This window comes from Janthinobacterium sp. 13, assembly GCF_002749695.1.
Taxonomy (GTDB): Bacteria; Pseudomonadota; Gammaproteobacteria; order Burkholderiales; family Burkholderiaceae_D; genus Janthinobacterium; species Janthinobacterium kumbetense.
In genome coordinates, this window is sequence record NZ_PEEQ01000001.1 from 55,937 (window position 1) to 171,279 (window position 115,343).

Annotated in this window: 96 protein-coding genes and 3 tRNA genes (2 of these 99 running past the window's edge); 35 read left to right on the forward strand and 64 right to left on the reverse strand. The window is 63.7% G+C overall.

Going from position 1 to position 115,343, the window contains the following annotated elements:
* The 3 genes from purL to CLU94_RS00265 form a co-directional block, all read right to left on the reverse strand.
* Window positions 1-2,841, reverse strand: the 5' portion of a protein-coding gene (gene purL, locus CLU94_RS00255; RefSeq protein WP_099664128.1) for a phosphoribosylformylglycinamidine synthase. Its footprint begins 1,197 nt before the window's first position; only the first 2,841 of its 4,038 coding nucleotides appear in the window; it begins with the start codon at window positions 2,839-2,841; the stop codon falls past the left edge of the window.
* Between the two features lie 193 nt (window positions 2,842-3,034).
* Window positions 3,035-4,099: a GGDEF domain-containing protein gene (locus CLU94_RS00260; RefSeq protein WP_099664129.1), complete on the reverse strand. Its 1,065-nt coding sequence runs from the start codon at window positions 4,097-4,099 to the stop codon at window positions 3,035-3,037.
* 158 nt (window positions 4,100-4,257) lie between these two features.
* A complete protein-coding gene (locus CLU94_RS00265) occupies window positions 4,258-5,310 on the reverse strand; it encodes a GGDEF domain-containing protein (protein ID WP_099664130.1) in 1,053 nt (350 codons plus the stop codon).
* Between the two features lie 234 nt (window positions 5,311-5,544).
* Between CLU94_RS00265 and CLU94_RS00270 the strand changes: the two genes are divergently transcribed.
* The gene (locus CLU94_RS00270) at window positions 5,545-7,170 is read left to right on the forward strand and encodes a response regulator (RefSeq protein ID WP_099664131.1); all 1,626 of its coding nucleotides are present in this window, start codon (window positions 5,545-5,547) and stop codon (window positions 7,168-7,170) included.
* Window positions 7,171-7,377: 207 nt separating this feature from the next.
* Here the strand turns inward: CLU94_RS00270 and CLU94_RS00275 are convergent, their stop codons facing one another.
* The 7 genes from CLU94_RS00275 to CLU94_RS00305 form a co-directional block, all read right to left on the reverse strand.
* Entirely contained in the window at window positions 7,378-8,472 is a 1,095-nt protein-coding gene (locus CLU94_RS00275) for a S41 family peptidase (RefSeq protein ID WP_099664132.1), read from the reverse strand.
* 106 nt (window positions 8,473-8,578) lie between these two features.
* Window positions 8,579-9,112, reverse strand: coding sequence for a MarR family winged helix-turn-helix transcriptional regulator (locus CLU94_RS00280; RefSeq protein WP_099664133.1), 534 nt, complete (start codon window positions 9,110-9,112; stop codon window positions 8,579-8,581).
* A 294-nt stretch (window positions 9,113-9,406) separates the two neighbouring features.
* On the reverse strand, window positions 9,407-9,709 hold the full coding sequence (locus CLU94_RS00285) for an HNH endonuclease (RefSeq protein WP_099668097.1): 303 nt from the start codon (window positions 9,707-9,709) through the stop codon (window positions 9,407-9,409).
* Between the two features lie 172 nt (window positions 9,710-9,881).
* Entirely contained in the window at window positions 9,882-10,589 is a 708-nt protein-coding gene (locus tag CLU94_RS00290) for a hypothetical protein (protein ID WP_099664134.1), read from the reverse strand.
* Between the two features lie 264 nt (window positions 10,590-10,853).
* Window positions 10,854-11,504 (reverse strand): TetR/AcrR family transcriptional regulator, encoded by a 651-nt coding sequence (locus CLU94_RS00295; RefSeq protein ID WP_099664135.1) that lies wholly within the window; start codon window positions 11,502-11,504, stop codon window positions 10,854-10,856.
* A gap of 11 nt (window positions 11,505-11,515) precedes the next feature.
* Complete coding sequence (locus CLU94_RS00300) at window positions 11,516-13,942, reverse strand: membrane-bound PQQ-dependent dehydrogenase, glucose/quinate/shikimate family (protein ID WP_099664136.1); 2,427 nt, start codon at window positions 13,940-13,942, stop codon at window positions 11,516-11,518.
* Window positions 13,943-14,240: 298 nt separating this feature from the next.
* Window positions 14,241-15,293: an NAD(P)-dependent alcohol dehydrogenase gene (locus CLU94_RS00305; protein WP_099664137.1), complete on the reverse strand. Its 1,053-nt coding sequence runs from the start codon at window positions 15,291-15,293 to the stop codon at window positions 14,241-14,243.
* Between the two features lie 179 nt (window positions 15,294-15,472).
* Here CLU94_RS00305 and CLU94_RS00310 point away from each other — a divergent pair, with 179 nt between their 5' ends.
* Window positions 15,473-16,435 (forward strand): AraC family transcriptional regulator, encoded by a 963-nt coding sequence (locus CLU94_RS00310; RefSeq protein ID WP_099664138.1) that lies wholly within the window; start codon window positions 15,473-15,475, stop codon window positions 16,433-16,435.
* On the opposite strand, the gene CLU94_RS00315 is transcribed toward CLU94_RS00310, so the two are convergent.
* Complete coding sequence (locus CLU94_RS00315; protein WP_099664139.1) at window positions 16,417-19,989, reverse strand: hydantoinase B/oxoprolinase family protein; 3,573 nt, start codon at window positions 19,987-19,989, stop codon at window positions 16,417-16,419. The genes CLU94_RS00310 and CLU94_RS00315 overlap by 19 nt on opposite strands.
* Before the next feature lie 108 nt (window positions 19,990-20,097).
* On the opposite strand from CLU94_RS00315, the gene CLU94_RS00320 reads away from it, so the two are divergent.
* Window positions 20,098-21,666: an NAD(P)H-hydrate dehydratase gene (locus CLU94_RS00320; protein WP_257218615.1), complete on the forward strand. Its 1,569-nt coding sequence runs from the start codon at window positions 20,098-20,100 to the stop codon at window positions 21,664-21,666.
* Between the two features lie 91 nt (window positions 21,667-21,757).
* On the opposite strand, the gene CLU94_RS00325 is transcribed toward CLU94_RS00320, so the two are convergent.
* Window positions 21,758-22,519 carry an ABC transporter ATP-binding protein gene (locus CLU94_RS00325; RefSeq protein ID WP_373609640.1) on the reverse strand — a complete coding sequence of 254 codons (762 nt, stop codon included), beginning with the start codon at window positions 22,517-22,519 and terminating at the stop codon, window positions 21,758-21,760.
* On the opposite strand from CLU94_RS00325, the gene CLU94_RS00330 reads away from it, so the two are divergent.
* Window positions 22,518-23,207: an arylesterase gene (locus CLU94_RS00330; RefSeq protein WP_099664141.1), complete on the forward strand. Its 690-nt coding sequence runs from the start codon at window positions 22,518-22,520 to the stop codon at window positions 23,205-23,207. The genes CLU94_RS00325 and CLU94_RS00330 overlap by 2 nt on opposite strands.
* A gap of 169 nt (window positions 23,208-23,376) precedes the next feature.
* Here the strand turns inward: CLU94_RS00330 and CLU94_RS00335 are convergent, their stop codons facing one another.
* From CLU94_RS00335 to CLU94_RS00385, 11 genes are all read right to left on the reverse strand, one after another.
* On the reverse strand, window positions 23,377-25,302 hold the full coding sequence (locus tag CLU94_RS00335) for a SurA N-terminal domain-containing protein (protein WP_180278541.1): 1,926 nt from the start codon (window positions 25,300-25,302) through the stop codon (window positions 23,377-23,379).
* 411 nt (window positions 25,303-25,713) lie between these two features.
* Window positions 25,714-25,790 (reverse strand) — tRNA-Asp (locus CLU94_RS00340).
* Between the two features lie 17 nt (window positions 25,791-25,807).
* Window positions 25,808-25,884 (reverse strand) — tRNA-Asp (locus tag CLU94_RS00345).
* Between the two features lie 124 nt (window positions 25,885-26,008).
* A complete protein-coding gene (locus CLU94_RS00350; protein ID WP_010398442.1) occupies window positions 26,009-26,281 on the reverse strand; it encodes an HU family DNA-binding protein in 273 nt (90 codons plus the stop codon).
* 204 nt (window positions 26,282-26,485) lie between these two features.
* Window positions 26,486-28,897, reverse strand: a complete 2,412-nt coding sequence (lon, locus tag CLU94_RS00355; protein WP_034787304.1) for an endopeptidase La — start codon at window positions 28,895-28,897, stop codon at window positions 26,486-26,488.
* A 276-nt stretch (window positions 28,898-29,173) separates the two neighbouring features.
* Window positions 29,174-30,442, reverse strand: coding sequence for an ATP-dependent Clp protease ATP-binding subunit ClpX (gene clpX, locus CLU94_RS00360; RefSeq protein WP_010398446.1), 1,269 nt, complete (start codon window positions 30,440-30,442; stop codon window positions 29,174-29,176).
* A 200-nt stretch (window positions 30,443-30,642) separates the two neighbouring features.
* Window positions 30,643-31,260 carry an ATP-dependent Clp endopeptidase proteolytic subunit ClpP gene (gene clpP, locus CLU94_RS00365; RefSeq protein ID WP_369811567.1) on the reverse strand — a complete coding sequence of 206 codons (618 nt, stop codon included), beginning with the start codon at window positions 31,258-31,260 and terminating at the stop codon, window positions 30,643-30,645.
* 207 nt (window positions 31,261-31,467) lie between these two features.
* Window positions 31,468-32,808, reverse strand: a complete 1,341-nt coding sequence (gene tig / locus CLU94_RS00370; protein WP_077409110.1) for a trigger factor — start codon at window positions 32,806-32,808, stop codon at window positions 31,468-31,470.
* 724 nt (window positions 32,809-33,532) lie between these two features.
* Window positions 33,533-33,615, reverse strand: a tRNA-Leu gene (locus CLU94_RS00375).
* Between the two features lie 189 nt (window positions 33,616-33,804).
* A complete protein-coding gene (locus CLU94_RS00380) occupies window positions 33,805-36,903 on the reverse strand; it encodes an efflux RND transporter permease subunit (protein WP_099664143.1) in 3,099 nt (1,032 codons plus the stop codon).
* A complete protein-coding gene (locus tag CLU94_RS00385) occupies window positions 36,900-38,063 on the reverse strand; it encodes an efflux RND transporter periplasmic adaptor subunit (RefSeq protein WP_099664144.1) in 1,164 nt (387 codons plus the stop codon). The genes CLU94_RS00380 and CLU94_RS00385 overlap by 4 nt, the downstream gene beginning before the upstream one ends.
* Before the next feature lie 289 nt (window positions 38,064-38,352).
* Here CLU94_RS00385 and hpnC point away from each other — a divergent pair, with 289 nt between their 5' ends.
* The 6 genes from hpnC to CLU94_RS00415 all read left to right on the forward strand — a co-directional run bounded on the left by hpnC (window position 38,353) and on the right by CLU94_RS00415 (window position 43,397).
* Window positions 38,353-39,234, forward strand: a complete 882-nt coding sequence (hpnC, locus tag CLU94_RS00390) for a squalene synthase HpnC (RefSeq protein WP_099664145.1) — start codon at window positions 38,353-38,355, stop codon at window positions 39,232-39,234.
* Between the two features lie 46 nt (window positions 39,235-39,280).
* Entirely contained in the window at window positions 39,281-40,114 is an 834-nt protein-coding gene (gene hpnD, locus CLU94_RS00395) for a presqualene diphosphate synthase HpnD (RefSeq protein WP_077403957.1), read from the forward strand.
* Complete coding sequence (gene hpnE, locus CLU94_RS00400) at window positions 40,107-41,486, forward strand: hydroxysqualene dehydroxylase HpnE (protein WP_099664146.1); 1,380 nt, start codon at window positions 40,107-40,109, stop codon at window positions 41,484-41,486. Before hpnD ends, hpnE begins: the two co-directional genes overlap by 8 nt.
* A gap of 130 nt (window positions 41,487-41,616) precedes the next feature.
* The gene (locus CLU94_RS28270; RefSeq protein ID WP_180278542.1) at window positions 41,617-41,772 is read left to right on the forward strand and encodes a hypothetical protein; all 156 of its coding nucleotides are present in this window, start codon (window positions 41,617-41,619) and stop codon (window positions 41,770-41,772) included.
* A 19-nt stretch (window positions 41,773-41,791) separates the two neighbouring features.
* Window positions 41,792-42,580 carry a DUF1700 domain-containing protein gene (locus tag CLU94_RS00410; protein ID WP_257218618.1) on the forward strand — a complete coding sequence of 263 codons (789 nt, stop codon included), beginning with the start codon at window positions 41,792-41,794 and terminating at the stop codon, window positions 42,578-42,580.
* Window positions 42,581-42,590: 10 nt separating this feature from the next.
* Window positions 42,591-43,397 carry a head GIN domain-containing protein gene (locus CLU94_RS00415; protein WP_099664148.1) on the forward strand — a complete coding sequence of 269 codons (807 nt, stop codon included), beginning with the start codon at window positions 42,591-42,593 and terminating at the stop codon, window positions 43,395-43,397.
* Here CLU94_RS00415 and CLU94_RS00420 read toward each other — a convergent pair.
* The gene (locus tag CLU94_RS00420) at window positions 43,384-44,634 is read right to left on the reverse strand and encodes a TIGR03862 family flavoprotein (RefSeq protein ID WP_099664149.1); all 1,251 of its coding nucleotides are present in this window, start codon (window positions 44,632-44,634) and stop codon (window positions 43,384-43,386) included. The two genes, CLU94_RS00415 and CLU94_RS00420, sit on opposite strands and share 14 nt — an antisense overlap.
* 155 nt (window positions 44,635-44,789) lie before the next feature.
* Between CLU94_RS00420 and CLU94_RS00425 the strand changes: the two genes are divergently transcribed.
* Entirely contained in the window at window positions 44,790-45,032 is a 243-nt protein-coding gene (locus CLU94_RS00425; protein ID WP_099664150.1) for a hypothetical protein, read from the forward strand.
* Between the two features lie 47 nt (window positions 45,033-45,079).
* Here CLU94_RS00425 and moaD read toward each other — a convergent pair whose 3' ends face one another.
* The 3 genes from moaD to thrC are packed head-to-tail and all read right to left on the reverse strand — an operon-like array spanning window position 45,080 to window position 48,052.
* On the reverse strand, window positions 45,080-45,334 hold the full coding sequence (gene moaD, locus CLU94_RS00430) for a molybdopterin converting factor subunit 1 (protein WP_077403939.1): 255 nt from the start codon (window positions 45,332-45,334) through the stop codon (window positions 45,080-45,082).
* Between the two features lie 10 nt (window positions 45,335-45,344).
* Window positions 45,345-46,571, reverse strand: a complete 1,227-nt coding sequence (locus CLU94_RS00435; protein ID WP_099664151.1) for a molybdopterin molybdotransferase MoeA — start codon at window positions 46,569-46,571, stop codon at window positions 45,345-45,347.
* Window positions 46,571-48,052 (reverse strand): threonine synthase, encoded by a 1,482-nt coding sequence (gene thrC / locus CLU94_RS00440; RefSeq protein WP_099664152.1) that lies wholly within the window; start codon window positions 48,050-48,052, stop codon window positions 46,571-46,573. Before thrC ends, CLU94_RS00435 begins: the two co-directional genes overlap by 1 nt.
* Window positions 48,053-48,320: 268 nt before the next feature.
* Here thrC and CLU94_RS00445 point away from each other — a divergent pair, with 268 nt between their 5' ends.
* A complete protein-coding gene (locus tag CLU94_RS00445; protein ID WP_099664153.1) occupies window positions 48,321-49,061 on the forward strand; it encodes an AAA family ATPase in 741 nt (246 codons plus the stop codon).
* A 115-nt stretch (window positions 49,062-49,176) separates the two neighbouring features.
* Here the strand turns inward: CLU94_RS00445 and CLU94_RS00450 are convergent, their stop codons facing one another.
* The 3 genes from CLU94_RS00450 to kbl are packed head-to-tail and all read right to left on the reverse strand — an operon-like array spanning window position 49,177 to window position 52,838.
* Entirely contained in the window at window positions 49,177-50,577 is a 1,401-nt protein-coding gene (locus tag CLU94_RS00450; protein ID WP_099664154.1) for an L-serine ammonia-lyase, read from the reverse strand.
* A 48-nt stretch (window positions 50,578-50,625) separates the two neighbouring features.
* Window positions 50,626-51,591 (reverse strand): NAD-dependent epimerase/dehydratase family protein, encoded by a 966-nt coding sequence (locus CLU94_RS00455; protein WP_099664155.1) that lies wholly within the window; start codon window positions 51,589-51,591, stop codon window positions 50,626-50,628.
* A gap of 20 nt (window positions 51,592-51,611) precedes the next feature.
* On the reverse strand, window positions 51,612-52,838 hold the full coding sequence (gene kbl, locus CLU94_RS00460) for a glycine C-acetyltransferase (RefSeq protein ID WP_099664156.1): 1,227 nt from the start codon (window positions 52,836-52,838) through the stop codon (window positions 51,612-51,614).
* A 221-nt stretch (window positions 52,839-53,059) separates the two neighbouring features.
* Between kbl and CLU94_RS00465 the strand changes: the two genes are divergently transcribed.
* Window positions 53,060-53,635, forward strand: coding sequence for a helix-turn-helix domain-containing protein (locus CLU94_RS00465; RefSeq protein WP_077403922.1), 576 nt, complete (start codon window positions 53,060-53,062; stop codon window positions 53,633-53,635).
* Between the two features lie 33 nt (window positions 53,636-53,668).
* Here CLU94_RS00465 and CLU94_RS28275 read toward each other — a convergent pair whose 3' ends face one another.
* On the reverse strand, window positions 53,669-54,778 hold the full coding sequence (locus CLU94_RS28275; protein ID WP_180278543.1) for a PEP-CTERM sorting domain-containing protein: 1,110 nt from the start codon (window positions 54,776-54,778) through the stop codon (window positions 53,669-53,671).
* Window positions 54,779-54,968: 190 nt separating this feature from the next.
* Between CLU94_RS28275 and CLU94_RS00475 the strand changes: the two genes are divergently transcribed.
* Genes CLU94_RS00475 through CLU94_RS00495 form a run of 5 tightly spaced genes read left to right on the forward strand, consistent with a single transcriptional unit; the run spans window position 54,969 to window position 60,109 of the window.
* Window positions 54,969-55,895 (forward strand): STM4015 family protein, encoded by a 927-nt coding sequence (locus CLU94_RS00475; RefSeq protein WP_099664157.1) that lies wholly within the window; start codon window positions 54,969-54,971, stop codon window positions 55,893-55,895.
* A gap of 15 nt (window positions 55,896-55,910) precedes the next feature.
* Window positions 55,911-57,008, forward strand: a complete 1,098-nt coding sequence (locus tag CLU94_RS00480; RefSeq protein ID WP_099664158.1) for an STM4014 family protein — start codon at window positions 55,911-55,913, stop codon at window positions 57,006-57,008.
* Window positions 57,001-57,861, forward strand: a complete 861-nt coding sequence (locus CLU94_RS00485) for an STM4013/SEN3800 family hydrolase (protein WP_099664159.1) — start codon at window positions 57,001-57,003, stop codon at window positions 57,859-57,861. Before CLU94_RS00480 ends, CLU94_RS00485 begins: the two co-directional genes overlap by 8 nt.
* Entirely contained in the window at window positions 57,858-59,237 is a 1,380-nt protein-coding gene (locus CLU94_RS00490) for an STM4012 family radical SAM protein (protein WP_218965263.1), read from the forward strand. The genes CLU94_RS00485 and CLU94_RS00490 overlap by 4 nt, the downstream gene beginning before the upstream one ends.
* Window positions 59,231-60,109, forward strand: coding sequence for an STM4011 family radical SAM protein (locus tag CLU94_RS00495; RefSeq protein WP_099664160.1), 879 nt, complete (start codon window positions 59,231-59,233; stop codon window positions 60,107-60,109). The genes CLU94_RS00490 and CLU94_RS00495 overlap by 7 nt, the downstream gene beginning before the upstream one ends.
* 49 nt (window positions 60,110-60,158) lie before the next feature.
* Here CLU94_RS00495 and CLU94_RS00500 read toward each other — a convergent pair whose 3' ends face one another.
* Window positions 60,159-62,357: a prolyl oligopeptidase family serine peptidase gene (locus CLU94_RS00500; RefSeq protein WP_099664161.1), complete on the reverse strand. Its 2,199-nt coding sequence runs from the start codon at window positions 62,355-62,357 to the stop codon at window positions 60,159-60,161.
* 418 nt (window positions 62,358-62,775) lie between these two features.
* Between CLU94_RS00500 and CLU94_RS00505 the strand changes: the two genes are divergently transcribed.
* Window positions 62,776-64,563 carry a GGDEF domain-containing protein gene (locus CLU94_RS00505; RefSeq protein WP_099664162.1) on the forward strand — a complete coding sequence of 596 codons (1,788 nt, stop codon included), beginning with the start codon at window positions 62,776-62,778 and terminating at the stop codon, window positions 64,561-64,563.
* Window positions 64,564-64,607: 44 nt separating this feature from the next.
* Here CLU94_RS00505 and CLU94_RS00510 read toward each other — a convergent pair whose 3' ends face one another.
* From CLU94_RS00510 to CLU94_RS00530, 5 genes are all read right to left on the reverse strand, one after another.
* Window positions 64,608-65,036: a DUF6386 family protein gene (locus tag CLU94_RS00510; RefSeq protein ID WP_099664163.1), complete on the reverse strand. Its 429-nt coding sequence runs from the start codon at window positions 65,034-65,036 to the stop codon at window positions 64,608-64,610.
* Window positions 65,033-65,509, reverse strand: a complete 477-nt coding sequence (locus CLU94_RS00515) for a DUF4262 domain-containing protein (protein WP_099664164.1) — start codon at window positions 65,507-65,509, stop codon at window positions 65,033-65,035. The genes CLU94_RS00510 and CLU94_RS00515 overlap by 4 nt, the downstream gene beginning before the upstream one ends.
* A 90-nt stretch (window positions 65,510-65,599) precedes the next feature.
* The gene (locus CLU94_RS00520; RefSeq protein WP_099668101.1) at window positions 65,600-66,997 is read right to left on the reverse strand and encodes a tetratricopeptide repeat protein; all 1,398 of its coding nucleotides are present in this window, start codon (window positions 66,995-66,997) and stop codon (window positions 65,600-65,602) included.
* 175 nt (window positions 66,998-67,172) lie between these two features.
* Window positions 67,173-67,802, reverse strand: coding sequence for a 3'-5' exonuclease (locus CLU94_RS00525; RefSeq protein WP_171985014.1), 630 nt, complete (start codon window positions 67,800-67,802; stop codon window positions 67,173-67,175).
* A gap of 119 nt (window positions 67,803-67,921) precedes the next feature.
* Window positions 67,922-69,172 (reverse strand): Hsp70 family protein, encoded by a 1,251-nt coding sequence (locus CLU94_RS00530; RefSeq protein WP_034781446.1) that lies wholly within the window; start codon window positions 69,170-69,172, stop codon window positions 67,922-67,924.
* Between the two features lie 179 nt (window positions 69,173-69,351).
* Here CLU94_RS00530 and CLU94_RS27880 point away from each other — a divergent pair, with 179 nt between their 5' ends.
* Together CLU94_RS27880 and CLU94_RS00540 are read left to right on the forward strand one after the other, a co-directional pair.
* Window positions 69,352-71,454, forward strand: a complete 2,103-nt coding sequence (locus CLU94_RS27880) for an Ig-like domain-containing protein (protein WP_143451316.1) — start codon at window positions 69,352-69,354, stop codon at window positions 71,452-71,454.
* 239 nt (window positions 71,455-71,693) lie between these two features.
* Complete coding sequence (locus CLU94_RS00540) at window positions 71,694-72,731, forward strand: LacI family DNA-binding transcriptional regulator (protein ID WP_257218619.1); 1,038 nt, start codon at window positions 71,694-71,696, stop codon at window positions 72,729-72,731.
* A gap of 178 nt (window positions 72,732-72,909) precedes the next feature.
* Here the strand turns inward: CLU94_RS00540 and CLU94_RS00545 are convergent, their stop codons facing one another.
* Window positions 72,910-73,329: a YidB family protein gene (locus tag CLU94_RS00545; RefSeq protein ID WP_257218620.1), complete on the reverse strand. Its 420-nt coding sequence runs from the start codon at window positions 73,327-73,329 to the stop codon at window positions 72,910-72,912.
* Between the two features lie 260 nt (window positions 73,330-73,589).
* Here CLU94_RS00545 and CLU94_RS00550 point away from each other — a divergent pair, with 260 nt between their 5' ends.
* From CLU94_RS00550 to CLU94_RS00560, 3 genes are all read left to right on the forward strand, one after another.
* Window positions 73,590-73,802, forward strand: coding sequence for a hypothetical protein (locus tag CLU94_RS00550; protein WP_034751103.1), 213 nt, complete (start codon window positions 73,590-73,592; stop codon window positions 73,800-73,802).
* Between the two features lie 109 nt (window positions 73,803-73,911).
* The gene (locus CLU94_RS00555; RefSeq protein ID WP_099664166.1) at window positions 73,912-74,619 is read left to right on the forward strand and encodes a hypothetical protein; all 708 of its coding nucleotides are present in this window, start codon (window positions 73,912-73,914) and stop codon (window positions 74,617-74,619) included.
* 88 nt (window positions 74,620-74,707) lie between these two features.
* A complete protein-coding gene (locus CLU94_RS00560) occupies window positions 74,708-75,181 on the forward strand; it encodes a DUF6328 family protein (protein ID WP_099664167.1) in 474 nt (157 codons plus the stop codon).
* Here CLU94_RS00560 and CLU94_RS00565 read toward each other — a convergent pair.
* Window positions 75,178-76,080, reverse strand: coding sequence for a LysR family transcriptional regulator (locus CLU94_RS00565; protein ID WP_099664168.1), 903 nt, complete (start codon window positions 76,078-76,080; stop codon window positions 75,178-75,180). The genes CLU94_RS00560 and CLU94_RS00565 overlap by 4 nt on opposite strands.
* 102 nt (window positions 76,081-76,182) lie before the next feature.
* Between CLU94_RS00565 and CLU94_RS00570 the strand changes: the two genes are divergently transcribed.
* The 3 genes from CLU94_RS00570 to CLU94_RS00580 all read left to right on the forward strand — a co-directional run bounded on the left by CLU94_RS00570 (window position 76,183) and on the right by CLU94_RS00580 (window position 79,144).
* The gene (locus tag CLU94_RS00570) at window positions 76,183-77,199 is read left to right on the forward strand and encodes an aldo/keto reductase (protein WP_099664169.1); all 1,017 of its coding nucleotides are present in this window, start codon (window positions 76,183-76,185) and stop codon (window positions 77,197-77,199) included.
* Window positions 77,200-77,215: 16 nt separating this feature from the next.
* Window positions 77,216-77,632, forward strand: a complete 417-nt coding sequence (locus tag CLU94_RS00575) for an SRPBCC family protein (protein WP_099664170.1) — start codon at window positions 77,216-77,218, stop codon at window positions 77,630-77,632.
* Between the two features lie 294 nt (window positions 77,633-77,926).
* On the forward strand, window positions 77,927-79,144 hold the full coding sequence (locus tag CLU94_RS00580; protein WP_083299622.1) for an MFS transporter: 1,218 nt from the start codon (window positions 77,927-77,929) through the stop codon (window positions 79,142-79,144).
* A 49-nt stretch (window positions 79,145-79,193) separates the two neighbouring features.
* Here CLU94_RS00580 and CLU94_RS00585 read toward each other — a convergent pair whose 3' ends face one another.
* The 6 genes from CLU94_RS00585 to CLU94_RS00610 form a co-directional block, all read right to left on the reverse strand.
* Window positions 79,194-79,892, reverse strand: coding sequence for an aspartate/glutamate racemase family protein (locus tag CLU94_RS00585; protein WP_180278544.1), 699 nt, complete (start codon window positions 79,890-79,892; stop codon window positions 79,194-79,196).
* A gap of 67 nt (window positions 79,893-79,959) precedes the next feature.
* Entirely contained in the window at window positions 79,960-80,364 is a 405-nt protein-coding gene (locus tag CLU94_RS00590; RefSeq protein WP_143451318.1) for a hypothetical protein, read from the reverse strand.
* A 20-nt stretch (window positions 80,365-80,384) separates the two neighbouring features.
* The gene (locus CLU94_RS00595) at window positions 80,385-80,906 is read right to left on the reverse strand and encodes a hypothetical protein (protein WP_099664173.1); all 522 of its coding nucleotides are present in this window, start codon (window positions 80,904-80,906) and stop codon (window positions 80,385-80,387) included.
* Window positions 80,907-81,267: 361 nt separating this feature from the next.
* Window positions 81,268-81,621 carry a hypothetical protein gene (locus CLU94_RS00600; protein WP_251348942.1) on the reverse strand — a complete coding sequence of 118 codons (354 nt, stop codon included), beginning with the start codon at window positions 81,619-81,621 and terminating at the stop codon, window positions 81,268-81,270.
* Between the two features lie 524 nt (window positions 81,622-82,145).
* Window positions 82,146-83,681: a hybrid sensor histidine kinase/response regulator gene (locus CLU94_RS00605; RefSeq protein WP_257218621.1), complete on the reverse strand. Its 1,536-nt coding sequence runs from the start codon at window positions 83,679-83,681 to the stop codon at window positions 82,146-82,148.
* An 11-nt stretch (window positions 83,682-83,692) separates the two neighbouring features.
* Window positions 83,693-84,523 carry an alpha/beta fold hydrolase gene (locus CLU94_RS00610; RefSeq protein ID WP_099664175.1) on the reverse strand — a complete coding sequence of 277 codons (831 nt, stop codon included), beginning with the start codon at window positions 84,521-84,523 and terminating at the stop codon, window positions 83,693-83,695.
* Between the two features lie 238 nt (window positions 84,524-84,761).
* Here CLU94_RS00610 and CLU94_RS00615 point away from each other — a divergent pair, with 238 nt between their 5' ends.
* Together CLU94_RS00615 and CLU94_RS00620 are read left to right on the forward strand one after the other, a co-directional pair.
* Window positions 84,762-86,021: a PepSY-associated TM helix domain-containing protein gene (locus CLU94_RS00615; RefSeq protein WP_099668103.1), complete on the forward strand. Its 1,260-nt coding sequence runs from the start codon at window positions 84,762-84,764 to the stop codon at window positions 86,019-86,021.
* A gap of 322 nt (window positions 86,022-86,343) precedes the next feature.
* Complete coding sequence (locus CLU94_RS00620) at window positions 86,344-88,647, forward strand: TonB-dependent receptor (RefSeq protein ID WP_257218622.1); 2,304 nt, start codon at window positions 86,344-86,346, stop codon at window positions 88,645-88,647.
* Here CLU94_RS00620 and mdcH read toward each other — a convergent pair.
* Genes mdcH through mdcA form a run of 9 tightly spaced genes read right to left on the reverse strand, consistent with a single transcriptional unit; the run spans window position 88,644 to window position 95,954 of the window.
* The gene (gene mdcH, locus CLU94_RS00625) at window positions 88,644-89,582 is read right to left on the reverse strand and encodes a malonate decarboxylase subunit epsilon (RefSeq protein WP_099664177.1); all 939 of its coding nucleotides are present in this window, start codon (window positions 89,580-89,582) and stop codon (window positions 88,644-88,646) included. The two genes, CLU94_RS00620 and mdcH, sit on opposite strands and share 4 nt — an antisense overlap.
* Window positions 89,579-90,196: a malonate decarboxylase holo-ACP synthase gene (locus CLU94_RS00630; protein ID WP_099664178.1), complete on the reverse strand. Its 618-nt coding sequence runs from the start codon at window positions 90,194-90,196 to the stop codon at window positions 89,579-89,581. The genes mdcH and CLU94_RS00630 overlap by 4 nt, the downstream gene beginning before the upstream one ends.
* Window positions 90,196-90,960 carry a malonate transporter subunit MadM gene (gene madM / locus CLU94_RS00635; protein ID WP_099664179.1) on the reverse strand — a complete coding sequence of 255 codons (765 nt, stop codon included), beginning with the start codon at window positions 90,958-90,960 and terminating at the stop codon, window positions 90,196-90,198. Before madM ends, CLU94_RS00630 begins: the two co-directional genes overlap by 1 nt.
* Window positions 90,953-91,381: a malonate transporter subunit MadL gene (gene madL, locus CLU94_RS00640; protein WP_070288196.1), complete on the reverse strand. Its 429-nt coding sequence runs from the start codon at window positions 91,379-91,381 to the stop codon at window positions 90,953-90,955. The genes madM and madL overlap by 8 nt, the downstream gene beginning before the upstream one ends.
* Window positions 91,382-91,435: 54 nt before the next feature.
* Window positions 91,436-92,248, reverse strand: coding sequence for a biotin-independent malonate decarboxylase subunit gamma (gene mdcE / locus CLU94_RS00645; protein WP_099664180.1), 813 nt, complete (start codon window positions 92,246-92,248; stop codon window positions 91,436-91,438).
* Window positions 92,245-93,099 (reverse strand): biotin-independent malonate decarboxylase subunit beta, encoded by an 855-nt coding sequence (locus CLU94_RS00650; protein ID WP_099664181.1) that lies wholly within the window; start codon window positions 93,097-93,099, stop codon window positions 92,245-92,247. Before CLU94_RS00650 ends, mdcE begins: the two co-directional genes overlap by 4 nt.
* Complete coding sequence (locus CLU94_RS00655) at window positions 93,096-93,404, reverse strand: malonate decarboxylase subunit delta (protein WP_099664182.1); 309 nt, start codon at window positions 93,402-93,404, stop codon at window positions 93,096-93,098. Before CLU94_RS00655 ends, CLU94_RS00650 begins: the two co-directional genes overlap by 4 nt.
* Window positions 93,391-94,272: a triphosphoribosyl-dephospho-CoA synthase gene (locus CLU94_RS00660; RefSeq protein WP_257219045.1), complete on the reverse strand. Its 882-nt coding sequence runs from the start codon at window positions 94,270-94,272 to the stop codon at window positions 93,391-93,393. The genes CLU94_RS00655 and CLU94_RS00660 overlap by 14 nt, the downstream gene beginning before the upstream one ends.
* A gap of 8 nt (window positions 94,273-94,280) precedes the next feature.
* Window positions 94,281-95,954, reverse strand: a complete 1,674-nt coding sequence (gene mdcA / locus CLU94_RS00665) for a malonate decarboxylase subunit alpha (RefSeq protein WP_099664183.1) — start codon at window positions 95,952-95,954, stop codon at window positions 94,281-94,283.
* Between the two features lie 119 nt (window positions 95,955-96,073).
* Between mdcA and CLU94_RS00670 the strand changes: the two genes are divergently transcribed.
* A complete protein-coding gene (locus CLU94_RS00670) occupies window positions 96,074-96,997 on the forward strand; it encodes a LysR family transcriptional regulator (RefSeq protein ID WP_099664184.1) in 924 nt (307 codons plus the stop codon).
* Between the two features lie 103 nt (window positions 96,998-97,100).
* Here the strand turns inward: CLU94_RS00670 and CLU94_RS00675 are convergent, their stop codons facing one another.
* From CLU94_RS00675 to CLU94_RS00690, 4 genes are all read right to left on the reverse strand, one after another.
* Window positions 97,101-97,460, reverse strand: a complete 360-nt coding sequence (locus CLU94_RS00675; protein WP_099664185.1) for a hypothetical protein — start codon at window positions 97,458-97,460, stop codon at window positions 97,101-97,103.
* A 159-nt stretch (window positions 97,461-97,619) separates the two neighbouring features.
* Window positions 97,620-99,449: a glycoside hydrolase family 15 protein gene (locus tag CLU94_RS00680; protein ID WP_099664186.1), complete on the reverse strand. Its 1,830-nt coding sequence runs from the start codon at window positions 99,447-99,449 to the stop codon at window positions 97,620-97,622.
* 3 nt (window positions 99,450-99,452) lie between these two features.
* Window positions 99,453-100,214, reverse strand: a complete 762-nt coding sequence (gene otsB / locus CLU94_RS00685) for a trehalose-phosphatase (protein ID WP_099664187.1) — start codon at window positions 100,212-100,214, stop codon at window positions 99,453-99,455.
* The gene (locus CLU94_RS00690) at window positions 100,214-102,481 is read right to left on the reverse strand and encodes an alpha,alpha-trehalose-phosphate synthase (UDP-forming) (protein WP_099664188.1); all 2,268 of its coding nucleotides are present in this window, start codon (window positions 102,479-102,481) and stop codon (window positions 100,214-100,216) included. The genes otsB and CLU94_RS00690 overlap by 1 nt, the downstream gene beginning before the upstream one ends.
* Before the next feature lie 258 nt (window positions 102,482-102,739).
* Between CLU94_RS00690 and CLU94_RS00695 the strand changes: the two genes are divergently transcribed.
* From CLU94_RS00695 to CLU94_RS00705, 3 genes are all read left to right on the forward strand, one after another.
* Complete coding sequence (locus tag CLU94_RS00695) at window positions 102,740-103,867, forward strand: mechanosensitive ion channel family protein (RefSeq protein WP_099664189.1); 1,128 nt, start codon at window positions 102,740-102,742, stop codon at window positions 103,865-103,867.
* 50 nt (window positions 103,868-103,917) lie between these two features.
* Window positions 103,918-105,213 (forward strand): cation:proton antiporter, encoded by a 1,296-nt coding sequence (locus CLU94_RS00700; protein WP_099664190.1) that lies wholly within the window; start codon window positions 103,918-103,920, stop codon window positions 105,211-105,213.
* A 109-nt stretch (window positions 105,214-105,322) separates the two neighbouring features.
* Entirely contained in the window at window positions 105,323-106,513 is a 1,191-nt protein-coding gene (locus CLU94_RS00705) for a serine hydrolase domain-containing protein (protein WP_099664191.1), read from the forward strand.
* Here CLU94_RS00705 and CLU94_RS00710 read toward each other — a convergent pair.
* The gene (locus tag CLU94_RS00710) at window positions 106,510-106,893 is read right to left on the reverse strand and encodes a YkvA family protein (protein ID WP_099664192.1); all 384 of its coding nucleotides are present in this window, start codon (window positions 106,891-106,893) and stop codon (window positions 106,510-106,512) included. The two genes, CLU94_RS00705 and CLU94_RS00710, sit on opposite strands and share 4 nt — an antisense overlap.
* 92 nt (window positions 106,894-106,985) lie before the next feature.
* Here CLU94_RS00710 and CLU94_RS00715 point away from each other — a divergent pair, with 92 nt between their 5' ends.
* The gene (locus CLU94_RS00715) at window positions 106,986-108,035 is read left to right on the forward strand and encodes a DNA topoisomerase IB (protein ID WP_099664193.1); all 1,050 of its coding nucleotides are present in this window, start codon (window positions 106,986-106,988) and stop codon (window positions 108,033-108,035) included.
* A 5-nt stretch (window positions 108,036-108,040) separates the two neighbouring features.
* Here CLU94_RS00715 and CLU94_RS00720 read toward each other — a convergent pair whose 3' ends face one another.
* The gene (locus CLU94_RS00720) at window positions 108,041-108,271 is read right to left on the reverse strand and encodes a hypothetical protein (protein ID WP_143451319.1); all 231 of its coding nucleotides are present in this window, start codon (window positions 108,269-108,271) and stop codon (window positions 108,041-108,043) included.
* A 264-nt stretch (window positions 108,272-108,535) separates the two neighbouring features.
* Here CLU94_RS00720 and CLU94_RS00725 point away from each other — a divergent pair, with 264 nt between their 5' ends.
* A complete protein-coding gene (locus tag CLU94_RS00725; protein ID WP_099664195.1) occupies window positions 108,536-111,958 on the forward strand; it encodes a hypothetical protein in 3,423 nt (1,140 codons plus the stop codon).
* Window positions 111,959-111,984: 26 nt separating this feature from the next.
* Here CLU94_RS00725 and CLU94_RS00730 read toward each other — a convergent pair whose 3' ends face one another.
* From CLU94_RS00730 to CLU94_RS00745, 4 genes are all read right to left on the reverse strand, one after another.
* The gene (locus tag CLU94_RS00730) at window positions 111,985-112,797 is read right to left on the reverse strand and encodes a ferritin-like domain-containing protein (protein ID WP_099664196.1); all 813 of its coding nucleotides are present in this window, start codon (window positions 112,795-112,797) and stop codon (window positions 111,985-111,987) included.
* A 43-nt stretch (window positions 112,798-112,840) separates the two neighbouring features.
* The gene (dsdC, locus tag CLU94_RS00735; protein ID WP_099664197.1) at window positions 112,841-113,764 is read right to left on the reverse strand and encodes a DNA-binding transcriptional regulator DsdC; all 924 of its coding nucleotides are present in this window, start codon (window positions 113,762-113,764) and stop codon (window positions 112,841-112,843) included.
* Complete coding sequence (locus CLU94_RS00740) at window positions 113,764-115,083, reverse strand: D-serine ammonia-lyase (protein ID WP_099664198.1); 1,320 nt, start codon at window positions 115,081-115,083, stop codon at window positions 113,764-113,766. Before CLU94_RS00740 ends, dsdC begins: the two co-directional genes overlap by 1 nt.
* A gap of 121 nt (window positions 115,084-115,204) precedes the next feature.
* Window positions 115,205-115,343: the 3' portion of a hypothetical protein gene (locus CLU94_RS00745; protein WP_099664199.1), read on the reverse strand. It continues 293 nt past the right edge of the window; only the last 139 of its 432 coding nucleotides appear in the window; its start codon lies beyond the right edge, outside the window; it ends in the stop codon at window positions 115,205-115,207.

Below are 115,343 nucleotides of genomic sequence, written 5' to 3' on the forward strand. Positions count from 1 at the left end.
CTCGCCTTCCATGGTCAGCATGTCCAGGTTGACGGACATGCCCGTGTGGCCGGCGAAGGCCATTTCCGTCAGGGTGGCGTACAGCCCGCCGTCCGAACGGTCATGGTAGGCCAGCAGCTTGTCGTCGCTATTGAGCTTTTGAATGGCCGCGAAGAAGCCTTTCAAGTCTTCCGCGCTGTCCACGTCCGGCGTTTCATTGCCCAGCTGGCCCATGACTTGCGCCAGCGCCGAGGCGCCCAGGCGGTTCTTGCCGCGGCCCAGGTCGATCAAGATCAAGGACGTGTCGCCCTTGTCCGTCTTCAGCTGCGGCGTGAGCGACTTGCGCACGTCCGTCACTGGCGCGAACGAGGAGACGATCAGCGACACGGGCGACGTGACGGATTTCGCCGCGCCCGTGCCCTCGTCTTTCCACGTCGTGCGCATCGACAGCGAATCCTTGCCGACGGGGATGCTGATGCCCAGCGCCGGGCACAGGTCCATGCCGACGGCTTTTACCGTGTCGTACAGGGCCGCGTCCTGGCCAGGCTGGCCGCAGGCGGCCATCCAGTTGGCGGACAGTTTGATGTCGGAGATGTCGCCGATGGCTGCTGCGGCGATGTTGGTGACGGCTTCGCCCACGGCCATGCGGCCCGAGGCGGCGGCGTCGATGACGGCCAGCGGCGTGCGTTCGCCCATGGCCATCGCTTCGCCCAGGTAACCTTCAAAGCTCATGGTGGTGACGGCGCAATCGGCCACCGGCACTTGCCATGGTCCCACCATCTGGTCGCGCACGGTCATGCCGCCCACGCTGCGGTCGCCGATGGTGATCAGGAAGGATTTGTCGGCCACGGTCGGCAGCAGCAGTACTTTTTGCGCTACATCAACCAGGTCCATGCCCGTCAAGTCGATGGCAGGGAAATCGTTGGCCACGTGGACCACGTCGCGCTGCATCTTTGGCGGCTTGCCCAGCAAGACGTCCATCGGCATGTCGACCGGTTCGTTACCGAGTTCCGGGTCGATCAGCTTCAATTGACGCTCTTCGGTGGCCACGCCCACGGCGGCGAACAGGCAGCGTTCGCGTTCGCACATGGCTTTGAACAGCGGCAGGCTTTCCGGCGCGATGGCCAGAACGTAGCGTTCCTGCGATTCATTGCTCCAGATTTCCTTCGGCGCCATGCCCGATTCTTCCAGCGGCACCTTGCGCAAGTCGAAAATCGCGCCGCGCTTGGCATCGTTGGTGATTTCCGGGAACGCGTTCGACAAGCCGCCCGCACCCACGTCGTGGATGGAGATGATCGGATTGTCCGCGCCCATTTGCCAGCAGGCGTTGATGACTTCCTGGGCGCGGCGTTCCATTTCCGGATTGCCGCGCTGGACGGAGTCGAAGTCCAGGTCGGCCGTGTTGCTGCCGGTGGTCATCGACGAGGCGGCGCTGCCGCCCATGCCGATGCGCATGCCCGGACCACCCAGCTGCACCAGCAGGCTGCCGACGGGGATGTCGTTCTTGTGCGTGTGCTGTGCCGAGATATTGCCGATGCCGCCAGCGATCATGATCGGCTTGTGGTAGCCGAAGACGGCGTCTTTGTCCGTGCCGACGTTCTGCTCATACGTGCGGAAGTAGCCGCCCAGGACCGGACGGCCGAATTCGTTCGAGAACGCGGCGCCGCCCAATGGGCCTTCGATCATGATTTGCAGGGGCGAAGCGATGCGTTCCGGTTTGCCGTATTGATCTGCATCAGTACGCGCGGCCAGCGGCGCCGTCACGGAAGCGGCCGTTTCCCAGCTGCGCACGGCGTCCGGCAAGGACAAGTTCGATACGGTGAAACCCGTCAAACCGGCTTTCGGCTTGGCGCCGCGGCCCGTTGCGCCTTCGTCGCGGATCTCGCCGCCCGCGCCCGTGGAGGCGCCGGGGAATGGAGAAATGGCCGTCGGGTGGTTATGCGTTTCCACCTTCATCAGGGTGTGCGTCAGTTCCGTCGACGCCGCGTATTCGTGCTTGTCGCCGCGCGGGTAGAAGCGCGAGACCGTGGCGCCTTCCATGATGGACGAGTTGTCGCTGTAGGCGACGACGGTGCCTTTCGGCTGCAATTCATGCGTGTTCTTGATCATGCCGAACAGGGACTTGGGCTGCGCCACGCCGTCGATGGTCCAGTCGGCGTTGAAGATCTTGTGGCGGCAATGCTCGCTGTTCGCCTGCGCGAACATCATCAGTTCCACGTCCGTCGGGTTGCGGCCGGCCTTGGTGAAGGCGGCGTCCAGGTAGTCGATCTCGTCTTCCGACATCGCCAGGCCCAGTTCCGTGTTCGCCGTTTCCAAAGCAAGCTTGCCCTGCCCCAGCAAGTCGATCGATTCCAATGGGCGCGCTTCCAGGGTGCGGAACAAGTCCTTGGCATCGTCCGCGCTGCGCAGCACGGATTCCGTCATGCGGTCGTGCAGCAGGTCGGCCACGGCCTGTACCTGCTCGTCCGTCAGTTTGCCGGCGCCAATGGCGCTGCCCAGGATGCCCGATTTCAGGTTGATGCGGAAAGCGATGCCGCGTTCGACGCGCTTGATGTGCGCCATGCCGCAGTTGTGCGCGATGTCGGTGGCTTTCGAAGCCCACGGCGAAATCGTGCCGAAACGGGGGATGACGAAGAATTCTTCGGCAGCGCCTTCCGTATTGTCAGCGTGGGCCGGCTCGCCATACGTCAGCAAGGCGCCAAGGCGCGTGCTGTCGTCGTTGGTGAGAGGCGCGCTGGCATCGATGAAATGGACATAGCGTGCTTGCACGGCAACAATCGCAGGCGAAACGGCTTGCAGTTGGCTTAACAGACGGTGGCTACGGAAATGGGACAGGGCATTGGAACCCGGCAGTATCAACATGATTGGAAGGTGGTTGATGCAGCGTGGCTGCGGGTTAAAGGTAGGTATGACAATATCTTTCGTACGGCAAATTTCCTTTGCGCGCATTATACCCGTTTTACCCCTGCCTTATGACCGGAACTTGGGCCTTTGCCACCCTTTTGCCCCGCACGGCGGCCATTTATGACGCGACAACAACACCGTCAGCCGACGATCAGGCGATCACGTAGCGGTTCTTGCCCTGCCGCTTGGCCAGGTACAGCGCCTCGTCGGCCAGCCGGTAGCTGTGGCCCAGCTCCTTGGCCCGGTCCAGCTCGGCCACGCCCACGCTGATCGACACAAACTGTGCCGCATGGAAAGCCTGACTGACGGCCTCGACCAAGGCGCCGGCAAAGGCGCGCGCAGCGTCGCGGTCGCCCGCGTAGACGATGCCGAACTCCTCGCCGCCCAGGCGCCCGCACAGATGGCCTTGCGCCTTGTCGGCGATGATGGCGGCCGTGCGTACCAGCACCTCGTCGCCCGCATCGTGGCCCTGCTGGTCGTTGATGATCTTGAAATCGTCGATATCGATCATCAGGAAATACAGCATGCCGCCGTGCGGCGCGCCATGCATCTGCTGGGCGCGCTGCGTGAACATGCGGCGGTTGTTGAGGCCCGTCAAGCCGTCCTGGAAGGCCAGCCGCGTCAATTCCACCTTGGAGTGATAGTTGCGCAAGCGCAATAAACTGAAGCTGACATTCAGCGCCAGCCCGAACAGCACGCTGACGGCGATCATCAGCGGCGCCCAGGATTCGTCGGGCAAGCCCGCGTTCACCGGATACAGGCCGTGGCCCACGTTCCACCACACGCCGGCCACGACGGCCAGGTAACTGAGGCCGCCATTGAAGATGGAGGCGATGGCCAGGGTCATGAAGACGCCCACGGGCAAGACCCAGAAGCTGGCGTGATGGACGGCGTCGGCCATGGTGCGCAAGCCGAAGGTCAGGGTCAGCACGGCGCAGGCACCCGTAATGGTCAGCACGGGCAAGGTGGTGCAGCGGTAGCGCACGATCAGGCTCATCAACATGCCCAGCAGCGCCAGCACGGCGTGCGGGAAGTTCGGATGATAGGGATCGGGCATCAGCAGCCAGGTCAGGCTGTAGGCGATGATGCCCAGCAGCTGCGTCACCATGCCGACCCGGTGCAATTCCGCGAAATACGTGTGCTGCTGCTCGCTGTTGCCGCCAAAAGCGAGGGGGACGGCAATGCGCCGCAGGGTACTCATGGAAGGAAGGCGCATCACGAAGGCTGGATTTTCTCTGGTAAAGGTAAAACGCCAGCGGTCACGTCACGGTGAAACTCTGCGTCTGCGCCACATCGCGCCTGCTTGCGGCTGATATATTAATACAAACAGAATACCCGCTCCCTGGCGCCTCCGCAAGACTCATGTGCATGCCGTCAGGCAATGACATAGCGGTTCTTGCCCTGGTGCTTGGCCTGGTACAGCGAGGCATCGGCCAGGCGGTAGCTGTGCGCCAGCTCCGTATCGCAGGCCAGCTCGGCAATGCCCACGCTGATCGACACGGCCTGCCCCGGATTGAAGGCCAGGTAGACGGCATCGACGAGGCTGGCGGCGAACTGGCAGACGGCGCGCCGGTCCCCCGCGTAGACGATGCCGAACTCCTCGCCGCCCAGGCGTCCGCACAGGTGGCCGCCGCAGGCATCGGCGATGATGCCCGCCGTCTTGACCAGCACCACGTCACCCGCGTCATGGCCCAGGGTATCGTTGATTTTCTTGAAATTATCGATATCGATCATCAGGAAGTACATCGGTTGCGGCCGCTGCTGCAATTGCTGCGTCAACTCCGTAAAGCGGCGACGGTTGTTCAAGCCCGTCAAGCCATCCTGGTAGGCCAGGCGGGTCAGCGCCTCCCTGGCGCGGAAGTCGCGCAGGCGCAACAGATTAAAGCTGATGCTGAGGACCAGGCCGAACAGCATGCTGTAGACGATCAGCAAGTTTGCCCAGGCTGCATGCGCCATGGCGGGATCGATCGGGAAATGGCCGTAGCCCAGTATCAGCCAGACTGCCGCGGCAACGATGAGATACACGACGCAGCCATTGAAGATGGGCGCCGCCAGCAGCACCATGAACACGCCCACGGGCTGCATCCAGAATTCGGCCTGCCCCGCCGCCTCCGCCAGCAGGCGGAAGCAAAAGGCAATGGCGCACATGCCCACGGCGCCCCCCAGTTTCAGCACCCAGATGGCGCGCGCGGCCACATTGATGCCGATAGCCAGCACGATGCCGGCCAGCGCATACAGCAGCGCGCCCCTGTCGAGCGTATTGACATGCGGAATAAAAGCCCACACGAACAAGATACTGGCCAGGCCAAAGGACTCGCTGACGACGGCCATGCGGCGCAATTCGGGAAAATACTTCTCGGCATGCGCCCGTCCTCCGCCGAAAAGCAGGTGGTGCAGGGTTTGCCTGCGAGTCTCGGTCAAGTACATGGCGGCTTTCCAGGCGTGGTGTCAGGCATGAGCGAACGCAAAAGGTTGCTTTTAGGATACCCCGCGCCTGCCCTGCCCGCAAGCGCGCGCGCCTGCCGTGTCGCGCCGCGCGCACTCGCCTGCATTTTGTTAGCGATTTGCACTGGCTTTGCAGTATGCTGACAAATAGTAATATTATTAGACCGTCGTACCATCGAGCCGCAGAGCCATACACAGATGAACGAGAGCTGAACAATGCCAGAAACTAGCGACTTATCTGTCCTGATCGTCGACCCGAACCCCAGCATGCGGGGCAATCTGCACAATATGCTGAACCAGGCGGCCATCACCAAGGTGGAATATGCCGTCAATTCCGGCACGGCCATCCGCTTGCTGACGAAGAAACCGTTCGACATCATCCTGTGCGAATACGATCTTGGTAGTGGCACGGATGGCCAGGATGGCCAGCAATTGCTGGAAGACTTGCGCCACCACAAGCTGATCGGCCTGTGGACGATCTTCATCATGCTGACTTCCGAAGCCATCCACAGCAAGGTGATCAGCGCGGCCGAACTGACCCCGTCCGACTACATATTAAAACCGTTCACCGTCGACGTGCTGAGCGGACGCATCGCGCGCGCCATCGAGCGGCGCGCCATGTTCCTGCCCACGTATCAACTGATCGACAAGGGCGACTTGCGCGAAGCCGTGAAAAGCTGCCGCGCGGCCGAGCTGCAGCATCCACGCCTGGCGGCCGATTTCACCCGCCTGCGCGCCGAGCTGCACCTCACCCTGGGCGAATGGAAGGAAGCGGAGCAGCTGTACGCCGACATGCTGGCCACGCGGCCCATGGCCTGGGCCCACCTGGGACTGGCGCGCACCCTGTTCGAGCAGCAGCGCCACGAAGAGGCGCAGGATGCGCTGCTGGAACTGGTGGAAATCTATCCCCGCTTCATGGCCGCCTACGACTTGCTGGCGAAGAACCATGAAGCCATGGGCCAGCAGCTGCAGGCCAAGAAAATCCTCGAAGACGCGGTGGCCATCTCGCCGCACATGGTGCGCCGCCTGCGCCACCTGGGCGGCATCGCGTATGACACGGGCGACATCGGCGCGGCCGAACGGGCGTATAAGCAGGTCGTGACGAAAGCGAAGTACTCCGAATTCCGCGATCCGGAAGACCACGTCAACCTGGTGAAGACGCTGGTAAAGAAAGGCGACGCGCCGCAGGCGAGCGGCGTGCTGCGCGACATGGAACGCTCGCTGCGCGGCGGCGCCAACGTGGAAGCGTGCCGCGCCATCTCGGCCGCCATGCTGCACGAATTGTCGGGCAACGACATCGCCGCCGCCAGCGAACTGCAGCTGGCCGCCGCCGCCCTGGATACGGCGCGGGGCCTGTCGACGCAGCTGAAGGTGGGCCTGGTGCAAAGCTGCCTGAAGAACAACCTGGAACAGGCGGCGTCCGACGTCATGATGAAACTCGTCAACGAAGCGGACAGCGAGGTGACGATGGAAGCGGCCGTGGACGTGTTTGAAAAGGCGGGCCGCCATGATCTGGCGCAAGGCATGGGCCAGCAGATCACGAACCAGGTGCAGGAACTGATGCAGGATGCGGCCAGCAAGTCGGAAAGCGGCGAGCTCAAGGGCGCCGTCTTCGTGCTGCGCCAGGCCCTGCGCAAGACGCCGGGCAACCTGCCAGTGCTGTTCGCCTCCGTCGACGCCATCTTGCGCCAGCTCAATATGCTGGGCTGGGAAGCCCCGCTGGCCGAACAGGCACAGCACCAGATGCAGGTGATCCGCAAGATCGACCCCAAGCATCCGAAGCTGGAGTCGCTCAAGCAGCAGTATGCGGCCACGCAGCACAAATATGGTATTGCGACCTGAGTTAAGGGACGCACTGCAAACCTGCTGCGCAGCCCACTCTCGGGTTGGCGTTGCTCACCGTACTAAAGTACGGCTGCGCTACTCAACCCGACATTGGGCTTGCTCGCTACGGTTTTCAGAGGCGTCGTGACGTGCGTTGGCGTCAAAAACGCGCAGGTCGGATTAGCGAGCCGCGCGCTTCGTCGCGGGCATGTCCGGCGGCTTGCATCAAGGCTCGCCCCTGAGCGTGTAGACCGGCTTCTCGGATTCGCCTTTTTCCGCCATCGCAAGCACGCGCTGCAGTTCCTTGCGCTCGCTGCCCTCCTTGGCCGATGACACCAGGTTGCGCAGGATGGCGACATGCGCCGCCTGCAGCGCCTGCGCCGCGGGCACGGCGATGTCCGGTTTCACGCCGACGTGCTCCCAGTTGGTTTTGGTGACGACATTGGTCGTGCGCGCGGTCGGGATGGAGACGATGATGTCCTGCCCCAGGTTGTACCAGCTCACGGGATTGGAGCCGCCGCCGGTGGTTTCCCCGACCACCGTGCCGCGCTTTTGCGCCTGGATGCCATAGGAGAAATCCTCTCCGGCGGAAAACGTGCGGGCCGAGGTCAGCACGTACACGGGCTTGTCGTAACGCTGTGCGACCGTCTTCACGGTCCAGAACTGCCGCGTCAGACCGGTCGGGCGATCGTACATGTCGATCAGGTGGCGCTCGTCGCCGAGCGGGAAGAAATGACTCATCAGGTAAGCCACGCTGGCCGGGCTGCCGCCGCCGTTGCGGCGCAGGTCGAGGATCAGCGCATCCGTCCCCGCCATGAGCGACATCGCCGCCGTGTACGCCGCGCTGACGTATTCCGGGCCGCCGAAGCCGCGCAGCTCGATATAGCCGACGTTGCCGGGAAGGCGTTCGATCTTCTCGATGTCATAGCCACGCCGCGCGGTCTGGTCGCGCCATTCGTCCGTCTTGGCGCGGCTAGGCAGCTCGGGGTTGGCGCTGCGCTCGCGAAGGCCTTCGTACACTGCGGTGCCAAAATGCAAGTCGCCGCTCAATTCCCGCAAGTCCTTTGCCAGCGCCGTACTGAACGCCTGGGTGTTGGCGGCGCTCGCATAGCCTCCTTCGGCATTTTTCCTGGCGATCGCAGTGCCGACCCGTTCGGCCACAGCCGGTTCGATGTAATTCGCGTTCATTTTCGTGACCAGTGTCTGCACGATCGCAGCGCGGCCGGACGCGTTCAACGCGGTGTCCGCCGCCGCAAAGGCCTGAAACGACACCAGCGTACCCAATACGACAGCTGCGACAAATTTCTTGCTACCTGACATACATTCCTCCAAGTTGGACTGCGAAGCGATTGATCGTTGTGTGAAAAAATACGCGTGATGCCCCCGGGCGCGTCATCGAAGCGGCGCCTGGGCAGGCATGCCTGCATCATTCGGGTTGATCGTCCAGGTGTGGCCGTGCCTGCGCCGGAGCGGTATCGAGCTGCGGCCCGCCGTCGCGCAGGCGCCGCAAGTTGGCGTCGCGGATGCGCGCGCCGAAGGAGCGTGTCTCGAGTACGGCGATCGCCTGTCCGAGGCAGGCGGACAAGGGAAACGCCAGTTCCGCATCGAGGCTGTCGGCCGCCGATTTGGTCGCCTGCCAGCACACGCGCAGGCGCGGCAGCAACGTTTCGCCAGCGGCGCTGAGGCGCACCACGCGCTGCCTGCCGTCTGCGCCGCCGGCAGCCACCGTCAACAGGCCCTTTTTCACCATCAAGGCCACCGTCTGCGTCGCGGCGGGCTGCGTGAGGCCGGCCAGGGCCGCCAGCTCGCCGACGGTCGCGCTAGCCTGCTCGGCCAGCACCCGCATCACCGGTGTGTAGCGCGGCCGGTAATCCAGCCCCGCGTCCACGTAGGCTTGCTCGACCGCGCCGTCCAGCAGTTCGATGAGATGTCGTAATTGTGTGCCGAGTCCAGGTTTCATGGAACCATGGTAGCACCATTTACATAAGAGCTTATATAAATATTTTACATATTTGAAAACGCTTGCGGCTACCGCCGCCGGAGGCTGCCGCGTGGAACTCAGGAAGATGAGAGACGAGATAAGGTGAAAAACGGATGGATGGCGTCTGGGGCCAACGGGGCATCCCCGCCCTGACGGATGGCTTAGGATGCCCTGCCCGACCGGGCGGGAATCAGCAGCGCGCCAGCTACGGCGCGCTACAGGTCATCGCCTGCATTTGCGCCAGGTTGTAAGCTGTTTCCAGGACCGCGATTGTCAGCGCGGCAATTTATACCGTATCAGCAGCGTAGGCCCCTTGCCGCCGGATGGCGTCAGCAGTATCTCGTCACCGGGCTGCATCTCTTCATACATCACGGTGCAACAGGTCGGCATCGAGTGGCCGCGCGCCGGATACACGCCGACGTCGGTGTGCAGGGTTGCAGCGCGCACGTCCACGCTGGTCTTGCCGGCCTTTCCCTCTTCTTGCAGCAGTTTGCGCAATGCGGTGACGAAGTCCCCTTTGCTGAGCCTGACAGGCGTCTGGCTGGCTTGCGGGCGCGCGGTTGCGTCGTTTTTCATGGCAGTTTCTTTCAGTGTATACATTCCCGCCACTATATCATCCGCCCCCTGGCGGCATCAGGCCAAAATAGACGCCAGCCCTGGCCGCTTAAGCTCTGCTGATGGTGCGCTCCGGCGGAACTCGCAGGCAGGTGACTCTTATTTCTTTCCGAGACAGGTGCAACAGGCCGGCTTAGCTAAAGTCCAACATGATTAAAATAGTACTCGATGGAATGTCGTAGAACATCAAAAGCTTATCTGCTCCATGGTCCCGATAGCGATACCCAACCAATATCCCAATTAATCGATATCGCTGCCCCTGTTCGTTTAGCGGATGAGTGAAGTTGACGCCATTAACCGTCTCGTCCTCGCGCATCATCCGAGATGGCCTGAATCCCCATTTAGCCACCTCATCAGGCAAGGAGAGATCGTTGGTCCAGTTGCCGGCCAGGGCATTTCCTCCAAAAGCGGTGCCCCAACCAAAGCTGTCAGATTGCCTATTCATGAGACCCTGCTCATGCCATGCGCGCCTACGCTCGGCATAGCTTTTGTTCGCCTCCCCGTACCAAAAATCAGCCTCCACATCATGCTCCCGATTAATCGCAAAATAGCGCCAATCGCCGGCGAATCGATACTTTGATCCTATCCGAACGAACTTAATCCATGCTTCGCCACAGTGAGGACCGTAGTAATCCGTGCTGCCTTCGCCCAAAGCACCATCATACGGCTCTATGGGCAAGACGAAGTGGAACTGCCCGGTCCACGTAGGGTCGACCTGTGCTGCGGGTATGGTTAGAATAGGATGGAACACCTTCAGATGGAGCCCGACGTCTTCCATAAAGACGTCGTCTGGATCAGGATAGGGCACGAATCCGGGAGGGACTACTAAATTTTGAGCCATTGATGATGCAACCTTATGTAAATAGTGACTTACATAAGCCAGACGTTTCTCGGAGATGGAAACCGCATTTATTTTGCATCATTATGCAAAAATATTTTTTTGGATTGCAACGGGTTCACACGACACCGCAGAACTGCTCATCAACATCGCCGAAAGGCGGCCAACCGCATCCCGGTCGCGCAGATCGGATTAACAGGGCCGCCGAAGCACGCAAGCGCGTCATTCGAATACCAGCGGCCAACAGACTATTCTCGGATTACGGCCCTACCGGGCCGAATCCGCCTTGCGCGCCACCCTTGCCACCACCAGCTCGATCAGCTCCGCGATCAAGGGCCGGAACGTAGCCGCATTGCCGCCCTGCCCCAGCATGACGGTGCGCGTGGTCAGGTGCGAAAAGACGGCGTCGAACAGGATCTGCGGCAGGTTGGAGAACGAGGCGTCGGGCGCGATGCGGCCCTGGGCGCGCTGCTGTTCCAGCAGGCGCAAGATCAGCGCATGCCACACTTGCGGGCCGTGTTCGTACCAGGTCAGGCCCACGGCCGGCACGGCGGCCGCGCCCGTGACGACGAGGCGGTAGAAATCCACGTGGCGGGGGCTGGTGACGACGGCCACCAGTTCATCGAGGATCAGCTGCAAGCCCTGTTCCAGGCCCGCTTGCGAGGTATCGAGGCGGCGCAGGTCGATGATGAAATCGGCGCACAGGTATTCGACCACCGCCACCAGCAGCTCCTGCTTGCTGCCGAAATAGCGGTAGGCCGTGGCCTTCGAGCCGCCCGCCTCGGCCACGATGGCGTCCATGCTGACGCCGTCGTAGCCGGAGGCGAGGAAGAGGTCCGCCGCCGCCACCAGCAGCTTGCGCCGCCGCTCCTCGCTTCGGGTACTCGGGGAAGCTGGAACGGTGCGCAACTGGGGCATGAAGCAAACTCTTACTGTGTCTTGGGAAGCGCGTATGCTATCACGTAATCTCCCCGGTCCGGGCTCTGGCGGGCGCCGCCCGCCGCCACCACGACGTACTGGCGGCCCGAGGCTGGCGACACATACGTCATCGGCGTGCCTTGCGAACCGACCGGCATGCGCGCCTTCCACACTTCGCGTCCCGTGGCGATATCCATGGCGCGCAAATAATAATCCTGCGTGCCCGCATAAAACACGAGGCCCGACGCCGTGCTCACGCCGCCGCCCAGGGTGGGCATGCCCAGCGGGATGGGCAGCCGCGCGCGCACGCCGTTGATGACGGCGTCCTGCACGGTGCCGGCCGGACGTTCCCACACTTTCGTGCGCGTCTTCAAATCGATGGCGGCAAACACGCCCCACGGCGGGCTTTGGCAAGGTATGCCCAGCGGTGAATTGAAGGCCTTGTGGTCGATGACGAAGGGCGTGCCATCCATCGGATAGGTGCTGCCCACGCCGTGGCCCGACGTCAGCTTGGCCACGTCCACCGTTTCGCGCGGCACCAACCTGACCACTTGCGGCATGCGGATATCGTTGACGAACATATAGCCATTGCTTTCATCGACGGCCGCGCCACCCCAGTTGAAGCCGCCGTAGTAGCCCGGATAGATCAAGGTCTCTTGCGTGCTTGGCGCCGTGAACTCCCCTTTGTAATTGAGCTTGCGGAAGCTGATGCGGCACGCCAGCTGGTCGAAGAAGGTGGCGCCCCACATGTCGCGCTCCGTCAAGGTTTCCGCGCCGAGGGCCGGCATGCCGGTGGAATATGGCTGCGTCTTTGCCACCCAGTCGCCGGCCGCGTGCTCCTGCGGCACGGCTTTTTCGATGACTTCGGCAATCGGCTTGCCCGTGCGGCGGTCCAGCATGAAGATCTGGCCCCGCTTGGTCAGCTGCACCAGCGCGGGTATTTTCCCGCCCTTGCCGTCCGGGATGTCGTACAGGGCCGGCTGCGCCGCCACGTCGTAGTCCCAGATATCGTGGTGGACGGTTTGATACGTCCACCGTTCGCGGCCCGTGGCCATGTCGAGGGCGACGATGGCCGACGCGTATTTTTCCGTCAGCGGCGGGCGCTTGCCGCCCCAGAAGTCCGGCTGCTCGTTCCCCGTCGGCAGGTAGACGAGGCCCAGCGCATCGTCGAACGCGGGCGTGGACCACATGTTGGGCGTGCTGCGCGTGTAGGTCTGCCCTTCCGGCGGCAGCTTGGTGATGGCCGGATTGCCCAGGTCCCAGGCCCACACCAGTTCCCCCGTGTCGGCGCTGTAGGCGCGCACGACGCCCGATGGTTCATCGGTCGAGCGGCCGTCGAAGACCCAGCCGCCGAGGATGATCAGGTTGCGCGCCACCGTCGGCGCGGACGTGTAGGCGTAGTACGGCACGTTCATTTTCACCTTGCCCAGGCCGACGGTGAGGTCGACGGAACCCTTGTCGCCGAAGCCTTCGCACTGCTTGCCCGTCTGCGCGTCGATCTCGATCAGGCGCGCATCCATGGTCACTTGCACGATGCGCCTGGCGCACGCGCCCGCCGCCGGCGCGCCGGCCGCCTGCATGCCCTCGAAATGGAACGGTTTTGTCACCTTGGCCGGCTCGTAGTAGCCGACACCGCGGCAGCGGTTCCACGTCTTGGTGTTGACCGGCTTGGGATCGAAAGTCCAGCGCTCCTTGCCCGTATCCGCGTCCAGCGCGATGACCTTGCTCGTTGGCGTGCACGTGTAGATGGTGTCGCCGATCTGCAGCGGCGTATTCTGCGATTCGGACGCGCCCTCGGCCAGTTCGCCCGTACGGTAGCTCCACGCCACTTGCAGCTGGCCGACATTCTGCTGGTCGATCTGCGTGTACGGCGCGAAGCGCGTGCCTTTCGGCCCATGGCCATAATGCGCCCAGTTGGCGCTGCCGTCATTGACGGGCGTCACGGCATCCTGCTGCGGCTGCGCGGCGGCTTCCAGCACGCCGTGCGGCTGGAACATGGAGGCAAAGCCGGCCACCAGCACGACGGCAAACAGGGCCGCGAAGCCGCGCGACTGGCCACCGTGGCCACGGCCTGCCAGCCACGGATGCAGCAAGGCGGCCGCCAGGCCGATGACGAGGAATGGCGCCAGGCGCGGCACCATGGGCCAGAAGGCGAAGCCGATTTCCCACACGGCCCACAGCAAGGTCGCCAGCACCAGCGCGGCGACCACGCCACTGGCCAGCGGCTTGCGGCGCCAGTACAGCACGCCCGCCAATATTAAACCGAGACCGGCCAGCAGGTAATACCAGGAACCGCCGAGAGTAATCAGTTCGATGCCGCCCGCCGCCAGGGCCAGGCCGGAACATCCGAGAAAAACGCCAAAAACCGCCAGGGCAATGCGCTTGCCCCTGGAGACCGCCGGGATCGCCGTCGCTCCATTCTTTGTTGAAGTGTCCATTTTTTATCCATGACGCCTCCCCTGCCCAGGCCAACATGCAGGGATGGCTGATTTTTTTAAATCTACGTAGTGAAACTGTACTGTACGGTTTCATTTTATGCCGATTTTTGACGCAAGGAAAGAAAAATTGACAAGGGAGCTTGATTTTTGGCGGGGATGGGGTGTTGGCGGCGACCAAGGGGTCAGACCCGATGGGTCTGACCCCAGCCTTGTGCCTCGCTCGGAGTATCCAATGGTGCTCAGGGCTCAGCACCGGAAAAGCTGGGGTCGGACCCGACGGGTCCTACCCCTTGTCAAATTACTCAGCCAGCGATGACATATCGATCACAAAACGATATCTGACATCGCTCTTCACGACGCGCTCGAACGCCTCATTGATATCCTGGATGCGGATGATCTCGATGTCCGACACGATGTTGTGCTTGCCGCAGAAATCCAGCATTTCCTGGGTTTCCTTGATCGAGCCGATCATGGAGCCGGACAGGCTGCGGCGCGCGCCCACCAGGCCGAAGGCGCTGATCGGCGGCACGGCGCCGTCGGGAATGCCGACGATGACCATGCTGCCATCGACTTTCAGCAGGTTGATGTACTGGTTCCAGTCGATCGACGCGCCCACGGTGCAGATGATCAGGTCGAAGGTGCCAGCCAGTTTGCTGAACGTTTCCGCGTCGTTGGTGGCGTAGTAGTGATCGGCGCCCAGGCGCAGGCCGTCTTCGCGCTTCGACAGGGTCTGGCTCAGCACCGTCACTTCGGCGCCCATGGCGTGGGCGATCTTCACGCCCATGTGGCCCAGGCCACCCATGCCCAGGATGGCGACCTGCTTGCCGGGGCCGGCCTTCCAGTGGTTCAGCGGCGAGTACAGGGTGATGCCGGCGCACAGCAGCGGCGCGGCCGCGTCCAGCGGCAGGTTGTCGGGAATCGACAGCACATAGCCTTCCTTGACGACGATGCTGTCCGAGTAGCCGCCCTGCGTGGCCGTCTTGCCGTCCGCTTCGACGCCGTTGTAGGTCTGGATCAGGCCGGGCATGTACTGTTCCAGGTCCACGTTGCGGGTCTTGCACGTGGTGCAGGAGTCGACGAAGCAGCCCACGCCCACGTGGTCGCCCACCTTGAACTTGCTGACGTTGGCGCCGACGGCCGTGACGACGCCGGCGATTTCATGGCCGGGCACCATCGGGAAGGCGGCGCCGCCCCATTCATCGCGCGCCTGGTGGATGTCGGAATGGCACACGCCGCAGTATTTGATCGAGATGGCCACGTCGTCTTCGCGCGGGGCGCGGCGCTCGAACGTGAACGGTTGCAGTGCGGAGGTCGGGCCCTGTGCGGCGTAGCCTTTGGCGATGGTGGTCATGAAAACTCCTGTATCTATATGTGTGTAACGAGGGGGAACGCGTGCCATGCATGCGATTGCACAAGTGTGCCCGAGAAGCCGTCCCGCCGTTACCGCGATCCTGCAAGACCTTTGCACGATCCTCCAAATCTGCGTAAGATCAACCCCTGCCCTCCCTCGCCTGACGCATACTGCCACCCATGCCTACCTTACTCCTGCCCCAAGATGAAATCGCCGCCCTGATCAGCCGCCACGCACCGCGCACGGGCGACTACGCGACGGCCATCGGCAACCTCACCTTCCACCGCCAGTCGTCCGTCACGGAATCGCTGTTCCATGCGGCGCGCCCCAGCGTGGCCATCATCGCGCAAGGAGCGAAGGACGTCACCCTGGGCACGGAAACCTTCCATTACAGCCGCATGCAGTATCTGCTGACGTCCGTCGACCTGCCGGTGCAGGTGCGCGTGGTGGAAGCGAGCGTGGACAAGCCGCACCTGTGCGTGGTGCTGGGCATCGACATCGCCGACGTGGCCGCGCTGCTCGATAGCGAAAGCGGCGGCGACAGCGCCGCGCAGCAGAAAATCCTGCCCGCCACGCGCGGCATTTCCGTCAGCGACGTGTCGCCCGAGCTGCTCGACGCCATGCTGCGCCTCGTGCGCCTGCTCGACAAGCCGGGGGAAATCGCCGCGCTGGCGCCCCTGATCCGCCGCGAGCTGACCTACCGCCTACTCAATGGCCCCGTGGGCGCGCGTTTGCGCCACATGGCGCTGGCCAGCAGCCAGTCGCACCAGGTGGGGCAAGCCATCGACTGGATCAAGCACCATTACGCGCAGCCGCTGCGCATCGAGCACCTGGCCGGCATGGCGAACATGAGCATGTCGTCGCTGCACCACCACTTCAAGGCGATTACCGCCATGACGCCGATGCAGTACCAGAAGCTGCTGCGGCTGCAGGAGGCGCGGCGATTGATGCTGGTCGAGCAGATCGACGCGGGCACGGCCGGCTACCGGGTCGGCTACGCCAGCGAATCGCAGTTCAGCCGCGAATACAGCCGCCAGTTCGGCCGCGCGCCCATGCGCGACGTGGGCCAGGTGCGCGCGCAGCTCAGCGGCGCCAGTGCCGCCAGTGCCAGTGCCGACCTGGCCTATTCCGTCTTGCCGTAGCCGCCGCCGCCCGGCGTTTCGATGACGAACACGTCGCCCGCCCGCATGTCCGTCTTGCCGATATGCGCCAGGTGCTCCACCGTGCCATCGGCCCGCTCCACGTAATTGCGCCCCAGCGCGCCCGCCTCGCCGCCGGCCATGCCGAACGGCGGAATCATCCGGTTGTTCGACAGGATCGCCGCCGTCATCGCTTCCAGGAAGCGCACCCGGCGCACGCCGCCATTGCCGCCGTGCCAGCGCCCCGCCCCGCCCGATCCGGCGCGGATGCTGTAGCTGTCCAGGCGCACGGGGAAGCGCCACTCGAGGATTTCCGGGTCCGTCAGGCGCGAATTGGTCATGTTCGTCTGCACCACGTCCGTGCCGTCGAAGCCGGGGCCGGCGCCCGAACCGCCCGATATCGTCTCGTAATACTGGTATTTCTCGCTGCCGAACGTGAAATTGTTCATCGTCCCCTGCGAGGCGGCCATGGCGCCCAGCGCGCCATACAGGGCATTCGTGATGCAGGTCGAGGTTTCCACGTTGCCCGAGACGACGGAGGCAGGATACCGCGGGTTGAGCATGGAGCCGGGCGGGATGATCACGGTCAAGGGTTTCAGACAGCCGGCATTCAGGGGAATCGCGTCGTCGACGAGGGTGCGGAACACATACAGCACGGCCGCCATGCAGACGGCGGACGGCGCATTGAAGTTGTTCGGCAGCTGGCTTGAGGTCCCCGTGAAATCGATGACGGCGCTGCGCCGCGCCACGTCGACCCTGATCGCCACCTGGATGCGCGCGCCGTTGTCCAGGTCCAGCGCGTAGCTGCCATCCTTCAGGGTCGTGATGACCCGGCGCACGGCTTCCTCGGCATTGTCCTGCACGTGGCCCATGTAGGCTTGCACGACAGGCAAACCGAAATGCGCGACCATGTTATGCAGTTCTTCGGCCCCCTTCTGGTTGGCCGCCACCTGGGCGCGCAGGTCGGCCAGGTTTTGCCGCGGATTGCGGGCCGGCCAGCTGGCGCCCGCCAGCAAAGCCAGGGTGTCGTCTTCCCGCATCACGCCCGTGGCGCCGTCGACCAGCTTGAAATTGTCGATCAACACGCCCTCTTCCTCGATGCGCGTGGAGTCCGGCGGCATGGAACCGGGCGTCGTACCGCCGATGTCCGCATGGTGGCCGCGCGAACCGACGTAGAACAGGATGGAATCCCCCTTTTCATCGAAGACGGGCGAAATCACCGTCACGTCGGGCAAATGCGTGCCGCCGTGATACGGGTCGTTCAACATGAACACATCGCCCGGCCGCATGGCGCCCGCATTGCGCGTCATGACGGTGCGGATGCTCTCGCCCATGGAACCGAGGTGCACGGGCATGTGCGGCGCATTGGCGATCAAGTGGCCTTGCGCATCGAAGATGGCGCAGCTGAAATCGAGGCGTTCCTTGATGTTGACGGAATGGGCCGTATTTTGCAGGCGCAAGCCCATCTGCTCGGCGATCGACATGAACAGGTTGTTGAATATTTCCAGCATCACGGGGTCGGCATCAGTCCCGATGGCGCGCCGCTCTGGCAAGGCCACGACCCTGCGCAAGATCAAATGGCCATGCGCCGTCACTTGCGCGCGCCAGCCCGGCTCAATGACGGTGGTGGCGTTGGCGTCGCTGACGATGGCCGGGCCGTCGATGGCATCACCCGGGCGCAGACTGTCCGCCGCATACAGGCCGCTGTCGCGCCATGCACCGGCGCAGTACATGGCCACCGTCTGCACGGGCGCCAGCGCGCCAGCGCGCGTCGCATACGCCGGCGCGGCCGGCTGCGGCGCGTCGGATGCGCCGAGGGCTTCCACGGAGATGGCTTCGACGATCAAGGCGCGCGCCGGCATCAGGAAGGAAAAGCGTTTTTTGTACGCCGCTTCAAACTGCGCCTGCATGCTGGCCACCGTATCGAACAGCACGACGAGGGCCGAATCCGTGCCTTCGTAGCGCAGGTGCACGCGGTGCACGAGCGCGATGCGCTCGCCTGCCACGCCCTGGCGCAGCAAGTCGCCCCGCGCCTGTTCTCCCAGTGCGGCGAAATCGCGCGCCAGGTCGGCCCCCAGTGTCGCTTCGATTGCCCGTTCGCGCATGGCGCTCTGGTCGGCCAGGCCCATGCCGTAGGCCGACATCACGCCGGCCAGGCTGTGGATGAACACCGTGCGCATGCCCAGCGCGTCGGCCACCAGGCAGGCATGCTGGCCGCCCGCGCCGCCAAAGCTGGTGAGCGTATATTCCGTGACGTCGTGGCCGCGCTGCACGGAAATCTGCTTGATGGCGTTGGCCATATTGCCCACGGCGATGGCGACATAGCCTTCGGCCACCTCCTCCGGGGTGGCATTGACCGTGCGCGCCAGCGCTTCGAACTGGGCGCGCACCGTGGCCGCGTCCAGCGCTTCATCGGCGTCGGGGCCGAAGACGCGGGGGAAGAACGCGGGCTGCAGCTTGCCCAGCATGACGTTGCAGTCGGTGACGGCCAGCGGGCCGCCGCGCCGGTAGCTGGCGGGCCCCGGGTTGGCGCCCGCGCTGTCCGGCCCCACCTTGTAGCGGGCGCCGTCGAAATGCAGCAGGGAGCCGCCGCCCGCGGCCACCGTATGGATGCTCATCATGGGCGCGCGCATGCGCACGCCGGCGATCTGCGTCTCGAACACGCGTTCGAACTCGCCCGCGTAATGCGACACGTCCGTCGAAGTGCCGCCCATGTCGAAGCCGATGACCTTGTCGAAACCGGCCAGCGCGCTGGCGCGAACCATGCCGACGATGCCGCCGGCGGGGCCGGACAAGATGCTGTCCTTGCCCTGGAAGGCGCGCGCATCCGTCAAGCCGCCGTTCGACTGCATGAATTGCAGGTGCACGCCGGGCAGCTCCATCGCCAGCTGGTCGACGTAGCGGCGCAGGATCGGCGACAGGTAGGCGTCGACCACGGTGGTGTCGCCGCGCGCCACCAGTTTCATCATGGGGCTGACCTCATGCGACACGGACACCTGCGTAAAACCGGCTTCGCGCGCCAGCTGCGCCACCCGCGCCTCGTGCGCGTGATGGCGGTAGCCGTGCATCAGCACGATGGCGATGGCGCGCACGCCGCGCGCATGGGCTTGCGCCAGCGCGGCCTGCGCGGCCGCCTCGTCAAGCGGCGTCACGACGTCGCCGTGGGCGCCCACCCTTTCATCGATCTCGATCACGTCACCATACAGCAGTTCGGGCAGGATGATCTTGCGCGCGAACAATTGCGGGCGGTTCTGGTAGGCGATGCGCAAGGCGTCGCGAAAACCGCGCGTGATGGCCAGCACGGTGGGTTCGCCCTTGCGTTCGAGCAGCGCATTCGTGGCGACCGTCGTGCCCATCTTGATGGCGCCCACCTGCTCCACGGGCAGCGGCGCACCGGGCGCAAGGCCCATCAGCCGGCGCATGCCCGCCAGCGCCGCGTCGCGGTACTGGCCCGGATTTTCCGACAGCAGCTTGCAGGTGGCCAGGCTGCCATCGGGACGGCGCGCCACGATGTCCGTAAAGGTGCCGCCACGGTCGATCCAGAATTGCCAGTCCATCGCCTTGCCCCCGCTCTTATGTGAGATGGCTATTGTAGCCGCCAAACAGGCGCGCATTTCAGGCGTGCGCGCCTTGCCTTTCGCCCGCATCGGCCTTATGTTGAAGACATGCTGACTAACGGAACACGCGCCATGCCCCTGATCGACTCTGCAACACCGCTGTACTCCATCGCCGAACTGCGCGCCATCGAACAGGCGGCCATGCGCGACTTGCCGCAAGGGCTGCTGATGCAGCGCGCGGGCCAGGCGGCCGCCAGTGCCGCCCTGAAGCTGCTGCACGCCCAGGAAGATGGCGGCGATGCGGGCCACCGGCGCGTACTGGTGCTGGCCGGCCCCGGCGACAACGGCGGCGACGCGCTGGAAGCGGCCGCGCACCTGGCCGGCAGCGGCACCGAGGTGCTCGTCTGGCTGGCGCCCGCGGCGCAAGCCACGTCACCCGAGCGCGAACAGGCGCTGAGCCGCGCGCGCAACAGCGCCGCGCGCTGCATGGATGCGGCAACCAGCACGGCGTCGGCCGCCGTGGGCGCGGCGCCCTGGCATCTCGTCATCGATGGCCTGTTCGGCATCGGCGCATCGCGTCCCCTGGACGGCGAATGCCGCGACGTGGTCCAGCTGGTGAACCAGCTGGATTGCCCCGTGCTGGCGCTCGACGTGCCCAGCGGCCTGCACGCGGACACGGGCGCCATCGACGGCGTCGCCATCCGCGCCACGCACACGCTCACCTTCATCGGCGACAAGCCTGGCCTGCACACGGCAAATGGCCGCGACCATGCGGGCGAAGTGGAAGTGGCCGCGCTGGCCATCGCCCCTGCCCTGCTGCCCGCGGCGAAGGCGCAGCTGGGCGGCCTGCACCTGTTCGCCCGCCAACTGCAGCCGCGCCGGCAAAACACGCACAAGGGCAGCTACGGCAGCGTGGCCATCATCGGCGGCGCGCAAGGCATGGCCGGCGCGCCCATCCTGGCGGCCCGCACGGCCCTGCATGCGGGCGCGGGACGGGTGTATCTCGCCTTTCCCGATGCACCGCCGGCGTTCGACAGCGGCCAGCCGGAACTCATGTGCCGTCACGCCCGGGACGTGGATTTCTCCGGCCTGCACTTTGCCGCACTGGTGGCGGGGCCAGGCCTGGGCGACAAGGCCGGCACGGTGGAGCTGCTGCTGCGGGCGTTCGACAGCGACAGCCCCCTGCTGCTGGACGCCGATGCGCTGAACCTGATGGCGGCCGAACCGGAACTGCAATCGGCGCTGGCCATGCGCACGGGCGCGGGGGCGACGATATTGACCCCGCATCCGCTGGAAGCGGCACGCCTGCTCGACATGACGGTGGCCGAGGTGCAAGCCGACCGCCTGGGCGCGGCGCGCCAGCTGGCCACGCAGCTGGGCGTCATCGTCGTCTTGAAAGGGTCGGGCACGGTGATCGCCGCGCCCGACGGCCAGGTCGTCGTCAACAACACGGGCGGCCCCGCGCTGGCGACGGCCGGCACGGGCGACGTCTTGGCGGGCCTATGCGGCAGCCTGCTGGCGCAGGGCTGGTCGGAATGGGAAGCGGCGCTGGGCGCCGTGTGGCTGCACGGCGCGGCAGCCGATGCGCTGGTGGCGGCAGGCAGCGGCCCCATCGGGTTGACGGCGGGGGAATTGATCCCGGCCATCCGCCGGTTGATCAATGCCTTGTCGGCGTAATAACGACGTATTACAAGGAATGTCACGACGCCTGACAGCAAGTAGGTCGGATTAGCGCGTCAGCGCGTAATCCGACAATCGGCAGCACCAATCACACCAGCCTGCCCGCCGCAATCGTAATCGTGCGCCCGCAACGGGCCGCGATCGAGCTGTCGTGCGTGACGAGCACGAGGGTCGAGCCCCGCTCGCGGTTCAACTCGAACATCAGCTGGATCACGGCTTCGCCCGTGGCAGCGTCCAGGCTGCCCGTCGGCTCGTCGGCGAACAGCAGCGGCGGCTCCGTGACGAAGGCGCGGGCCAGCGCCACGCGCTGCTGCTCGCCGCCGGACAGGTATTTCGGATAGTGTTTCAGGCGGCTGCCCAGGTTCACCCTTCCCAGCATGGCTTGCGCCTTTTCCTTCGCGTCCGGGTCGCCGCGCAATTCCAGCGGCAGCATGACGTTTTCCAGCGCCGTCAAATGGGCCAGCAGCTGGAAGGACTGGAACACGAAACCGAGCTTTTCCTTGCGAAAACCGGCGCGGCCATCTTCGTCGAGGGCGAAGATATCGGTGCCGTCGAGCATGACCTTGCCCACGCTGGGCGTATCCAGGCCGGCCAGCAAGCCCAGCAAGGTGGACTTGCCGGAACCGGAGGCGCCGACGATGGCCAGCGTCTCGGCCGTTTGCACGGTAAAATCGACTTGATGCAGGATGGTCAGCTCACCATCGGCATCGGGTACGCGCTTGGCCAGCTGGACCACTTCGATGGCCGGCCGGGCATTTTGGCTGTTTTGACTGTTAGGTGCGGCAGGCCGCAGGGCGGCCGCGTCGGACGGGAGAAAACTGGTGGAAGTCGCTTTAGGGAATTCGGGCATGCTGATCTATCTTAAAAAATTTCGTGAACAAATAAGTGTCGAGGGCGGCAACCGCCTGCGGCGGCGCACCCTGTCCTTGCTTCCTGCGGCAGCCCTGCTCCTGGTGTCAGGCATGACGAACGCCTATTCTGCACCAAAAACGCTGCTGGTGCTCGGCGATAGCCTGTCGGCCGAGTATGGGCTGGCGCGGGGCACGGGCTGGGTGGCGCTGCTGGAACAGCGGCTGCAAGCGCAAAAGAACGACACGCGCATCGTCAACGCCAGCATCAGCGGCGAGACCACCAGCGGCGGCCGCGCGCGCCTGCCCGCCCTGCTGGCGAAGCACCAGCCCGACGTCGTGCTGATCGAACTGGGCGCCAACGACGGCTTGCGCGGCTTGCCCGTGGCGGCCGCCGAAGCGAATCTGCGCGCCATGGGCGAGGCGGCCAAAAAATCGGGTGCGCAGGTGGTGCTGGTGGGCATGCGCATGCCGCCCAACTATGGCCGCGCCTACGGCGAGCAATTCTATGGCGTGTACGGCAAGCTGGCAAAGGAATGGAAGGCGCCTTTGGTCCCCTTCATGTTCGAAGGCATCGCCGACCAGCCGCAGCTGTTCCAGGCCGACCGCATGCACCCGAACGCCAAGGCGCATCCGACGATTCTGAAAAACATCTGGCCGCAGCTGGCGCCGTTGCTGAAAGCCAAGTAAGCCAGTTGTTGACGTTACCTCTAGCCCGAGGCAAAAATCCGGGGTCAGACCCGGCGGGTCTGACCCCAGCTCTACGCTGATGGTCATGCTCAGTTCATTGGCACGCACATTCCGCAGACAAAAAAATAGCCGCTCGAGAGCGGCTATTTTTATGCGTGGAAACTAAATCTTACGGTGCTTCCGGCGCTGCGGCGGCTGGGGCGGTGAGCGGTTTGACGATCTTCACCTTGGCCTTGGCTTTCAGGTACTCGACGTAATCGAACATTTCCTGTTGCGCCAGGATGCCGCCGATCTGGTCTTTCTCTTGCTGGCGGCGGGCCGCGTCCACTTGCGCCGGCTGCTGCACCTTGCCGATGCGGTAGATGCCGTAGCCCAGGGCTGGCAGCTCCACGCCCACATAGGCTGGCAGCTTGCTCGTGTCGGCCTTCATGACTTGCGCGATGGCGGCACGGTTGATGCCGTCCAGCTTGCTGCGCGATACCCATTGCGCCGCGCCGAAACCCGTCGCATCGCCCGACGCCTTCAAGGCGGCCAGCTTGGTCTCGCCCGCCTTCTTGGCCAGCTTTTCCGCTTCTTCCAGGGTCACGCGCTGACGGATCATCGCTTCGACTTCGGCCAGCGGACGCTTCGTTGCCGGCTTGAATTCCACCACGCGGCCAGCGATCAGCACGTTAGGTGCGACGGTCACGGCTTCCGTGTTGCGCTTGTCTTTCAGCGAATCGTTCGAGAAGATGGCGGCCAGGAACTTGGCGTTGTTGAACGGCGCCTTGCCCAGTGCCGGCGACGGCGTGCGCGACAGGTTGGCGACGCTTTCCACTTTCAGTTTCAGCTTGTCGGCCACCGGCTTCAGGCTGTCCGATTGCTCGTAGACCGTGTTGGTGAACGTTTCCGCCATTTCCGAGTATTTCTTAGCAGCAAATTGCTTGCGCAGGTCGGCCGTGATTTCGCCGCGCACTTCGTCGAGCGCACGCACGTGCTGCGGCTTGAGCGAGGTGACGGTCAGGATGTGGAAACCGAAATCGGAAGCGACGACATCGCTGATTTCGCCTTGCTTGAGTTTCGAAACAGCGCTCAGCAGCGGTGCCGGCAAGCCATCCTTGCCGATCACGCCCAGGTCGCCGCCCTGTTCCGCGGAGGCCGGGTCTTCCGACTTGGCTTTCGCCACGGCGGCAAAGCTGGCAGGCGCCTTGCGCACTTCGGCCAGGATGGCTTCAGCCTTGGCCTTGGCGGCTGCCTTGTCGGCTGCCGAGGCGTCTTTCTTGACGGCTACGAGGATGTGGCTGGCCTGGCGCGCTTCTTCCGTCGTGTAGGCTTTCTGGTTCTTCGCGTAGTAGCCGGTCACGTCGGCGTCGCTGACGTCGACTTGCTCGCCGGCGGCGCTGTCGTCCAGCACGACGTATTCGATCTTGGCTTGTTCCGGGATTTCAAAGAACTTGCTGTTCTTGTCATAGAACGCCTTGATCATGGCGTCCGTCACTTTGACTTCCGACACGTACTGGGCGATCGGCAACAGCAGTTCCTGCACTTCACGCTCTTCCGAGGTGATGTCGGACAGGCGCTTGGACACGGTGTTCGGCGCGAAGGCGGTACCTTGCACGGCGCCGGCCAGTTGCTGCAGGGCCAGGTCGCTGCGGCGGCGCGCATCGTACATCTGCGGCGTCATGCCCTGGGCAGCCAGCATGGCCTTGTAGCGTTCCAGGTCGAATTTACCGTCCGGCAAGGTCAAGCCTGGGATTTCCAGCACTTCCTTTTGCAGCACGGCATCGCTGATGACGAGGTGGCTACGGCCCACTTCGGCGGCCACGGCGCGCTCGGCGATCAGGTTGTCGAGGATGCTCTGGCGCGCTTCCGGCGTGTCAAACATTTTTTGGTCGAACTGCTCGCCCATCATCTGGCGGTAGCGGTCGATCTGCTGGCGTTGCGCTTCTTCATATTGCTGCTGCGTAACGACCTGGTCGCCGACCTTGGCGATGGTGTTCGCGCCATCGCCGAAGCTTTGGTAGCCGCTGATACCGACCAGTGCAAAAGACGGGACGATGACCAGCATCAGGAGAAACTGCATCAAGCGTCGATGGGTACGAATAAATTCAAACATGGTCAGCCAATTCGGGATGAGTGGATCACTATAAAAAAAGGCGAACATGCGTTCGCCTTGATTTCTTCGGCGGAATGGACGGGACAGATGTCCACTTCCCCTTTAGATTCAACAACTTGGCGCTGGAACTAAAGCAGGATTCTGACGCCCAAGCCATTATCTCCTGATTCTACAATGCCCATAGCGCTATAGCAAGAGTAAATCAGGGCGCGCGCCCTGCCCTGGCGCCGCCTGGATGGCAAGGCGCCGGACTCGGGCATTTAACCCGATGCAGCTTAAAGGGGATTTAAACGCCGGCGTTTTTATTCAACACGGCAGGCGGGAATTTTAAAAAGCACGCGCGCCGAGATAATCTGGCGCTGAAAAAGAAAAACCCGCGCTACTTATTCAGCAGCGCGGGCTTCTATATTCTGGCGGAGCGGACGGGACTCGAACCCGCGACCCCCGACGTGACAGGCCGGTATTCTAACCAACTGAACTACCACTCCTTGAGAGCGTATTTTTTTGGCGGAGCGGACGGGACTCGAACCCGCGACCTCCGACGTGACAGGCCGGCATTCTAACCAACTGAACTACCACTCCGAAAAATACACAGTACTACTTGCATTTGTATCCAGGATCGCCATTCAAGAACGTCGATCCTGAAATCGCGGCACCCGGAGGCGCCGCCAAATGTTTCCGGTGATTGTCACCTCACCGAAGTCCGTTAGTTTACAGCATCCTTCAAAGCTTTACCAGCTTTAAATTTTGGAACTTTTGCTGCTTCGATCGTGATCGCTTCTTTGGTACGCGGATTGCGGCCGGTACGCTCAGCGCGTTCGCTGACCGAGAAAGTGCCAAAACCAACCAGCGTCACGCTGTCGTTGTTTTTCAAAGTTTCCGTCACGCCGCCGATAACAGCGTCGAGTGCGCGCGCAGCGGCGGCTTTGGAAATGTCAGCTTTTTCAGCAATGTGGTCGATCAATTCAGTCTTGTTCACTAGCATCCCCAATTACAAAGGTATAAAACGTTTACCGTATCGTTGCGGCACTTTTGGCACCACAGCTGTCCGGCGAAAAAAATGTGCAGGCGTATTAAACAAGCCACACTGTATATGTGTCAAGCGCTTTGGGGGCGCAATTCACGTTTCAATATAAAACAAGCGCTCTAAAAGCGCTTGTTTGGGGAAAACAGGGGTAAAACGTTAGTGTTTTACTACCTCACCGGCCGCGTCAGGCTTGGCCGCGGCGGCCGTAACAGCCTCCACCGCAGCGACGTCCGCCAACGCTTCAGGCATGCGTTCGAGGGCGATTTCCAGCACTTTGTCGATCCAGCGCACCGGCACGATCTCCAGTTTGTTCTTGACGTTGTCCGGAATATCGGCCAGGTCTTTCACGTTTTGCTCTGGAATCAGGACCGTCTTGATGCCGCCGCGATGGGCCGCCAGCAGCTTTTCCTTCAAGCCGCCGATCGGCAATACTTCGCCGCGCAAGGTGATCTCGCCCGTCATCGCCACGTCGGCGCGCACGGGAATGCCCGTGAAGACCGACACCATCGCCACCGTCATGGCCGCGCCAGCCGAAGGACCGTCCTTCGGTGTCGCGCCTTCCGGCACGTGGATGTGGATGTCGCTCTTCTCGAACACGTCCGCCTTGATGCCCAGGCGCTGTGCCCGGCTGCGCACCACCGTGCGGGCTGCCTCGATCGACTCTTTCATGACGTCGCCCAGGGTACCCGTGCGGATGATGCCGCCCTTGCCCGGCATCGACACGGCTTCGATGGTCAGCAGATCGCCGCCCACTTCCGTCCATGCCAGACCGACCACCTGGCCTACCTGGTTTTCTTTCTCTGCGACACCGAAATCATAGCGGCGCACGCCGAGGAATTTATCCAGGTTCTTCGAGTTGACGATGACTTTCTTGTCGGATTTCTTCAGCAGCAGCATCTTGACCACCTTGCGGCAGATCTTCGACACTTCCCGCTCGAGCGAACGCACACCGGCTTCCCGCGTGTAGTAGCGGATGATGTCGCGCAGCGCCGACTCGGCCACCGAGATTTCCTCTTCCTTCAAGCCATTGTTCTTGATCTGCTTCGGCAGCAGGTAACGCTGCGCGATGCTGGTCTTTTCATCTTCCGTGTAACCGGACAGACGGATCACTTCCATGCGGTCGAGCAAGGCTGGCGGAATGTTGTACGAGTTCGACGTCGCCACGAACATCACGTCGGACAAGTCGAAATCGACTTCGATGTAATGGTCGGAGAACGTGTGGTTCTGTTCCGGGTCGAGCACTTCCAGCAGGGCCGACGACGGGTCGCCACGGAAATCGGCGCCCATCTTGTCGACTTCATCGAGCAGGAACAAGGGATTGCGCACGCCGACTTTCGACAGCGATTGCAGGATCTTGCCCGGCATCGAGCCGATGTAGGTGCGGCGGTGACCGCGGATTTCCGCTTCGTCGCGCACGCCGCCCAGGGCCATGCGCACGAACTTGCGGTTCGTCGCGCGGGCGATGGACTGGCCCAGCGAGGTCTTGCCCACGCCAGGAGGACCGACGAAGCACAGGATAGGCGCCTTGAGCTTGTCGACGCGCTGTTGCACCGCGAGGTATTCCAGGATGCGTTCCTTGACCTTGTCGAGGCCGTAGTGGTCGCCCTCGAGCACTTTTTCCGCGTTCGCCAGGTCGTTATTGACCTTGGATTTCTTTTTCCAAGGCAAGTTGACCAGGGTGTCGATGTAATTGCGCACGACGGTGGCTTCGGCCGACATCGGCGACATCAGCTTGAGTTTTTTCAACTCGTTGGTAGCCTTGTCGAGCGCTTCCTTCGGCATTTTGGCCGAAGCGACCTTTTTCTCCAGCTCGTCGAGGTCGGCACCATCTTCGCCCTCGCCCAGTTCTTTCTGGATCGCCTTGACTTGCTCGTTCAGGTAGTACTCGCGCTGCGATTTTTCCATCTGGCGCTTCACGCGGCCGCGGATGCGCTTTTCCACCTGCAGGATGTCGAGTTCGCCTTCGAGCTGGCCCAGCAGGTGCTCGAGGCGCTTGGCCACGCTGAAAATTTCCAGGATGACTTGTTTTTGCTCAAGTTTCAGCGGCAAGTGCGCGGCCACCGTGTCGGCCAGGCGGCCGGCATCGTCGATGCCCGACAGGGAAGCGAGGATTTCCGGCGGGATTTTTTTGTTGAGTTTGACGTACTGGTCGAACTGCTGCACGATCGCGCGGCGCATGGCTTCGACTTCCGACTCGTCGCCCGGCTCGGACTCGAGCGGCGTCAGGTCGGCGATGAAGTGCGTCGGAGCATCGCTGATGTGGTTGATACGGGCACGCTGCGCGCCTTCGACCAGCACCTTGACGGTGCCATCGGGCAGCTTCAGCATTTGCAGAATATTGGCAACGCAGCCAATTTCATAGATATCCGAAGGAGACGGCTCGTCCTTCGCGGCTGCTTTTTGAGCGGCAAGCATGATGCTCTTGCCCTGCTCCATCGCAGCTTCCAGCGCCTTGATCGACTTTGGACGGCCAACGAACAGCGGTATCACCATATGCGGGAAAACGACGACATCCCGCAACGGCAATAACGGCAGTTGAGTTTGCTCAGTTAATTTGGAAGTTGTCATGGCGTACCTTATAGAAAGCGTGTTTACGATGTTGGCGCTCGCTGCCAAAACACAAGACCGGCGAGAATAAATAATTCTGTGAAACAAACATTTTTCTGTTTATTTCGCAAAACACACCCGCATGACGGTAATAAATGCAGTTTTCACAGTAAAAAAGCCACGCGCAGCTAAGCGCCGCGAGTGGCTTTCCGATTGAAGCCTGCACTCATTGATTTAAATTGTACTGCCATGCATTAAGGAATCAAAACCCTTTTTATGCATTTGTCTCGGCAGTTTTCAATTTTCTCCGGAGGCTTTGGCAGTCTCTTGATAAATCAACAAAGGTTTGGCGCCGCTGGTGATGGTATTTTCGTCGATGACGACCTTCACCACATTTTGTTCGCTCGGCAGTTCGTACATGACGTCCAGCAAAGCATGTTCCAGGATGGAACGCAGGCCACGGGCACCGGTCTTGCGCGCCAGCGCTTTCTTGGCGATCGCATGCAGGGCGGCCGGACGAATCTCCAGTTCCGCGCCTTCCATCTCGAGCAGCTTCGAATACTGCTTGATCAGCGCATTCTTCGGCTCGACGAGAATCTGGATCAGCGCCTCTTCCGTCAATTCCGCCAGGGTGGCGATGACGGGCAGACGGCCCACCAGTTCCGGGATCAGGCCGAATTTCACCAGGTCTTCCGGCTCCGCTTGCAGCATCAGTTCGCTGGCCGAGCTTTGCGACTTGCTGCGCACCGTGGCCGAGAAGCCGATGCCGCTCTTTTCGGAACGGTTGGCGATCACTTTCGACAGGCCGTCGAAGGCGCCGCCGCAGATGAACATGATGTTGGTCGTGTCGATCTGCACGAAATCCTGGTTCGGGTGCTTGCGGCCGCCTTGTGGCGGCACGGAAGCCATCGTGCCTTCGATGAGTTTCAGCAAGGCTTGCTGCACGCCCTCGCCCGACACGTCGCGCGTGATGGACGGATTGTCGGACTTGCGCGAAATCTTGTCGATTTCATCGATATAGACGATGCCGCGCTGGGCTTTCTCGACGTCATAGTTGCAGCTTTGCAGCAGCTTCTGGATGATGTTTTCCACGTCTTCACCCACGTAACCGGCTTCGGTCAGGGTGGTGGCGTCGGCGATCACGAACGGCACGTTGAGCATGCGCGCCAGGGTCTGTGCCAGCAGGGTCTTGCCCGAGCCGGTAGGACCGACCAGCAAGATGTTGCTCTTGGCCAGTTCGATGTCGTCTTTCTTGCCCAGGTGCTTGAGGCGCTTGTAATGGTTGTACACCGCCACCGACAGGATGCGCTTGGCAGTCTGCTGGCCGATCACGTACTGATCGAGCAAGGCGGCAATTTCTTGCGGCGTCGGCAGGTCGGATTTGGTACCGGTCACCGTCTCGATGCTCGACGTTTCATCACGGATGATGTCGTTGCACAGGTCGATGCACTCGTCGCAAATGAATACGGACGGGCCGGCGATGAGTTTCTTCACCTCGTGCTGGCTTTTGCCGCAGAACGAGCAATACAGTAATTTTTCGCCGCTAGAGGATTTTTTGTCTGACATAAGGCATTTTGGTTGGAACTGCATTAACAATATTGCAAAATCGCAAGCCGGATGATGGTTGCCGCCCGTTAAGGCAACTCCCCATGGCGCAAGTCAACAACGTGCACAAGCTCCATGCTACCCGAAATAAAAGCGAAACGCCCGAACGTTTGAGCGCCCGGGCGTTTACTTACGTACTTAGCAATACCGGTAGGGGCTCATCAAGCGCGGCTGGTCAACACTTTGTCGATCAAACCATACTCAACGGCCTCGTCGGCGGACATGAAACGGTCGCGGTCGGTGTCCTTGGCGATCTGTTCGATCGTCTGGCCCGTGCGCTCGGCCATGATGCCGTTCAAGCGGGTGCGCAGGTAAAGGATTTCCTTTGCCTGGATCTCGATGTCGGACGCCATGCCTTGCGAACCACCGGACGGCTGGTGAATCATGATGCGCGAGTTCGGCAGCGAGAAACGCTTGCCCTTGGCGCCAGCGGCCAGCAGGAAAGCACCCATCGAAGCAGCCATGCCCGTGCACAGGGTCGAGACGTCCGGCTTGATGAACTGCATGGTGTCGTAGATGGCCATGCCGGCCGAGACCGAACCACCTGGCGAGTTGATGTAGAGCGAGATTTCCTTTTCCGGATTTTCGCTTTCCAGGAACAGCAGCTGGGCGACAACCAGGTTGGCCATCTGGTCATTGACCGGGCCGACCATGAAAATCAAGCGTTCCTTCAGCAGGCGCGAGTAAATATCATACGAGCGCTCGCCGCGACCGCTTTGTTCCACCACCATCGGCACCAGGCCGAGCATCTCTGTGTCCAGCGCTGGGTTACGGTTCATACCTGTCATTTCATTTCCTTGTGAAGCAGTTAGGGGATGCTACCACCACCTTGGAACACCGGACAAAACCTACTGCGCGTCGCGATTTGCGGCCTCCGATGCTCACTGTGCATTCGCACAGCTCCGCTTCTCAGCCACAACTCCCATCCGCTCGCTACGGTTTTATCAGGTGTTAAAAGCTATCATGGCATCCCAATACCAACTGGTTTACGCTTGTGCGTTGCTTCCCATCAGTTCGTCGAAAGCAACTGCTTTCGTCGTGACTTTCGACAGGCCCAACACGTAAGTGACGACGTTTTCTTCCAATACAAGGGCTTCGATCTCACCCAGACGACGACGGTCGCTGTAGTAGTACTTCAGCACTTCGCGTGGATCTTCGTAGCTTTGGGCGAAATCTTCGATCTGCGCCTTGACTTGCTCAGGCGTAGCCTGCAGCTTGTTGTCGCCCACCAGTTGCGACAGGATCAGGCCCAGGCGTACGCGACGCTCGGCTTTGTCTGCGAACAGTTCTGCTGGGAAAGGCACGTCCTTGACGTTCATGCCGCGCTGCGCCATGTCCTGGCGGGTCATTTCGGCCAGGCGCTCGGAATCCTGAGCGATCAGCGTTTTTGGCACTTCCAGCTCAGCAACTTTGATCAGCGCGTCCATGACGGCTTCCTTGTTGCGTGCTTTCACGCGGCCAGCAACTTCGCGTTGCAGGTTGACTTTGATGTCTTCGCGCATTTTGGCCAGGTCGCCATCGGCAACGCCCAGCGATTTGGCGAATTCGGCATCGACTTCCGGCAGGTGCGCCCATTCCAGCTTTTGCAGGGTGATGGTGAACGAAGCGGTTTTGCCGGCTACGTCCTTGCCGTGGTAGTCCTCTGGGAACGACAATGGGAAAGTCTTCGACTCGCCCACTTTCAGGCCCAGGGTTGCTGCTTCGAATTCTGGCAGCATGCGGCCTTCGCCCAGCACGAAAGCGTAGCCTTCAGCTTTGCCGCCTGGGAATTCAACGCCGTCGATCGAGCCGACGAAGTCGACGGTCACGCGGTCGCCGTTGGCAGCGATCGGCTCACCGCCGTCGCCGTGTTCGCCAGCCTCGCCCTTGGTGTGGAAGTGCACGCGCTGCTTGCGCAGGATGTCGATGGTCTTGTCGATTTCGGCTTCCGACACGTCGGCTTGCACGGTTTCGATTTCAACGGCCGTCAGGTCGCCGATGGCGACTTCCGGATACACTTCGAACGTTGCGTCGAAAGCCAGCTGGCCTTCGGCTGCTTCTTCTTTCGGCACGATGTTCGGGAAACCGGCCACGCGCAGATTGTTTTCGTTGGCGGCGTCGTTGAACGCGCGGCCGACTTTGTCATTCAGCACTTCGGATTCAATTTGGTAGCCGTATTGTGCTGCGACCATTTTCAACGGCACTTTGCCCGGACGGAAGCCCGGTGCCTTAGCCGTACGGGCTTGCACTTTCAGGCGCTTCTCAACTTCCGTGCGGACGTCCGTCAGCGGGAAGGAGATCGTGATACGACGTTCGAGTTTGCCCAAGGTTTCGACTGCAGTTGCCATGTAAAAAATCGTCCAAAAAATAAACACTGTTGGTGCGAGAAAAGAAGACCCGACCCCTTGCGCCATCACTGGCGGCAAGACATGGGTCCAGCTTCACTCGCTCGCATATATCATCTGTAAAAGTACTGCAAACAGGACAATGGACCTGGTCTACCCGGCTGAGGGAAAACCCGCACCAGGCACCAAACAATCCGCCGCTTCCAGTACTGCGACAGGGCTCCGAGCGTCCAGCCTTGCTTCTAAGTAAATGCAGGGCCGGCCATCATTCGGTAAAGCGTGGCATTATAACAAAGGACTTCGGGAAAGTGGCTGGCTTTGCAGCGCGGCCACAGAGGATACCAGCGGCGGCGAACGAGTCGCCACAGCCTGGGGGTGCCCTGTCTTTACTCTTGCCCCGGCATTCTTTGTTTCGCCAGAGACAGGCTTTCCAGCCTGCTTCGTTCATTAGTATATGCGAACTGGCGCCCCGTCCGAAACAAAGAAATGCGCTCATGGCGAAGATTTCAGGCAAAAAACCTTTGATTTATCTCAATTTGGCCATTTTTCAGGCAAATCGCCGCCCATACCCCGCCCTATCCTGCCGTGCCGGACGAAAAATAGCGCGATGGAAGACGCATCCCATGACGAAAACACGGGAAGAACGGGAAGAAAAACCGGAAGATGCCTGCACGAGGCTGAAGAACAACTTGATGGTGCTGCACGTCCGGGCTGGAACAACCCGGATTGGTGCGGATGGGGAGACTCGAACTCCCAAGCCGAAGCACTGGCTTCTAAGACCAGCGTGTCTACCAATTCCACCACATCCGCATTTTTTCACTACCAGCAACAGACTGCCGCCACGCAGACTGTCGTCTGCGCCTCCCTGATTTTAACAACTCGGGAGCGATCTGGCTACCGCAGACTCAACGAGCAAGCCCTCGGTAAAGCAAAGGCGGCATTCTACTGGATTTCCCAGAGGAATGCCGCCTTTTTTTGCCTATGCCCTGGCGCTGGCGGCTAGCCCTCTTTTGCGGTCGCCGGCGCCGGCTTCTTGACCCGGAACCAGGCCGCATACAGGGCCGGCAGGAACAGCAGGGTCAAGGCCGTCGCCAGGATCAGGCCACCCATGATGGCGACCGCCATCGGCCCCCAGAACACGGAGCGCGACAACGGAATCATGGCCAGCGCGGCGGCGGCGGCCGTCAGCACGATGGGACGGCAGCGGCGCACGGCCGAGTCGATGATGGCGTCCCATGGGGCCGAACCATCGCGGATGTCTTGCTCGATCTGGTCGACAAGGATCACCGAGTTGCGGATGATCATGCCGAACAGCGCGATGACGCCCAGGTTGGCCACGAAGCCCAGCGGACGGTGCAGCAGCAGCAAGGCAAACGCGGCGCCCGCCACGCCCAGCGGCCCCGTCAGGAACACCAGCAGGGAACGCGAGAAACTGTGCAACTGCAGCATCAGCAAGGTGAAGATGATGAAGATGGCCAGCGGCAAGTTCGCCGAAATCGACGCTTCCGCTTCGCCGCTGTCGGCCGCCACGCCCTTCACATTGATGCGGTAGCCGGCCGGCAACTTGGCCCGCAAGGCGTCCAGCTGCGGCGCCAGCTGCGTCGACACGGTGGCGCCCTGGATGCCGTCGATCACGTCCGACTGCACCGTAATGGCCCATTCGCGCTTGTCGCGCCAGACGACGCCCGGTTCCCACACGAAATGCGCGCGGGCCAGCTGCGAGATGGGCACGGACTTGCCCGTTGCCGTCGGAATATTCGTGTCATTCAACACGGAAATCGTCGCCCGCTCTTCCAGTGGCTGGCGCACCTGGATATCGATCAGCTTATTGTCTTCGCGGAACTGGCCGATGACCGTGCCCGACAGGATCGTATTGGCCGCCTGCATCACCGTTTTCGACGTGACGCCCAGCGCGCGCATCTTGTCCTGGTCCAGGTCCAGGCGCAATACTTTCACCGATTCATTCCAGTTGTCGTTCACGCCCAGGGTGTTCGGATTGGCGCGCATGATGTCCTTGACCTGGTCGGCGATGGCGCGCACACCGGCCACTTCCGGTCCCGTGACGCGAAATTGCACGGGATACGGCACGGGCGGTCCGTTCGGCAACAGTTTGACGCGGCCCCGCACTTCCGGGAAATCTTTCTTGAAGACATCGACGATTTGCTGGCGCAAGCGTTCGCGGTCGGCCAGGCTCTTCGGCAAGACCACCACTTGCGACACGTTGGTCTGCGGGAAGATCTGATCCAGCGGCAAGTAGAAACGGGGGCTGCCCGTGCCCACATAGCTGGTGACGCTTTCCACGCCGTCGAGCTTGCCCACGAAGGCTTCGAATTTCTTCACCTGCTTTTCATTCGCGGCAAATGTCGTGCCTTCGGGCGACCACAGCTCCACCATCAGTTCGGGACGGCTGGAATCGGGGAAGAATTGCTTTTCGATAAAGTTAAAGCCGTAGATGCCCAGCGCAAAGATGGCCAGGGTGGCGGCAATCGTCGTCTTGCGCCATTCCACGCACCAGGTGACGGCGCGGCGGAAGCGGCGGAAGTTCGGCGTGTCGAACAATTCATGGTCGTTATGCGCGTGCGGTTTGACTTTCAGCAAGACATAGCCGATGTAGGGCGTGAAGACGACGGCCACCACCCACGAAATGATCAGGGCCAGCGCATTGACGGAGAACAAGGAGAACGTGTATTCGCCGGCGGCCGACTTGGCCAGGCCGATGGGCAAAAAGCCCGCCACCGTGATCAGGGTACCCGTCAGCATGGGCATGGCCGTCGACGTATAGGCGAAGGTGGCCGCGTCGAAGCGCGACATACCCTCTTCCATCTTGCGCACCATCATCTCGACGGCAATGATGGCGTCATCGACCAGCAATCCCAGCGCGATGATCAGGGCGCCCAGCGAAATCTTGTGCAAGTCGATGTCGAGCAGGCGCATGAACAGGAAGGTGACGGCCAGCACCAGCGGGATGGTCAGCGCCACCACCAGACCCGGACGCACGTCGATGCGCAGCGGTTTCGTGTGCAAGCCCAGCGCGACAAAGCTGACGGCCAGCACGATCAGAATCGCTTCGACCAGGGTATGCACGAACTCGCCCACGGAGGCGGACACGGCTTCCGGCTGGTTCGACACGCGCTGCAGTTCTATGCCGACCGGCAACTCGCTCTTCATGCGCGTGACCGTTGCCTGCAAGGCCTTACCCATGTCGATGATATTGCCGCCCTTTTCCATCGACACGCCCAGGCCGATCACTTCCTTGCCGTTGAAACGCATCTTGTCCTTGGGTGGATCGATGAGTTCACGTTTCACGGTAGCAAAATCACCGAGGCGGAAGGTGGTGCCGTTGGCGCGCAGTTCCAGGTTTTCCAGGTCCTTGACGGTCAGCATGGCGCCCGTCACGCGCACTTGCAGATTGTCCGTCGGCGTCACCAGCACGCCCGTGGCGTTGATACTGTTTTGCGCGGACAGTTGCTGCACGATGGCGTCGAAAGGAATGCCCAGCTGGGCAAATTTCTTGTGAGAAAAGACAATATTGATCTTTTCATCCTGCACGCCGAACAGTTCCACCTTCGATACCTGCCCCACGGCCAGCAATTCCTGGCGCACCTTGTCCGCGTAATCCTTCATTTCCGCGTACGTAAAACCGTCGCCGGACAGGGCGAAGATGGAGCCATACGTGTCGCCGAACTCGTCATTGAAGAACGGGCCCACGACGCCGGCCGGCAAGGTGCCCTGGATGTCGCCGATCTTCTTGCGCACCTGGTACCAGGCGGCGGCCGTTTCCTTGGGCGGCGCCGATTCGCGCAGTTCCAGCAGGATCAGGGTTTCGCCCGGCTTCGAATAGCTGGTGATTTCGTCGATGTACGGCGTTTCCTGCAGTTTCTTTTCCAGCTTGTCCGTCACCTGCTCGGCCATCTGCAAGGCCGTGGCGCCGGGCCAGTACGCTTGCAGCACCATGGCGCGGAAAGTAAACGGGGGATCTTCATCCTGGCCCAGGCTGGCGTAGCTGAGCATGCCGCCGATCAGCAGCACGGCCATCAGATAGCGCGTCAGCGGGATGTGTTCGAGCGCCCAGCGCGACAGATTGAAGCCGCCCTTCATTTGACCGCACCCACGCTGACGGCGGCGGCACCGGCGGCAGGCTTGCTGGCCAGTTCGGCGCCGAGGATGGTCACTTTCTGGCCCGGCTTGAGCAGGTTGACGCCGGCCGTGACCACGGTCTGGCCCGCTTTCACGCCCGAGGTCAGCAGCAGTTCATTGCCCGCCACGCCGCCCACCGTCACCGGCACCAGCTTCACGGCGCCGTTTTCCACCACCCACACGGAACTTTGCGATTTCTCATTAAACAGGGCCGTCAGCGGCACCTTGATCTGCGGCGTGGCCGTTTGCGAGGCGAACTGCACCACGGCCGTCATGCCCAGGCGCGCCTGCGGCGCGTCCGGGATGCTGACCTTGGCGATATAGGTGCGCGTGGCGGCATCGGCCACGGGCGACACTTCGCGTATCTTGCCCGGCAAGCCCTGCTTCGGGTCGGCCCACAGGCGCACCACCACATCCTTGACGCCGCGCAAGGTCTCGACCTTGTCTTCAGGAATGCCGATCACGACTTCCTTCTCGCCGCTCTTCGCCACTTGCACGACGGGCGCGCCGGGCGCCACCACCTGCCCCACTTCGGCCTCGATGCGCGTGACGACGCCATCGACGTCGGCCAGCAAGCTGGCATAGCCGGACTGGTTCGCCTGGCCACGGTACAGGGCCTGGGCCGCTTCCACGTTCGCCTGCGCCGCCTTGTAGGTGGCATCCTTGCCGTCGAGTACGGCCTGGCTGACGAAATTTTTCTCGCGCAAATCCTGGTAGCGCTTCAATTCCGCGCGCGCCAGGTCGCGGCTCGTTTCCGCGCTGACGAGCGAGGCCTTGGCCTGCGCCTGCGACAGCTGCAAGTCGGCAGGGTCGAGCTGCATCAGCACTTGCCCCTTCCTGACGCTGGCGCCCACGTCCACCTTGCGCGCGACGATCTTGCCGCCCACGCGGAAGCCCAGCTGCGATACGACACGGGGCACGACCTCGCCCGACAGCTCGGCACTCACGTCAACATTACTGCTAGACAATACGATCGCGCGCACGGGGCGCACGTCTTCCACTTTGACGGCAGGCTTGGAACAAGCCGCCAGGGTCAGCGCCAGGGCGGCGGCGGCAATCAGCCGCAGGGCGGGAAGTGCAGGAGCGCCGGTCTCGCGGCGCAGGGTTTTCAGGGCAAACAAGGTATTTTCCTTTACTATGCGGGCTGCAATATTTTTATGCGGAGAAACTTTTTGCTTGTCCTTTGGGCCAAGCCAAACTTTTTCGCACGCGATATCCTTAAATTTGTGACAATATCAGCTTGGTCATCGCGGGGAGCGATTTTCCCCTAATGACTTTCTGGTTATTAATTATAATCGTGCGTAAAAGTTTTTAGTGACTTTTGCGTCATTAATCTTGAGACGTACAACGTCCGGCCCCATTCCAGCGTGTGAGGGTGCCGGACAAACGCAAGACTAGAGAAGTGTGTTCATGCCTGTAGACCATTACGAAAATTTTCCTGTTGCATCATTTTTACTGCCGCGCCGCCTGGTGCCCGCCGTCGAAGCCATCTATGCCTTCGCCCGCAGCGCCGACGACCTGGCCGATGAGGGCGACGCCACGCCGGCCGAGCGCCTGGCGGCCCTGCACGCCTATGAAGAAGCGCTGGGTCGCATGGACCGCCACGAAGGCCATGCCGGCGAGAACGCCGCCATGTTCGAGCGCCTGGCCGCCGTCATCGCCAAACACCAGCTGCCGCTGAAGCCGTTCTACGATCTGCTGTCGGCATTTAAACAGGATGTGGAAACGACGCGCTACGCCAGTTATGACGATGTGCTCGATTACTGCGCCCGCTCGGCCAACCCCGTGGGGCTGCTGATGCTGCACCTGTATGGCGCGGCCGATGAACAGAATGTACGCGATTCCGATGCGATATGTTCAGCTTTGCAACTAATTAATTTCTTGCAAGACGTTGCCATCGACCAGCAAAAAGAGCGCATCTACCTGCCGATGGAAGACTTGAGCCGCTTTGCCGTCTCCGCCGCCGCCTTCGAGCGGCCCGAGGCGCACGGCAAGTGGAGCGCCCTGATGCGCTTCGAAGTGGCCCGCACGCGCGCCCTGATGCTGTCCGGCGCGCCGCTGGCCCTGCGCTTGCGCGGGCGCATCGGCTGGGAATTGCGCCTGGTGGTGCAAGGCGGCTTGCGCATCCTCGAATGCATCGAAGCCGTCAATTACGACGTGTTCCGGCGCCGTCCCAAGCTGGAGAAACGCGACTGGCTGATCATTTTCTGGCGCGCCCTGCGCATGTCGCGCAAAAGCTTGCATCAAGAGACACAAGTAAAAACGGCTTTTCCCCCGTCGCCCACTCTGTAAGACGATAGAATAGCGGCTTCGATCTGCAACCCTTGCTCTTTTGACTATGTCTCCCGACGAATACTGCCAACAAAAGGCCGCCCAGAGCGGCTCCAGCTTCTACTACAGCTTCCTGTTCCTGCCCGCCGAGCGCCGCAAGGCCATCACGGCCCTGTACGCCTTTTGCCGCGAAGTCGATGACACGGTCGATGAATGCACGGACGAAGCCGTGGCACGCACCAAGCTGGTCTGGTGGCGCAAGGAAGTCAAGGCCATGTACGAGGGCATTCCCACGCATCCCGTGATGCGCGCGCTGGAACCGCATCTGGCCGTGTATCAACTGGAAGAAAAGCATTTGCAGGCCATCATCGACGGCATGGAAATGGACTTGAACCAGACCCGCTACCTCGATTACCAGGCCATGAGCCGCTATTGCTGGCATGTGGCCAGCGTGGTGGGTATCTTGTCGGCCAGCATCTTTGGCGCGACCCGCCCGGAAACCCTGCTGTACGCGGAAAAACTGGGCCATGCCTTCCAGCTGACCAACATCATCCGCGACGTGGGCGAAGATGCGCGCAAGGGGCGCATCTACCTGCCGATCAGCGAATTGCAGCAATTCAATGTGACGGCGGCCGACTTGCTGAACGCGCGCCACAGCGAAAACTTTGAAAACCTCATGCGTTTCCAGGTGGCGCGCGCGCAAAAGGCGTATGACGAAGCCTTCGCGCTGTTGCCGGCCGAGGATCGCCGCGCCCAGCGTCCGGGCCTGATCATGGCCGCCATCTACCGCACCCTGCTCAACGAAGTCGAGCGCGACGGCTACCACGTGCTGAAGCAGCGCATCTCGCTCACGCCGATCCGCAAACTGTGGCTGGCCTGGAAGACCTGGGTTCGTGGCTAAGCCTATCGTGAAGCAACGCTACGCCGTCATCGGCGCCGGCTGGGCCGGCTGCGCGGCGGCCATGGAACTGGCGCGCGCCGGTCACCCGGTGACCGTATTCGAGGCGGCGCGCACCCTGGGCGGACGGGCGCGCAGGGTCGAGAGAGAAAACACTGTGCTCGACAACGGCCAGCATATCTTGCTGGGCGCCTACACGGAAACCTTGCGCCTGATCAAACTGGCGGGGCAAGACCCGGACGAACTGATCCTCACGCTGCCCCTGCAGATGCGCTATCCAGCCGGCTCCGGGGGCATGGATTTCATCGCCCCCCGCCTGCCCGCGCCGCTGCACCTGGTCTGGGCCCTGCTGCGCGCCACGGGATTATTGCGCGCCGACAAACTGGCCCTGATGCGCTTTTCCACCGCCATGCGGACGATGGGTTGGCAGCTGTACAACGATTGCACGGTCAGTGAATTGCTGCAGCGCTTCGACCAGACGGACCGACTGAACCGGCTGATGTGGCACCCGCTGTGCCTGGCCGCCCTGAATACCCCGCCCGAGCGCGCCTCGGCCCGCGTCTTCCTCAACGTGCTGCGCGACAGCCTGGGCGCCAGCCGCCGCCGCGCCTCCGACATGCTGGTCCCGAAAGCCGACTTGAGCAGCGTCTTGCCCGACGCGGCCGCCCGCTATGTGGAACAACATGGCGGTGCAGTGCGCACGGGCGCCAAGGTGGCCGCCCTGCAGGCGCTGCCCGACGGCCGCTGGCGGCTCGATGACGGCGTCGACGATGGAGATATCTTTGACGGCGTCATCGTCGCCACCTCGTCCGTGCAAGCGGCCGGCCTGCTGCAAGGCTTGCAGGACGCGCGCCTCGATGACGTTATTGCCAAAATGCAAGCCTTCACGCCGGAAGCGATCAGTACCTGCTACCTGCAATACGACGCCTCGGTGCGCCTGGACTTGCCGTTCTACGCCCTCGTCGATACGCCGGCGAACCGGCACTGGGGCCAGTTCGTCTTCGACCGGGGCCAGCTCGACAGCAAACAGGCCGGCTTGCTGGCCGTCGTCATCAGCGCTTCCGGCCCTGCCGCCGAGCAAGGCCACGGGCCGCTGGCGCAAGCCATCGCGGCGCAGCTGGCGCAGGTCTTGCAGCGCCCTACCCTGGCCCAGCCCCTGTGGACCCAGCTGATCACGGAAAAGCGCGCCACGTTCGCCTGCACGCCGGACTTGGCGCGCCCCGGCAACGCCAGCGGCGTGCAGGGCTTGCTGCTGGCCGGCGACTACACGGCGAATGACGACCGCACGCTTGACTATCCGGCCACCATCGAGGCGGCCGTGCGCAGCGGCGTGGCGGCGGCCAAGGTCGTCACCACGGGCAAGGCGGCAAAGTAGACTTGACGGTGCATCCTCCCCTGGCGTCGCTCGCCCCCGCGAAATTGCATTCTGTCGCACCGCGCTGGTGCGCTCGCGTGCGCTTGGGTACAGTCTGATCATCGACAACGGCCATGCCACGGGGAATACCATGCACACCACCTTGCACTTGAAAAACAGCTTGAAAGCCCTGGCGCTGCTGGCGGGTGTGGTGCTGGCCACCTTGATCGTCATGCAGGTACAGCAGGCGCCACAGGCACCGTTGCTGCTGAGCCAGGCAAGCATGTTGCTGCCGGCAGTGGGCTGAAGCGGCGGACAGGAAGAATATGATGAACAAGCAAGATTATCTCGACGCGCTGCGGCGCGCACTGGCAGGCTTGCCACCGGACCTGGTGGCCAAGACGCTCGATTATTACGAACAGACCTTCATCGAAGGCGCTGCGGCCGGCCGCAGCGAGCACGAAATCGCCGACGACCTGGGCGACCCGAAAAAAATCGCCCTCACCTTGCGCAGCAGCACCCATCGCCAGGCTTTCGAGCAAAAGAAAACGCCCGTCAACCTGCTGCGCCTGCTTGTCTCGCTGGTGGGCCTGACCATCTTCAACCTGTTCATGGTCGTGCCTGCCGCCGTCTACGCGGCCCTGCTGGCCACCCTGTACGCCGTCGGCCTGAGCTTTTACCTGGCCGGCATCGCCATCACGGCCAGCGGCTTGTCCGGCGCCAACGAACTGGTGCTCGACGGCCCCCTGCGCCACGTCTTCATCCATGACGATGACGGCGGCGAAGGCGGCGAACGGCGCGAAACGCGCATCACCATCGGCGACACGGGCATCGAAGTCGACCACGTGCCCGGCCCCGTCAAAGCCGAGTCCGCACCCGAGGCACCGGGCGCCTCATCGCGCATGATGGAGCGGGCCGAAGCGCTGGCCGGCGGCGGCATCCGCATCTCCACCGACATGGACCGCGATGCGCGCACCACGCAAACCGTCTTTGGCGTGGGCATGCTGCTCGGCGGCATCGCCATCTTCCTGCTCAGTCTGGTCGTAACGCGCTATACCTTGATCGGCATCAAGCGCTACGTTGCCATGAATGTTTCCCTGCTCAAAGGTCACTAGAAAGGCTGCCATGAAACGCTTGCTCAAAGTTGGCCTGTCCATGCTCTTGCTGGCATTGGTCCTGATCGCCATGTCGTATGCGGCGCTGCGCGCCAAGGGAATCAGCAATCCCAGCAGCGCTGCCGGCCGCGCCGTGCGCAGCGAAACGCGCCCGATTTCCGCCGATATCACCAGCATCGACCTGGCCGGCCCCATCGACCTGGTGCTGCGCCGCGGCGCCACGCCATCGATGAAGGTCAGCGGCGAACAGCGTTTGCTGTCGAACGTCGACACCACGCAAGATGGCACGACCGTGCATATCGGCCCGAAAGGCATGCTGTTCCACCATCGCCAGCCGCTGCAGGTGGAACTGGTGCTGCCGGCCCTCGTGCGCGTCGAAGTGCACGGCAATGGCGACAGCAAGATCACGGGCTTTTCCGGCGACAGTTTCATCCTGGAATTAACAGGTTCCGGCGACGTCAGCTTCACGGGGCGCTACAAGCAGGTACAAGCCACCGTCAACGGCAGCGGCGACCTCGACATCAATGCGGGCAACAGCGACAGCGTGGTGCTGGAAATGGTGGGCTCCGGGCGCATCGCCGCCAGCGGTAACACGAAATTCCTGCGCGCCGACCTCAGCGGTTCAGGCGACATCGATGCCGAGCACCTGGCCGCCGACAAGGCCAGCGTCAGCCTGCAAGGCTCGGGCACGAGCACCGTCTTCGTGCGCGACGCCGCCAACCTGACCCTGCGCGGCAGCGGCGACATCCACGTCCACGGCAACCCGCGCCAGCGCGAGACGCAGAAAAGCGGCTCGGGCGAAATTACTTGGCACTAACGTTCTCTTCCAGCCAGCTGACCGCCTGCTCGCCGGCCGCCTTGCCTTGCGCCAGGCAGGCCGTCAGCAGGTAGCCGCCCGTCGGCGCTTCCCAGTCCAGCATTTCCCCCGCCAGGAACACGCCCGGCATGGCGCGCAGCATGCTGCCTTTGACACCTTCGAAGTCCACGCCGCCGGCGCTGCTGATGGCTTCATCGATGGGGCGCGGACGCTGCAAGGTGACGGGCAGCAGCTTGATGGCGGCGGCCAGCCTGGCTTCGTCGGCAAAGTCGGCCGCACTCAGGCATTCGCGCAGCAAGCCCGATTTCACGCCCTTGATGCCCAGGCGGCTGTTCAGGTGGCTGGACATGGAGCGGGCGCCGCGCGGGCGCGTCACTTCTTCGAACACGCGTTCATGACTGTGGTCGGGCGCCAGGTCGAGCCAGATGGTGGTGCTGCCCTCGGCGGCGATCTGCTCGCGCAGCGCGGCCGACAGCGCGTAGATCAGGCTGCCCTCGACGCCGCCCGCCGTGATGACGAACTGGCCCTGGCGCTTGATCGTCAAGCCATCGATATCGCGCGCCGTGATGGCCACCGTCGTCAGCGGCTCGCCCGCATGACGGCTGCGGAAATACTCGCTCCAGTCCACGTCGAAGCCGCAATTGGCCGGCGCCAGAGGCACCACGGCCACGCCGCGCCCTTGCAGCAGCGGCACCCAGGCGCCGTCCGATCCCAGCCGCGCCCAGCTGCCGCCGCCCAGCGCCAGGATCACGGCGTCGAAAGCGAATAGCCGTTCGCCGTCCGGCGTGGCGAAGGCCAGATGGCCGTCTTGCCAGCCCGTCCAGCGGTGGCGCATGTGAAATTGCACGCCCGCTTCGCGCAGGCGGTGCAGCCACGCGCGCAGCAAGGGCGCCGCCTTCATGTCGGTCGGGAAGACGCGGTTCGAGGAGCCGACAAAGGTTTCCACGCCCAGGCCGTGCACCCAGTCGCGCACCTTTTGCGGGCCGAACTGGTCCAGCGCCGGTTTCACCCGGTGCGCTTGCCTGGCGTAGCGCGAGACAAAGGCCTGGTAGCCTTCCGCATGCGTGATATTCATGCCGCCCCGCCCCGCCAGCAGGAATTTGCGGCCGACGGACGGCATGGCGTCGAACAGCTCCACCCTGGCTCCCTGGTCGGTGGCCGCCTGGGCGGCCATCAGGCCGGCGGGGCCGCCGCCGATGACGGCGATGTGAAACGGAGGGGAACTGGTTTGGGTCATGGCGAGCTGGAAAGACGGTGAAAACCCCGGCATTTTAGTCGAGATAAGGCCGGCGGATGGCAAGAAGGCCGAAAAATGATGCATACTGCGCGGACATGCTGCAGCGATCGGCACTTCGACTTCACGAGACAACGCGACGACAAGAGGAGAAACACATGGGCGCAGGATTCTGGATTTCCCGTTATTTGCTGGCCAGTTCGATTTTATTCATCATCCTGACGGTGGTCGAGTACAGCAAGGGCACCACCAGCCGCGCCGACATCCTCAGCGCGCTGGCCTGGTCGCTGGTGGCGTCAGCCATCTTCATCGGCTCGAAATACTGGCGCTACAAGAAAGCCATCGCCTGCGCCACCTGCGGCGATACCACGGCCAGCAAGCCGAAAACCAAGGCGCCATGAAAAAACGGCCACTTCGATGAAGTGGCCGTTTCATTTGGCGCGCAGGATCAGCCGCCCGTCACGGGCGGGAAGAACGCCACTTCGTCGCCGTCGCCTGTCACGGTATCGGCATCGCACATCACCTGATTATGCGCCATGCGCAGCGCGCGGCCCTGCGCCAGCGCATATTCCCAGTTACCGCCGCGCGCGATCAGCAGGGCTCGCACCTCGCCCACCGTCAGCGGCCCGGCCACTTCCAGCGCTTCCTGGCCCGTGCCCACCAGCTCGCGCACGCTGGCAAAAAATCGCAGATTGATCTTCATCAAGACTTCCTTAGTACAGCAATTCGTTAAACGGGATAAACCGCAGCATGTCGCCGCGCGCGATCGACAGCCCCGGCGGGCAATCGATCAAACCGTCACCCCACACGGTGGACGTCAGCACGCCCGAACTCTGGTTGGCGAACAGTTCCAGCTCACCTTCGTCATTGACCTTGGCGCGCAAGAATTCGTTGCGCTTGTCCGCCTTCAGGCGTTCAAACGCGGCCGGCAGCTTGTAGCTGCGCGGCGCCAGGCTCCCCGCCACGCCTTGCAGGCGCAGGATGAACGGGCGCACGAACAGCAAAAAGGTGACGAAGCTGGAGACGGGATTGCCGGGCAAGCCGACAAAGAACGCGTCCTGCACTTCGCCGAAGGCCAAGGGTTTACCCGGCTTGACGGCGATCTGCCACATGTTCAGCCGTCCTTCCGCTTCCACTGCCGGCTTGATATGGTCTTCCTCGCCCACGGACACGCCGCCCGAAGTGATGATCAAATCATTGCCCTGGGCCGCCTGGCGCAGCACGGCGCGCGTCGCTTCCAGGCTGTCGGGCACGATGCCCAGGTCCGTGATCTCGCAGCCCAGATTTTCCAGCAAGCCGCGCAAGGTAAAACGGTTCGAGTTGTAGACGGCGCCCGGCGCCAAAGGCTCGCCCGGCATGGCCAGCTCGTCGCCCGTGAAGAACACGGCCACGCGCAGCTTGCGCAGCACCGGCACTTGCGCCAGGCCCACCGAGGCGGCCAGGCCCATTTCCTGGCTGCGCAGGCGCCGGCCGGCGCCGAGGATTTCGCCGCCGGCGCGGATATCCTCGCCCTGGCGCCGCACCCATTCGCCCGCATGCGGCACGTGATTGACCGTCACCACGCCATCAAGCAAGGTGCACTGCTCCTGCATCACCACGCAATCGGCGCCGTCCGGGATCAGGGCGCCCGTGAAGATGCGCGCCGCCGTCCCCGCTTGCAAGGGCTGGCCCACGTGGCCGGCCGCGATGCGCTGCGACACGGGCAGGCTGGCCGCGCCGCTGGCGCAATCCTGCGCGCGCACGGCGTAGCCATCCATCTGGGTGTTGTCGCGCTCGGGCACGTTCAGGGTCGAGGTCTGCGCGGCCGCCAGCACGCGGCCGTTGGCGCGCATGGTGTCGACCAGCTCCACGTCAGCCACCGGGCGCGCCGCGCCCAGCATGAAGGCTTGCGCCTCGGCCACCGACAGCATGGGTTTACGTACAGTGCTCGCGTCTGTCATCACAGTCCCGTGTTCGAGGCGATGTACGCCTTCATTTTTTCCACGTCCGCATCCATCACGACGAACTTTTGCGGCAAGTCTTCGATGCTCTCGAAGCCGGCCGGGCGCTCCGCGTCCACGCCCAGCGCTTCGAGGATGGTTTCGTTGAACTTGGCCGCCAGCGCCGTTTCCAGCACGATCATCGGCACGTTCGGTTCCAGGTGCTCGCGCGCCACCTTGATGCCGTCGGCCGTGTGCGTGTCGATGGTGATGCCGTAGTCGTCGGCCACGTCGCGGATGGTGTCGAGGCGGTCCTGGTGCGTGGACTTGCCCGACTTGAAGCCATATTTGGCCACCAGCTTGAACTCGTCGCCATCGCTGCCCGGCTTGCCGGACAAGTCGAAGCCGCCGTGCGTTTCCACTTTCGTGAACAGCGCGCGCACGCGCCCGCTGTCGCGGCCCACCAGGTCGTAGACGAAGCGCTCGAAGTTCGACGCTTTCGAGATATCCATCGACGGGCTGCTCGTGTGGTACGTTTCGGCGGACTTGCGCACGCGGTAGACGCCCGTGCGGAAGAATTCGTCAAGCACGTCGTTTTCATTCGTCGCGGCCACCAGTTTCGAGATGGGCAGCCCCATCATGCGGGCGATGTGGCCGGCGCAGATATTGCCGAAGTTGCCAGACGGCACCGTGAACGACACTTTCTGCTCGTTGCTGGTGGTGGCCGCCAGGTAGCCGCGGAAGTAATACACGACCTGCGCCACGACGCGCGCCCAGTTGATGGAGTTGACGGTGCCGATCTTTTGTTTCGCCTTGAACGGCAAGTCGTTCGACACTGCCTTGACCATGTCCTGGCAATCGTCGAACACGCCTTCGACGGCGATGTTGTAGATGTTCGGGTCTTGCAGGCTGAACATTTGCGCCGTCTGGAAGGCGCTCATTTTCTTGTGCGGCGACAACATGAAGACGCGGATGCCCTGCTTGCCGCGCATCGCGTATTCGGCCGCGCTGCCCGTGTCGCCCGACGTGGCGCCGAAGATATTGAGTTCGGCGTCGTGCTTGGCCAGCGTGTATTCGAACAGGTTGCCCAGCAGCTGCATGGCCATGTCCTTGAAGGCCAGGGTCGGGCCGTTCGACAGGGCCTGCAGCATCAGGGTGGTCGATCCTCCCTTGACGACGTTTTCTTCCAGCACGCGCAGCGGCGTGATGTCGGCCGCGTTTTCGCCGGCGCGGGCGTTCTTGTAGACTGCCTTGGTATAGGTTTTCGCCGTCAGTGCCTTCAGGTCCGCGGCCGGGATATCGGTGGCGAACTTCTTCAGGATTTCGTAGGCCAGGTCGGCATACGACAATGTGCGCCAGGCGTTCAGCTCGGCACCAGTGACTTGCGGGTAGTGTTCAGGGAGATACAGTCCGCCATCGGGGGCCAGGCCGCCCAGGAGGATGTCGGAGAATTGCTGCGGATTCATTGGCGCTTTATCAGCGCGGGTAGACACGTAGTGCATAGATTTGAAGAGTCCAGTTGAGCTGAGTGCGGTTGATCATGAATGGCAGCGGATATTATAGTGCCAGCCGCCGTCCAAGGCGAATCGCGTGGCGCACGCCGGTTGCCGGCGTGACAATTGGAGAGCCATGCTGTTGTCAAACCACACATAATGCTTGAGATCAAGGCCGGTGGACATGGCCTGTGTGCGCACTGGCGCGCGCCGCCAATTTGCGCCACACTGCAGCTGTTACCCCGGAGCGGGGCCACTATGGAGTCGAAAACCGGCCATGTCGCTGAGTAAAAAACCGTATTTGCAAAGCGCCGCGCTGCGCCCTGACGCCGTCGTCGACCTGGACCACTATCCGTTCACCATTCCCGCCATCCGCGACTTCGTGCACATGGACTTCCATCGCGACGTGACGTTTTTCGTGGGCGAGAATGGCAGCGGCAAGTCGACCATGCTCGAAGCGCTGGCCGTGGCGCTGGGTTTCGGCAAGGATGGCGGCACGCGCAACGTGCGCATCGCCCTGCCGTCGGACGAGGAATCGGGCTTGCACGCGCACTTGCGCCTGAGCAAGAGTTATAAAAAACCCGAGGACAGCTATTTCCTGCGCGCCGAAAGCTTTTTCAACGTCGCCACCTACATGGACGACATGCCGGAATACCTGGCCAGCTACGGCGGCAAGTCGCTGCACGCGCAATCGCACGGCGAGGCGTTCATGGCCACCCTGATCAACAAACTGCGGGGAAAAGGCTTGTACCTGCTGGACGAACCCGAGGCGGCCCTGTCGCCCAGCCGCCAGATGGCCGCATTGTCCGTGATCCACCAGCTGGTGCAGGACGACTCGCAATTGATCATCGCCACCCATTCGCCCATCCTGCTGGCCTATCCGAATGCGAAAATCCTCAGTTTTACGGGCGGCGGCATCCACGAAGTGGCGTATGAAGACACGGAACACTACGCCGTGACGCGCGATTTTTTGAATAACTACCCCAGGAGGCTGGAGCAGTTGTTTGAGGAGGAGTGAGGGTGATGGCTTGCTGCCATGGTGATGTCGGCTTACGCCTGTTTGAGGAGGAGTGAGGTTGCCATAAGGCGCAGCGGAAATCTGGGGTCAGACCCGGCGGGTCTGACCCCGGCACTTAGCAGGCTGCATGGTTGACGGTGATGACATGCACGGCCAGCCCGCCCAAGGACGTTTCCTTGTACTTGTCCTGCATGTCCGCGCCCGTCTGGCGCATGGTTTCGATGACTTCGTCGAGGCTGACGAAGTGCGTGCCGTCGCCCTTCAGCGCCAGCGAGGCAGCCGTGATGGCTTTCACGGCGCCCATGCCGTTGCGCTCGATGCAGGGAATCTGCACCAGGCCGCCGATAGGGTCGCACGTCATGCCCAGGTGGTGTTCGATGCCGATTTCGGCCGCGTTTTCGATTTGCTCGTTGGTGCCGCCCAGGGCCGCCACCAGGCCGGCCGCCGCCATGGCGCAGGCCACGCCCACTTCGCCCTGGCAACCCACTTCGGCGCCCGAGATCGAAGCATTGCGTTTGCACAACATGCCGATGGCGGCCGCCGTCAGCATGAAGCGGCGCACGCCGCCGACCGGGTCGCTGGGGCGGCAATCCTGCGCGTAGTAGCGCAGCACGGCCGGGATGATGCCGGCGGCGCCGTTGGTCGGCGCCGTCACCACGCGGCCGCCCGCCGCGTTTTCCTCGTTGACGGCCATCGCGTACAGGCTGACCAGGTGCACGGCGTCGTGCGGCAAGTCGTTGGCGCGGTTGTCGGATGCTTTCGCTTCCTGCGCCAGGCGCCACAATTTCGCGGCGCGGCGCTTCACGTTCAAGCCGCCCGGCAGGTTGCCCGTCGTTTCCAGGCCGTGCGCGATACAGTCGCGCATGACGTGCCAGATGCGGTCCAGGCCCTCGTTCAATTCATCGTCGCTGCGCTTGACGCATTCGTTCGCGCGCAGCATTTCAGGGATCGACAGGCCGCTTTCCACGCCGTGCGCCAGCAACTGCTCCATGGTGTCGAAAGGGAAGACGACCCGCGCGCTGGCGGCCGACTCCACGGCCGCCTCGGCCTGGGCCTCGCCGGCTTCGCGGATAAAGCCGCCGCCGATCGAGTAATACACTTTGTCTACGCGGCTGCCATCAAGCAGTTTCAGGGTGAAACGCATGCCGTTCGGATGTTCGGGCAAGGATTCGCTCTTGTGCCAGATCAAGCCCGTGGCGGCCGTGAATGGCACCTCGTGCGTGCCCAGCAAGGCGATTTCGCCGGCCGCCTCGATGGCGGCCAGCTTGCTGTCGACGGCATCGGGCGCCACATCTTGCGGCGTCTCGCCCATCAGGCCCAGAATGACGGCCTTGTCCGTGGCATGGCCCACGCCCGTCAGCGCCAGCGAGCCATACAGGGCCGCCTCGACGCCCACTACCTGGTCCAGCGGACCGTATTCGACCAGAAAACGCCGCGCCGCCACCATCGGCCCCACCGTGTGGGAACTCGACGGCCCGATGCCGATCTTAAACAGGTCAAATACGCTCATGTCCATGTAGTGTCTCTTTATATTAGTATGTTTTTATGCAAGCGGGTTCGTACTTCAGGCGGCCTTGGCCGCATGGCCCACATCGACATTGGCCAGCATGTCCGTGACCATCTGCTCGACGCCGATCTGCGCCTTCCAGCCCCAGTCGGCGCTGGCCTTGCTGTCGTCCAGGCTTTGCGGCCAGCTGTCGGCGATAGCCTGGCGGCTGTCCGGCTTGTAGCTGATCTTGAAGTCCGGGACCATGCGCACGATGGCCTTGGCCAGCTGCTCGGGGTTGAACGACACGCCGGCCACGTTGTACGAGGAGCGGATCTTGATTTGGGCCACAGGCGCATCCATTAGTTCGATGGTGGCGCGGATGGCGTCGGGCATGTAAATCATCGGCAAAGTGGTGTTCGCATCGAGGAAGCAGTCATAGCGCTCGCCGCGCAAGGCCGCATGGAAGATGGCGATGGCGTAATCGGTGGTGCCGCCGCCCGGAGGCGATTTGTAGCTGATGATGCCCGGGTAGCGGATGCTGCGCACGTCGACGCCGTACTTGTTGAAGTAGTACTCGCACAGGCGCTCGCCGGCCAGCTTGCTGATGCCGTACATCGAGGTCGGGTCCATCACCGTCATTTGCGGCGTGTTCACCTGCGGCGTGTTCGGGCCGAAGGCGGCGATCGACGACGGCCAGAAGATGCGCAGCGGCTTGCCCGCTTCGCCCCGCTCGCGCGCCAGCTCCAGGATATTGAGCAAGCCGTCCATGTTCAGGCTCCACGCCTTCAACGGCGCCGCTTCGCCCGTGGCCGACAGCATGGCCGCCAGCTGGTACACCTGGGTGATGCCTTCGTCGGCGATGATCTTCGCCAGGCCGTCCTTGTCCAGCACATTCAATTGCGCATAGCGCTTGGCCTGGTACAGATTATTCGTGCCGATGTCGCTGGCGATGACGTTGTCCGCGCCGTGCTGCTGCGCCAGTGCGCCCACCAGTTCACTACCGATTTGGCCGTTTGCGCCAATGACTAAGATGCGTTCCATGCTATTTTCCTGAATTCTTGTTAGTTGGTAGTGGTCGTGGCGGTCAGCAAACCGAGTTCCTTGCCAGCCTGCTCGAAGGCGGCCAGCACTTGCACCAGCTGTTCGCGGGTGTGGGCGGCCGACAGCTGCACGCGCACCCTGGCCTGGCCCATCGGCACGACCGGGTAGAAGAAGCCCGTCACCAGCACGCCCAGTTCATACAGGCGGGCGGCGAATTTCTGCGCCACGGGAGCGTCGAACAGCATCACGGGAACGACGGGATGGGTGCCCGGCTTGATGGTGAAGCCGATGCGTTCGATTTCGCTGCGGAAGAAAGCCGTGTTTTCATGCAGGCGGTCGCGCAGTTCCGTCGACTTGGCCAGGCGCTCCAGTACCGACAGCGAAGCGCCGGCAATCGATGGCGCCAGGGTGTTCGAGAACAGATAAGGGCGCGATTTCTGGCGCAGGGTGTCGATGACTTCCTTGCGCGCCGACGTGAAACCGCCCATGGCGCCGCCCAGGGCCTTGCCCAGGGTGCCCGTGATGATGTCGATGCGGCCCATCACATTGTGGTGTTCGTGCGTGCCGCGGCCCGTCGCGCCCATGAAGCCGGAAGCGTGGCATTCGTCGATCATCACCAGCGCGCCGTACTGGTCGGCCAGGTCGCAGATCTTGTCGAGTTGCGCGATCGTGCCATCCATCGAGAATACGCCGTCCGTGACGATGACTTTATGGCGCTTGCCGGCGGCGACGGCCGCTTGCAGCTGCACTTCCAGGTCGGCCATGTCGTTGTGGGCGTAGCGGTAGCGGCCAGCCTTGCACAGGCGGATGCCGTCGATGATGGAAGCGTGGTTCAGCGCATCCGAGATGATGGCGTCGTTTTCATCGAACAGGGGCTCGAACACGCCGCCGTTGGCGTCGAATGCGGCCGCGTACAAAATCGTGTCTTCCGTGCCCAGAAAAGCGGAAATCGCCTGTTCCAGTTCTTTATGCACGGTTTGCGTGCCGCAAATGAAGCGCACGGACGACAGGCCGTAGCCATACTTTTGCGTGGCGGCAATAGACGCTTCCTGCGTCTGCAGGTCGCCGGACAGGCCCAGGTAGTTGTTCGCACACATATTGATCAGGCTACGGCCATCGTCGCACACCACTTCAGCGCCCTGGCGCGAGGCGATCACGCGCTCGGGCTTGTACAAGCCCTGTTGGCGCAGTTGATCGAGATTCTGTTGCAGACCGCTGAAAAAGGTGTTCTTCGCTTGCTCGCTCATGATGATCCTTGTGTGTCCCTGTTGTATGTGTGCTATCCGGGTGAGCTCAGTTGCCATAGGGAAAAGCGTCCGCTTGACCGGTGCGCGCACAATGCTGTACCGTGAAGCGCTGTTTGAAGTCTACACGTTTCCGTGTTTTTCCTCAAAATCCACTATTTCGAACTGAAATTCAATATAGTGGATATTACCCAAGCCTTTTGAACTTTGCAAGCCACCTGCCGATGAAAACCAGCGTTTCGACCAATTCTCCGCCCGAAGTGGGCGCCACCCTGCAACGGCTGCGCCTTGCGCGCGGCCTGACACTGGAGGATTTGTCGCGCATCGCGGGCGTCTCGAAGTCCATGCTGTCGCAGATCGAGCGCGAAAAGGCCAATCCCACCATCGCCATCACGTGGCGCCTGGCCAACGCCCTGGGCGTGCAGATCGGCGAATTGCTGTCCAGCGCGGAAAAAGCCGTGGAAACCATCCGCATCACGGACGCCCACGAAACCCCCACCCTGCCCGGCGACCACGCGGGCTACGTGCTGCGCATCCTGGGACCGATGGAACTGGCCGGCAAATATGAATGGTATGAGGTGACCCTGGCGCCGGGCGGCGAGCTGGCGTCGCAGCCGCACGATCCGGGCACCACCGAGCATTTGACGGTGATCCACGGCAACCTGGAACTGGAAGTGGGGACGGCGAAGAAAAAGGTCAAGAATGGCGGCACGGCCAGGTATCCGGCGGACTTGCCGCATACGATACGCAACCTGGGCAAGACGGAAGGAAAAGCGCTGCTGGTGGTGATCCACCGCTAGTGGCCACCAGCAACGCGGCGTACGGCTCCGGCGTCAGACCTGGCGCTGCCGGCGCTTCCTGCTGACAAAGCCGAGCAATGCCAGGCCACCCAGCAACATGCCATAGGTTTCAGGCTCCGGCACGGCGCTGAGCGGGTCGAGGCGGATCACTTCACAAAAGCGGTCGTTGCAGCGGCTGGCGGCGATCTGGCCAGCCTCGTTGATGCCATTGACTTGCAGATTACGCCAGCCTTCCATACCATCGACCAGGTCGGCCAGCATATAGGTGTTGCCATTCATATTGATAATGGATTCCGCACCTGAAAGGCTGATGCCCACCACGTTCCCTTTGCCATCGATCCCGAGCGCTTCCGACATGGAGTTGATCCCGCTCCAGCTGCCGTCCACCATCTTGAAGGCGCGGTAGGGAACCGGCCAGGGGGCATTGGGGAAGTACTGGTTGAACACGATTTCCCCTGCATTGTTAATCCCTCGCATCTTCACCTCGGCGTCTCTGATCGTGGGCGTGATGTCTCTCATCACACCATTCTCATAGAGATAACCGTGCTGCTTGCCGCCGGCCGTCAAGGAGTTGCCGACGATGACCCCATGATCATTGATTGCTGAAACACCACTCCAGGCGCCGCCCAGCGTACCGAGGGGAGTAATGCCCGATGCGGAATCGTACAGATAGGCGTTGGTGCTGCTGGCCTTGGTCTGGCTGTCGACCACGGTGGCGCCAAACGCGACTTTCCCCGACGCATTAACTTGACCGCCCCACGACACCTGGCCGGGAATATCCAGCGACGTCAGAGTGTTGCCCGACTGCAGTTGCATGTGCAAGGTGCCATCGGCGGCGGTGGAGCGCAGCAGCAAGTCTCCTGCAATATTGCCGCCACGCAGCATATTCGTTGCCTGAGCCGCAGGCACGGCCGTCACTGCCGAGCCTGAGGTGCCGTACCACATGTCCACGCCATTCAGCTGAACATAGCCATACAGTTCGCCCAGCGCCGTGATGCCGCCCCACTGCAAACGGCCAGTCGAGGGGAGCGCAAATGTTGTCGAAGAGAAAATCGGTGCAGGTGCAGGCAGGATTTGTGCAAACGCCGTCGTTGTCGCAGCGCTCAACAGCAAGAAACACAGGGTTTTATGTATCGGTTTCATTGTCAATTTTCCAATAAAATTAACAAGATAATCGATAATATAAAAAAGGTAAACCTTTTTGACAACTTTGATGCAAGATAAGCATTGATGGCTCCCCTTGCAGCGGCCAGCAGTGTGCAATAAGCCCTTATGCCCATGCTAAGATTTCGGACTAGACAAGATTTCCACTGCCCTTCATGGAGCCTTACCGATGACGATTTCCGACAGCACCACCACCTTCCACAACAAGAAAGTCGTCCAGTACGACCCTGACCTGCCCTTCGACGCCTCGCCCGACATCGTCTACCGCCTGTCGCTCGAATACGACGACAAGCGCAAGATGGACGAGCTGATCTCCGGCTTTCTCGCCAAGGCGGACCAGAACGCGCTCGCAGCGCTGATCATCGGCATGTGGGGCGATCCGTACGAATCGGGCGCCGACGAAGTGATCGCCGCGCTGATCGCCCACGCGCCGCAACTGCCCAATGTGCGCGCCCTCTTCATCGGCGACATGACGTACGAGGAATGCGAAATCTCGTGGATCGTGCAAGGCAGCTACAAGCCCCTGCTGGACGCCTTCCCGCAGCTGGAAGAATTGCGCATCCGCGGCGGCAATGAGCTCGTCATCGAACCGTTCGCGCACCAGCACCTGCGCCGCTTCACCATCGAAACGGGCGGCCTCGATCAAAAGATCGCCGAAGCGCTGGCGCAATCGAGCATGCCGCAGCTGGAACACCTGGAACTGTGGCTGGGCACCGAGGAATACGGCTTCTCGGGCGACGTCGACCTGTACCGCAAGGTGCTGGCGCAGCTGACCGTGCCGACCCTACGCTACCTGGGCTTGCGCGACGCGGAAATCGCCGATGACCTGGCCGTGTGGCTGGCGGAAGAGCCGCTGGTGGCGCAGCTCGACACGCTCGACCTGTCGCTGGGCACCATCGGCGACCTGGGCGCCGTGGCCGTGCTCAATCACACGCAGCTGGGCAAGCTGAAACGCCTGGACCTGTCGCACCACTACATTTCCGAGGAAAACCAGGCCAAGCTGAAGGCGCTGCCCTTCGAAGTGGTGCTGGACGACCCGCAGGAAGCGGACGAAGACGACGGCGAAAGCTACCGCTACGTGGCCGTGGGCGAATAAGCGGAGTCTTTTCCTTTGGCTACACCCCTCACCCTGCTGGCCAGCGCCGGCAGCAAGCGCGTGCGCCTGATGCAGGCGGCGCGCGCGCAACTGCGCCTGCCGCCCGCGCAGGTGCTGGAATGGCGCGACTGGCTGGCGCGGCCGGCGCTGCTGGCAGACGCCTTGCGCCAGCCCGGCCTGTTGAAGATCGAGCCGCCCGGCGACGATCCTTCTGCCCATTTTCTCTTGCTGCAGGCGGGCTGGCGGCGGCTGGACCGCGCCCCCGTGCGTGCGCCCGAACATGGCGAGCTGCTGGCCATGGATGCGTGGTTTGCGGGCTTTGCCAGCGCCATGCAAGACCTGGCGGGGCAACTGGCGGCCTTGCCGCACATACGCGTCTTCAATGCGCCGGCCGAGATTGTCCGCATGACGGACAAGCTGGCCTGCCAGCGCCACCTGGCCGCGCACGGCGTCGCCATTCCCGCCCTGCTCGGCCCCGTGCATGGCTACGAGCACCTGCAAGCGCTGCTGCGCCAGCATGACCTCGACCGCGTGTACCTGAAGCCGCGCTACGGCTCGTCCGCGTCCGGCGTCGTCGCCTACCGCCGTAACAAGGCGGGACGCCAGCAAGCCACCACCTCGGCCGCCCTGCAGCATGGGGATGGCGCGGCGCGCCTGTTCAATGTCAAGCGCATGGCGCGCTATGACACGCGGCACGACATCGCCGCCCTCGTCGACGCGCTGGCCGCCCAGGAACTGTATGCAGAAACGTGGCTGAACAAGCCGCGCTGCGGCGACAGCCACTACGACCTGCGCGTCGTGACCCTGGCGGGCCAGCCCGCGCACCGGGTGGCGCGCATCGGACAGCACATGATGACCAATCTGCACCTCGACAACCGGCGCGGCGAGGCATCCGGCCTCTTGAACGCAGCCGACCTGGAGGCGCTGGAAGCGGCTGCCGCCCAGGCCGCGCGCGCCTTCCCCGCCAGCCACGTGACGGGCTACGACCTCGTCGTGCGCCAGGGCCAGGCCCACGTGCTGGAAGCGAACGCCTTCGGCGACCTGCTGCCCGGCCTGCTGTGGCAAGGCGCGGACACCTATGCGGCGCAACTGACGCAACTGACACATGCTTAAAGATACACCGGACACACCGGACACACCGGCCATCCCCGACATGCACGCCGTCGTCGGCAGCCACGATATCGTCTTCCTCACGCTCGACACCCTGCGCTTTGACGTGGCGCAAGCCCTGTACGAGGCGGGTGAATTGCCCGTGCTGGGACGTTTTTTACCGCCGGGCGGCTGGGAACGGCGCCACTCGCCCGCCACGTTCACCTATGCCGCGCACCAGGCCTTCTTCGCGGGCTTTTTGCCCACGCCAGCCGCGCCGGGCCGCCATCCGCGCCTGTTCGCCAGCGCGTTTGCGGGCAGCGAAACGACGTCAAAGCACACGTTCGCCTTCGCGGAAGCCGACCTTCCCGCCGCGCTGGCCGCGCGCGGCTACCGCACCATCTGCATCGGCGGCGTGGGCTTCTTCAACAGGCAAACGGCGCTGGGCACGGTGCTGCCGTCGCTGTTCCAGGAAAGCCACTGGAGCGCGGGCATGGGCGTGGCCAGCCGCCATTCGACGCAAAAGCAGGTGGCGCTGGCCCTAGCCCGCCTGGCGGACGGCGATCAGCGCACTTTTTTGTTCATCAACGTGGCCGCCCTGCACACGCCGAACCGCGCCTACCTGCCCGGCTGCCGCGCCGACTGCCTGGACAGCCATGCGGCGGCGCTGCGCTATGTGGATGGCGCGCTGGCGCCCCTGTTTGCCGCCTGCGCCGCGCGCGCGCCCACGTTCGCCATCGTCTGCTCGGATCACGGCAGCGCCTATGGCGAAGATGGCTACCGCGGCCACCGCATCGCCCATGACAGCGTGTGGAACGTGCCGTATGCGCACTTCTTCATCGCCCCCGATACACCTCCCAAGGAGTCCCCACCGTGAACCCAGCCGAACAACCTGGCACCCTGGCGCAACGCATGCGCCACACGCCCTACCAGGCGTATTCGTACTCGTATCCGCACAAGGCGGCCTACCGCGCCTTGCCGCAGGCGGCGCCGCTGGCGCCCCTGTGGGCGCGGCAAGACCGCTCCGCCCTGTTCGCGTACATCCATATTCCGTTTTGCGAGATGCGCTGCGGCTTTTGCAACCTGTTCGCCATGGCCCGCCCCAGCGCCGACATGGTCGAACGCTACGTGCAGCAAGTGCTGGTGCAGATGCGCGCACTGGCCGGCGCGCTGGGCGAACGGCGCTTCGCCCGCTTCGCGCTGGGCGGCGGCACGCCCACCTATCTGTCGCCGGCGCAGCTGGACACCTTGCTGTGCGGCGCGCGCGACATCCTCGGCATCGATTTGCAAGCCACGCCGGCCGGCATCGAAGCGTCGCCCGAAACCATCACGGCCGAGCGCCTGGCCGTCTGCCGCGCGCACGGCATCGACCGCGTCAGCCTGGGCATCCAGAGCTTTGCCGCCGGCGAGATGCGCGCGCTGGCGCGTCCCCAGCAAAACGCCACCGTCCATCACGCCATCGGCCTGATACGCGCGGCCGGCTTTCCCACCCTGAACCTGGACCTGATCTACGGCATCGCGGGGCAAACCGTCGCCAGCCTGCTGGCGTCCATCGACAGCGCGCTGGCCTTCCGGCCCGAGGAAATCTATCTGTATCCGCTGTACGTGCGCGAGCAGACGGGCCTTGGCAAGATCGCGCGGCGCAAAGGCGCCGATACGCTGAACCCCATCATGCTGGCGCAGGACGGCGACAGCCGGCTGGCACTGTACGCGGCCGCGCGCGACCATTTGCGCGCGCAAGGCTATGAACAGGTATCGATGCGCATGTTCCGCGCTCCCCATGCGCCGGAACAAAACGGTCCCTCGTACTGCTGCCAGAATGACGGCATGGTAGGCCTGGGCGCGGGCGCGCGCTCCTACACGGCCAGCCTGCATTATTCGAGCGAGTACGCGGTAGCACGGACAGAGACCATCGGCATCATCGACAACTACCTGGCGCTGGACGAAGTAAGCTTCGCGCAGGCGGAACACGGCTACGTGCTGGGCGAGGAAGAACAGCGCCGGCGCTACGTGATCCAGTCGCTGCTGACGGAACCGGGCCTGGACCGCGACGCCTACACGGCGCGCTTCGGCACGCGCTGCGAGATGGATCTGCCGCAGCTGGCCGAACTGCACGCGCTGGAGCTGGTGCAGGAGGATGGTCCGCTGCTGCGCCTCAATGACCGCGGCTACAGCTATGCCGACACCATCGGCCCGTGGCTGGCCTCCGAGACGGTGCGCGCGCTGATGGCGCAAGAGGGCCAGGCGTGCTGACAACGCCGCCCGGCACTCTGTCCCTGCTGTACCGGGGCACGCTGGCGAGCTGCAATTACGCCTGCGGCTACTGCCCGTTTGCCAAGAAGCGCGACAGCCGCGCCGCGCTGGCCCGCGATGCGCGCGAAGTGGCGCGTTTTACGGATTGGATTGCGGGGCAAACGCGCCCCATCGGCGTGCTGTTCACCCCCTGGGGCGAAGCGCTGGTGCGGCGCCACTACCGCACGGCCATGCAAACCCTGGCCGCACTGCCGCACGTGCGCCAGGTGGCGCTGCAAACGAATCTGTCCGGCCCCCTGAACTGGCTGCAGGGGATGGATGGACTGGAAAAGATCGGCCTGTGGTGCACCTACCACCCGGACCAGACGACGCTGGCCCGCTTTCTCGAACGCTGCGCGCGCCTGGACGCCATGGGCGTGCGCTATTCCGTCGGCGTCGTGGCGATGAACGAGCACCTGGACGCCATCCGCGCCCTGCGCGCGGCCCTGCCCGCGCATGTCTACCTGTGGCTGAACGCCTATGACCGGCGTGGTCCCGGCTACTACGCGGTGGAAGACCTGGCCTGGCTGGACGCCGTCGACCCGTGGTTCGCGCAAAACCGGCGCCCTTCGCCCTCGCGCGGCAAGCCATGTCTGGCGGGCGAGGCGTCGCTGTCCGTCGATGGCGACGGCGAGCTGGCGCGCTGCCATTTCGTGCCCGAGCGCCTGGGCAACCTGTACACGGACGACCTGGCGGACATGCTGCAAGAGAAATCCTGCCCCCGCTTCAAGTGCGATTGCTATATCGGCTATGCGCAGCGCAAGGATTTGCCGTTCCAGTCCACGTTTGGCAACGGCGTGCTGGCGCGCATCGCGCCTTTGCACCGGACGTAAAAAAGCGCGGGCCAACGGCACCCGCGCTTTTTACCTGAACACTACCCGATTACTGCGCCGCCACTTTCGCCGGTTCCGGCGCCGCGACTGGCGTCATCTTCAGCGAACGGCTGAGGAAGCCCCAGCGGTCGGCCACTTCTTCGATCTGCTTGGTCGTCGGCTTGCCGGCGCCATGGCCGGCCTTGCTGTCGATGCGGATCAGCACGGGCGCCGCGCCGCCTTGCGCTGCCTGGGCAGCGGCGGCGAACTTGAAGCTGTGGGCAGGCACGACGCGGTCGTCGTGGTCCGCCGTCGTGATCATGGTGGCTGGATAGCAGCCGCCCGCCTTCAGATTGTGCAGCGGCGAGTATTTCACCAGCGCCTTGAACTGCTCGGCATCGTCCGACGAACCGTAGTCAGGCACCCAGCCCCAGCCCACGGTGAACTTGTGGAAGCGCAACATGTCGAGCACGCCCACCTGCGGAATCGCCGCGGCGAACAGGTCGGGACGCTGCGTCATGGCCGCGCCCACCAGCAGGCCGCCATTGCTGCCGCCGCCGATGGCCAGCTTCGATGGCGAAGTGACCTTGTTGTCCACCAGCCATTGCGCCGCGCCAATAAAGTCGTCGAACACGTTTTGCTTGTTCAGCTTGGTGCCAGCCTGGTGCCAGGCTTCGCCGTATTCGCCGCCGCCGCGCAGGTTGGCCATCACGTAGACGCCGCCCATTTCCACCCAGGCAAGATTTGCCACGGAGAAGCTCGGTGTCAGCGAAATATTGAAGCCGCCATAGCCGTACAGATAAGTCGGGTTGGAACCGTCGAGCTTCATGCCTTTTTTCGAGACGATGAACATCGGCACCTTGGTACCGTCGCGGCTGGTGAAGAATTGCTGGCGCGTTTCAAAGGCGTTCGGGTCGAAATCGACCTTCGGCTGGCGGTACACGCTGCTCTTGCCCGATTTCATGTCGTAGCGGTAGATGGTCGCCGGCGTCGTGAAACTGGTAAACGAGTAGAACGTTTCCGTGTCGCCACGCTTGCCGGCAAAGCCGCCGGCCGAACCGATGCCCGGCAAGGCCACTTCGCGCACCAGCTTGCCGTTCAGGTCGACGATCTTGATTTGCGTTTGCGCATCTTTCAAGTAATCGAGCACCAACTGGTTGTTGATCAGGTTGACGGCAACGAGGGTTTCCGCGCTTTGCGGCACGATTTCCTTCCAGTCGGCAGGCGCAGGCTTGCGCGTGTCGATGGCGATCACGCGCGATTTCGGCGCCTTGTTATCCGTCTTGAAGAAGAACACGGGGCCGTCATTGTCGATGAACGAGTACGACGCATCGAATGCTTCCAGCAAGCCCACCACCTTGGCGTTCTTTTGGCGCAAGTCCTTGTAGAAAATGCGGTTCTTGCGTTCCGTGCCTTGCGTGGCCGTGATGATCAGGTAATTGCCGTCGTCGCTGACGGTGCTGCCGCCAAACGCCCATTCCTTCTGGTCGGGACGGTCGAAGACGAGCACGTCGTCGCTTTGCGGCGTGCCGATCTTATGGAAATACAATTTCTGGAAGTAATTGATATCGGCCAGCTTGGTCGCTTCATTCGGCGCGTCATAGCGGCTGTAGAAGAAACCGGTGTTGTCCTTGGTCCACGAAGCGCCGGAGAACTTGGCCCACTTGATGTGGTCCGTCAAATCCTTGCCCGATTCGATGTCGCGCACCTTCCACTCGTTCCAGTCGGAACCGGACGCAGACGTGGCATACGCCAGGTACTTGCCGTTCGGGCTGATCGAAGTGCCGGCCAGCGCCACCGTGCCATCCGTGGACAGGGTGTTCGGGTCCAGCAGCAGGCGCGGCTCGTCCGTCAGTTTTTTCACCGTGTACAGCACGGCCTGGTTCTGCAAGCCGTCATTGCGGCTGTAGAAGTAACGGCCGCCCTGCTTCGTTGGCGTAGAGAAACGCTCATAATTCCACAGCTTGGTCAGGCGCTGCTTGATCGCGGCGCGCTCCGGGATGGTGCCCAGGTACGATTGCGTCAGCTTGTTTTGCGCCGCAACCCACTCGCCTGTCTCGGCGCTGTTGGCGTCTTCCAGCCAGCGGTACGGGTCGGCGATAGTGGTGCCGAAATAGCTGTCTTGCTGGTCGACTTTCTTGCTGACCGGATACGTCACGGGTGCGCCATCGCCGGCCGGGCACGATGGCATCGCGGCGCTTTGCGCCAGGGCATTGCCACCGAAGGCGGCCATCAAGCTGAATATGAGGGTTGCACTACGTAATTGCATGGGTTGTTGTCTCATTGTTGGATGTCGAGGAAAGCAGGCCGCCTGCATGCGCGGCGGCTGCCCATGTTGACTTTCGCCAAGAGAAATCATAGCGCGGATTGCCACTTTTAAAGCACAGTTATCCGGTGGATTTACCGTCTTTTGTTTGGGGAATTTACGTGAATGACCATGATAAATCTCGCTTTCGCCGGAATCGGCAAACTGACATTCATGCAAGAAACATTATCAAAAACAAAGTCGTTTCATCAAGCCGTCATAAATCTTCTTTACTATCGGCAACATGTTCATGGCCCGTCCAGAGGCCGTGCCGCCACATCCGCCTATGCACACTCTCGCCCTCCCCCCCGCCACCGCCACCGCCGCGCCGCCCGGCGCGGTGCCATCGAATGTGGCTTACCTGAAGCCGCCATCGGTATCCATGAGCATCGAAGGGACGGATGCCTTGCACGAGATCATTGCGGGCCGCAAGCTCAGCGCGCTGTTCCAGCCCATCATCCACATGCACAGCGGCGACATCATCGGTTACGAAGGCTTGATACGGGGGCCGTCCGACAGCCCATTGCACGCGCCGATGAATCTGTTCAAGGTGGCGCGCGCGCATGACCTGACCCTGGAAGTGGAACACCTGTGCCGGCAAGTGGTGCTCGAACGCTTCGCCGAACTGCAGCTGCCGGGCAAGCTGTTTCTCAATGTCAGCCCCGAATGCCTGTTGCTGCGCAATGCCCGCCATGGCGAGACCCTGGAATACATCGAGCACATCGGCATCAATCCGGACCGCGTCATCATCGAGCTGACGGAAAACCAGCCCACGTATGACTACGAGCTGATGCGCGAAGCGGTGCTGCATTACCGCAATATGGGTTTCCAGATCGCCATCGACGACCTGGGCGAGGGATTTTCCAGCCTGCGCCTGTGGTCGGAACTGCGCCCGGAATACGTGAAAATCGACATGCATTTCATCCAGGGCATCAATAACGACCCCGTGAAACTGCAGTTCGTGCGCTCGATCCAGGAAATCGCGGAGAAATCGGGCACCCTGGTGATCGCCGAAGGCATCGAGGCGCAAACGGAATTGCTCGTCTTGCGCGACCTGGGCGTGGCGTTCGGACAAGGCTATCACCTGGGCCGGCCCAACGCGGTGCCGGCGCGCGCCCTGCCGGCCGAAGTGGTGCAGGCGCTGGGACGCAACGGCGTGGCCGTGTATCCGCAGCGCAGCAGCCTGGAAAAGAACGGCGCCAGCATCCGCAAGCTGCTGCACCGCGTGGCGGCCGTTTCGCCCGAGAAAAACAATAACGAGGTGTACGATATTTTCCTGAAAGACCCGAAGCTGATGATCATTCCCGTCGTCGACGACGGCGTGCCGCTGGGCCTGATCAGCCGCTTCGAGATGATCGACCACTTCGCCCGTCCCTACCAGCGCGAACTGTATGGCAAGAAATCGTGCAGCCTGTTCATGGATGCCACGCCGCTGATCGCCGACCACGAGACGAGCTTGCAGGAACTCAGCTACACCATGGTGCAATCGAGCGCCCACCATCTGTTCAACGGTTTCATCATTACCGAACACGGCCACTACCTGGGCATGGGCACGGGACACGACCTGATGCGCGAAATCACGCAGATGCAGATCAACGCGGCCCGCTATGCCAACCCGCTGACGCAGCTGCCCGGCAACGTGCCCATCAACGAGCATATCGACCGCCTGCTGCACAGTGGCAGCCGCTTCTGGGTCTGCTATTGCGACCTCGACCACTTCAAGCCCTTCAACGACGTGTACGGCTACCGCAAGGGCGACGACGTGATCCAGCTGACGGGAGAAATCCTCAGCAGCCATTGCGACCCGAACCGCGACTTCATCGGCCACATCGGCGGCGACGATTTCATGATCCTGTTCCAGAGCGAAGACTGGGAAGCGCGCTGCCAGGCCATGCTGGACGACTTCGCGGCCGCCATCCTCGCCTATTACAGCACCAGCGATTGCGAACGGGGCGGCTACATCAGCGAAGACCGGCAAGGAAAGAAAGTATTTTATTCCCTGATCAGCCTATCCCTGGGCGTCATCAAGGTCGAGGCGCACCAGTATTACACGCACCACCAGATTGCCACGCAGGCGGCGGAAGCGAAGAAGCAGGCGAAGAAAATCCACGGCAACAGCCTGTTCCTGGACCGGCGGCAAGGCGCGGGCGCGGCGCGCCTGGATGCGTAGCCAGGGGCACTAGTCAAAGCTGGACGGCGGCAGGCCAGGCGCGCTCAAATACGCACGAGGTCGCCAAACGCATTGCTGCTGCGGGCATCGGGCACGAATGCCAGGCTGATGCGTGCCTCATCGCGGCGCGCCAGTAGACGGTAACTGCCCGCGGGCACGTCGACGAACAGGCCGCCATATGCCGTGTCCGGTTCCAGGCCGCCGCCGGTGACGTCTTCCCCTGCGCCGATGAAGACGCGGCCGGAAACCACGGCCAGATGCACGATAGCCTGCGGCTCGGCAAGTTCGGCGTGCAAGGCGATGTCATACGCGCCGTCGCCGCCCACGTTGAAAAACGCCACCTGGCCGCCATTCACGGCCGCCAGTTCCGCGCCGGGAATACTCCACCAGTCGCAGTCATCTTCCAGCTTGTGGCGCAAGAGGGCCGGGTCGAACACGCACAGGGTGGCCGTGCCGGTCACGATTCTCGTCATGCCGCCAGCGGCGCCGGTCCCAGCAGAGGCTGGCTTTCCACGTACTGCGCACTGGCTTGCGCCTGCCATGGAAAATGGCCATCGCGCGACGGCCAGACGATCTGGTACACGGTAAACTCGTCACCCTGGTAATACCAGCGCGCATAGCCGACATAGTTGCGGTATTGCTCGACGGGCACGCGCACGAAGGCGCACTGATGGCCCTTCAGCAAGACGTCCGTGGTGGCCGTGAAATCCGTGATGGCGCCGCTGCGCGCGGCGTCCAGCGCCACGTCGAGTATCTGGTGGGCCACGGCCCGCGGCAAGCCCATGATGAGGAATTCAGGCTGGCCAAAGCTGTGGCAAGCGCCTATCGTGAAGGCGTAGCCGGGGCCCTCTTCATCCGCACCGATATGCACGCCATGCCAGCCATGCGTGGCGATGTCGTCGATGACTTTTTGCTCGGATGCATCCTCGCCTGCCTGCCTTACCATGTTCCGCCTTTCGCTGTGCCAAAAACCACGCCGCCTTCGCGACATTCCTGCCGGCAATTATCGCATGCAGCCAGCGTCCGCGCCCACGCTTCAGTCGCGCGATGGCCGTGGCGACCGTGGCGGGGAACGCACCTGGTGCCATTGCCGCATGCGCTGCTGCGCCTCTTGCAGCTGTGCCGGCTCCAGCCTGGCGACAGCCGCTTCCCGCGCCCTGGCCGCCCCGCTATCGCCGCCCTCGGCCGCCAGCGCCAGCCACATATAGCCGCAAACGGGATCCTTCTCCACGCCGCGCCCGCTGTTGTACATGCCGCCCAGGTTGTACTGCGCCAGCGCATGGCCCTGGCCGGCCGCGCGCGCATACCATTGCACGGCCAGGCCATCGTCTTGCGGCACGCCGTGGCCGCTCGCATACATGACGCCCAGGTTGTTTTGCGCGCTGGCATCGCCCTGCTCGGCCGCCGTGCGGTACCAGCGCACGGCGCACACCTCGTCGCGCTCCACGCCCTGGCCATTCGCATACATCACGCCCAGGTTGAACTGCGCATTCGACGCGCCCTGGGCCGCCGCCCTGGCATACCAGTCCAGCGCCTGGCGCAGGTCGCGCGCGACGCCCCGCCCGCCTGCAAACATGCCGCCCAGATTGTATTGCGCCATGCAATGACCTTGCAGGGCGGCACGCCGGTACCAGACGACGGCGCGCGCCTCGTCCTTGTCCACGCCCTGCCCCCGCGCCAGCATCAGGCCCAGGTTGAACTGGGCGTCGGCGTCATCCTGCTCGGCCGCCCGCTGCAGCCAGGCGTAGGCGCGCAGCTGGTCGGGCGCCACGCCCAGGCCTTCCGCATACGCCACGCCAAGTTGCCGCTGCGCCACGGCCAGGCCCTGGGCGGCGGCCTGGCGGAACCAGGCCAGCGCCTGCGTATCGCTTTGCGCCACGCCCTGGCCCCGCTTGTAGACGAGCCCCAGGTTCAGCTGTGCCTGCGCATCGCCCTGCAAGGCGGCCTTGCGGAACCAGGCCAGGGCCAGCGCATCGTTCTTTTTCGCGCCCAGGCCTTGCGCATAGGCTTCGCCCAGCAAGGATTGCGCACTGGCCACGCCCTGTTCGGAGGCGCGGTAAAACCACGCCAGGGCCAGTTCGTCGCTCTGCAGCACGCCCCGTCCCTTGCGGTACATCTGTCCCAGGTTTTGCTGGGCCGACGCATCGCCCTGCGCAGCCGCGCGGCGAAACCACAGCACGGCGTCCTCGTCGCTCTGCGCCACGCCGCGGCCGTGGTAATACAGGGCGCCCAGGTGGTTTTGCGCGAACGCCAGCCCTTGCAACGCGGCCAGCCGTAGCCAGACAAAGGCGCGCGCATCGTCCTGCGCCACGCCTTCGCCCTTCTTGTACATCAAGCCCAGGTTGAACTGGGCGTAGGCATTGCCCTGCTCGGCAGCCGTGCGGAACCAGATATACGCCTCGTGGCTATCTCTGGCAGTATGGTGCTTGTCCATGTGCGCCCCCATCCACATTGCGCTTGCTGGCAGCACGCGCAAAACGGCGGCCCAGGGCGGCGAAATCATGTGTTGCTTAAATTTTAAATTCGATGCAGGGGAAGGACTTGAGCAGGCTCAAACGAAATAACAAAATTATATCGTTTTGATGAGCCCGCTTAGGCAGGCATGGCGGTCAGCGGCGTGATGGGTGTTTTTGCAGGAATTGCGGCACCTTGGCGGCGGCCAGCTTGTTCAGCGACACGAGCAAGTCCGCGTCGACGTCGGCGATGCCATAGCTGCTGCGCAAATGGCGGCCGATATGGATCAGCACCTGCGCCGCCACTTCCGCATCGGACTCGGCCCTGTGAGCGGCGCTCTTGAAGGCGATGCCCAACTGGCTGGACAGCAAGCCCAGCTTGTAGCTGGCCATGCCGGGAAACACGCGGCGCGACAGTTTCAATGAACACACGAGCGACTGGTGCGCCGGTGTCAGGTTCAGCCTGGCGCTTTCCGCGCGCAGGAATTTTTCATCGAAGCTGGCATTGTGCGCCGACAAGGCATCGCTGCCGATGAAGTCGAGCAACTGCGGCACCACCTCGGCCACGGGCGGCGCCTTGTCCACCATCGCTTGCGTGATGCCCGTCAAGCCCGTGATGAACGAGGGGATGCGCGCATTGCAGTTGATCAGGGTCACATAGCGGTCCGTGATCTGCCCGCCCTCGATGCGCAGCGCCGCCACTTCCGTGATGCGGTCGCCCATGTCGGGAGATAAACCGGTCGTCTCGAAGTCGATCATGACGATCGGTTTGTCAAACACATTCATGGGGCGTTCTTTCGTGGGTGCAACAGTGGGGGTATCGATAAAATGCGCAGGGCAAGGCGCCGTGTCGCAGACAGTACACCAGTACGGCAAGACGCGGCAACGCCGCCATGCACATTTTATCAACCAAATTTACGCACGGCGTCCAGCGCGAGTCCCGCACCGATACTGCCGAACAGATCACCCTCGACCTTGCGCGCGGCCGGCACCAGGGCGGCGATCTTTTCGCGCAGCAAGCGCACGCCGCTCGAACCGCCCGTGAAGAACACGGTGTCGACGGCTTCCGGCGCCACGCCCGCGTCGCGCAGCAGACGCAGCACGGTTTCTTCCACGGAACCGCACAGGTGGCCGATGGCCTCGTCGAACTGCGTGCGTTTGAGCAACAGACTCTGCGCGGGCGACAGGCGGTCCAGTTCCAGCTGCACTTCGGCTGCGTCGGACAGGGCAATCTTGCCCTCTTCCACTTTCATGGCCAGCCAGTGGCCGGCGCGCTCGTCGATCAGCTTTTGCAAACGGCCCATCTTGTCTTGCTCACGTGCATCGCGGCACACGTCGGCCAGCTGCACCCAGATCTTCTTCGTGTACGCCAGGTTGATCGTGTGCCAGGTCGCCAGGTTGAAATAATAGCTGGACGGCACTTCGCTATTGTTATGCAGGCGGCTGCCGTAGCCCAGCAAGGGCATGACGGAAGACAGGCTCAGGTATTTATCGAAATCCGTGCCGCCGATGTGCACGCCGCCGGTGGCGAGGATGTCGTCGCGCCGCTCGGTTTTCTTCGCCCGTTCCGGCGACAGGCGCACCAGCGAAAAGTCGGACGTACCGCCGCCGATGTCGGCGATCAGTACCAGTTCTTCCTTGTCGATTTGCGACTCGTAGTCGAACGCGGCGGCAATCGGCTCGAACTGGAAGGCGACGTCCTTGAAACCGACGGAGCGGGCCACTTCGGCCAGGGTATCCTGCGCCAGTTGGTCGGCTTGCGCATTGTCGTCGATAAAGAAGACTGGACGGCCGAACACGGCGGACGAGAATTCGCGGCCGGCGGACTGCTCGGCGCGGCGTTTCACTTCGCCAATGAATTGCGCCAGCAACATGCGAAATGGCAAGGCGCGGCCACCCACTTCCGTCTGGCCATCGATGAGGCTCGTGCCCAGCAAGCTTTTCAGCGAGCGCATCAAGCGCCCCTCGTAACCGGCCAGATAGCCGGCCAGCGCCGCGCGGCCAAAACTGACTTCCTCGTCTTCCGCATTGAAGAAGACGACGGACGGTAAGGTCGTCTTGCCATCTTCCAGGCCGAGCATGGTGCTCTGCCCGGGACGTGCCCAGCCTACCGTGGAATTTGACGTGCCGAAATCGACGCCGCAAGCATTGGCCATGTCGACCCTTCCCTGAATAAAGGGGCGTTATGTTATCAGAAGGCAGGCTATTGCACCAGCAAAACCCATTCGACGGGGTCAACAGCATAAACTTGCTTTGCATCAAGTAGCGGCCGCGCGCAAAAGCTACTCTTGGGAAATGAATGCCGAGCAACTCGGCCAGCTCCCGGAGACCCATCGTGCCCCTCGCCCGCCTGCGCCACCCGCGCCGCCTGCCCGCTGCTTTGCTGCCTGCTACCGTGCTGGCGGCCTTCCTCGTTTCCCTGGCCGGCTGCGGCGGCGGTTCCGCCGATACCCAGGCCGGCGCCGGCTGCTCGCTGCACAGCACGGCAGGCTGCGGCGGCAGCCCGCCGCCCACCGTGCCGCCCGTGAAGCCGCCGGTCACCCCGCCCGTGACGCCCCCCGTGATTCCTCCCGTCACGCCGCCCGAGCCGGCCAGCCTGGCCAGCGCCGTCAACCTGGTGTTTTCCAGCACGGAACTGGCCTCGGCGGGATTGGCCGGCAGCGAAGTGGCCGTCACGGCCCTCGTCAAGGATGGCGCAAACCTCGCCTTGCCAAACGCAAAGATTTCCTTTGCCGCCGATTCCGGCATCCTCGGCAGCGTCGACGCCGTGACGGACAAGAACGGCCAGGCGCGCGCCCTGCTGGGGACCGGCGGCGCCAACAGCAACCGCAGCATCACCGTGACGGCGACTGTCGGCGCGCGCAGCGGCAAGGGCACGGTGGCCGTGACGGGCAGCAGCGTGGAAGTGCTGGGGCCGGCCGCCCTGATGCTGGGCCAGGGCGCCGACCTCACCGTCACCGTGCGCGACTCGGCGCGCAAACCCGTGGCCGGCGCCGCCATCGCCTACAGCACGGGCACGGGCAACGGCGTGCGCGTCAAGGATGGGGGCGCGGCGCTCAGCAATGCGCAAGGCCAGTTGGTGCTGCGCCTGACCGCAGGCAGCCTGGGCAAGGATGCCGTGTCCGTCGGCGCGCTGGGCGCCGCCGCCACGCAAGCGTATGCCGTGGCCGGCAGCGACCTGCGCCTGAGTCCGGCCGTGGGCCAGGACGCCAGCGGCGCGGACGTGCTGCCGGAAGTGGCGACCCTGGCGTGCCAGCCCATCGACGCGCGCTATGACAAGGCGGGCGTGCCGCAAGCGGGCAGCGCCACCCTGTCGACCTCGCGCGGCAGCCTGTTCAGCGACAGCGCCTGCAGCCAGGCCTTGCCTGCCAGCTTGATTTTCAGCAATGGCAACTTGCCGCGCAGCTACGTGCAATCGGCCAACGCGGGCGTGGCCACCATCACGGCCGCCGTGGCGGGCGGACCCACGGCGCAGACGCGGCTGGAATTCGTCGCGCCCCTGAGCGGCGCCAGCAAGCTGGCCGTACAAGCGGACCCGGCAGTGCTGCGCGCGAATACGACCACTTCGGCGGCATCGGCCGACAACGTCAGCACAAGTATCAGCACCATCAGCGCCGTGGTGCGCGATGGCGCGGCCAACAACCTGGTCAAGAACGCGCCCGTGCTGTTTTCCATCTTGAGCGACCCCAGCGGCGGCTACCTGCGGCAGGCTGGCCGGGTGCTGACGGGCAGCGACGGCCTGGCGCGCGCCGTGTATGTGGCGGGGCCGGCCGACAGCGGCCGCGACGGCGTGCTGATCCAGGCCCGCATCGAAGGCGCGCCGCAAGCGGCGGCCACGGCCCTCGTGCGCCTGACGGTGGCGCGGCAAGCGCTGTCGATCAAGCTGGGCACGGGCAGCCTGCTGCGCGAATATTCACCCAGCGTGCTGCAGAAGGACTTTGCCGTGTTCGTGTCCGACAGCGCCGGCAATGCCGTGCAGGGCGTCGCCATCACGGCCGCCGCCTGGCCCAGCCGCTATGCCAAGGGATCTTACGTGTGGCAGGCGGACAAGCCCGAGTTCCCCGATACCGGCGTCTGGCGCCTGGCCCTGCCCCTCTACAGCTGCGCCAATGAAGATGTCTTGCGCAACGGCATCTTTGACGCCGCCTACGACCGCAACGGCAATGGCGTGCTCGATCCGGGCATCCCCCTGACCGTCAGCGCCAGCGGCCTGAGCGACGCGCTGGGCATGGCCACCGTCACCGTCAGCTATCCGCGCAACTATGGTTCCTGGGTGCACGTGGCCCTGACCGTGCGCGGCACCGTCAGCGGCACGGAAGCGAGCGCCACGGCGGAATGGCCATTACCCACGCTGGCCAGCGATTTCAGCGCGCGCCGCGTGGACCCGCCAGGGCGCCTCAGCCCCTATGGCAGCGGGCCCTGCGACAGCGCCGATTGAGGAGCAAGCATACCACTTGCCATTCAGTCATATTTTTTGCAACATGAACAAGAAAACAGTCTTGCCATGCGGCAATCTTTTACGCTATGCTCATTCTGCCCGCCCAGGCCGCCACAAGCGGCCGGGCCTGCAGGAATACTTTGAGACAGGTTGCTTGCCAGACCAATATGCGAAAAAAGAATACTGTAGCCCGGACACCCAGCACCGCCAGCCGCGCCATACCCGGCGCCGGACGGCGCGTGACCTCGTATGACGTGGCCTTGCTGGCCGGCGTGTCGCAATCGGCCGTGTCGCGCTGCTTCAAGCCGGGCGCCAGCATCTCGCAAGCCACCCACGCCAAGGTCATGCAGGCGGCCATCAGCCTCGACTACATCCCCAACGCGGCCGCGCGCAGCCTGATCACGCGCCGCTCGAACCTGGTGGCCGTCATCATTTCCAACCTGGCCAACCTGTACTATCCGCAAGTATTGTCCGACCTGAGCCAGCACATCGCCCGCCAGGGCAAGCGCCTGTTATTGTTTACCCTGGAGCGCGAAGCGGACATCGGCAAGGCCCTCAGCGATGTCTGGCAATACCAGGTCGACGGCGCCGTCGTGGCCGCCTGCCTGTCGGACGAGCAGATGGCCGAATTCGGCCGGCGCGACGTGCCCCTGGTGCTGTTCAACCGCAGCCCGCGCGAACACGCCGTGCATGCCGTGCTGTGCGACCAGGGCGAAGCGGCGCGCCTGCTCGTCTCGCGCCTGGCCGAAGCGGGCCACCGCCAGTTCGCCATCATCGACGGCCCCGGCGATTCGGCCGTCGCGCAGGAACGCAAGGCCGGCATGCTGGACCGGCTGCTGACCCTGGGCTTGCCCGCGCCCATCGTCGTCAGCGGCAACTACGACTACGCCAGCGGCGGACGGGGCTTGCGCAAGGTCATCGACCGCCTGGGCCGCGTGCCGGACGCCGTCATCTGCGGCAACGACATCATGGCCATCGGCTGCCTGGACACGGCGCGCCACCAGATGGGCATCCAGGTGCCGCTGCAAATGTCGGTGGCCGGCTTCGACGCGCTGGAAGCGTCCGGCTGGCTCAGCTACGACATCACCACCCTGCGCCAGCCCGTGCAAAAGATGGCCGCCGATGCCGTCGCCATGCTGGGCGAGCTGATGGAACGGCGCGGCGGCAGCGCCGAGCGGAGACGGTATTGCTCGTATCTGGTGGAAGGGAGTACGGCCAGACTGACCAGCGAACCGGCGTATATGGCGCAGCGCCTGGGAATAATGGCCGCCGCCTGAAAAACGCCCGTGGCGTTGTTGCCGGGGTTACTCTTGTCCTTCGCCGTACTCGCGTACTGTCTTCGGGGCGGCGCCTAGCCACAGGCGTTTTTCCGACGTTAACTCTGATCCCCCAGAAACCTTGCACATAAAAAAACCTCGCATCGCTGCGAGGTTTTTCACTTGCAAGATCAGGGAATCAACCGAAAATCTTGCCCTTGAGCATATTCAAGCCCTGGCTGACGAGGTCGTTGCCTTCCGGCACCTGACCGTCCGGGGTCAGCTTGTCGATCAGCTGGGGCAGCAAGGCGGCCAGGCCGCCCGAGGCCGCGTCCGGGGCGACGCCCGCTTTTTCAGCGATCTGGGTGATCGTGTCGCTGCCCAGCGCATCCTTGATCTGTTCGCCGGAGATGGGTGCATTGGCGCCCGTGCCGATCCAGCTGGCCACCTGGTCGCCCAGGCCGCTTTCCTGGAATTTCTGCAGCAGGCCGGGCAAGCCGCCATGCTGGTTGACCAGGTCCATCACGCTGGCCATCAATCCCGATGGGGCTTCCCCGTCAGCACTTTTATTGCCCAAAGCGCTCATCGCCTGTCCTGCAAGTTGATCTAGCAAACTCATCGTATTCTCCTGAACGCTATCGATTGGTGCCGCGTGACCGCGGTGTCCGGCATGGCGCAGACCATTCTCCGCCATGGAAATCATTATACTATGAATAATAACAGTGACATAATTACAATCTCAAGGCGAACGCACAGACGGCCTCACTGTCGAGGCGCCCACCTCCATCATATTTAGTTCGGCACAACTTGCAAGCGTAAATTGACGGTTCTCAAAAACGTGTAGAATTAATTTTCCCACTTACTGAGGAGTATCAACACATGAACATCAATAAAGCGGTAGACAAGGCTTACGAAAAAAAGACGTTCAAGGAAATCGCTGATGCACCCGTCGATGCGCTGCAAGGCGTGAGCGAGAAGGATGCGGAGCTGCTCAAGCAGGCATTCAATATCAAGACCGTGCGCGACCTGGCAAACCTGAAATACTCGAAGTGGGCGCGCGCCATCGTCACCCTGGCCGATACGGAAGAATAGACCGGGCCATGCCTCAGGCATCCCCGTCAGCACAGCCCGCCCCAACCGGCGGGTTTTTTGCTTCCGGCCAGCGAGCGGCTGGCAAGCCGATAGCCGCGCGGAAACGCCATTGGCCACGCCGCTGACCCTGCCCGGCATCTGCTGGCCCCTGCACGCGAGCACGGGCCGTCTTGCCGTCACCACGTCCCACATCACGGGCCACTTTCGCGCCGGCGCGGGACTGGACGCCATCATCGTGTGCGATTTGCTGCCCGCTGGAAAATTTCGCAATGGCGCGGCGCGCCACTGGTGCCGCACGCACCAGTGCTACTGGGGCACGCAAGCCGACCTGGCCGCCTGCCCGTCCGCGCAACCCATGCAGTGCCGCCAGCACGCCAGCCCCATGGGCTATGTGCTGTATCCGGAATTGTTCGACCCCACGCAATTCCACGCCAGCACCCTGCGCCTGGGCAATGATGGCCTGCTGCAACTGCGCGCCCGGGCCAATGACGGCGGCGCCCTGCTGGCGCGCGACGCGGCCGCGCTGGCCATCGACTGCCGCGCCCTGCCCGGCCTGTTTCCTCCCGACATAGTGCAACTGAATATCACGCCGCCCGCCGCGCAGGCGTTCGCCGCCGCCTTGCAGGCTGGCGCGCCGCTAGGCTGCAGCGACTGCGCCCGCTGCGGCCACCCGCACCTGGACCTGGGCGACTTCGCGCTGGCGCCGCACCGGCGCCACAGTTGCGGCCATTGCGGCCACGACGCCTCGCACAGCGCCACGGCCATCGTCTCGACGCCCTTGTGGCGGCTGCGCCAACGCTACCCGCACTGGTTCTGACGCAATGCTTCCGAAGGTGCGCCCGCCCACAGTCGGCCTGGCCGCCTGTGCGTAGACTGGCCCCATCGCCACCAACAGGAATAGCGCCATGCCGCACACCCCGCCACATGACGACAATAATCAAGCAGGCGAAGAAGGCGACTTGTCCGACCTGCTCAGCGAATTGCGCATCCTCTTGCCGGGCGCGCAGATGCTGACGGCCTTCCTCATCATCCTGCCCTTCAACGGCGGCTTCGCAAAGATCGTGCAGGCGGAAAAAATCGTCTTCCTGCTGACGTTTTTCCTGTCCATGACCAGCCTGGTGCTGCTCAGCGCGCCAGCCATCCAGCACCGCGTGATGCGCCCCCTGCAAGACCGCGAGCGTTTCAAGCGCGTGGCCGACCGCATCATGATGTGCGGCGCCTTTTCCCTGGCGCTGGCGTTCATCCTCGGCACCAATCTGGTGATGTCGGAAGTGTTCGGCCACGTCGCAGGCATCGTCGCCTGCGTGCTGATGGGCACGCTCATCGTCTGCATGTGGTGGTGGCTGCCCTTGCACTTGAAGCACGGCAAAAAGATTTAAGCGGCCACGCCCGCCTGCTGCAGCAAGGTTTCCCGGAAAATCCCCACCAGCGGGCGCAAATTGACCTTGTGCCAGGCCAACCACAAGGGCGTGCGGTAGCTGAACCACGGCAATTCCCTCACGACGACGCCGGCCGGCGCGTGCTGGCGCAGGCTGTGCTGGATCATGGCCATGCCCAGTCCGGCCGCCACCAGGCCCAGCGCCGTCAGCGGTTCCGTTGCTTCCATGCGGATGTCCGGCGTAAAACCGGCGCGCGCGCAGGCGGCGATGAAGTTATCGTGTTTCAGCACGCTTTCCTTGTGCAGCACGGCGATCCACTCCTGGCCCGCCAGGTCGTCCGGGGTCAGCTGGGCCTTGGCCGCCAGCGGATGCGTCGCGGGCAAGGCCAGCAGCATGGGGTCGCTCAGCACTTGCGCGCAATCGAGGTCGGGGTCGTTCGCCAGCGGCGGCTCGCACAGCAGCGCGATATCGAGGCTGCGCTGGCGCAAGCCCTCGATCTGCTCGGCCGAATGCAGGTTGTACAGGGCCACGTGCACTTGCGGCCGCGTGGCGCGCAAGGCGCGCAGCCCCTCCGGCAAGACGCCCGCATGCATGGCGTTTTCGATGTAGCCTATGCACAGGCCACCCTCGTCGCCGCGCCCCAGGCGTTTCGCCAGCGCTTCCAGCCGGTTCCCGTGGGTAATGAACGCGCGCGCTTCGGCCAGGAAGGTATGGCCGTCGCGCGTCAGGCGGATGCGCTGGGCGCTGCGCTCGAACAGGGTCAGGCCCAGCCGGTCTTCGAGCTGGGCGATTTGCCGGCTCAGCGGCGACTGGGAAATATGCAGGCGCTCGGCGGCCCGTCCCACGTGTTCTTCCTCGGCGACGGCGATGAAGTATTGCAATTGGCGTATGTCCAGCATATCAGACCTTTAAGGACTCAAGTTGCGCCAATTATGTCTTGGACAGGCTTAACTTGTCCAGCTATTCTGTCTGCACTGACTCACTCATTGAAGGAAAACACCATGACAATCAAACACTTACTGACAGGCAAACTGGGTTTCGGCACGGCGCCGCTGGGCAATATGTTCCGTAACATTCCGGAACAGGAAGCGCTGGCGACCGTCGACGCGGCCTGGGAATCGGGCATCCGCTACTTCGACACGGCCCCGTTCTACGGCGCCGGCCTGGCCGAGCTGCGCCTGGGCGCCGCCCTGAAGCAGCGCCGCCGCGACGATTACGTGCTCAGCACCAAGGTCGGCCGGCTGATCCTCGACGAACTGGAAGACCCCGCCGCCCGCGAACTGGGCGAAAAAGGGGGATTGTTCGAATTTGGCCGCAAGAACAAGATCGTCGATGACTACTCGGCCGACGCCACCCTGCGTTCGATCGAAGACAGTTTGAAACGTCTGGATACGGACCGCCTCGATATCGTCTGGGTGCACGACATCGCCCAGGATTTCCACGGCGACAACTGGCTGGCGCAATTCGAGATTGCCCGCACGGGCGCCTTCCACGTGCTGACCCGCCTGCGCGAAGAAGGCGTCATCAAGGCCTGGGGCGTGGGCGTAAACAAGGTGGAACCGCTGGAACTGACCCTGGACCTGGCCGAAGCCCAGCCGGACGCCTTCTTGCTGGCCGGCCGCTACACCCTGCTCGACCATGAACGTGCGCTGCAGCGCCTGATGCCGGCCGCGGCAAAACAGAACGTCGACATCGTCGTGGGCGGCCCCTACAGTTCAGGCATCCTGGCCGGCGGCGCGCACTTCGAATACCAGAAGGCTTCGCCCGGAATCATTGCCAAGGTAGAACGCATCAAGGCGATTGCCGCGCGCCACGGCGTCAGCGTCAAGGCTGCCGCCCTGCAATTTTCCTTGGCCAATCCGGCCGTGGCTGCCGTGATCCCCGGCGCCAGCCGTCCGGAACGCCTGGCCGAAGACCAGCAAGCGTTACACGCCGTCATCCCCGCCGCCTTCTGGCACGACATGCGCGCCGAGCAACTGGTGTCGCCATTCGCCCCGCTGCCAACCGGCGCCAACTAATAGATAAGGAAAGCATATGGCACACACCACCACCTCCATCGACATCGCCGCCACGCCGGCGCAAGTATGGCAACTGATCGGCGGCTTCAATGCCCTGCCCGACTGGCTGCCCTACATTCCCAGCAGCACCTTGAGCGCAGGGGGCCGCATCCGCCACCTGGCCAACCCGGCCGGCGACGTCATCGTCGAGCAACTGGAAGCGTACGACAACACGGCGCGCAGCTACAGCTATTCCATCCTGCAGGCGCCGTTTCCCGCCGCCGATTACCTGTCGACCCTGAAAGTGGAACCACTTGCCGGCAGCGACGGCGCGCGGGTCACCTGGTCGGGCCGCTTCACGCCCGTGGGCGTGAGCGAGCAGGAAGTGACGGACCTGTTCCACGGCATTTATGTGGCGGGACTGGAAGCGCTGCAGCAATCGTTAGCGAAGTAATACGCAAGGAAGACCATTTCCGCCACAGCCAGGCTTTCTTCGCTCACCCTGTGGCGGAATCGCGCAGATTCCGTGTTATCGTTAACAACAAGAGCAATCGCTGTTGTGTGCAGTGCAGCAGATTTTAGCCGGCGCCCTGCAGAGCTTGCCCGAATCTCTTACAATGTTGTCTTTGGGCAGCTCTTCTAGCCCGAAAATACCGGCCATCCGTCGACTCTGGTGGCGCATTGCCACCTCCGGCTGGGCTACTGTGCGCCCCTCCGCCCTGTCATTCTTTACCCAACTAACAAGAACATGCACGCCTCCGTAGATCCCCTGATTCCGCGCGTCACCGCGCCTTTTGGCGCTGGATACGCCGACCTGGCCCTGGCCATCGGCGGCCTCGCCATCGGCACGGGCGAATTCGCCTCCATGAGCATCCTGCCCGTGGTGGCCGACGACCTGGGCACGACCTTGCCGCAGATGAGCCACATGATCAGCGCCTACGCGCTGGGCGTGGTCATCGGCGCGCCCCTGATCACCATCTTCCTGGCGCGCATGCCGCGCCGATTGATGCTGATCTGTCTGATGCTGATGTTCGCTGGCGGCAACTTGCTCAGCGCCATCGCCCCGAATTATGGCTTGCTGGTGGTGGCCCGCTTCGTGGCCGGCATCCCGCACGGCGCCTACTTTGGCGTGGCGGCGCTGGTGGCGGCCGCGCTGGCCGAACCGGACCGGCGCGGCCAGGCCGTGGCCCGCGTCCTGATGGGCTTGACCGTGGCGAATATCTTCGGCGTGCCGCTGGCAACCTACATCGGCCAGACCCTGGGCTGGCGCTCGGCCTTCCTGCTAGTCGCCGCGCTGGGTTTGCTGACCATGCTGATGGTGCGCATCTTCGTGCCCATGGTGGCCGCCGGCGATTCCAGCCCGCGCCGCGAACTGGGCGTGTTCCGCCGCCTGCAAGTGTGGCTGACCCTGCTGATGGTGGCGATCGGCTTCGGCGGCATGTTCGCCGTCTACACGTTTATTACGCCAACCCTGCTGGAAGTGACGAAAGTGTCGCCGCTCGTCATTTCCATCTTGCTGGCCATCATCGGTATCGGCATGACGGTGGGTAATCTGATCGGCGGCTGGCTGGCCGACCGCTCGCGCCTGTGGACCATCTTCGGCGTGCTGCTGTGGAACGTGGCCGCGCTGGCCGCCTTTACTTATACCAGCAGCAATGTCTGGTTGACGGCGATCAACCTGTTCGCCATCGGCGCCGGCATCGCCGTCGCCCCGGCCGTGCAGACGCGCTTGATGGACGTGGCCGGCGACGCGCAAACCGTGGCGGCCGCCCTCAACCATTCCGCCTTCAACATCGCCAACGCCCTGGGCGCCTGGGCCGGCGGCATCGCCATCGCCATGGGCATGGGTTTGCGCTCGACGGGCTGGGTCGGCGCCATGCTGGCCTGCGGCGGCATCGTCGTGCTCGGTATTTCCGTGCTGGTGGAAAACCGCAGCCGGAATGTGAGCGGCGCGCAGCCGGCTTGATGCTGACGAGAGCGGCAGCCTGCCCAGGCAGCCGCTCTGTTGCCAGCGCTTAATCTTCGATGGCAAACGCCACCGCCGCCTCGCAATGAATGGCCGTGGTATTAAATAGCGGCAAGTCCACATCGCCCTGCTGGATCAGCAGCGGTATCTCCGTACATCCCAAAATCACGCCCTGCACGCCTTGCCGCCGCAGTTTTTCTATGATGGCGAGGAAAATTTTCCGGCTGGCGTCGGTAAAGATATTCTGCACCAGTTCCGTATAGATCAGGTCGTGCAGGATGTCCTGGTCGGCCGCATCGGGTGTCACCGTGGTGATGCCGCGCTGTTCCAGCGCATCGTGATAAAAGCGGCCCGCCATCGTCTGCTTGACGCCCAGCAAACCCACCTTGCGTATGCCCGACTGCTGCACCCGCTTTGCCGTTTCATCGACGATACTGATAAAAGGCAAGCCGATCCGCGGCACGACGGCCGGCGCGAAACGGTGCGCGCCATTCGCGCACAGCAGGAAGAAGTCCGCGCCCATGCCTTGCAGGCGCTGCCCTTCCCCGACGAGAAATTGCTCAATGGCATGGGAATCGGGCTGAGATGCGTGCGCGACGAAATCGGCCTGGTCCATGCTGACCAGCATGATGCGCGCGCTGTGCGCGGGCCCGATGCGCGCCACCAGCATTTCATTGAGAAGCCGGTAGTATTCCAGGGTCGAGGCCCAGCCGATGCCGCCAAGTAAACCGATAGTCTTGTTTTGCACATTATTCCCAGCGAAAAGAATTGCGCAAATTATACGATAGCGGCCGCCCGCCACGCGCATGCCGACCTTAGGCGTCGATCCACGCAAACAGCGCCTTGTCCGGCGTGGCGGATTGATGCCAGGTCGATTGCAACTCCATCAGAAATCCGGCCAGATCGAAGGAATTGACATCCAGCCCGGCCCATGGCGCCGTCTGCGCCCATGCCACCGCGATATCGGCCAAGTCGTCGGCCGTCAGCCGCTCGAGAGCCTGCCCCATGGCCTGCGCAAACACGTAAAGCTCACGCCCCGGGATAGACACGGGCCTGATGGCAGGCGCTGCCGAGTGGGTCAGCAATTGCCCCAGCGACGCAAAATCCAGTTCGCCGGGCAAGGCAATGCCCGTGACGGGAAAGGAATCGAAGGCATCCTGCCAGCTGGCACATGCGCGCATCTCGGCGTCGGAACAGACAAAAATATCGATTTTTTTCATATTGCAGCCATTTGGCACAATCAAACGCTTGCCGCATCATGTTGGCTGGATGCCTCGCGGCTGTATTTGCGCTCGAACGCGGCCAGGCTATCCGCCTGCGCCCACAGGCTGGCGATATAGCGGAATTCATCCTCGAATGGCTGCTCGAAATCGGCTACGTCCATCGCATACTCGCAATTGCGGCTCAGCATCACCAGCCAGTCCGGATAGCCAAGCGCCGGATACAGGCGGGTAAAGATGGCATCGAGCGACGCCGCGCTTTCCCGGCCCGCCAGATAGGCGGCGCGCAGTTCGACGATGTATTTTCCGGCCAGGAATTGTTCACCGAGGCGCTGCGCTCCCCGGTAGCGCGCGATGATCACCTCGGCCAGCGGCAGCACCTCGTCGCGGCCCCGGGCGCTGGCCAGCAGCACGACTTCCAGGTCGTCGCCTTCCTGGTCGAGGCGCAAGCGCTCCACGGCCCAGTCCACGCAGCGGTCCGCCCGGCCATCGCCATGGCGCAGCTGAAAGCATTCCAGCTCAAGTTCCGTCAATTGTTCCATTGTTATTTTTCCCGTGCGCATAAATGGACGTCAATGCACATAATGATTCGACTCCGGCCCGGCCAATTGCCATAAACGGCGAACGGTGCCCGGCACGCGGAACGAAGAGTATGGCGGGCATATTATACGACGGACAGTGGAAAGCCCGTACCGGATAATGAGCGGAAGGAATGGGAACGTTTCGATAGAAAAGAGAGGGAGGAGCGATTAATTACACTGCCGCATAGCGGGGAATTTATTCGGGACAGGAAAAAAAACGATTCACAAAAATGGAAAATCCAGGTTTATCTGGAAAATATTCATTTAAAGAAACTTCAAAACAGGCCATGCGCGCGGCATGCCGAACATGGCCCTTGCCCGATTATTGCGGATTCGACGCCACGATGAATGGATCGAAGGTCAGCAGAGTATTGCCCGCCAACAACAAGGTTATCGTATATTGCACATTGCTGCCTTTGGCATTGACGCGGCCACCCCATACGGTGCTGTCATATTGCGGGTAAGGCGCCGGATTGATCATGCCGCTGGTGATGGCGGTGCCATCGAAGTTGTGGATGGAAACTTGTTCGGCCGGGTCCAGCGAGCTCACGTTCCAGACGATGGTGTCGCCGTTCTTGCACGTTGTCACCAGTTCATTGCCGCCTTCGTTGCCATTGCCCGAGTAGCCGGTCGTATCGACCATGAAGACGTACTTGCTCAGATTTTTTTGTGCCACTGCCTGACCAACATTGACCGCTACCAGTACATTAATTGTTGCCATGATTTTACCCCTATTTGGAATGGAATTAAACATTACAACTATCCTTTGTGCGATGAAATAATGAAGACCCATTCAGGTTTCCGGCAGCGCCCGCGGCGTAATCGGATTCCATCACTGGTGCATAAAAATACGCGAAATGTATCAATTAAAAATACACAAAATATATCAATAAATCACCAAATCTATCGATAAGATAATACGCCTGATGACCAATGATGTTTTTTGACCCTCATTACCGCAACCACGAAGTGAGGATATTTCGTTTATTTTCGCAAGTCAAATTATTTTTAATAATATTTAGAATCTATCCATTAATAACATTTAATTTTTAAATGAAATTTCTTTTATTTATAACATTGAAATTCCGTGTTTGATTTACCGCAAACAATAGAGGTGTATCAACGGAAACAGATAATGAAAAGAAAGAAAACAGGGGATGTGATGGGCGCCGCAGGCGGGCAGGATGGCGCTACGGCAACTCAGCTCGTTTGCAGCATCTTCTGCAGCACCGCATCGAGCTCATAAAAATCCACGGGCTTGGTCAGATGTAAATCAAAGCCCGCGTCGGACGCCATCTGGCGGTCCTTGTCCTGGCCCCAGCCCGTGACGGCCACGAGGATGGCGTCCTTGCCGCAGGGCTGGCTGCGCAACAGCCGCGCCACGTCGTAGCCATTCATGTGCGGCAAGCCGATGTCGAGCAAGATCACTTGCGGCATGAAAACTTGTGCGGCTGCCATGCCGGCCGCGCCATCGTAGGCCGTGCGCACGTCATAGCCGAGGATGTCGAGCGCCAGCGCCAGGCTTTCGGCCGCGTCGGCGCTGTCGTCGATCACCAGCACCTTGCCTTCGCGCGTGCCGGCCAGCAAGCGGCGGTTGGGTTCGGGCGGCGCCTGCAAGGGTACGGCAGGCAGCGGCAGGCGCAAGGCGAAGGTGCTGCCCTGCCCCACGCCATCGCTGTGCGCGCTGATGCTGCCGCCATGCAACTCGGCCAGGCCGCGCACGAGAGACAGGCCGATGCCCAGGCCGCCCTGGGCCCGCGACAGGGCCGGTTCCAGCTGCGAGAACAGGTCGAATACCGTGTCCAGGTGCTCGGGCGCGATGCCGATGCCCGAATCGCGCACGCTGATGTGCACGTCGTTGTCCGTGCATGCCACTTCCAGCCCGATGACGCCGTTGGCGGGCGTGTACTTGATGGCGTTCGTCAGCAGGTTGGCAATCATCTGTCCCAGGCGCGTGGCATCGGCGTCGAACCAGATGGCTTGCGGCCATTGCTCCACGAGCACCTTGTGGCCGGATTGCACGGCCAGCTCCGCCACGCTGTGCAGGGCCGCCTCCACCACGGGCGCCAGTTCCACGCAGGCGCGGCGCAGTTCCAAACGCCCCTGCGTGATGCGCGACACTTCCATCAAATCGTCGACCAGGTGCGTCATGTGCCCCACTTGCCGGCCCAGCACGTCGCGGGCCCAGCGCAGCTGCGGGTCGTCCAGTTGCGCCAGGCGCAACACTTCCAGCACATTGCGCATGGGCGCCAGCGGATTGCGCAACTCGTGCGCCAGGGTCGCCAGGAATTCGTCCTTGCGCCGGTCGGCGGCCGCCAGCTGTTCATTGAGCTCGCCAGCCTCCTTGCGCGCCAGTTGCAGCTGCTGTTCATACTTGCGCCGGTCGCTGGCGACAAAGACGGCGATCTCGTCATAACGCACGCCATCATGTTCGCGGCGCACGGCATTGAACAGCATGGGGATGGACTGCCCCTGGCGCTGGCGCATGTCGAGCAGGATTTCCGACACGCTGCCCTGCACCTGCATCAGCGGCAGCCAATGCGTCTGGTGGAATACGCGCCCGCCGATGGTCAGCAAATCCTGCAGTTTCTTTTTCCCCAGCAGCTCCCCGGCGCCATAGCCGAGCCAGCCGCAAAAGGTGGCGTTCGCCTGCACGATGGTGCCGTCGGCCGTGCACAGCAGCAAGCCGCAAGCTGCGTGCTGGAACAAGGTGCTGGCGTCAGGCAAGGAAGGCATCGTGTCGCGCATTACAGGTGTTGGCCGTCGAGAAAGTGGCGGATGGCGCGGTAGCTGGCGTCGGGCACGCTCATGTGCGGACAATGGCCCACATTTTCGAGCACGTGCAGGCTGCTGTGCGGCAACATTTCACGCAAGTACACACCCACGCAAGGTGGCGCGATGAAGTCGTCGCTGCATTGCACGATCAGGGCCGGCGTGCTGTTCTGCGGCAAGACGGCGCGGTGGTCGGACAAGAACGTGGCTTGCGCGAAATGCCGGGCGATGACGGGGTCGGTACGGCAAAAGCTGTTCGCCAGGTCTTGCCCCAGCGCCGGCTGCCCTGGCGCGCCCATGATGGCAGGCGCCATGCCGGCGGACCAGCCCAGGTAATTGCTATCCATGGCATCGAGCAAGTCGTCGATATCGGCACGGCTGAAGCCGCCCCGGTAGCCGGCCGCCGCATCGTCGACATAGCACGGCGACGGCGCCAGCATGACTTGCGCGGCGAACAGCTCCGGCTCGGCGATGCTGGCCAGCAAGGCGCTCATGGCGCTGACGGAATGGCCGATGCAAATCACGGGAGCGCCGCCGACGGCATGGATGACCTGGCGCAAATCGGCGCCATGCGCGTCGAGCCGCGCGTAGCTATCGAAATCATAGGCACCGAGGTCGGAAGCGCCGCTGCCGACCAGGTCGAACAGCACGGTGCGGTAGCGCGCACGAAACAGCGGCTCCAGGTAACGCCACATGGTCTGGTCGCAGCCAAAGCCATGCATGAACACCATGGTGGCAGCCGCGCCCGCCTGTGGCGCACCGTTGCATTCGCGAATGCGGACATTGTTCCGGTCTTCTATGCGCATGCCGCCTCAGCCTTGAATATTTCCATGTGGAATGTAAATTAACTTCTTGCTAGCATCTTAGCATGCGCCATTTGACCCTGGGCAACACCATTGGCGCTGGACAAACGCCACGCCACGGCGGATAATGAGAACGATTCCCATTATCAAAATAGCAGGCGTGTGCCTGGCTTTTCCCTGTGCGCCCCCGTGGCGCCTGCTGGCGGCAACAAGCCGGTTTTATGTTAAAGGTTTGTACCGCATGCGCGCTTTCTGGACTGTCATACACCGCTGGGCCGGCCTGACCATCGCCCTCTTCCTCATCGTCGCCGGCCTCACGGGCGCCGTCACGTCGTGGGACCACGAACTGGACGAATGGCTCAACGCCGACATCATGGACACGCCGGGCCACGGCCCCCTGCAGCCGCCGTTTGCGCTGGCGCAAAAAGTCGCCGCCGCCGACCCGCGCGTGGAAGTCAATTACATGACCCTGGGCCTGGAAGAAGGCCATGCGGCCGCCTTCATGGTGCGCCCGTTGACGGACCCGGCCACGAACAAGCCGTTCGTGCTCGACTACAACACCGTCTACATCGACCCCGTCACGGCGCAGATCACGGGCACGCGCGATTCGACGGCCATTTCCCTGTCGCGCCGCAGCCTGATGCCGTTCCTGCGCCACCTGCATTACAGCCTGCACGTGCCCGCCTTCTGGGGCACGGACCGCTGGGGTTACTGGCTGATGGGCACGGTAGCCCTGGTGTGGCTGCTCGACAGCATGGTGGCGTTTTATCTGACCACGCCGCGCCGTTTGCGCCCGCGCGCGCAGGACGAGGCGCCGCGCCACCGCGACGCCGCCAGCTGGTGGCAGCGGTGGAAACCGTCGTGGGTGCTGCGCTGGGCGGCCGGCGGCTACAAGCTCAATTTCGATCTGCACCGCGCGGGCGGGCTGTGGGTGTGGCCCGTCATCATCGTCGTCGCGTTTACCTCGTTCTCGCTGAACCTGTACCGCGAAGTGTTTTATCCCGTCATGTCGCTCGTTTCCACCACCACGCCGGGACCGTACGAAACGCAGGTGCCGGCGCCCTACGGCACGTATATCACGCCCGCGATCGGCTTCGAGCAGGCCGTGGAGATTGCCAAAAAGCAAGCCGCGCAGCGCGGCATCACGGCGCCCATCGGCGGCATTTATTATGGCGGCAATTATTCGTTCTACAACGTCTCCTTCTTCGATCCGGCCGACGAATTCGGCGCGGCCGGCATGGGCCTGTCGAACCTGTATGTCGACGGCATGAACGGCAGCATCATCGGCCAGCACAAGCCGTGGGAAGGCACGGCCGCCGACGTCTTCGTGCAACTGCAATTCCCCCTGCACTCGGGCCGCATCCTCGGCTTGCCGGGGCGCATACTGATGTCCTGCATGGGCCTGATGGTGGCCATGCTGTCCGTGACGGGCATCGTCATCTGGGAAAGAAAACGGCGCGCGCGCCGGCTGCAGGCGAAAAAGCCAGCGAACTTCACCTGAAGCAGCAACTCCATCACGGCGCAGGCGGACCAATGCAGTCTGCGCCGCACACCTTGCCAGCGGCCTGATCACGCGCAACGCGCAAGGCCAGCACACCTCCCCACTTTCCTACCCAGTAGCCGGCACATGCCGGCTGCCTGCGCTGCGCGGGTTCCGTGCGCCAGTCCGCCGATGCCATCAAATGCAGTTTACTTGCAATAGCATCAGGCGCAAGCTATTATTGCAACTCAATTGCATTTATACCTTCACGCCGGGCCTGCGCCCAGTACCACCTTCCGCCTTTTTAGAAAGTCCTATGCGCCATCACGTATTCGCAGCTGCCATGCTGTCCACTGCCCCGCTCGCTTACGCGGCGGACGACGTCACCCTGCAAACCATCAAGGTCCGGGCTGACCGGCCTTCCAGCATCGACAGCGTCGTCCTCGTCGAGAATACGCAAGCCCAGAACCGGACCCTGGGCGGCATGCTCGAACATGTCTCGGGCGTACAAAGCAGCGCCTTCGGGCCGAATGCGGGCGCGCCGGTGATCCGCAGCCTGAGCGGCAGCCGCGTGCAGATCCTCGAAGATGGCCAGTCCATCCTCGGCATGAATGCGCTCAGCGGCGACATCAACATCCCTTTCGATCCGCTGTTCGCGCGCAGCGTGACGGTGAACAAATCGTCCGATAGCGTGCGTTTCGGCGGCAATGCCATCGGCGGCAGCGTCGACGTCGATTCCGGCATCGTTTCCAGGAAGATGGAAACCAAAGAAAAGGACGTGGAATTGGTCCTGCGCAAGGGATTCAACGATGCCGACGCGCAAGGCTTGCGCGTCAACTTCAACGATGGCAAGCACTTCTCGACGAATCTGCAACTGTCCTTCCAGAAGATCGGGCATTACGATATTCCCGGCAACAGCAAGGCCGGCGCGTGCAACAGCCAGCTGTTCCCTGCAACCGGCGGTGTCAACACCTTCCTGGCCGACAGTTGCCAGAAGGAAGCGCGCATCCAGCAAATCTACAACAAGGCGTCGCAACCGTTTATCGACCAGTTCATGAAGGAAAATCCGGACTGGGCGGACGGTGATTTTTCCTTCTACACCAATAATCCCACCTCCGTCTGGCAGCGCAAGACCTACGTCAACCCGGCCAATCCCGCCTACGTACCGGGTACGCCGTCGATGACCCAGAGCAAGATCAACAAGGACGTCACCCCCGATTACCACGGCACCCTGGGCAACAGCCATGCCAGCAATGCCCACTTTGCCGTCGGCACGACCTACTTTTTCGACCAGGGCTACGTGGCCGTCAGTCTCGACTCCAAGGAAAGCGAATACGGCGTGCCGGGCTTTTCCATGGAAAACAAGTCGTTCGGGGCGAATTATGCCGAGGGGTTGCCCGTCGGCGTCGTGATCAAGCAGGATAAATATGCGCTGGAAGCCCGGCTGTCCAGCCCCGTTGCGTATCTTGAAAGCGTGCAACTGCGCATGTCACGCCTGAACAATGCGTCGGGAGAGCGCCTGGGTTCCATCAAGGCGAATGATTACCAGTTCGACACGAATCAAGCCGAGCTCCTGCTGGCGCACCGGCGCGCAGGCCCCTTGAGCGGCATGCTGGGCTTGAGCCACAAGGCCAGGGATATCGCCGGCAGCGGGCCGCAGCTGTACCTTCCCGACGCGAGCACGGTCAGCCGCGCGCTGTTCCTCAAGGAAAGCCTCGACGTCGACTGGGCCACCTTCGACGCGGGCTTGCGCCATGAAAAAGTCGAGCACGAGATCCGCAAGAGCGGCTTCAAGACGTCGAGGAATGCGAGCAACTCCCGACTCGAGGACAGGTCGTTCAGCCTGAACAGCTATAACCTGGGCGCCTCGGCCAAGCTGGGCCAGCTGTTCGGCGCGAAGCTGCGCTACTCATCGTCGGAAAGAGCGCCCGACGTCAATGAGTTGTATGCGAGCAACCGCCACTATTCGATCATGACCCAGGAAGAAGGCAACCAGAACCTGAAGGCCGAGCGCGCGAAGAATACCGAGCTCACCGGCCTGTTCGCCAACCGCGGCTTCCAGCTGTCGGCCACCGGCTACGTCATGAAGTACGAGAACTACCTCTACCTTGGCCACTCTGGCGCCCAGATGGCCAATCGCCTGCCCTTGAAGTACTGGAAGCAGACCGATACGACGGTCCGTGGCTTCGAGGTCGACGCCTCCCAGGTCGTGCAGCTTGGCGGCTACGGCAAGCTGAACCTCTCCGCCTTTGCCGACCTCGTCAAGAACAAGGCGGACAATCCGGACAAGCTGCGCGCGCACAACGACGGCGCCTACCTGCCCAACATGCCCACCAACCGCTATGGCGCGAATGTACAGTGGGAAAACAAGGGGTGGAAGGCCAAGCTGTCCGGCACCCGGTATGACAAGCAAAAGTACCTGGGCAAGAGTGTCGGCGAGGAAGTGCCGCTCGACGGCTACACCATGGTGAACTTCCAGGTCAGCCGCGCCCTGCAGGTAGCCAATTCGCCGTTTGCAGGCATCGAGGTGTTTATCAGCGGCAGCAACCTGCTCGATGCGGATGCCAGGCCGCACAATTCCCCACTGAAATACATCGCGCCCTTGCCGGGCCGTGGCTTTCAAGTTGGCTTGAGCGCCAGGCTTTAAGGCACGCTGCCGTTTCGCTCCCGCCGCACCAGCGCCAGCACGCTGTCGCCCCGGTTGCCGTCGCAGCAGGCGGCCACGCCGTCCGTGAAATCGGGCGCCGTCAGCCGCGTCAGGACGCTGCCGGGCGGCATTTCCAGCGCCAGCCGGGCGCCCCGCTCCCACGCCAGGCGTACGGTACTGGTCCACTGCACGCGCCGCGCCATGTTGGCGGCCAGGCTGTCGCGGATGCGGGCCGGGTCGAACAGCGCGCGCGCCGCGCTGCTGCTCAGGTAGACGAGCGAGGGGCGGCGCACGGCCACGCCCTCGAAGGCGGCGGCCATGTCGATCGCCGCGCCTTCCAGCAGCGGGCAATGCGACGGCACGCTGATGGCCAGGCGCTTGGCCTTGCTGCCGCCGTGCGCCAGGGCCAGCGCCATCACGGCTTGCAAGGCGGGCTCGCTGCCGGCAATGGCGATCTGGCGCGGCGCATTCAGGTTGGCGACATACACGGGATTCGCGGCGCCATGCACTTGTGCCAGCAACGATTCGAGTTGCGCCAGATCAAGTCCGATGATGGCCGCCATGCCGTAGCCAGCCGGATACGCCTGTTCCATCAACTCTCCGCGCCGCGCCACCAGGCGCACGGCATCCGCATAATCGAGCGCGCCGGCCACGACGGCCGCCGCATACTCGCCGATGGAAAAGCCGGCCACCATGTCGGGCAGCGCGCCGCGCGCCGCCAGCGAACGCGCCATCGCCACGCCCGCGATCAGCAAGCACAGTTGCACGGCCCGCGTCGACGCCAGCGCTTCGGCCGTGTCCAGCGCCAGGGAATCTTGGCCCAGCACGTCAGCCGCTTCGGCCAGGGCCGCCGCCACGGCCACATCGTCGGGCAGCGCATGCAGCATGCCGGGATATTGGGCGCCCTGGCCCGGAAAGGTAAACAATACGCTCATGCCTGCTCCCAGGGCGTGGCCGTCAGCACGGGACCGTGGTCCGTTTTCAGCAAGACCCTGCCCCGCCCCGCCGCCCATTCCGCATACGCAAAGCCGCCATGGCCCGTGTCGATTTGCAGATCCAGCCGGCACGCCGTGACCGTGGCGGCGATGGCGCGCAGGGCGTCGGCCTGCTCCGCGTGCGGCGGCGCGGCGATGCGCAGCACGAGATCGAGGTCGCTGTCGGCGCGCAGCACGGGCAAGCCGCTGGCCAGGGCGAAGCCCACGCCGCCCGTCGGGCCCCAGGCCCAGCCCGTGGCATCGAGCAGCGGCGCCACCGGCCGCAGCGCATCGAGCGCAGTACAGTCAAAACCGGACGGCGGGGTGTGCGCCAGCTGCGCCAGCATTTCCGGCGTCACGCGGCGCAGAACGGCGGAAGACTCCACTTCGCACGCATGCCGTTCGCTGCGCAGCCGGCCGCGCAAGCCCACGGGGATGCGTCCGGGCGCGCTGCTGCCGCGCCGCACCACCAGCGGCGCCGCCTGCAGCCAGGCAGCGTCGGCCCAGGCGGGCAAGCATGCACCGTCCGGCAAGCCGGATACCCACAGCAAGTCATGCGCGCGCCAGGCGTCCATCAAGCCACCACCGCCTTGACGGCGAAGAACAGCAGCGATGGTCCCAGCAAGCAGCCCAGGCCCGTATGAAACGTGGCCACCAGCGCGCCATACGGCACCAGCTTGCGGTCGGTGGCGGCCAGGCCGGCCGACACGCCGCTGACGGTGCCGGCCAGGCCGCCGAAGACCATCGCAGAACGGGGCGTCTTCAGGCGCAAAAAGCGCGCCGCGGCGGGCGTGCCCACCATCACCAGGATGGCCTTGATGAGGCCTGCCGCGATGCTGAGCGCCATGACGTCCGAGCTGGCGCCGATGGCCGCGCCCGTGACGGGGCCGACGATGTACGTGACGGCGCCGGCGCCGATGGTGGTCATGCTGACGGCGTCCGAATAGCCAAACGCGTAGGCCACGCCGGCGCCGACGAGGAAGGGCAGCACCACGCCCAGCAGCAGCGCCACGACGCCGATCAGGCCAGCCTTGCGCGCTTCCGTCGCCTGCACCTCGAAGGCCGTGGCGACGATGGCGAAGTCGCGCAGCATGGCGCCGCCCATCAGGCCGATGCCGCCGAACAGCGACAAATCGGCCAGGCCCTTGTGGCCGCCGCTATGCACGCCGCCCCAGTAAGCGAGGCCCAGGCCGATCACGATGGCGATGGCCGAGCCGTGCACGCGGCCCAGGGTCAGGTATTTCGACAGCGCCATCGAGACAAGCATGATCAGGCCGACGAAGGCGAAGGCCGTCACCAGGCCATTGTGGATGGCGGCTTTTTCAAAGATTTCAAGCATGACGGTGCTCCTTCATCAGCATCGAGTCGGCTTGCACGCGGTCGGCTTCGGCGGCAGCGATGGCGGCAGGGCTTTCCGACCGGTTAATCAACGAAATCACGGCGCCGCACACGAGCACGGAACCGATGGCGGCCAGCACGGCCACGGGCCCGCCGCGCAGGGCTGCCACCACGTCCTGCTGCGCCGCCATGGCCACCACCACGGGAATATACATGGCGCCCCAGTATTCGACGCCCCGCTCCGTCATCTGCGGCAGCCAGGCGCGGCGCTGCATGTAGAGCCGGGCGCAGATCAAGAGCAGCATGGCGATGCCCACGCCGCCCACGTTGGTCTTGACGCCCATCAGCTGCCCGAGCAGGTCGCCCAGGAAGATGCCGAGCAAATGGCACAGTGCCAGCAATGCGGTTCCGTAAATGATCATGATTGTCTCCGTTATAGGAATAGGAATGACTTGATGTCTTCTCTGTTGTTGCACCTACCACTGCTGCCCCAGCACCTCCCTGACTCTTGCCGATGCCTGGCGGTGCGGCGCGCCCAGGCGGCTGGCCAGTCCCCGTTCCGGATCGGCGCGGATATCGGCCAGCGCCGCTTGCAGGCTGGCGCGCACTTGGGCCAGATCAAGCTCCGACGGCGCGTCCGGCTGCGCCACCTGCAAGGTTTGCCACAGCAGGCCCAGGGTGGCGTAGTTCCTGACGTCGTAGGCCATGGGCGCGATGCTCGCGGCCAGCGTTTCGAGCGCTTCCACGGTGCGCAGGGTGATGCGCGCGGCCGACGCCTTGCCCATCGCGTGCACCATCACTTGCGGATCGTCGAGCGCGATCAGCCGGTTGGCCTGGTAGCCGTGGGCGAGAAACGCGCCCGACATGGCCTTGCCGACGATCAGGCCGATCACGGGATGGCCCGCCAGGCGCGCCTCGGCATACGCGCCCGCCGCGCCGGCCAGCGCCTGGTGGATGCCGTACGCTTCTTCGCGCCGGCCGTAGGCCTGGCTGGCCACGTCGATGACGGCCACGATGGGCCGCTTCACGGCCAGGTCGCGGTCCTCGGCAAGCACCTGCTGCACGGCGCGCGCCAGCTGCCACGCCTCGACCAGGCCGACCTCCCCCGTGCGGGCGCGCGTAAAACGGTTGTCCGGATCGGGCAGCACGGCGAGGTAGCGCGCCGGCTCGCCCGCCAGCGGCGCGTCCACCACGCGCACGGAAGGCGGATAGCCGTCCAGCGGCGCAGCGTTGTTCGTGAGTGCCGCCAGCCAGACGGCGCCCCGGCTCGTGTCGGTAATGGCGTTCATGCTGCTGCTCCTTTGCTGTAGATCAAACGTACGGCTTCCGGCGTGGCTTGCGGGCCGGCGTCCACTTGCGCCAGGCGGGCCAGGTAGCCTTCCGCCTGGTCGCTGCGGTGCCGCGCCGGCACGCCGCGCGCGAACAATGCGGCCACGGTGGCGCGCATCTGCGCCGTGTCGTCTTCCACATAGGCGTCAGCCAGGCCGCTGTGGAAGCGCTGCTCGCCGCCCGTCAGGCTCCAGATGAAGGGCTTGTTGCGCGAGTCGAATTCGTCCACGCCCGCCTCCTGCTCGATCACGGCGGGCCCGTTGAGACCCAGGCGCGCTTCGCGCGTGACGACCAGGTAGCTGCACAAACCCGCCGCGATCGACATGCCGCCGTAGCAACCCACGGTGCCGGCGGTGATGCCGATCACGGGCTGGTAGCGGCGCAGGTCGACGATGGCCGCATGGATGTCGGCAATCGCCGCCAGGCCCAGGTTCGCTTCCTGCAGGCGCACGCCGCCAGTCTCGAACAGGATCACGGCGCGCGTCGGCACGCCGTTGCGGTTGTCGCGCGCCGCCAGTTCCAGCGCGCCGGCGATCTTCGCGCCGCCCACTTCGCCCATGCTGCCCCCTTGGTAGGCGCCTTCGATGGCCAGCACCACGGCCGGCTGGCCGTCGAACAAGCCCTTGGCCACCACCACGCCGTCATCCGCCTGCGCCGTCACGCCTTGTTTCGGCAGCCAGGGCGAAGCGATGCCGCAGAACGGATCGAGCAGCTCGCGCATGCTGCCATCATCCAGCAAGGCCCTGGCCCGGCTGCGCGCCCCCCGTTCGATGAAGCTGTCGCGCTCCAGCAATTGCTTCAAGGTGCTCATGTAGACCTCCCCGCTTGCAATTCTTCATACGCTTGCTCGATGCGCATGCGCACCACGCCCGGCGTGGCGCCGCAATCGTTGATGACGATGGCCGCCGCCGGCAGCGGCTCGCCGCCGAAGACGCGCAGCAGCAGCGCATCCCACACGGCACCCTTGCCATCGACGGAGGTGTTGACGACGATGCGGGTCACGCCATCGTCGCCCGGCTGCAGCAGCACTTCCAGGTCGCCCGAACCGACCACGCCGGCCAGGGCGCGCCCCGCCGCCGCTGGCCCGGCCGGGAATGTATAGTCACGCGTTTCCATGCGCTTCTCCTTCTGTCAATCGATCGAGAAACAGGGTGGCCGCCAGCAAGTCGGCCGCGCCGCCCGGCGACACGCCGCGATCCAGCGCCACCGCTTCCAGCGCCAACAGCGCCTCGGTGCCGGCCACAGTGGCCGCGCCGCCGGCGGCCAGCACCCGCGCCGCACCCGATTGCAGTGCCAGCAAGGCCGCCTCGCCGCCGCGCGACAGCACGCAGGTGTCGTCCAGGCCACTGAGAATGGCCAGCAAGGCGTTCAGGCGCGCCGTCGTCTCGCTGTCGCCGCGCGCCCGCGAGGCGTGCAAAGCGGGCAGTCCCGCACCCGTCACCAGGGGGAAACCGGCGCGGGCCTGGCCCCGCGCGCCATCGACCTGATACTGGCGGCACGCCAGCTCGCCCTTGTTGCCGGTGATGCCAGGCGCGCCGCGGTCGTGCAAGCGGGCCAGCGCGCCGGCCCGTGCCGCCACGGCTTGCGGCGCCAGCGACGCGCCGCGCGCGCCCTGCTGCGCCGCCGCCGTCACCAGCAGGCCCAGCGCCCAGATGGCGCCCCGGTGCGTGTTCACGCCGCCCGTCGCTGCCAGCATCAGCGCTTCGCCGTCGCGGCCGATGGCGCCGATGCGCTGGCGCAGGCCGTCGTCATCGCCGCTTTCCCAGCCCGCCTGCGCCATGGCGGCAAACACGGGCTGCAGCACGCAGGCCGAGTGGCACATCAGGGCCCAGTTCAAGTCCGCATGGGCGCCACGGCTGCGCAAATCGACCAGGCCCGGTTTCGGCGTCAGGGTCACTTCATCGAGCAGCGCCTGCAGCACTTGGCGCGCCAGGGCCGCAGGGCGTACCTGCACCGGCACTGTCGTCGTCATTGTGGTCATCATTGTCATCATTACCAGCTCCTGAATTTGGCGGGTGGTTGATACAGGCCGTCCGACCATTCGACCAGGTCGGCGATGCTTTTCGCGGCCAGCAGCGAGCGGTTCGCCGCTCCCCGCTGCACGCCGATATCCTCGGGCAGCGCGATCAGGCCGTCGGCGCGCAGTTTCGCCGTCGTCTTCGGGTCGTGGCGCAGGCCGATGGGCGTCACGCCGGCCACCGCCGCCAGCATGGCCTTGCGTTCGTCGAGCGAGCGGGCCTTGTACAGGTAGGCGATGCCCTCTTCCGTCAGCACGTGGGTGACGTCGTCGCCATAGATCATCACGGGCGCGAGCGGCATGCCGCTGGCCTGGCCCACGGCCACGGCGTCGAGCGATTCGACGATGGTCGGCTGGCCGCCGTCCTGGAAGGTTTCGACCATCTGCACCACCAGCTTCTTGCCGCGCGCGAGCGGGTCGTCCGTCTCGATCAGGTCCAGCCAGGCGGGCGTCGGATGGCGACGGCCGTGCGGATCGTGGCCCATGTTGGGCGCGCCGCCGAAACCGGCCAGGCGGCCGTTGGTGACGGTGGACGAATTGCCCAGGCCATCCATCTGCAGGGTGGCGCCGATGAACAGGTCGACCGCATACTGGCCCGCCAGCTGGCACAGGGCGCGGTTCGAGCGCATGGAGCCGTCGCGGCCCGTGAAGAACACGTCGGGCCGGGCGGCCGCATAGCCTTCCATGCCCAGCTCCGCGCCGAAGCAGTGCACGCTCTCGACCCAGCCCGTCTCGATGGCGGGAATCAGGGTGGGATGCGGGTTGAGCACCCAGTTGCGGCAAATCTTGCCCTTCAAGCCCAGCTGCTCGCCGTAGGTGGGCAAAATCAGTTCGATGGCGGCCGTATTGAAACCGATGCCGTGGTTCAGCGACTGCACCTGGTGTTTTTCATACACGCCGCGGATCGCCATCATGGCCATCAGCACGTGCACGGGCTTGATGACGCGCGGGTCGCGGGTAAACAAGGGTTCGATGAAGAACGGCTTGTCGGACTGTACGACGAAATCGATCCACGAGCCGGGCACGTCGACGCGCGGCAAGTCGCTCACGTCGTCGACGATCTGGTTCACCTGGGCGATGACGATGCCGTCGCGGAAGGCGGCCGATTCCACCAGCGTGGGCGTGTCCTCGGTGCTGGGGCCCGTGTACAGGTTGCCCTGGCGGTCGGCCATGTAGCCGGCCACCATGACGACGTTGGGCGTGAGGTCGACGAACAGGCGCGCATACAGCTCGATATACGTGTGGATGGCGCCCACTTCCAGCAATCCATCCTGCAGGAATTGCGCGATGCGCAGGCTTTGCGTGCCGGCAAACGAAAAATCGAGCTTGCGGGCGATGCCCCGCTCGAACAAGTCCAGGTGCTCGGGCAGGCTGACGCTGGGCATGATCAGGTGCAGATGGTGGATCTTGTCGGGGTTGACCTGGGTCAACATGCGGGCGAGGAAATCGGCCTGCTTCTGGTTATTGCCTTCAAGAACGACGCGGTCGCCCGGCGCAAGCAGCGCTTCGAGCACGGCGACCATGTCGCCCTGTTGCAGCACGGGGCCGCTCGCGTACTGGCGCACGGCTTCCAGGCGGCGGCGCTTCTCCGTGCGCCGCGTGTCCCATTGTTTTTGCCGCTGCGCTGGCGCTGCTGTGGCGGTTGACATCATGCCTCCGGAATGAGCTATCGAACCCCGACGATAGAACGAAAGCGTCACCGCGACAATCAACCTGCTACCATGTTCATTACCTTGAAGTTAATGAACTGACATAAAAGAGGCTAGCCATGGCCATCAATGAAGAAATTACCTTGAAGAAGCTGGAGGTGTTTCTCAGCTTTATGGAATTGAACAACCTGGCGCGGGTGGCCGATGCGCTGGGCCAGAGCACCGTCAGCGTGCACCGCGCCCTGCACTCGCTGGAAGACGGCTTGCGCTGTCCCCTGTTCAAGCGCGAGGGCCGCAGCCTGATCCCCCTGCATGCGGCCTACACCTTTGCAGAATCGGCGCGGCGCGCGCTGGCCGAGTGCGAGGAAGGCGTGCGCAAGGTGCGCGAAATGTCGGGCATCAACCCCGTGCGCCTGAAGATCGGTTCGCTGTATTCCTTGACCCTGCACTGCATCCCGCAACTGGTGATCGCCCTGAAGCTGCGCCGGCCGGGCCTGGACATCGACCTGACCCTGGGCTCGAACCGCGAACTGCTGCAAAGCCTGGCCGACGGCAGGCTGGACGCCATCATCGTCGGCGTGCAGGAAGACGAACACCATGCGGGCCTGGTGGCCGTGCCCCTGTTCCAGGACGACATCTTCCTGGCCGCGCCGCTGGCTTCGCCCTATGCGGAGGCCGCTTCCGTGGACTTGCAGGCGCTGCGCGACGACAAATTCGTCACGCTCAACGAAGGTTTCGTCACCTCGCAAAGCTTCAACCATGCATTCGAGCTGGCCGGTTTCGTGCCCGACACGGCCATGCGCGTGGGTGACATCTTCTCCCTGATCAACCTGGTAAGCGGCGGCATCGGCTACAGCCTGCTGCCCGGCCGAGTCCGCGCCTTCAGCTCGCGCATCGAACTGCTGCCCCTGGACGCCCGCTACGGCTCGCACCAGCAAATCACCCTGCTGATGCTGAGCAGCCGCGAGCGCGACCCGAATCTGCTGGCGCTGGCGGCGGAGTGCAGGTTGTATGGGCGTGGCGAGCGCGCAACTGGTAGCTGAAATGGAGTCGCACGTCGAAACGGTGGCACAGGAGCGCCGCGCTGCGATGCTGGGACGCATGGAAAACGGGGCCACTTGCAATCTTCAACTGGGCAGCATCAGCTCAAGTTGGAAATTCTCCGTGCATATAGGTTTTCCAGAGATTGTCGATAAAGTCGATCTCGACTTTATCGTGACATGCCTGCGCAATCAAGCCCATGTCGTCCGACACATATCCAGCAAGGTCGGAATTTTCAGTGACTTGATACACTTTCTTGAATGCGATCTCCCTGATCTCCCTCACCAGGGCGCCCTCGGGTGGACAAGATGAGCTCACTTTTTCGTAGCTGGCACACCATGCGCCATCAAACTCAAAAGAGTCCCTGGCGCACAATGCAGCATCCCAGTCAGTATCTTTCTGAAAAATAGTCTCAAAGAAAATACTCTTATTTATTGTCGTTAAAATTTCGCTTACGGTCGTCATCTCGATATTTCGTATTCATCTGTGTGGATGCCATTCGGCGTTTCGTGAGCCTGCGCGCCAACGATTGTTATGACCTGACGCCAAAACGCCCGCAAGCAGGTCAACGCGCCCATTATAGGGACTGGCATGGACTGCTCACGGGACTGGAGCACGGTACAATCAAATCGCGCTATCCCACGGCGCCGACAGCCGCACGGCGCAGTTGATGAGACCCACCATCGAGTAGGTCTGCGGGAAATTCCCCCACATCTCCCCCGTCACCGGATGCGTGTCTTCCGACAGCAAACCCAGGTGGTTGCGCGCCATTAACATCGTTTCGAAGATTTTGCGGGCTTCGTCCTTCCTGCCGATGCGCGCCAGGGCGTCGATGCGCCAGAAGGTGCAGATGTTGAAGGCCGTTTCCGGTTTGCCGAAGTCGTCGGGCGCTTCGTAGCGGCGCATGTAGGGGCCGTCGCACAAGGACGCTTCCAGCGCGTCGACGGTGGCGATGAAACGGGGGTCCATGGGGTCGATGAAGTTGACTTCCGCCATCAAGAGCACGGACGCGTCCAGGTCGCGTCCGCCCAGGCTTTCCGCGAAGGCTAGGCGCTCCTCGCTCCACGCTTCGCGCAGTAATCTCTCGCGGATCAGCACGGCGCGGCTGTTCCAGTGGTCTGCCCGGTCGTCCAGGCCCAGCTTGTGCGCGACCTTGGCTAGGCGGTCGCAGGCGGCCCAGCTCATCAGCATGGACGAGGTGTGGACCCTCGCCCGCGTGCGCAGCTCCCACATGCCCGCGTCCGGCTCCGCGTGCAATCTGAATGCCTGGTCGCCCACGGCTTCCAGTGCGGCAAACTCGGCTTTTCCCGCCCGGTGGAACAATCGGTGGTCGAGGAAGGCCTGCGCCGCGCCTAATACAATGTTGCCGTAGACGTCGTGCTGGAAATGTTCCTGCGCCTGGTTGCCCACGCGCACGGGACCGTTGCCCCGGTAGCCGGGCAAGTGGTCGAGCATGGATTCGGGCAACTGCTCTTCCAGGCCGATGCCGTACAGGGGCTGGATGTGGCCGCCCTTCGAGCGGGCGACGATATTCGTCAGCCAGCGCAGGTATTCCTCCATGGTGCCCACTTCCGACAGGCTGTTCAATGCGCGCACGACGAAGAAGGCGTCGCGCAGCCAGCAGTAGCGGTAATCCCAGTTGCGGCTGCTGCCGGGCGCTTCCGGGATGCTGGTGGTCATGGCGGCGATGATGGCGCCCGTGTCTTCATATAAAGACAGTTTCAAGGTAATGGCGGCGCGGATGACCACGTCCTGCCATTCCAGGGGCACGGCCAGGCGGCGCGTGTAGGTGCGCCAATAGTTGATGGTTTCCTTTTCGAAGATGCGCGCCGTTTCGTCGATGCCGCCGGCCAGGGTTTCATCGGGACCGAGAAGGAAGTTGGCCGTGCCGCCCAGCACGAAATACGTTTCGCTCAGTACATAGTTGAGCGATACATCGGTGTTCAGGCGCAAGGTCTGTTCCGGTCCCACGTAGCGGATGTGGTGGCTGCCCTGCGTGATCTGCGGCGCCAGCTTGCCCCAGTCGTAGCGGGGGCGCAGGCGCACCCGGATGCGCACGGCGTGGTCGAGCGGACGCACCCGGCGGATCAGCATCAGCGGGCGAAACATGCGGTCCCGGCTGAGGAATCGGGGCGCGAAATCCGTGATTTCCACGCCGCGCCCCTGCGTATCGTACAACCGCGTGCGCAGCACGGCCGTGTTCGGCTCGTAGACTTGCTCGCTGCGGGCGAAGTTTTCGATGTCGATGGCCCACACGCTGCCGTTTTCAGTGTCGTCCAGCAAGCGGTTGAAGACGGGATCGCCGTCGAAACGGGGCAGGCACGACCAGACGACCTGCCCCGCCTGGTCGATCAGGGCACTGAAGGCGCAATTGCCCACAACGCCGCAGTTGAGGGATGCTGGCGCGGACGCGCCGCCGGGGGTGTCATCAGCTTGCTCATTGGATATGGTCATCGGCTACTCCTTGAAAGGGGATACGGACGCGGCCAGCAGCGCGGCGCGCAAGGCGCGCGGACTGGCCAGGCGCAGGGTGGCGGCGCTGGGGCCGCTGCCCACTTTCACGCCCTGCCCGCCTGCTTGTTGGACATAGGCAAAGCCTGCCTCGTCGGTGGTGTCGTCGCCCGCGAACACGGGCCGGCGGCCGGCGAACGGGGTTTCCTGCATGAAGGCGGCGATGGCGCCGCCCTTGTCCGTGGCGGACGGCTTGGCTTCCAGGACCATTTTGCCATGCAATAGCAATACCCCCGGGCACGCTTGCACGGCCGCCGTCATTTCTTGCATGCACAGTTGCTCGAGTTCCGGCGCCAGCCGGTAATGCAGGGCCACGGCGCCCCGCTTCCGCTCCACCAGCAAGCCGGGGTGCATCGCCGCCAGCGCCTGCGCGCGCGCCAGCACGGGCGACACGTCGGGCGTGGCCGCCACGCTGAACGTGCCATCGGCGCCACGCCGCTCCACGCCATGCACGCCGGCCACCGGCAACACCAGGGGCGCCAGCATGGCGTCGATCTGCGCCACGGGACGCCCGGAAATGAGGGCCAGCGCGCCCCCATGGCGTTCGGCCAGCAGCGCCAGCGCCTCAATGACGCCCGCTTCCAGGCGCACGCCGTCGGGCGTGGGCGCCAGGTCGACCAGGGTGCCGTCGAAGTCGAGGAAAACGGCTGTGCCGGGCGTACCCAGCAGTTGCAGCAAGGCTGCGCTGTCGTCAGGGGTCTCGACCATCAAATCATCCCCTTGCGCCGCTTGATGCGGCTGTGGGCATCGATCTTGGTCATGACCTTGTCGCGCTGGCGCAAACGGGCCGCATCCAGCAGCATGCGCCCGGCCCAGCGGTACACATTGAAATGTTTCACGCGGGCCCGCATGCTCTTCATGCGCTCGCGCTGTTCCACGGGCGGCATCACGAGGGCGCGGTACAGGGCGTCCGCGCCCTGCTCGATGTGATACGGGTTGATGATCAGCGCTTCGTGCAATTCCCGTGCCGCGCCCGTGAATTGACTTAAAACAAGTACGCCCAGCTCGTCTTCGCGCGCGGCGATGAATTCCTTGGCCACCAGATTCATGCCGTCATGCAAGCTTGTCACCATGCACACTTCCGAGGCGCGGAAATAGCGCTGCAAATCGTCCTGGCCGTGGTGCTCCGCTTTCAGCAGGATGGGCACATAATCTCCGCTGCCGAAACGGCGGTTGATGCGTTCGACCATCTTGCGCACCCTGGCGTCAAAACTTTGATATTCATCGAGCGAAGCGCGGCTGGGGGCGGCGATTTGCACAAAGGTAAAATTGCCCACCATGCCAGGCTGCTGTTCCAGCATGCGCTCGACGGCCTGGAAGCGCTCGACGATGCCTTTCGTGTAATCGAGGCGGTCCACGCCGATGCCCAGCAAGTGGTCTTGGGCCACGCCCAGCTCGCTGCGGATCTGTGCGCGGCAGGTGGCCACGTCGGGCTGCGCCGGATCGTCCTCGGGCCAGGCGATGGAAATCGGGTAATCCTCGACCTGCGTCATCTCGCCGCCGTAGGAAATGGTCGACGCTTCCGGCTCGATGCGGGTTTCCAGGTAGCGGTCCACCGTTTCGAGGAAATTCTTGCGGTGGAATGGCGTGTGGAAGCCGAGGATGGTGCTGCCAAGCAAGCCGTCGAGGATTTCCTCGCGCCATGGGCAAATGCCGAACGATTCGGAATTCGGCCAGGGGATATGCCAGAACGTGATGATCGTCGCCTTCGGCAAGGCTTCGCGCACCATGCGCGGCAGCAAGGCAAAGTGGTAATCCTGCACCAGCACGACGGGATTGTCCGTCTTCGCTTCGGCGATCACGGCGTCGGCGAAGCGGCGGTTGACCTTCACATATTGCTCCCAGTCGGACGAGCGGAACACGGGGCGCACATGGGCGATATGGCACAGCGGCCACATGCCCTCATTGGCGAAACCATAATAATAGCCCTGCTCTTCCTCTTCCGTCAGCCATACGCGGCGCAAGGTATAGCTGGGATTGTCGGGCGGCACGGGAACATGGTCGAGTTTATCCACCGTCTCGCGGTCGGCGGAACCGGCGCCGTGCGCGATCCACGTGCCGGAACAGGCGCGCATCACGGCTTCCACGGCCGTCACCAGGCCGCTGGCGGGACGCTGTACGGCAATGCCGGCATCTGTTTTCGTGTGGATGTACGGTTCGCGGTTCGACACCACCAGCACCTGGTCGCCCTGCAAATCGGCTTCCAGCAAGGCGCGCAGCTTGTCCGGCGTCCAGTCGGACGACCAGCCGTTATCGCCCTGGCGTTCCAGATGGTATTCCTGCAGCAATTCGCGCAAATCGCCGATCAGCGGCTGCATTTCCGGCGGCGGCGCGGGCGCGGCGGCGGGAGCGGCGGCGTCCACGGCCCCATTACTTTTCGGTAACAATTCGCCCCGCAGAATATCTTTCACGGCCGACAGCCAGCCGCGCCAGCTCAGATGGGCCACGAACACGGTCATCAGGGAAATCAGCACGGCCAGCACGGCCAGGAAGGCAAAGATGAAATGCTTGGTATCCGTATTGCGGCGCTCGACAAAGCTCATGTCCTGCACCAGCACCAGCCGTCCCAGCTGGGAGGCATCCTGCATGACGGGGGTTTCGCTGAGGTGGACCTGGCCCTGCGGCAATTGCGCGAGGGATTTGTACAGGCCGCCCGTGGGAGGCGTGCTCCAGCAGCCGATGGAAGTTGGGTATTGCGCGGACTGGTACAGCAAGTGGCCTGCATTGTCGCAAAAGCCGATGGCGATCAGGCGTTCGTCGCGCGTGGCGCCCTGGAACAGTTCTTTGACGCGCGTGGCGTCTTGCGCTGGCAGGTATTCGGTGAGCGAGGGCCGGAGGGTTCCAGCGAGCAATTCTGCCCGGCTGTCGAGGTCGCGCACATACCAGCGCAGGGTGATGTTGTCGAGCAGGGGTACCACGATATAAGCAAACAATCCCAGCACCAGGGCCAGTGGCAGGATGAAGCGCAAGGACATTCGGAGTGATCGTACTATCATCGTTTTCCTTTGCAAAAACAAAAAGCATGGCAAGTATGACTATGTTTCCACTGCGGCGACGCCCGTTTGCTTTCCGTAGCGAAACGTCAACGTGGCATGGCGCAGCGCAGCAATTTCTTCCAGTATCCACCTTGACGCAGGTCTTATCCGTACGGCAACGCACGCCCCCGTTACGCCATCTGCCCGTAAAATACCGCTTCCGACATCCATTTCACTAAAAACAAGGAGTTTTCGCCTATGGATCTCAGCACGTTCCACTCGCTGATGGGAGGCCCGCTGCGCTCGGCGCTGACCGTGCTCGTTTCCGCCCTGCTCGTCACCGTGGTCGCCATCGGCGTGCACCGGGCCGGCATTGGTTTACTGAAAAGGCTGGCCAATGGCCGCCCGTTCACCACCAACGCCACGCGCGTGGCCTTCCGCGCCAGCCAGTTGTGCGTGATCGTCTTCGGCCTGCGCATGGTGCTGGCCGGCGCGCCCGACGACACGCCGGGCTTGCTTGCCATGTCGCATCTCGCCAGCGTGGCGCTGATCATCGCGCTGACCTGGCTGGCCATGCAATGCATCCAGGCCCTGTCCATCACGATTTCCGAAGTCAATCCCGTCGACGTGGCCGACAACCTGCGCGCGCGCCGCCTGATCACGCAAGCCCGCGTGCTCACGCGCAGCGCGCACGCCATCGTCGTCATCCTGGGCCTGGCCTTCGTGCTGCTGACCTTGCCCGGCGCGCGGCAGATCGGCGCCAGCCTGCTCGCGTCGGCCGGCGTGGCGGGCCTGGTGGCCGGTATCGCCGCCCGTCCCGTGCTCGGCAATTTCATTGCTGGGCTGCAAATTGCGTTTTCGCAACCCATCCGCATCGACGACGTGCTGATCGTCAATGGCGAATGGGGCAAGGTCGAGGAAATCAAGGGCACGTATGTGGTCGTGCGCGTGTGGGACGAGCGCCGCCTGATCGTGCCGCTGCAATGGTTCATAGAAAATCCGTTCGAGAACTGGACGCACAGCTCGTCCACCCTGCTGGGCACGGTGTTCCTGTGGCTCGATTTCAGCATCCCGCTCGACCCGCTGCGCGCGGAACTGACGCGCATCTGCGAAGGAGCCGCGCAATGGGATGGCCGCGTCTGCACGGTGCAGGCGACGGATTCGAACGAGCGGGCCGTGCGCGTGCGCTTCCTCGTCAGTGCGGCAGATTCGGGCCTCGCTTTCGAGCTGCGCTGCATCGTGCGCGAGCAGATGCTGGCCTTTATCACGGCTAATTATCCGGACGGCTTGCCCCGCTTGCGCTCCACGCACGACCCCATCGAGCTGCACGCCATGCAGGCGCAGAACGACAGCGTGTCGCTGTACAAGGCGCAGCACAAGGCTTGACAAAACCTGCGGCGCGCTGCCCTCGCCCGCGCGCCGCTAGAATAAGGCGCATGAGCACCACCGCCTGGTTCATCCTGATCGGCTGCCTGATGCTGGCGCGCGGCCTGGGCGCCGACGGCATCGCGCGCCTGCCCTTGACCTCGGCCATGGCTTACCTGGGCGTGGGCCTGCTGCTGGGCCCCATGTTCCTCGGCCTGTTTGCCTTCGACCTGGTGCGGCAGGCGCGCCTGCTGGAAACCCTGACGGAAATCGCCGTCCTCATCTCCCTGTTTTCCGCCGGCGTGAAGATGCCCGTGCCCTTCAGCCTGGCGCGCTGGCTGCCGTCGCTGCGCCTGGCGTGGCTGTCGATGGCCCTCTCCGTGGCCCTGGTGGCGGCCTTTGCATGCCTGGTGCTGGACCTGCCCCTGGGCGCGGGCGTGCTGCTGGGCGCCATCCTCGCGCCCACCGATCCCGTGCTGGCCACGGACGTGCAGCTGCGCCATGCGGGCGACAGCGAACAATTGCGCTTCATCCTGACCAGCGAAGCGGGCATGAACGATGGCAGCGGCTTTCCTTTCGTCATGCTGGGCCTCGGTTTGCTGGGCTTGCATGAGCTGGGTCCCCATGGCGCCACCTGGCTGTGGCGCGATTTGCTCTGGGCCAGCGCGGGCGCCATCGCCCTGGGCGCGGCCGGCGGCGCGCTGCTGGCCTGGCTGGCCTGGCAAGTGCGCGCCAAGGAACCGAAACACGCGATGCTGGACGACCTGGCGGCCCTGGGCTTGATCGCCTGCGTGTACGGCGTGGCGACCTGGCTGCACGCGTGGGGCTTCTTGGCCGTGTTCTTTGCCGGCGTGGCCTTGCGCCAGACGGAACTGCGGCTGGCCGGCGCGCCGAAAGACCGGCAAGGCTTGCTGCAAGCGGGGGAAACCCACGCCGCGTCCGCCGCCAGGCCGCACGACGGCGAGGTGACGCTGACCGTCAGCGGCGAATCGCTCGTCTTCAAGGAACACCTGGAACGCCTGTCCGAACTGACCCTGGTACTGTTGCTGGGCGGCGCCGTCACGGCCGCCGCCTGGCGCTGGCAGGCGTGGAGCGTGGCGCTGTTCCTGCTGCTGGTGGCGCGCCCGGCCAGCGTGATGCTCGGCTTGCTCGCTTCGGGCACCAGCGTGCGCCTGCGCGGGCTGGCCGCCTGGTTCGGCGTGCGCGGCATCGGCTCGCTGTACTACCTCAGCTATGCCATCGCGCATGGCTTGCCGCGCGGGCTGGCGCGCGAACTGGCCGACATCACCCTGGTCGTCGTCATCCTGTCCATCGTCGCGCACGGCTTGACGGTCAAGCCCCTGCTGGAACGCTATTGGCGCAAATAGGCACCAGTCGGCCCACTTTGTCATTGGTTCAAAGCAATGTTTTGTCAATCGCCCCTATGTCGGGCGGAAATGTTGTTAAGATAATTAAAAATGGCAAAAGAGAGAATCAATGAAACGACGAAGCGTGCTGGGACTGGGCGTCTCACTGGCCCTGCTGCAAACGGGCTGCGCCACCGATCCGGCCAGGCTGGCGTGGGAAACGGAATTTGACGGCTTCATGCGCGATGGACTGGCCCGCACGGAAACGCCGGGCATGGGCGTGGCCGTGGTGCGCGGCGAACAGACCATTTTCGCGCGCGGCTATGGCTGGGCCGACATCCAGGCCGGCAAGAAGGCCGATGCCAACACGGTTTTCCATGTCGCGTCCGTCAGCAAGCTCGTCACGGCCGCGGCCGTCATGATGCTGCTGGAACAGGGCGCCTTCCAGCTGGACGACAAGGTGGCGGCCTACCTGGACTTCCCGCTCATGCACCCGAAGTTTCCCGACGTGCCCATCACCTTTCGCCATCTGCTCAGCCACACCTCGGGCATTTCCGACGCCGTGTACGAAAAGACGACGGCGTTTGCCGTGCAGGGCGACCCGCGATTACCGCTGCGCGACTTCGTCAAGGGCTATCTGTCGCGCGGCGGCGCCTGGTACGACGCGGATGTGTCGTTTGCGGCACGGCCCGGCACGGAATGGCGCTACAGCAATGTCGGCATCGCCCTGCTCGGCTATCTGGTGGGCCGCGTGAACCCCGATGGCCTCGACGCCTTTACGCACGAGCACCTGTTCGAACCGCTGGGCATGGACCATACGGCGTGGAGCCTGGCAGGCTTGCCGCGGCGCGCCGTCGTCGCCCAGCCGTATGTGCACAAGGAGCCGGGCCTGCAAGTGCTGCCGCCCGTCGGCTATCCGGACTGGCCGGCCGGCCTGCTGCGCAGCTCGGCGCATGACTTCGCCCGCTTCCTGGCCATTTTCAGCAATGGCGGCCGGGTCGATGGCCACCGCTACCTGCAGGACGCCACCCTGCAACTGTTTTTCGCCCCGCAAGCGGCTCCCGTCGTGCCCGCCGATTCATCCGTGCGCCAGGCGCTGGTGTGGCTGCTGCGCGACGTCGACGGCAAGCCGCTGGCCACGCACAGCGGCGGCGACCCGGGCGCCGCGTCCGTCGTCTGCGTCGACCGCGCCAGCAAGACGGCCGTGCTGGCCTTTGCCAACGTCAGCGCGGACAAGGAATTTCGTTCATTCCAGAAAGAAGTCGTGCTGCGCCTGCTGGCCCATGGGGGCAGCGGCGCGCCGGCGGCAAAGAAAGCCTAGGCGCCGAACCAGCCGCGCAGTTTCTCGGCGGCCCGTTCCTTGACGTCGGCCGTGATGTAGGTGGCCACTGTGGCGACGGCCGCCGCCAGCACGGCCAGGTCATCCGCATAGCCGACGACGGGCGTGATGTCGGGAATCGCGTCGATGGGCGAAATGAAATAGCCGAGCGCGCCATAGATGGCCGTCTTGGCCCACAGCGGGGTGTTCGGCTGCTGCGCCGCGTAATACAGCCACAGGGCTTTTTCGATGACTTCGCGCCCCGCCGTCTTGGCAAACTTGACGACCTTGTCCCAGAAGCTGTCATCCGTGTATTTCTTTTCATACTGCTTGTCGGCCTGGGGGGCGTGGTCTTCTTCCAGATTCTTTTTTCTGCCAAACATCTGCTGCTCCTGTCTGCCGCGCACGGCGTTACGAATGCGCACCTTAGCATAACGGCGCGCCGGGCGCGCGGCGTGCAAGGTAAGCTATCGTCATGGAAATATCCGCCACCACCACGGCCCGCGCCGCCGGCCTGCGCTACACGGGCGACCACCAGCGCGGCATCGCCCGCCTGGGCAAGCCCGGCAAATTCCGCTACCGCGACGGGGATGGCCAGTTCCTGCGCGATGCCGCCGCCTTGACGCGCATCAAGGCGCTGGCCATACCGCCCGCCTGGACGGACGTGTGGATCTGCCCGCACGCGACTGGCCACCTGCAGGCGACGGGGCGCGATGCGCGGGGCCGCAAGCAGTACCGCTACCATGCGCGCTGGCGCCAGGTGCGCGATGAAGTGAAATATGAGCGCATGCTCAGCTTTGGCCGCGCCCTGCCCGCCATCCGCGCCGCCGTCGCGCGCGGCATGCAGCTGCCCGGCCTGCCCCGTGAAAAAGTGCTGGCCACCATCGTGCACTTGCTGGAATTGACGATGATGCGCATCGGCAACGAAGAATATGCGCGCACCAATAAATCGTTCGGTCTGACGACCTTGCGCACGCGCCACGTGCAGCTCGATGGCAGCGCCGTGGCCTTCCGCTTCAAGGGCAAGAGCGGCGTGCGCCACGATATCCGCCTGAGCGACCGGCGTCTGGCCAGGGTGCTGCAGCGCATGCGCGAGCTGCCGGGGCAGGAACTGTTTCAATATGTCGATGAGGATGGCGCGCGCCACGGCGTCGATTCGGGCGACGTCAACGATTACCTGCGCGAAGTGACGGGCGAAGACTACACGGCCAAGGATTTCCGCACCTGGTCCGGCACCTTGCTGGCCGCGCTGGCCCTGCAGGCGTTCGAGCAAGTCGATTCCGAGGCGCAAGCGAAGAAAAACATCGTGCAGGCGATCGAGTCGGTGGCAAAAAAACTGGGCAACACGCCGACGATCTGCCGCAAGTGCTATGTGCACCCGGCCGTGCTGGAATCGTATCTGGATGGCAGCTTATGGGAAGGCATGCGCGCGCGGGCGCGGCAGCAATTACAGGAGAACTTGCCGGCGCTGGCGCCGGAAGAAGCGGCCGTGCTGGCCTTGCTGCAGCAGCGCCTGCAGGCCTGACCCCATCAAGCCTGGCGGGCGGGATGGGGCTGGCACTGGGCCGACAGTGTGAGGGCGTCGCTGCGGCAGACGGGCAAGGCGCCGTGGCCAACGTCGCGCGCCACGGGCGCCGGGGCGGCATCGTCCGTCCGCGCCTCGTCCGTATTCATCAAGGTGGCCGCCAGGGTCGAGAATGTAAACAGGCAGATCAGCAGGAACGGCTTGTTCACGTGGATGGACTGGACTGGCTTTTGCATCGCATACTCCGTCGGACTGGTTGGCTGTTGCAGCATGAACATCATCATCGCGTGTTTCCGCAAGGCATACAATCAGACAGTTTCGACAAGATAAGTAGGACAGCGCTGACAGGCTCAGCCATAAAAACCCGTGTCGGCGGATTTGACACCGGCGCCGGCCCGTTTCAGCCAAGCCCTTGTTTTTACAGCATATTTTATACAGGAACGCTTCCTGCTTGACCTCTTGCCTGGGCACGCTTGGCGCCAGTCAACGGGGGAACGATCATGGGTTTTATCAAACAGGCGCTGCTGGCGCTGCTGCTGTGCGCCATGTCCGCCGCGCACGCCACCCACATCGGCTACACGGCAACCGCGCTGGGTGGCACGCAGTGGCGCTACGACTATACCGTCAGCAATACCACCCTGGGCGTGCCCATCGGGGAATTCACCTTGTTCTTCAACGTGGGCCAGTACGCCAACCTGCACAACGTTTCCACGGCGCCCGGCTGGGACGTGCTGCTGGTGCAGCCCGATCCCGCCATCCCCGCCAGCGGCTACCTCGACGCGCTGGCGCTGGCCGGCGGCATCAATCCCGGCGCCACGGCCACGGGCTTTTCCGTCACCTTCGACTACCTGGGCGCGGGCAGCCCCGGCGCCCAGCCGTTTTCCATCCTCGACCCCGTTTCCTTCATCGAACTCGACTCCGGCAGCACGCAGCCGGCCGCCATCGCCCTGCCCTCTACATATTGGCTGCTGCTGGCCGGCGTGCTGGCCATGCTGTGCCTGCGCCGCCGGCAGCTGGCCGCCGCCGTGCTGGCCCCATTGCTGGCCCTGAGCCTGTGCGCCTGCGGCGGTTCGAACGATCCGACGCAGCCGCCTACGCCGAAAGTCATGCTGGCGGCGGATGCGGATACGCTGGGGCCGGACACGGCCGTGCCCCTGGCGGCCAGCGCGGACGCCGGCCAGGCTGCCGGCCCCTTCACGGTGACGGCACTGCGCAAGGTGGGCGAGCAGCGCATCAACCGCCGCACCTACGAATACACGTTCCGCATCAGCATCCGCAACAATGGCAGCGAAGCGGCAGGCAACGTGCGCGCCATCCTCGCCAGCGTGCCCGCCGGCGCCAGCATCGTGGACGACAGCGTCCTGGCCGGCGGCATCGACGCGGGCGCGACGGTCACTCCCGACGACACCATCACCCTGCGCATCGACCGCACGCGTCCGTTCGAGCTTGGCGGCCTGGCGTGGAACATCACGTCCGGCGCCAGCGTGGCCCTCGACCCCGTGCGTCCGGCGCAGGTGGTCAGCCTGCCGCTGGCCGAACTGGGCTTTCCCGCCGGCGCCGACAAGGTCGCGGCCAGCGGCGCCGTGACGGACGTGCTGCTGAAAGATGGCAGCCTGCGCTTTTCCACCCCGGGCGACACGGGCGAAGACCAACACGCGCAGTTTTTTGTCACCAAGGGCAACATCGTCACCACCCTCGACCTGCTGATCCAGAGCGAGCTGCCGACCGCCCTGCAAGTGTATGTCGAGCCGCTCGAGAACGGCTCGCTGCCGCCCGCGCCGCCGAAGCTGGCCATCGGCGGCCTGGGGCAGAACAATACGCTGCAGCCCGGCGGCCTCTCCTTCCGCCTCGAGGGCGTGGCGCCGATGAACCTGCGCAACGACAGCGGCGGCTTCCTGGCGGCGCAGAGCGGCGCGCCGGTGGCCATCCATTCCTACTGGGTCTTTCATGCGGACACGGGCAGCTTCAGCATCAGCGCCACGGCCATGCAGCAACTGCTGAACGTGCTGCCGGCCGGCGCGCTGCAGCTGCACCTGAATTTTGTCACGCAGGATGGCGAATTTGCCGTGTCGTACGCGCTCACCGTCATCAAGGCCGCCACCGTGCTGCAGGGCCAGATGCGCACGCCGGCAGGCGGCAACGCCAGCGGCCTGGCCGGCAAGAAAATCTTGCTCACTGGCTATAACTTCCACCTGCGCCGCGTGGCCGTGATCGACGCGGCGGGCGCCTTCCATTTCGACGGCGTCATTCCCGACACCTACCAGCTGACCCTGAACGACCTCGACCATCCAAATGTCGTCGGCATCAGCACGGCCATCTTCCCCACCAGCACCATCGTCAACGTCAGCATCACCTACCCGTATGCCGCCGGCCCCGGCTTGCAGACGGCGACGGCGCCATGGACCGCCGCAGCCGTGACGCAGGATGGCGCCGCGCCGCCGGCGCGGCAAGCGGCGCAGGCCATGGCCGCGCCGGCGCCGGCCACGCCGCAGGATGAGGACGAGGACAACACCCAGTCCTTCACCGCCACGGCCGGCCCGCAAAACCAGACCGTCGTGCGTCCTTTCAGTTACACGGTACCGAAAGGCACGCAGGACGTGGGCGTGAAAATCACCGTCAGGACGGCGGAATATCCCACCTACACGACCCAGCAAAGCCAGTACAACGATACCTGGTCCTACGTCGTGGTCGGCTTGCCGGGCGTCGACCTGGCAAGCATGGGCGCCGTCAACCAGTCGCATTTCACGCAAGGCACCACCGTCAGGACGGAATGCGTGGATGTCAGCCAGGCAACCAGGACGGGGCCGCTCCTCATCACGGGCGCCGTCAGCGCCACGAATATCGGCGACAGCCTGCTGGCCACGCTCGCCACGGTGGAACTGAGCCTGGCCTGCAAGGGCTTGAAGATCACGCGGGCGCGTTTGTTCCCCATCAATGCGGACCTGCATCCCGTGCTGCAGCCGCGCAATCTCACGCACAACCTCCCCGGCCCCTACGTGTCCGTGCCGCAGAACACGCCCGACCGGCACACCATCTCACTGGAAGTGCGCTATTCGCCGGAGCGGGTCAACTTGACCGAGGTGAATATCGGCATGTCGGCCGACGGCGCCAACCCGGCCTTCAGCACGGTCAATCTGCTCGACCAGGCCAACATCCGCGGCAAGGACAGGATCACCTTCCCGCGCCTGAAGCTGCCCGACTTCCCGGGGCCGAAAATCGACAGGAAAGCCGTGCTCACCGTACGCCTGAAGGGACGCGTCGGCAATGCCAACGCCGTGTCGGATCCCGCGGAAGGGGGGCAAGTGGCGCTCAAGGGCGACACGGCGTTCATCCCGCTGTATCTTGCCCACAACGAAGTGGCGCTGGCGAAGCGGCGCTACGGGCCGCGCGATGACGGCGGCGACTCGTGGGCCACGCGCCTGACCATCGCCTGGCTGGCGGGAAAACCCTACCGTTTCAACGATATCAGCGGCCAGCACGTGACGCAGGAGGCATCAGGCCGTTCCATCCTCGACCACGACGGCCACAGCGATGGCCAACAGATCGACATGCGCTACGCGGATGGCGCGGGCGGCTATTCGGACGAGCTGGGCGGCCTGGGCAATGGCGCCGCCATTTTGCAGCTGATCAACGATGCGCAAGCGGAAGTGGCGGCCGGCTTGCCGAAAAAGCCGAAACTGGCCAGGCTGGGCGCGTGGATCACGGCCAACCGGGCCATGCTGACCCTGGAAGCGGGCGCCGCCAGCACGCGCGTCGTCTACATCGGCCACCGCTTCATCAAGCTGGCCCTCATCGACGGCTGTTTCGCCAGCCCGCCGCACGCGCGGATACCGGGCGTGCCGGTGTGGACCAAACCCCTCAAGGTGAGCATCGACCCGTCCCACTTGCACCACTGGCATCTGAGCATGACGGCCCATCCTTGAACAGCCGGGCGGCGCCCCGGGCGTGTTCAGGCAGGCAAGTCGGACAGTTCCAGCTCCGAAAACCCCGCCCGGCGCCGCGCTTCCAGGTTGAACGGGCCGCGCAGGGTGGGCGCTTCGTAGCGCAGCGCCAGCTCCGCATAGGTGGCGCGCAGTTCCAGCCCCCGCTGATCGCACAGGTAGCCGTACCAGCGGTTGCCGATCTCGACGTGCCCCACTTCATCGCGCAGGATGATGTCGAGGATGGCGGCGGCGGCCATGTCGCCCGCCTGCGCCAGCTTGGCGCGCAACGGCGGAATCGCGTCCAGGCCCCGCGCTTCCAGGGTGCGCGGCACCAGCGCCATGCGCGCCAGCACGTCGCCGCGCGTCTTGTCGACCATTTCCCACAGGCTGTCGTGGCCGGGAAAGTCGCCATACGTGTGGCCCAGCACCTGCAGGTGCGCCTGCAGCATGGCGAAATGCGTCGCTTCCTCTTTCGCCACGCGCAGCCAGTCCGTATAGTATTCAGCGGGCAGGTCCGGGAAGCGCCACAGGGCGTCGAGCGCCAGGTTCATCGCATTGAATTCGATGTGCGCCAGCGCGTGGACGAGCATGGCGCGCCCTTCCGGCGTGATCATCGAGCGCCGTCCCACCAGGCGCGGCGGCACCAGTTCCGGGCGCGCGGGCCGGCCCGGCACGGCGCCGGACGGCGCCAGCGGCGCATTGACGTCCAGCGCCAGCCCGGCTGCGGCCATGGCCGCCACCATCGCCACCTTCGTCGCCGGGTCGGGTTCGAGCAGGCAGGCCAGCGCAAACGTGCGCAATTCCGCTGGCGCGGTGGAGGGCAAGGAAGATGGTTGCATGGGGCTGCTTTCTGGCGCGTTGCTTGGTAAGGCGCGCAGTGTATCAAATTGCCTGCCCCACGAGCCAGTCGGACAGCGCCTGCACTCTGGCTGGCAGCGGTGTGCGCGCGGCGTGCACGAGGTAATACGCCTGCGGGCTGGGCAAGTTGAATCCGCCGAACGGCAGGATCAGCTGGCCGCTGGCCAGCCACGGCTGCACCAGCTGGCGCCGGCCCATGGCCACGCCCGCGTGGTGGATGGCTGCCTGGGCGCACAGGTCGGCGCGGTCGAAGCGCAGGCTGCGCGCGGGCAGACTCGCCCCTGGTGCCTGCTTGTCCAGCCACAACCGCCACTCGGCATCGGGCGCGCAGGCGGGCCAGGCCAGGGTGTCGTGCAGCACCGTCGCGCCGGGCAAGTTGTGTGGCGCATCGAGCAAGCCGTGGTCGCGCGCATACTGCGGGCTGCAGACGGGCGCCAGCCATTCGTCCATCAGCTTGCGCGATACGAGGCCGGGAAAGTGGCCGTCGCCATAGTGCAAGGCCAGGTCGACCTGGCCGGCGCGAAAGTCGACGGCGTCATTGCCCACGCGCAAGTCAATCGACACGTCCGGATACTGTGCAGCGAAGCCCGCCAGGCGCGGCACCAGCCAGCATTGCGCGACCGACGGGCGCGCATGCACGGTGACGCTGCCCGCCAGCGCATCGCCGCCGGCAAGGGCCGCATGCAGGCTGTCCCAGCCCGTTTGCAGGGCCGCGAAGATGCGCTCGCCATCTTGCGTCAGCCTGACCTGGCGCGTCAGGCGTTCGAACAAGCGCAGACCCAGCCCCGCTTCCAGCCGCGCGATGCGGTGGCTGACGGCGCTGGGCGTGAGCGCCAGTTCCTGCGCCGCCAGCGCGAAACTGGCATGGCGCGCCGCCACGAGAAAGGTGTGCAGGTTGGCGAACTGGCTGGCCGTGAGCGTGGCCCTGATCGGCGCGCCGGCCGGCATCAAGCGGCTCCGGCCGCCAGCAAGGCGCGGCCGCGCGCCACGTAGGCGGCCATCTCCTGCTCCGGCACCATGCTGCCGCCCGTGCCCCACACCAGATGCGTGGCCGTTTCCAGGTGCTGCTGGTATTGCGGCGCGGCCAGCACGGGCGGAATGCCGGCGAAACCGGCCACGGCGGACGGTTCCAGGCGCAAGCCTTGCGTTTGCTCAAGCGTCGCCAGCAAGCGGTACAGTTCTTCATCCGTGACGGTGGCGTAGCCGTCGATCAGCCGCTGCATGGCGCGTCCGACGAAACCGGACGGGCGTCCCACGGCCAGGCCATCGGCGGCCGTGACATTGTCGATGCCGATTTCCTGCACGCTGATTCCCTCGTGCAAGCCTGTGTGCACGCCCAGCAGCATGCACGGCGAGTGGGTCGGCTCGACGAAGACGCAGTGAACGGCATCGCCAAAGGCCAGTTTCAAGCCGAAGGCCACCCCGCCGGGGCCGCCGCCCACGCCGCACGGCAAGTACACGAACAGGGGGTGGGCCGCATCGACCGCGACGCCGCTTGCGGCGAACTGGGCTTTCAGGCGCTGGCCCGCCACCGCGTAGCCGAGAAACAGGTCGTGCGAGTTTTCATCGTCGACGAAGTGGCAGGTCGGGTCGTTCTCCGCCTGCCTGCGCCCCGCTTCCACGGCCACGCTGTAGTCGGTCGCGTATTCGACGACGGTGACGCCGTGGCTGCGCAGCTTGTCCTTCTTCCATTGCCGCGCGTCGGCGGACATGTGCACGGTGGCGCGAAAGCCCAGGCGCGCGCTCATGATGCCGATCGACAAGCCCAGATTGCCCGTGGAGCCGACGGCGATCGCATACTGGCCAAAGAAGGCGCGCACGGCGTCGCTGGCCAGCACGCCGTAATCATCGCCCTCCTTCAGCAAGCCGGCGTCGAGCGCCAGCATTTCCGCATGCTTCAGCACTTCATAGATGCCGCCGCGCGCCTTGATGGAACCGGAAATGGGCAAATGGCTATCCTGCTTGAGCCATAGCTGACCGCTCGTCATGCCGAGCGCCGCCTGCATGGCGGGCAGCGGCACGACGGGCGACTCGATGACGCCGCCGCTGGCCTGCGTTTCCGGAAACGCCTTGGCCAGATATGGCGCAAAGCGCGCCAGGCGCGCGCTGGCCTGCGCCACATCGTCCGCCGTCAAGCCCACGTCGTGCAAGGCCTCGGCCGCCGGCGCAATGCGGGGATTGAACCAGCTCAAGGGCTGCAAGGCCATCAGTTCTGTAATCAGGGGAAATTTTTCGCACAGCGCGGCGATGGCGGAAGTGGGCAACATGGCAACCTCGGAAAGGAACAAGCCATGATTAGACCGCATCCGGGCGCTGCTGGCAAAGGATGGTTGATCAGGCAACAGGTGACGGGAGATCACCTGTGATGCCGCAACAGAAAAAACAAGGCTATTTTCCAGGAGCAAGTGCCCTGGATTTTCTGCTGCTCAAGAACGATGCAATAAACACGGCTGGAAAACAGGCCAGCCACAGATAGCATCCGGCGCCGAATCCCAGCACCGCGTAAGAACCATTATCACTAGGAATT

Coding starts and splice junctions, on each gene's coding strand:
- CLU94_RS00260 (WP_099664129.1), bottom strand. CDS start 4,099: ATGCGCCTTCCTTCCATGAGTACCCTGCGGCGCATTGCCGTCCCCCTC.
- CLU94_RS00265 (WP_099664130.1), bottom strand. CDS start 5,310: ATGTACTTGACCGAGACTCGCAGGCAAACCCTGCACCACCTGCTTTTC.
- CLU94_RS00270 (WP_099664131.1), top strand. CDS start 5,545: ATGCCAGAAACTAGCGACTTATCTGTCCTGATCGTCGACCCGAACCCC.
- CLU94_RS00275 (WP_099664132.1), bottom strand. CDS start 8,472: ATGTCAGGTAGCAAGAAATTTGTCGCAGCTGTCGTATTGGGTACGCTG.
- CLU94_RS00280 (WP_099664133.1), bottom strand. CDS start 9,112: ATGAAACCTGGACTCGGCACACAATTACGACATCTCATCGAACTGCTG.
- CLU94_RS00285 (WP_099668097.1), bottom strand. CDS start 9,709: ATGAAAAACGACGCAACCGCGCGCCCGCAAGCCAGCCAGACGCCTGTC.
- CLU94_RS00290 (WP_099664134.1), bottom strand. CDS start 10,589: ATGGCTCAAAATTTAGTAGTCCCTCCCGGATTCGTGCCCTATCCTGAT.
- CLU94_RS00295 (WP_099664135.1), bottom strand. CDS start 11,504: ATGCCCCAGTTGCGCACCGTTCCAGCTTCCCCGAGTACCCGAAGCGAG.
- CLU94_RS00300 (WP_099664136.1), bottom strand. CDS start 13,942: ATGGACACTTCAACAAAGAATGGAGCGACGGCGATCCCGGCGGTCTCC.
- CLU94_RS00305 (WP_099664137.1), bottom strand. CDS start 15,293: ATGACCACCATCGCCAAAGGCTACGCCGCACAGGGCCCGACCTCCGCA.
- CLU94_RS00310 (WP_099664138.1), top strand. CDS start 15,473: ATGCCTACCTTACTCCTGCCCCAAGATGAAATCGCCGCCCTGATCAGC.
- CLU94_RS00315 (WP_099664139.1), bottom strand. CDS start 19,989: ATGGACTGGCAATTCTGGATCGACCGTGGCGGCACCTTTACGGACATC.
- CLU94_RS00320 (WP_257218615.1), top strand. CDS start 20,098: ATGCTGACTAACGGAACACGCGCCATGCCCCTGATCGACTCTGCAACA.
- CLU94_RS00330 (WP_099664141.1), top strand. CDS start 22,518: ATGCTGATCTATCTTAAAAAATTTCGTGAACAAATAAGTGTCGAGGGC.
- CLU94_RS00325 (WP_373609640.1), bottom strand. CDS start 22,519: ATGCCCGAATTCCCTAAAGCGACTTCCACCAGTTTTCTCCCGTCCGAC.
- CLU94_RS00335 (WP_180278541.1), bottom strand. CDS start 25,302: ATGTTTGAATTTATTCGTACCCATCGACGCTTGATGCAGTTTCTCCTG.
- lon (WP_034787304.1), bottom strand. CDS start 28,897: ATGACAACTTCCAAATTAACTGAGCAAACTCAACTGCCGTTATTGCCG.
- clpX (WP_010398446.1), bottom strand. CDS start 30,442: ATGTCAGACAAAAAATCCTCTAGCGGCGAAAAATTACTGTATTGCTCG.
- clpP (WP_369811567.1), bottom strand. CDS start 31,260: ATGAACCGTAACCCAGCGCTGGACACAGAGATGCTCGGCCTGGTGCCG.
- tig (WP_077409110.1), bottom strand. CDS start 32,808: ATGGCAACTGCAGTCGAAACCTTGGGCAAACTCGAACGTCGTATCACG.
- CLU94_RS00380 (WP_099664143.1), bottom strand. CDS start 36,903: ATGAAGGGCGGCTTCAATCTGTCGCGCTGGGCGCTCGAACACATCCCG.
- hpnC (WP_099664145.1), top strand. CDS start 38,353: ATGCCTGTAGACCATTACGAAAATTTTCCTGTTGCATCATTTTTACTG.
- hpnD (WP_077403957.1), top strand. CDS start 39,281: ATGTCTCCCGACGAATACTGCCAACAAAAGGCCGCCCAGAGCGGCTCC.
- CLU94_RS28270 (WP_180278542.1), top strand. CDS start 41,617: ATGCACACCACCTTGCACTTGAAAAACAGCTTGAAAGCCCTGGCGCTG.
- CLU94_RS00410 (WP_257218618.1), top strand. CDS start 41,792: ATGATGAACAAGCAAGATTATCTCGACGCGCTGCGGCGCGCACTGGCA.
- CLU94_RS00415 (WP_099664148.1), top strand. CDS start 42,591: ATGAAACGCTTGCTCAAAGTTGGCCTGTCCATGCTCTTGCTGGCATTG.
- CLU94_RS00420 (WP_099664149.1), bottom strand. CDS start 44,634: ATGACCCAAACCAGTTCCCCTCCGTTTCACATCGCCGTCATCGGCGGC.
- CLU94_RS00425 (WP_099664150.1), top strand. CDS start 44,790: ATGGGCGCAGGATTCTGGATTTCCCGTTATTTGCTGGCCAGTTCGATT.
- moaD (WP_077403939.1), bottom strand. CDS start 45,334: ATGAAGATCAATCTGCGATTTTTTGCCAGCGTGCGCGAGCTGGTGGGC.
- CLU94_RS00435 (WP_099664151.1), bottom strand. CDS start 46,571: ATGACAGACGCGAGCACTGTACGTAAACCCATGCTGTCGGTGGCCGAG.
- thrC (WP_099664152.1), bottom strand. CDS start 48,052: ATGCACTACGTGTCTACCCGCGCTGATAAAGCGCCAATGAATCCGCAG.
- CLU94_RS00445 (WP_099664153.1), top strand. CDS start 48,321: ATGTCGCTGAGTAAAAAACCGTATTTGCAAAGCGCCGCGCTGCGCCCT.
- CLU94_RS00450 (WP_099664154.1), bottom strand. CDS start 50,577: ATGGACATGAGCGTATTTGACCTGTTTAAGATCGGCATCGGGCCGTCG.
- CLU94_RS00455 (WP_099664155.1), bottom strand. CDS start 51,591: ATGGAACGCATCTTAGTCATTGGCGCAAACGGCCAAATCGGTAGTGAA.
- kbl (WP_099664156.1), bottom strand. CDS start 52,838: ATGAGCGAGCAAGCGAAGAACACCTTTTTCAGCGGTCTGCAACAGAAT.
- CLU94_RS00465 (WP_077403922.1), top strand. CDS start 53,060: ATGAAAACCAGCGTTTCGACCAATTCTCCGCCCGAAGTGGGCGCCACC.
- CLU94_RS28275 (WP_180278543.1), bottom strand. CDS start 54,778: ATGAAACCGATACATAAAACCCTGTGTTTCTTGCTGTTGAGCGCTGCG.
- CLU94_RS00475 (WP_099664157.1), top strand. CDS start 54,969: ATGACGATTTCCGACAGCACCACCACCTTCCACAACAAGAAAGTCGTC.
- CLU94_RS00485 (WP_099664159.1), top strand. CDS start 57,001: ATGCTTAAAGATACACCGGACACACCGGACACACCGGCCATCCCCGAC.
- CLU94_RS00500 (WP_099664161.1), bottom strand. CDS start 62,357: ATGCAATTACGTAGTGCAACCCTCATATTCAGCTTGATGGCCGCCTTC.
- CLU94_RS00505 (WP_099664162.1), top strand. CDS start 62,776: ATGAGCATCGAAGGGACGGATGCCTTGCACGAGATCATTGCGGGCCGC.
- CLU94_RS00510 (WP_099664163.1), bottom strand. CDS start 65,036: ATGACGAGAATCGTGACCGGCACGGCCACCCTGTGCGTGTTCGACCCG.
- CLU94_RS00515 (WP_099664164.1), bottom strand. CDS start 65,509: ATGGTAAGGCAGGCAGGCGAGGATGCATCCGAGCAAAAAGTCATCGAC.
- CLU94_RS00520 (WP_099668101.1), bottom strand. CDS start 66,997: ATGGACAAGCACCATACTGCCAGAGATAGCCACGAGGCGTATATCTGG.
- CLU94_RS00525 (WP_171985014.1), bottom strand. CDS start 67,802: ATGAATGTGTTTGACAAACCGATCGTCATGATCGACTTCGAGACGACC.
- CLU94_RS00530 (WP_034781446.1), bottom strand. CDS start 69,172: ATGGCCAATGCTTGCGGCGTCGATTTCGGCACGTCAAATTCCACGGTA.
- CLU94_RS00545 (WP_257218620.1), bottom strand. CDS start 73,329: ATGAGTTTGCTAGATCAACTTGCAGGACAGGCGATGAGCGCTTTGGGC.
- CLU94_RS00550 (WP_034751103.1), top strand. CDS start 73,590: ATGAACATCAATAAAGCGGTAGACAAGGCTTACGAAAAAAAGACGTTC.
- CLU94_RS00560 (WP_099664167.1), top strand. CDS start 74,708: ATGCCGCACACCCCGCCACATGACGACAATAATCAAGCAGGCGAAGAA.
- CLU94_RS00565 (WP_099664168.1), bottom strand. CDS start 76,080: ATGCTGGACATACGCCAATTGCAATACTTCATCGCCGTCGCCGAGGAA.
- CLU94_RS00570 (WP_099664169.1), top strand. CDS start 76,183: ATGACAATCAAACACTTACTGACAGGCAAACTGGGTTTCGGCACGGCG.
- CLU94_RS00575 (WP_099664170.1), top strand. CDS start 77,216: ATGGCACACACCACCACCTCCATCGACATCGCCGCCACGCCGGCGCAA.
- CLU94_RS00580 (WP_083299622.1), top strand. CDS start 77,927: ATGCACGCCTCCGTAGATCCCCTGATTCCGCGCGTCACCGCGCCTTTT.
- CLU94_RS00590 (WP_143451318.1), bottom strand. CDS start 80,364: ATGAAAAAAATCGATATTTTTGTCTGTTCCGACGCCGAGATGCGCGCA.
- CLU94_RS00595 (WP_099664173.1), bottom strand. CDS start 80,906: ATGGAACAATTGACGGAACTTGAGCTGGAATGCTTTCAGCTGCGCCAT.
- CLU94_RS00605 (WP_257218621.1), bottom strand. CDS start 83,681: ATGCCTTCCTTGCCTGACGCCAGCACCTTGTTCCAGCACGCAGCTTGC.
- CLU94_RS00610 (WP_099664175.1), bottom strand. CDS start 84,523: ATGCGCATAGAAGACCGGAACAATGTCCGCATTCGCGAATGCAACGGT.
- CLU94_RS00615 (WP_099668103.1), top strand. CDS start 84,762: ATGCGCGCTTTCTGGACTGTCATACACCGCTGGGCCGGCCTGACCATC.
- CLU94_RS00620 (WP_257218622.1), top strand. CDS start 86,344: ATGCTGTCCACTGCCCCGCTCGCTTACGCGGCGGACGACGTCACCCTG.
- mdcH (WP_099664177.1), bottom strand. CDS start 89,582: ATGAGCGTATTGTTTACCTTTCCGGGCCAGGGCGCCCAATATCCCGGC.
- CLU94_RS00630 (WP_099664178.1), bottom strand. CDS start 90,196: ATGGACGCCTGGCGCGCGCATGACTTGCTGTGGGTATCCGGCTTGCCG.
- madM (WP_099664179.1), bottom strand. CDS start 90,960: ATGCTTGAAATCTTTGAAAAAGCCGCCATCCACAATGGCCTGGTGACG.
- madL (WP_070288196.1), bottom strand. CDS start 91,381: ATGATCATTTACGGAACCGCATTGCTGGCACTGTGCCATTTGCTCGGC.
- mdcE (WP_099664180.1), bottom strand. CDS start 92,248: ATGAACGCCATTACCGACACGAGCCGGGGCGCCGTCTGGCTGGCGGCA.
- CLU94_RS00650 (WP_099664181.1), bottom strand. CDS start 93,099: ATGAGCACCTTGAAGCAATTGCTGGAGCGCGACAGCTTCATCGAACGG.
- CLU94_RS00655 (WP_099664182.1), bottom strand. CDS start 93,404: ATGGAAACGCGTGACTATACATTCCCGGCCGGGCCAGCGGCGGCGGGG.
- CLU94_RS00660 (WP_257219045.1), bottom strand. CDS start 94,272: ATGATGACCACAATGACGACGACAGTGCCGGTGCAGGTACGCCCTGCG.
- mdcA (WP_099664183.1), bottom strand. CDS start 95,954: ATGTCAACCGCCACAGCAGCGCCAGCGCAGCGGCAAAAACAATGGGAC.
- CLU94_RS00670 (WP_099664184.1), top strand. CDS start 96,074: ATGGCCATCAATGAAGAAATTACCTTGAAGAAGCTGGAGGTGTTTCTC.
- CLU94_RS00675 (WP_099664185.1), bottom strand. CDS start 97,460: ATGACGACCGTAAGCGAAATTTTAACGACAATAAATAAGAGTATTTTC.
- CLU94_RS00680 (WP_099664186.1), bottom strand. CDS start 99,449: ATGACCATATCCAATGAGCAAGCTGATGACACCCCCGGCGGCGCGTCC.
- otsB (WP_099664187.1), bottom strand. CDS start 100,214: ATGGTCGAGACCCCTGACGACAGCGCAGCCTTGCTGCAACTGCTGGGT.
- CLU94_RS00690 (WP_099664188.1), bottom strand. CDS start 102,481: ATGTCCTTGCGCTTCATCCTGCCACTGGCCCTGGTGCTGGGATTGTTT.
- CLU94_RS00695 (WP_099664189.1), top strand. CDS start 102,740: ATGGATCTCAGCACGTTCCACTCGCTGATGGGAGGCCCGCTGCGCTCG.
- CLU94_RS00700 (WP_099664190.1), top strand. CDS start 103,918: ATGAGCACCACCGCCTGGTTCATCCTGATCGGCTGCCTGATGCTGGCG.
- CLU94_RS00705 (WP_099664191.1), top strand. CDS start 105,323: ATGAAACGACGAAGCGTGCTGGGACTGGGCGTCTCACTGGCCCTGCTG.
- CLU94_RS00710 (WP_099664192.1), bottom strand. CDS start 106,893: ATGTTTGGCAGAAAAAAGAATCTGGAAGAAGACCACGCCCCCCAGGCC.
- CLU94_RS00715 (WP_099664193.1), top strand. CDS start 106,986: ATGGAAATATCCGCCACCACCACGGCCCGCGCCGCCGGCCTGCGCTAC.
- CLU94_RS00720 (WP_143451319.1), bottom strand. CDS start 108,271: ATGCAAAAGCCAGTCCAGTCCATCCACGTGAACAAGCCGTTCCTGCTG.
- CLU94_RS00725 (WP_099664195.1), top strand. CDS start 108,536: ATGGGTTTTATCAAACAGGCGCTGCTGGCGCTGCTGCTGTGCGCCATG.
- CLU94_RS00730 (WP_099664196.1), bottom strand. CDS start 112,797: ATGCAACCATCTTCCTTGCCCTCCACCGCGCCAGCGGAATTGCGCACG.
- dsdC (WP_099664197.1), bottom strand. CDS start 113,764: ATGCCGGCCGGCGCGCCGATCAGGGCCACGCTCACGGCCAGCCAGTTC.
- CLU94_RS00740 (WP_099664198.1), bottom strand. CDS start 115,083: ATGTTGCCCACTTCCGCCATCGCCGCGCTGTGCGAAAAATTTCCCCTG.